Origin of the sequence: Actinocorallia sp. B10E7 (assembly GCF_039871655.1) — a bacterium.
Classification (GTDB): domain Bacteria; phylum Actinomycetota; class Actinomycetes; order Streptosporangiales; family Streptosporangiaceae; genus Actinocorallia.
Window position 1 is genome coordinate 392,708 of the sequence record NZ_JBDPLZ010000005.1, and the last position, 113,063, is coordinate 505,770.

The 113,063-nt window shown below is 70.1% G+C and carries 112 protein-coding genes, 1 tRNA gene and 1 pseudogene (2 of these 114 running past the window's edge); 87 read left to right on the forward strand and 27 right to left on the reverse strand.

The window, feature by feature from the left end; genetic code table 11:
• The 3 genes from tmk to ABGB12_RS19630 all read left to right on the forward strand — a co-directional run.
• On the forward strand, positions 1-1,556 hold the 3' portion of the coding sequence (gene tmk, locus ABGB12_RS19620) for a dTMP kinase (protein WP_347679911.1). It extends 433 nt beyond the left edge of the window; 1,556 of the gene's 1,989 nt are visible here — the last part of the coding sequence; its start codon lies beyond the left edge, outside the window; the stop codon is at positions 1,554-1,556.
• 49 nt (positions 1,557-1,605) lie between these two features.
• Positions 1,606-2,757, forward strand: coding sequence for a DNA polymerase III subunit delta' (locus ABGB12_RS19625; protein WP_347679913.1), 1,152 nt, complete (start codon positions 1,606-1,608; stop codon positions 2,755-2,757).
• An 82-nt stretch (positions 2,758-2,839) separates the two neighbouring features.
• Positions 2,840-4,510, forward strand: a complete 1,671-nt coding sequence (locus ABGB12_RS19630; protein WP_347679915.1) for a S8 family serine peptidase — start codon at positions 2,840-2,842, stop codon at positions 4,508-4,510.
• A gap of 46 nt (positions 4,511-4,556) precedes the next feature.
• On the opposite strand, the gene ABGB12_RS19635 is transcribed toward ABGB12_RS19630, so the two are convergent.
• Complete coding sequence (locus ABGB12_RS19635) at positions 4,557-5,153, reverse strand: hypothetical protein (protein ID WP_347679917.1); 597 nt, start codon at positions 5,151-5,153, stop codon at positions 4,557-4,559.
• A gap of 237 nt (positions 5,154-5,390) precedes the next feature.
• Between ABGB12_RS19635 and ABGB12_RS19640 the strand changes: the two genes are divergently transcribed.
• From ABGB12_RS19640 to ABGB12_RS19650, 3 genes are all read left to right on the forward strand, one after another.
• On the forward strand, positions 5,391-5,903 hold the full coding sequence (locus tag ABGB12_RS19640; protein WP_347679919.1) for a SigE family RNA polymerase sigma factor: 513 nt from the start codon (positions 5,391-5,393) through the stop codon (positions 5,901-5,903).
• Complete coding sequence (locus tag ABGB12_RS19645) at positions 5,900-6,475, forward strand: permease-like cell division protein FtsX (RefSeq protein ID WP_347679921.1); 576 nt, start codon at positions 5,900-5,902, stop codon at positions 6,473-6,475. Before ABGB12_RS19640 ends, ABGB12_RS19645 begins: the two co-directional genes overlap by 4 nt.
• 64 nt (positions 6,476-6,539) lie before the next feature.
• Positions 6,540-7,364: a protein phosphatase 2C domain-containing protein gene (locus ABGB12_RS19650; protein ID WP_347679923.1), complete on the forward strand. Its 825-nt coding sequence runs from the start codon at positions 6,540-6,542 to the stop codon at positions 7,362-7,364.
• Between the two features lie 110 nt (positions 7,365-7,474).
• Here the strand turns inward: ABGB12_RS19650 and ABGB12_RS19655 are convergent, their stop codons facing one another.
• Positions 7,475-8,398 (reverse strand): LysR substrate-binding domain-containing protein, encoded by a 924-nt coding sequence (locus tag ABGB12_RS19655; RefSeq protein ID WP_347679925.1) that lies wholly within the window; start codon positions 8,396-8,398, stop codon positions 7,475-7,477.
• Between the two features lie 70 nt (positions 8,399-8,468).
• Here ABGB12_RS19655 and ABGB12_RS19660 point away from each other — a divergent pair, with 70 nt between their 5' ends.
• Complete coding sequence (locus ABGB12_RS19660) at positions 8,469-9,635, forward strand: TDT family transporter (protein WP_347679927.1); 1,167 nt, start codon at positions 8,469-8,471, stop codon at positions 9,633-9,635.
• A 252-nt stretch (positions 9,636-9,887) separates the two neighbouring features.
• On the opposite strand, the gene ABGB12_RS19665 is transcribed toward ABGB12_RS19660, so the two are convergent.
• The 6 genes from ABGB12_RS19665 to ABGB12_RS19690 form a co-directional block, all read right to left on the reverse strand.
• The gene (locus tag ABGB12_RS19665) at positions 9,888-12,467 is read right to left on the reverse strand and encodes a DUF6397 family protein (RefSeq protein ID WP_347679929.1); all 2,580 of its coding nucleotides are present in this window, start codon (positions 12,465-12,467) and stop codon (positions 9,888-9,890) included.
• 378 nt (positions 12,468-12,845) lie between these two features.
• Positions 12,846-12,919 (reverse strand) — tRNA-Thr (locus tag ABGB12_RS19670).
• A gap of 60 nt (positions 12,920-12,979) precedes the next feature.
• The gene (locus tag ABGB12_RS19675; RefSeq protein ID WP_347679931.1) at positions 12,980-14,479 is read right to left on the reverse strand and encodes an alpha/beta hydrolase; all 1,500 of its coding nucleotides are present in this window, start codon (positions 14,477-14,479) and stop codon (positions 12,980-12,982) included.
• Positions 14,480-14,576: 97 nt separating this feature from the next.
• The gene (gene ricT, locus ABGB12_RS19680; protein ID WP_347679933.1) at positions 14,577-15,398 is read right to left on the reverse strand and encodes a regulatory iron-sulfur-containing complex subunit RicT; all 822 of its coding nucleotides are present in this window, start codon (positions 15,396-15,398) and stop codon (positions 14,577-14,579) included.
• Between the two features lie 21 nt (positions 15,399-15,419).
• Positions 15,420-16,217, reverse strand: coding sequence for a fructosamine kinase family protein (locus tag ABGB12_RS19685; protein WP_347679935.1), 798 nt, complete (start codon positions 16,215-16,217; stop codon positions 15,420-15,422).
• A complete protein-coding gene (locus ABGB12_RS19690) occupies positions 16,214-16,684 on the reverse strand; it encodes a low molecular weight protein-tyrosine-phosphatase (protein WP_347679937.1) in 471 nt (156 codons plus the stop codon). The genes ABGB12_RS19685 and ABGB12_RS19690 overlap by 4 nt, the downstream gene beginning before the upstream one ends.
• Positions 16,685-16,773: 89 nt before the next feature.
• Here ABGB12_RS19690 and ABGB12_RS19695 point away from each other — a divergent pair, with 89 nt between their 5' ends.
• Entirely contained in the window at positions 16,774-18,030 is a 1,257-nt protein-coding gene (locus tag ABGB12_RS19695) for an aminotransferase (protein ID WP_347679939.1), read from the forward strand.
• A 251-nt stretch (positions 18,031-18,281) separates the two neighbouring features.
• Entirely contained in the window at positions 18,282-19,235 is a 954-nt protein-coding gene (galE, locus tag ABGB12_RS19700; protein WP_347679941.1) for a UDP-glucose 4-epimerase GalE, read from the forward strand.
• 449 nt (positions 19,236-19,684) lie between these two features.
• On the opposite strand, the gene ABGB12_RS19705 is transcribed toward galE, so the two are convergent.
• On the reverse strand, positions 19,685-20,254 hold the full coding sequence (locus tag ABGB12_RS19705) for a helix-turn-helix domain-containing protein (protein ID WP_347679943.1): 570 nt from the start codon (positions 20,252-20,254) through the stop codon (positions 19,685-19,687).
• Positions 20,255-20,345: 91 nt separating this feature from the next.
• Here ABGB12_RS19705 and ABGB12_RS19710 point away from each other — a divergent pair, with 91 nt between their 5' ends.
• Positions 20,346-21,755, forward strand: coding sequence for an MFS transporter (locus tag ABGB12_RS19710; RefSeq protein WP_347679945.1), 1,410 nt, complete (start codon positions 20,346-20,348; stop codon positions 21,753-21,755).
• Between the two features lie 171 nt (positions 21,756-21,926).
• Here the strand turns inward: ABGB12_RS19710 and ABGB12_RS19715 are convergent, their stop codons facing one another.
• The 3 genes from ABGB12_RS19715 to ABGB12_RS19725 all read right to left on the reverse strand — a co-directional run bounded on the left by ABGB12_RS19715 (position 21,927) and on the right by ABGB12_RS19725 (position 26,084).
• A complete protein-coding gene (locus ABGB12_RS19715; RefSeq protein WP_347679947.1) occupies positions 21,927-22,286 on the reverse strand; it encodes a hypothetical protein in 360 nt (119 codons plus the stop codon).
• Positions 22,287-22,684: 398 nt separating this feature from the next.
• Positions 22,685-25,264 (reverse strand): VIT domain-containing protein, encoded by a 2,580-nt coding sequence (locus ABGB12_RS19720; RefSeq protein WP_347679949.1) that lies wholly within the window; start codon positions 25,262-25,264, stop codon positions 22,685-22,687.
• A gap of 91 nt (positions 25,265-25,355) precedes the next feature.
• Positions 25,356-26,084 (reverse strand): MerR family transcriptional regulator, encoded by a 729-nt coding sequence (locus ABGB12_RS19725; RefSeq protein ID WP_347679951.1) that lies wholly within the window; start codon positions 26,082-26,084, stop codon positions 25,356-25,358.
• A 120-nt stretch (positions 26,085-26,204) separates the two neighbouring features.
• On the opposite strand from ABGB12_RS19725, the gene ABGB12_RS19730 reads away from it, so the two are divergent.
• The 3 genes from ABGB12_RS19730 to ABGB12_RS19740 all read left to right on the forward strand — a co-directional run bounded on the left by ABGB12_RS19730 (position 26,205) and on the right by ABGB12_RS19740 (position 29,442).
• On the forward strand, positions 26,205-27,014 hold the full coding sequence (locus ABGB12_RS19730) for a nuclease-related domain-containing protein (protein WP_347679953.1): 810 nt from the start codon (positions 26,205-26,207) through the stop codon (positions 27,012-27,014).
• A gap of 21 nt (positions 27,015-27,035) precedes the next feature.
• Positions 27,036-27,926 carry a sigma-70 family RNA polymerase sigma factor gene (locus ABGB12_RS19735; protein WP_347679955.1) on the forward strand — a complete coding sequence of 297 codons (891 nt, stop codon included), beginning with the start codon at positions 27,036-27,038 and terminating at the stop codon, positions 27,924-27,926.
• Between the two features lie 115 nt (positions 27,927-28,041).
• Positions 28,042-29,442, forward strand: a complete 1,401-nt coding sequence (locus ABGB12_RS19740; RefSeq protein ID WP_347679957.1) for an NlpC/P60 family protein — start codon at positions 28,042-28,044, stop codon at positions 29,440-29,442.
• Positions 29,443-29,459: 17 nt separating this feature from the next.
• Here ABGB12_RS19740 and ABGB12_RS19745 read toward each other — a convergent pair whose 3' ends face one another.
• Positions 29,460-29,951 (reverse strand): inorganic diphosphatase, encoded by a 492-nt coding sequence (locus ABGB12_RS19745; RefSeq protein ID WP_347679959.1) that lies wholly within the window; start codon positions 29,949-29,951, stop codon positions 29,460-29,462.
• Positions 29,952-30,151: 200 nt separating this feature from the next.
• Between ABGB12_RS19745 and dacB the strand changes: the two genes are divergently transcribed.
• The 6 genes from dacB to folE all read left to right on the forward strand — a co-directional run bounded on the left by dacB (position 30,152) and on the right by folE (position 37,136).
• A complete protein-coding gene (gene dacB / locus ABGB12_RS19750) occupies positions 30,152-31,426 on the forward strand; it encodes a D-alanyl-D-alanine carboxypeptidase/D-alanyl-D-alanine-endopeptidase (RefSeq protein WP_347679961.1) in 1,275 nt (424 codons plus the stop codon).
• Positions 31,427-31,636: 210 nt separating this feature from the next.
• On the forward strand, positions 31,637-32,755 hold the full coding sequence (locus tag ABGB12_RS19755; protein ID WP_347680653.1) for a zinc-dependent metalloprotease: 1,119 nt from the start codon (positions 31,637-31,639) through the stop codon (positions 32,753-32,755).
• Positions 32,756-32,850: 95 nt separating this feature from the next.
• Positions 32,851-33,855 carry a tRNA lysidine(34) synthetase TilS gene (tilS, locus tag ABGB12_RS19760; RefSeq protein WP_347679963.1) on the forward strand — a complete coding sequence of 335 codons (1,005 nt, stop codon included), beginning with the start codon at positions 32,851-32,853 and terminating at the stop codon, positions 33,853-33,855.
• 2 nt (positions 33,856-33,857) lie between these two features.
• Positions 33,858-34,412 carry a hypoxanthine phosphoribosyltransferase gene (gene hpt, locus ABGB12_RS19765; protein ID WP_347679965.1) on the forward strand — a complete coding sequence of 185 codons (555 nt, stop codon included), beginning with the start codon at positions 33,858-33,860 and terminating at the stop codon, positions 34,410-34,412.
• A gap of 151 nt (positions 34,413-34,563) precedes the next feature.
• Complete coding sequence (ftsH, locus tag ABGB12_RS19770; RefSeq protein ID WP_347679967.1) at positions 34,564-36,528, forward strand: ATP-dependent zinc metalloprotease FtsH; 1,965 nt, start codon at positions 34,564-34,566, stop codon at positions 36,526-36,528.
• A gap of 23 nt (positions 36,529-36,551) precedes the next feature.
• Positions 36,552-37,136, forward strand: a complete 585-nt coding sequence (folE, locus tag ABGB12_RS19775; RefSeq protein WP_347679969.1) for a GTP cyclohydrolase I FolE — start codon at positions 36,552-36,554, stop codon at positions 37,134-37,136.
• On the opposite strand, the pseudogene ABGB12_RS19780 reads toward folE, so the two are convergent.
• Positions 37,117-37,260: pseudogene (locus ABGB12_RS19780) on the reverse strand (hypothetical protein); the annotation flags it as partial. The gene folE and the pseudogene ABGB12_RS19780 overlap by 20 nt on opposite strands.
• 411 nt (positions 37,261-37,671) lie before the next feature.
• Complete coding sequence (locus ABGB12_RS19785; protein ID WP_347679970.1) at positions 37,672-37,944, reverse strand: WXG100 family type VII secretion target; 273 nt, start codon at positions 37,942-37,944, stop codon at positions 37,672-37,674.
• A gap of 207 nt (positions 37,945-38,151) precedes the next feature.
• Between ABGB12_RS19785 and ABGB12_RS19790 the strand changes: the two genes are divergently transcribed.
• The 7 genes from ABGB12_RS19790 (at position 38,152) to ABGB12_RS19820 (ending at position 43,521) form a co-directional block, all read left to right on the forward strand.
• A complete protein-coding gene (locus ABGB12_RS19790) occupies positions 38,152-39,900 on the forward strand; it encodes an alpha/beta hydrolase (protein WP_347679971.1) in 1,749 nt (582 codons plus the stop codon).
• A gap of 17 nt (positions 39,901-39,917) precedes the next feature.
• Positions 39,918-40,487, forward strand: coding sequence for a hypothetical protein (locus ABGB12_RS19795; RefSeq protein ID WP_347679973.1), 570 nt, complete (start codon positions 39,918-39,920; stop codon positions 40,485-40,487).
• A 460-nt stretch (positions 40,488-40,947) separates the two neighbouring features.
• Positions 40,948-41,745 carry a dihydropteroate synthase gene (gene folP / locus ABGB12_RS19800; RefSeq protein ID WP_347680654.1) on the forward strand — a complete coding sequence of 266 codons (798 nt, stop codon included), beginning with the start codon at positions 40,948-40,950 and terminating at the stop codon, positions 41,743-41,745.
• Positions 41,738-42,166 (forward strand): nuclear transport factor 2 family protein, encoded by a 429-nt coding sequence (locus tag ABGB12_RS19805; RefSeq protein ID WP_347679975.1) that lies wholly within the window; start codon positions 41,738-41,740, stop codon positions 42,164-42,166. The genes folP and ABGB12_RS19805 overlap by 8 nt, the downstream gene beginning before the upstream one ends.
• Positions 42,150-42,512, forward strand: coding sequence for a dihydroneopterin aldolase (folB, locus tag ABGB12_RS19810; protein ID WP_347679977.1), 363 nt, complete (start codon positions 42,150-42,152; stop codon positions 42,510-42,512). The genes ABGB12_RS19805 and folB overlap by 17 nt, the downstream gene beginning before the upstream one ends.
• The gene (gene folK, locus ABGB12_RS19815; RefSeq protein WP_347679979.1) at positions 42,509-43,051 is read left to right on the forward strand and encodes a 2-amino-4-hydroxy-6-hydroxymethyldihydropteridine diphosphokinase; all 543 of its coding nucleotides are present in this window, start codon (positions 42,509-42,511) and stop codon (positions 43,049-43,051) included. Before folB ends, folK begins: the two co-directional genes overlap by 4 nt.
• The gene (locus ABGB12_RS19820; protein ID WP_347679981.1) at positions 43,048-43,521 is read left to right on the forward strand and encodes a DUF3180 domain-containing protein; all 474 of its coding nucleotides are present in this window, start codon (positions 43,048-43,050) and stop codon (positions 43,519-43,521) included. Before folK ends, ABGB12_RS19820 begins: the two co-directional genes overlap by 4 nt.
• A gap of 37 nt (positions 43,522-43,558) precedes the next feature.
• Here the strand turns inward: ABGB12_RS19820 and ABGB12_RS19825 are convergent, their stop codons facing one another.
• Positions 43,559-44,713: an NADH-quinone oxidoreductase subunit D gene (locus tag ABGB12_RS19825; protein WP_347679983.1), complete on the reverse strand. Its 1,155-nt coding sequence runs from the start codon at positions 44,711-44,713 to the stop codon at positions 43,559-43,561.
• Between the two features lie 111 nt (positions 44,714-44,824).
• On the opposite strand from ABGB12_RS19825, the gene ABGB12_RS19830 reads away from it, so the two are divergent.
• Positions 44,825-45,364: a PH domain-containing protein gene (locus ABGB12_RS19830; protein WP_347679985.1), complete on the forward strand. Its 540-nt coding sequence runs from the start codon at positions 44,825-44,827 to the stop codon at positions 45,362-45,364.
• A 62-nt stretch (positions 45,365-45,426) separates the two neighbouring features.
• Positions 45,427-46,710, forward strand: coding sequence for a PH domain-containing protein (locus ABGB12_RS19835; RefSeq protein ID WP_347679987.1), 1,284 nt, complete (start codon positions 45,427-45,429; stop codon positions 46,708-46,710).
• 63 nt (positions 46,711-46,773) lie between these two features.
• Here ABGB12_RS19835 and ABGB12_RS19840 read toward each other — a convergent pair whose 3' ends face one another.
• Both ABGB12_RS19840 and ABGB12_RS19845 read right to left on the reverse strand, forming a co-directional pair.
• Positions 46,774-47,070, reverse strand: a complete 297-nt coding sequence (locus ABGB12_RS19840) for a hypothetical protein (RefSeq protein ID WP_347679989.1) — start codon at positions 47,068-47,070, stop codon at positions 46,774-46,776.
• Positions 47,071-47,350: 280 nt separating this feature from the next.
• Positions 47,351-47,650 (reverse strand): hypothetical protein, encoded by a 300-nt coding sequence (locus ABGB12_RS19845; protein ID WP_347679991.1) that lies wholly within the window; start codon positions 47,648-47,650, stop codon positions 47,351-47,353.
• 236 nt (positions 47,651-47,886) lie between these two features.
• On the opposite strand from ABGB12_RS19845, the gene ABGB12_RS19850 reads away from it, so the two are divergent.
• From ABGB12_RS19850 to lysX, 8 genes are all read left to right on the forward strand, one after another.
• Entirely contained in the window at positions 47,887-48,906 is a 1,020-nt protein-coding gene (locus ABGB12_RS19850) for an SAM-dependent methyltransferase (RefSeq protein WP_347679993.1), read from the forward strand.
• Between the two features lie 196 nt (positions 48,907-49,102).
• Positions 49,103-49,987: a DUF2520 domain-containing protein gene (locus ABGB12_RS19855; protein ID WP_347679995.1), complete on the forward strand. Its 885-nt coding sequence runs from the start codon at positions 49,103-49,105 to the stop codon at positions 49,985-49,987.
• Positions 49,988-50,018: 31 nt separating this feature from the next.
• The gene (panC, locus tag ABGB12_RS19860) at positions 50,019-50,858 is read left to right on the forward strand and encodes a pantoate--beta-alanine ligase (protein ID WP_347679997.1); all 840 of its coding nucleotides are present in this window, start codon (positions 50,019-50,021) and stop codon (positions 50,856-50,858) included.
• On the forward strand, positions 50,858-51,271 hold the full coding sequence (panD, locus tag ABGB12_RS19865) for an aspartate 1-decarboxylase (RefSeq protein ID WP_347679999.1): 414 nt from the start codon (positions 50,858-50,860) through the stop codon (positions 51,269-51,271). Before panC ends, panD begins: the two co-directional genes overlap by 1 nt.
• Before the next feature lie 65 nt (positions 51,272-51,336).
• Positions 51,337-53,034, forward strand: coding sequence for an L-aspartate oxidase (locus ABGB12_RS19870; RefSeq protein WP_347680001.1), 1,698 nt, complete (start codon positions 51,337-51,339; stop codon positions 53,032-53,034).
• 101 nt (positions 53,035-53,135) lie between these two features.
• Positions 53,136-54,017 (forward strand): carboxylating nicotinate-nucleotide diphosphorylase, encoded by an 882-nt coding sequence (gene nadC / locus ABGB12_RS19875; protein ID WP_347680003.1) that lies wholly within the window; start codon positions 53,136-53,138, stop codon positions 54,015-54,017.
• Complete coding sequence (locus ABGB12_RS19880; protein WP_347680005.1) at positions 54,017-54,805, forward strand: type III pantothenate kinase; 789 nt, start codon at positions 54,017-54,019, stop codon at positions 54,803-54,805. Before nadC ends, ABGB12_RS19880 begins: the two co-directional genes overlap by 1 nt.
• Positions 54,806-54,831: 26 nt before the next feature.
• Positions 54,832-56,343: a bifunctional lysylphosphatidylglycerol synthetase/lysine--tRNA ligase LysX gene (gene lysX / locus ABGB12_RS19885; RefSeq protein WP_347680007.1), complete on the forward strand. Its 1,512-nt coding sequence runs from the start codon at positions 54,832-54,834 to the stop codon at positions 56,341-56,343.
• 45 nt (positions 56,344-56,388) lie between these two features.
• Here the strand turns inward: lysX and ABGB12_RS19890 are convergent, their stop codons facing one another.
• The gene (locus ABGB12_RS19890) at positions 56,389-57,372 is read right to left on the reverse strand and encodes a LacI family DNA-binding transcriptional regulator (protein ID WP_347680009.1); all 984 of its coding nucleotides are present in this window, start codon (positions 57,370-57,372) and stop codon (positions 56,389-56,391) included.
• Between the two features lie 372 nt (positions 57,373-57,744).
• On the opposite strand from ABGB12_RS19890, the gene ABGB12_RS19895 reads away from it, so the two are divergent.
• Positions 57,745-57,975, forward strand: a complete 231-nt coding sequence (locus tag ABGB12_RS19895; RefSeq protein ID WP_347680011.1) for a LuxR C-terminal-related transcriptional regulator — start codon at positions 57,745-57,747, stop codon at positions 57,973-57,975.
• A 120-nt stretch (positions 57,976-58,095) separates the two neighbouring features.
• On the opposite strand, the gene ABGB12_RS19900 is transcribed toward ABGB12_RS19895, so the two are convergent.
• The gene (locus tag ABGB12_RS19900; protein WP_347680013.1) at positions 58,096-59,034 is read right to left on the reverse strand and encodes an NlpC/P60 family protein; all 939 of its coding nucleotides are present in this window, start codon (positions 59,032-59,034) and stop codon (positions 58,096-58,098) included.
• A 661-nt stretch (positions 59,035-59,695) separates the two neighbouring features.
• Here ABGB12_RS19900 and ABGB12_RS19905 point away from each other — a divergent pair.
• The 5 genes from ABGB12_RS19905 (at position 59,696) to ABGB12_RS19925 (ending at position 64,811) form a co-directional block, all read left to right on the forward strand.
• Complete coding sequence (locus ABGB12_RS19905) at positions 59,696-60,208, forward strand: amino-acid N-acetyltransferase (RefSeq protein WP_347680015.1); 513 nt, start codon at positions 59,696-59,698, stop codon at positions 60,206-60,208.
• 7 nt (positions 60,209-60,215) lie between these two features.
• Entirely contained in the window at positions 60,216-60,989 is a 774-nt protein-coding gene (locus ABGB12_RS19910) for an RDD family protein (protein ID WP_347680017.1), read from the forward strand.
• A 421-nt stretch (positions 60,990-61,410) separates the two neighbouring features.
• Positions 61,411-61,743, forward strand: a complete 333-nt coding sequence (locus tag ABGB12_RS19915) for an Lsr2 family protein (protein ID WP_347680019.1) — start codon at positions 61,411-61,413, stop codon at positions 61,741-61,743.
• 276 nt (positions 61,744-62,019) lie between these two features.
• Positions 62,020-64,536 (forward strand): ATP-dependent Clp protease ATP-binding subunit, encoded by a 2,517-nt coding sequence (locus ABGB12_RS19920; RefSeq protein ID WP_347680021.1) that lies wholly within the window; start codon positions 62,020-62,022, stop codon positions 64,534-64,536.
• Positions 64,537-64,664: 128 nt separating this feature from the next.
• Complete coding sequence (locus tag ABGB12_RS19925; RefSeq protein WP_347680023.1) at positions 64,665-64,811, forward strand: hypothetical protein; 147 nt, start codon at positions 64,665-64,667, stop codon at positions 64,809-64,811.
• Positions 64,812-64,836: 25 nt separating this feature from the next.
• Here ABGB12_RS19925 and ABGB12_RS19930 read toward each other — a convergent pair whose 3' ends face one another.
• Positions 64,837-65,709 carry an A/G-specific adenine glycosylase gene (locus tag ABGB12_RS19930; RefSeq protein ID WP_347680656.1) on the reverse strand — a complete coding sequence of 291 codons (873 nt, stop codon included), beginning with the start codon at positions 65,707-65,709 and terminating at the stop codon, positions 64,837-64,839.
• Positions 65,710-65,767: 58 nt separating this feature from the next.
• Between ABGB12_RS19930 and ABGB12_RS19935 the strand changes: the two genes are divergently transcribed.
• The 3 genes from ABGB12_RS19935 (at position 65,768) to disA (ending at position 69,304) form a co-directional block, all read left to right on the forward strand.
• A complete protein-coding gene (locus ABGB12_RS19935; RefSeq protein ID WP_347680025.1) occupies positions 65,768-66,478 on the forward strand; it encodes a hypothetical protein in 711 nt (236 codons plus the stop codon).
• 43 nt (positions 66,479-66,521) lie between these two features.
• Positions 66,522-67,916: a DNA repair protein RadA gene (gene radA, locus ABGB12_RS19940; RefSeq protein WP_347680027.1), complete on the forward strand. Its 1,395-nt coding sequence runs from the start codon at positions 66,522-66,524 to the stop codon at positions 67,914-67,916.
• Between the two features lie 317 nt (positions 67,917-68,233).
• The gene (gene disA, locus ABGB12_RS19945) at positions 68,234-69,304 is read left to right on the forward strand and encodes a DNA integrity scanning diadenylate cyclase DisA (RefSeq protein WP_347680029.1); all 1,071 of its coding nucleotides are present in this window, start codon (positions 68,234-68,236) and stop codon (positions 69,302-69,304) included.
• An 89-nt stretch (positions 69,305-69,393) separates the two neighbouring features.
• Here the strand turns inward: disA and ABGB12_RS19950 are convergent, their stop codons facing one another.
• Positions 69,394-70,440: an alpha/beta hydrolase gene (locus ABGB12_RS19950; protein ID WP_347680031.1), complete on the reverse strand. Its 1,047-nt coding sequence runs from the start codon at positions 70,438-70,440 to the stop codon at positions 69,394-69,396.
• 63 nt (positions 70,441-70,503) lie between these two features.
• On the reverse strand, positions 70,504-71,202 hold the full coding sequence (locus tag ABGB12_RS19955) for a methyltransferase domain-containing protein (protein WP_347680033.1): 699 nt from the start codon (positions 71,200-71,202) through the stop codon (positions 70,504-70,506).
• 113 nt (positions 71,203-71,315) lie between these two features.
• Between ABGB12_RS19955 and ABGB12_RS19960 the strand changes: the two genes are divergently transcribed.
• From ABGB12_RS19960 to ABGB12_RS20000, 9 genes are all read left to right on the forward strand, one after another.
• Positions 71,316-72,188 (forward strand): sugar phosphate isomerase/epimerase, encoded by an 873-nt coding sequence (locus tag ABGB12_RS19960; RefSeq protein ID WP_347680035.1) that lies wholly within the window; start codon positions 71,316-71,318, stop codon positions 72,186-72,188.
• Positions 72,189-72,190: 2 nt separating this feature from the next.
• Positions 72,191-72,802, forward strand: a complete 612-nt coding sequence (locus ABGB12_RS19965) for a TetR family transcriptional regulator (protein WP_347680037.1) — start codon at positions 72,191-72,193, stop codon at positions 72,800-72,802.
• Positions 72,803-72,899: 97 nt separating this feature from the next.
• Positions 72,900-73,619, forward strand: coding sequence for an ABC transporter ATP-binding protein (locus ABGB12_RS19970; protein ID WP_347680039.1), 720 nt, complete (start codon positions 72,900-72,902; stop codon positions 73,617-73,619).
• Entirely contained in the window at positions 73,616-74,350 is a 735-nt protein-coding gene (locus ABGB12_RS19975) for an ABC transporter permease (RefSeq protein ID WP_347680041.1), read from the forward strand. Before ABGB12_RS19970 ends, ABGB12_RS19975 begins: the two co-directional genes overlap by 4 nt.
• Before the next feature lie 20 nt (positions 74,351-74,370).
• A complete protein-coding gene (locus tag ABGB12_RS19980) occupies positions 74,371-75,276 on the forward strand; it encodes a proline dehydrogenase family protein (protein WP_347680043.1) in 906 nt (301 codons plus the stop codon).
• Positions 75,277-75,343: 67 nt separating this feature from the next.
• Complete coding sequence (proC, locus tag ABGB12_RS19985; RefSeq protein WP_347680045.1) at positions 75,344-76,138, forward strand: pyrroline-5-carboxylate reductase; 795 nt, start codon at positions 75,344-75,346, stop codon at positions 76,136-76,138.
• 62 nt (positions 76,139-76,200) lie between these two features.
• Complete coding sequence (locus ABGB12_RS19990) at positions 76,201-77,538, forward strand: biotin/lipoyl-binding protein (protein WP_347680047.1); 1,338 nt, start codon at positions 76,201-76,203, stop codon at positions 77,536-77,538.
• On the forward strand, positions 77,535-78,224 hold the full coding sequence (locus ABGB12_RS19995; protein ID WP_347680049.1) for an ABC transporter ATP-binding protein: 690 nt from the start codon (positions 77,535-77,537) through the stop codon (positions 78,222-78,224). The genes ABGB12_RS19990 and ABGB12_RS19995 overlap by 4 nt, the downstream gene beginning before the upstream one ends.
• Entirely contained in the window at positions 78,221-79,405 is a 1,185-nt protein-coding gene (locus ABGB12_RS20000; RefSeq protein ID WP_347680051.1) for an ABC transporter permease, read from the forward strand. Before ABGB12_RS19995 ends, ABGB12_RS20000 begins: the two co-directional genes overlap by 4 nt.
• Positions 79,406-79,478: 73 nt before the next feature.
• Here the strand turns inward: ABGB12_RS20000 and ABGB12_RS20005 are convergent, their stop codons facing one another.
• Complete coding sequence (locus ABGB12_RS20005; protein ID WP_347680053.1) at positions 79,479-80,471, reverse strand: alpha/beta hydrolase; 993 nt, start codon at positions 80,469-80,471, stop codon at positions 79,479-79,481.
• Positions 80,472-80,692: 221 nt separating this feature from the next.
• Here ABGB12_RS20005 and ABGB12_RS20010 point away from each other — a divergent pair, with 221 nt between their 5' ends.
• The 6 genes from ABGB12_RS20010 to ABGB12_RS20035 all read left to right on the forward strand — a co-directional run bounded on the left by ABGB12_RS20010 (position 80,693) and on the right by ABGB12_RS20035 (position 85,331).
• Entirely contained in the window at positions 80,693-81,853 is a 1,161-nt protein-coding gene (locus ABGB12_RS20010; RefSeq protein ID WP_347680054.1) for an acetoin utilization protein AcuC, read from the forward strand.
• Between the two features lie 14 nt (positions 81,854-81,867).
• On the forward strand, positions 81,868-82,635 hold the full coding sequence (locus ABGB12_RS20015; RefSeq protein ID WP_347680658.1) for a phosphatase: 768 nt from the start codon (positions 81,868-81,870) through the stop codon (positions 82,633-82,635).
• 110 nt (positions 82,636-82,745) lie between these two features.
• Positions 82,746-82,949, forward strand: a complete 204-nt coding sequence (locus ABGB12_RS20020) for a helix-turn-helix domain-containing protein (protein WP_106397174.1) — start codon at positions 82,746-82,748, stop codon at positions 82,947-82,949.
• Positions 82,950-83,137: 188 nt separating this feature from the next.
• Positions 83,138-83,236: an AURKAIP1/COX24 domain-containing protein gene (locus ABGB12_RS20025; RefSeq protein WP_012854759.1), complete on the forward strand. Its 99-nt coding sequence runs from the start codon at positions 83,138-83,140 to the stop codon at positions 83,234-83,236.
• A gap of 47 nt (positions 83,237-83,283) precedes the next feature.
• Positions 83,284-84,408: an NAD-dependent epimerase/dehydratase family protein gene (locus tag ABGB12_RS20030; RefSeq protein ID WP_347680059.1), complete on the forward strand. Its 1,125-nt coding sequence runs from the start codon at positions 83,284-83,286 to the stop codon at positions 84,406-84,408.
• Positions 84,408-85,331 (forward strand): lysophospholipid acyltransferase family protein, encoded by a 924-nt coding sequence (locus ABGB12_RS20035; protein ID WP_347680061.1) that lies wholly within the window; start codon positions 84,408-84,410, stop codon positions 85,329-85,331. The genes ABGB12_RS20030 and ABGB12_RS20035 overlap by 1 nt, the downstream gene beginning before the upstream one ends.
• A 27-nt stretch (positions 85,332-85,358) precedes the next feature.
• On the opposite strand, the gene ABGB12_RS20040 is transcribed toward ABGB12_RS20035, so the two are convergent.
• On the reverse strand, positions 85,359-86,231 hold the full coding sequence (locus ABGB12_RS20040; protein ID WP_347680660.1) for an HAD-IB family hydrolase: 873 nt from the start codon (positions 86,229-86,231) through the stop codon (positions 85,359-85,361).
• A 235-nt stretch (positions 86,232-86,466) separates the two neighbouring features.
• Between ABGB12_RS20040 and ABGB12_RS20045 the strand changes: the two genes are divergently transcribed.
• The 8 genes from ABGB12_RS20045 to ABGB12_RS20080 all read left to right on the forward strand — a co-directional run bounded on the left by ABGB12_RS20045 (position 86,467) and on the right by ABGB12_RS20080 (position 94,426).
• Complete coding sequence (locus ABGB12_RS20045; protein WP_347680063.1) at positions 86,467-87,795, forward strand: antibiotic biosynthesis monooxygenase; 1,329 nt, start codon at positions 86,467-86,469, stop codon at positions 87,793-87,795.
• Positions 87,792-88,025 (forward strand): glutaredoxin family protein, encoded by a 234-nt coding sequence (locus ABGB12_RS20050; protein WP_347680065.1) that lies wholly within the window; start codon positions 87,792-87,794, stop codon positions 88,023-88,025. Before ABGB12_RS20045 ends, ABGB12_RS20050 begins: the two co-directional genes overlap by 4 nt.
• Positions 88,026-88,209: 184 nt before the next feature.
• A complete protein-coding gene (locus tag ABGB12_RS20055) occupies positions 88,210-88,911 on the forward strand; it encodes a redox-sensing transcriptional repressor Rex (RefSeq protein ID WP_347680067.1) in 702 nt (233 codons plus the stop codon).
• Entirely contained in the window at positions 88,908-90,233 is a 1,326-nt protein-coding gene (locus ABGB12_RS20060; protein WP_347680069.1) for a glutamyl-tRNA reductase, read from the forward strand. Before ABGB12_RS20055 ends, ABGB12_RS20060 begins: the two co-directional genes overlap by 4 nt.
• Positions 90,230-91,132 (forward strand): hydroxymethylbilane synthase, encoded by a 903-nt coding sequence (hemC, locus tag ABGB12_RS20065; protein WP_347680071.1) that lies wholly within the window; start codon positions 90,230-90,232, stop codon positions 91,130-91,132. The genes ABGB12_RS20060 and hemC overlap by 4 nt, the downstream gene beginning before the upstream one ends.
• On the forward strand, positions 91,129-92,673 hold the full coding sequence (locus ABGB12_RS20070; RefSeq protein WP_347680073.1) for a uroporphyrinogen-III synthase: 1,545 nt from the start codon (positions 91,129-91,131) through the stop codon (positions 92,671-92,673). The genes hemC and ABGB12_RS20070 overlap by 4 nt, the downstream gene beginning before the upstream one ends.
• Positions 92,673-93,638, forward strand: a complete 966-nt coding sequence (gene hemB / locus ABGB12_RS20075) for a porphobilinogen synthase (RefSeq protein ID WP_347680075.1) — start codon at positions 92,673-92,675, stop codon at positions 93,636-93,638. Before ABGB12_RS20070 ends, hemB begins: the two co-directional genes overlap by 1 nt.
• Positions 93,639-93,805: 167 nt before the next feature.
• Complete coding sequence (locus ABGB12_RS20080) at positions 93,806-94,426, forward strand: bifunctional DNA primase/polymerase (RefSeq protein ID WP_347680077.1); 621 nt, start codon at positions 93,806-93,808, stop codon at positions 94,424-94,426.
• 90 nt (positions 94,427-94,516) lie between these two features.
• On the opposite strand, the gene ABGB12_RS20085 is transcribed toward ABGB12_RS20080, so the two are convergent.
• Positions 94,517-96,205 (reverse strand): serine/threonine-protein kinase, encoded by a 1,689-nt coding sequence (locus ABGB12_RS20085; protein WP_347680079.1) that lies wholly within the window; start codon positions 96,203-96,205, stop codon positions 94,517-94,519.
• 184 nt (positions 96,206-96,389) lie between these two features.
• On the opposite strand from ABGB12_RS20085, the gene hemL reads away from it, so the two are divergent.
• From hemL to ABGB12_RS20125, 8 genes are all read left to right on the forward strand, one after another.
• Positions 96,390-97,697: a glutamate-1-semialdehyde 2,1-aminomutase gene (hemL, locus tag ABGB12_RS20090; protein WP_347680081.1), complete on the forward strand. Its 1,308-nt coding sequence runs from the start codon at positions 96,390-96,392 to the stop codon at positions 97,695-97,697.
• An 18-nt stretch (positions 97,698-97,715) separates the two neighbouring features.
• Complete coding sequence (locus ABGB12_RS20095; RefSeq protein ID WP_347680083.1) at positions 97,716-98,348, forward strand: histidine phosphatase family protein; 633 nt, start codon at positions 97,716-97,718, stop codon at positions 98,346-98,348.
• A 53-nt stretch (positions 98,349-98,401) separates the two neighbouring features.
• Positions 98,402-98,944 carry a TlpA disulfide reductase family protein gene (locus ABGB12_RS20100; RefSeq protein WP_347680085.1) on the forward strand — a complete coding sequence of 181 codons (543 nt, stop codon included), beginning with the start codon at positions 98,402-98,404 and terminating at the stop codon, positions 98,942-98,944.
• On the forward strand, positions 98,944-99,696 hold the full coding sequence (locus ABGB12_RS20105; RefSeq protein ID WP_347680087.1) for a cytochrome c biogenesis protein CcdA: 753 nt from the start codon (positions 98,944-98,946) through the stop codon (positions 99,694-99,696). The genes ABGB12_RS20100 and ABGB12_RS20105 overlap by 1 nt, the downstream gene beginning before the upstream one ends.
• A complete protein-coding gene (locus ABGB12_RS20110) occupies positions 99,697-101,220 on the forward strand; it encodes a cytochrome c biogenesis protein ResB (RefSeq protein ID WP_347680089.1) in 1,524 nt (507 codons plus the stop codon).
• Positions 101,221-101,224: 4 nt separating this feature from the next.
• Positions 101,225-102,172: a c-type cytochrome biogenesis protein CcsB gene (ccsB, locus tag ABGB12_RS20115; protein WP_347680091.1), complete on the forward strand. Its 948-nt coding sequence runs from the start codon at positions 101,225-101,227 to the stop codon at positions 102,170-102,172.
• 62 nt (positions 102,173-102,234) lie between these two features.
• Entirely contained in the window at positions 102,235-103,044 is an 810-nt protein-coding gene (locus ABGB12_RS20120; protein ID WP_347680093.1) for a hypothetical protein, read from the forward strand.
• 11 nt (positions 103,045-103,055) lie between these two features.
• Entirely contained in the window at positions 103,056-103,364 is a 309-nt protein-coding gene (locus ABGB12_RS20125) for a hypothetical protein (protein ID WP_347680095.1), read from the forward strand.
• On the opposite strand, the gene ABGB12_RS20130 is transcribed toward ABGB12_RS20125, so the two are convergent.
• Positions 103,361-103,558 carry a BldC family transcriptional regulator gene (locus tag ABGB12_RS20130; RefSeq protein WP_106397192.1) on the reverse strand — a complete coding sequence of 66 codons (198 nt, stop codon included), beginning with the start codon at positions 103,556-103,558 and terminating at the stop codon, positions 103,361-103,363. The two genes, ABGB12_RS20125 and ABGB12_RS20130, sit on opposite strands and share 4 nt — an antisense overlap.
• Before the next feature lie 271 nt (positions 103,559-103,829).
• Between ABGB12_RS20130 and ABGB12_RS20135 the strand changes: the two genes are divergently transcribed.
• The 11 genes from ABGB12_RS20135 to ABGB12_RS20185 form a co-directional block, all read left to right on the forward strand.
• Entirely contained in the window at positions 103,830-104,780 is a 951-nt protein-coding gene (locus ABGB12_RS20135) for a threonine/serine dehydratase (protein ID WP_347680097.1), read from the forward strand.
• Between the two features lie 110 nt (positions 104,781-104,890).
• Positions 104,891-105,127, forward strand: a complete 237-nt coding sequence (locus ABGB12_RS20140) for a DUF4229 domain-containing protein (protein WP_347680099.1) — start codon at positions 104,891-104,893, stop codon at positions 105,125-105,127.
• A gap of 10 nt (positions 105,128-105,137) precedes the next feature.
• Complete coding sequence (locus tag ABGB12_RS20145) at positions 105,138-105,845, forward strand: demethylmenaquinone methyltransferase (protein ID WP_347680101.1); 708 nt, start codon at positions 105,138-105,140, stop codon at positions 105,843-105,845.
• 213 nt (positions 105,846-106,058) lie between these two features.
• Positions 106,059-107,309: a geranylgeranyl reductase family protein gene (locus ABGB12_RS20150; RefSeq protein WP_347680103.1), complete on the forward strand. Its 1,251-nt coding sequence runs from the start codon at positions 106,059-106,061 to the stop codon at positions 107,307-107,309.
• A 111-nt stretch (positions 107,310-107,420) separates the two neighbouring features.
• Positions 107,421-107,780 (forward strand): NADH-quinone oxidoreductase subunit A, encoded by a 360-nt coding sequence (locus ABGB12_RS20155; protein WP_347680105.1) that lies wholly within the window; start codon positions 107,421-107,423, stop codon positions 107,778-107,780.
• A gap of 4 nt (positions 107,781-107,784) precedes the next feature.
• On the forward strand, positions 107,785-108,339 hold the full coding sequence (locus tag ABGB12_RS20160; protein WP_347680107.1) for an NADH-quinone oxidoreductase subunit B family protein: 555 nt from the start codon (positions 107,785-107,787) through the stop codon (positions 108,337-108,339).
• The gene (locus ABGB12_RS20165) at positions 108,336-108,977 is read left to right on the forward strand and encodes an NADH-quinone oxidoreductase subunit C (RefSeq protein ID WP_347680109.1); all 642 of its coding nucleotides are present in this window, start codon (positions 108,336-108,338) and stop codon (positions 108,975-108,977) included. The genes ABGB12_RS20160 and ABGB12_RS20165 overlap by 4 nt, the downstream gene beginning before the upstream one ends.
• On the forward strand, positions 108,974-110,332 hold the full coding sequence (locus ABGB12_RS20170; protein WP_347680111.1) for an NADH-quinone oxidoreductase subunit D: 1,359 nt from the start codon (positions 108,974-108,976) through the stop codon (positions 110,330-110,332). Before ABGB12_RS20165 ends, ABGB12_RS20170 begins: the two co-directional genes overlap by 4 nt.
• The gene (gene nuoE, locus ABGB12_RS20175) at positions 110,329-111,000 is read left to right on the forward strand and encodes an NADH-quinone oxidoreductase subunit NuoE (RefSeq protein ID WP_347680113.1); all 672 of its coding nucleotides are present in this window, start codon (positions 110,329-110,331) and stop codon (positions 110,998-111,000) included. Before ABGB12_RS20170 ends, nuoE begins: the two co-directional genes overlap by 4 nt.
• The gene (gene nuoF, locus ABGB12_RS20180; protein WP_347680115.1) at positions 110,997-112,289 is read left to right on the forward strand and encodes an NADH-quinone oxidoreductase subunit NuoF; all 1,293 of its coding nucleotides are present in this window, start codon (positions 110,997-110,999) and stop codon (positions 112,287-112,289) included. The genes nuoE and nuoF overlap by 4 nt, the downstream gene beginning before the upstream one ends.
• Positions 112,290-113,063 carry the 5' portion of an NADH-quinone oxidoreductase subunit G gene (locus ABGB12_RS20185; RefSeq protein ID WP_347680116.1) on the forward strand. Its footprint extends 1,626 nt past the window's final position, so the window shows 774 of its 2,400 coding nt (coding positions 1-774); its start codon is at positions 112,290-112,292; its stop codon lies off the right edge, out of view. It begins immediately after the preceding gene.

Genomic DNA, 113,063 nt, shown 5'->3' on the forward strand with positions numbered 1-113,063 from the left:
TGGCCCTGTACGGATCGGCCCCGGTCGCGGGGCTGCTGTTCGCGGGTGTCGCGCTGATCGCCAAAGCCGTCCTTCCGGGACCGGACCTCACCCTGTACGTCACCGGAGCGGTGTTCCTGGTGAGCCTCGTGACGGTGTTCTCGCTGAGCGCCGTACGGCATCCCGTCTCCGCCCCGTCCCTGATGGGGCAGATCCTGGACGGCTGGAAACACGTCGGCGGCACGCCGCTCGTACGCGGTCTCGTCGTCGGCGTCGTCGGCGCCTCGATCGCCTGCGCGTCCGTGATCGGCGTCTCGCGGATCTACGTGGACTCCCTGCACGGCGGAGACGCCGGATACGGGATGGTGTTCGCGGCGGTCTTCGTCGGCCTGGGGCTCGGACTGTTCCTCGGCCCTCGCATGCTCCCCGGCTTCAGCAGGCGCAGGCTGTTCGGCCTGACCCTCGTCCTCACCTCGCTCGTCCTCGTGCCCATCGCGTTGATCCACGACCTGATGGCGCTGTTCTTCCTGTCGGCGCTGCTCGGCCTGGGCGCCGGGGCGGCGGTCGGCGGCGGCCACGCCCTGCTGGAGGAGGAGATCCGCGAGGAGTTGCGGGGCCGCGCGGCCGGCTACCTGCAGGCGATGTCCCGGATCGCGCTGATCACCGTCCTGGGGCTGGCTCCGCTGGCCGCCGGGGCGATCGGCGCGCACACCCTGCGCGTCGGGGACCTGGGCTACAGGGCGGACGGCGCGAACGGCGTCCTGCTCGTCGCGGCGCTCCTCACCCTGATCACCGGCCTGGTCTCCTACCGGCTGATGGACGACCGCCGCGGCATCCCGCTCCGCCGCGACCTCTCCGGCGCGCTGACGGGCGTCCCCTACGTCCCGCCCGCGCCGAAGAAGGACCGCGGCCTGTTCATCGCCTTCGAAGGCGGGGAGGGCGCGGGCAAGACGACCCAGGCGCGGCTGCTCGCCATCTGGCTTCGCGACAACGGGTTCGACGTCGTGACGACCCGCGAACCGGGCGCCACCAAAGTCGGCATGCGGCTCCGGGCGCTCCTTCTCGACCGCGAGACGACGTCGCTCTCCCACCGCGCGGAGTCGCTGCTGTACGCCGCGGACAGAGCCCAGCACGTCGACACCGTCGTCCGCCCGGCGCTGGAGCACGGTTCGATCGTCATCACCGACCGCTACATCGACTCGTCACTGGCCTACCAGGGCTTCGGGAGGGAACTCCCGGTCGAGGAACTCCGCGCCGTCAACGAGTGGGCGACGTCCGAACTCCGGCCGGATCTGACGGTCCTGCTGGACGTCCCGCCGTCCCTGGGGCTGAACAGGTTCGCCACGCCCGCCGACCGCATCGAGTCCGAACCGACGGAGTTCCACGAGCGGGTACGGCGGGGTTTCCGCGCCCTCGCGGAGGCCGAACCGCACCGCTACCTCATCGTGGACGCCTCCCTGGCGCAGTCCGAGATCACCCGGCAGATCCAGGAGAAGGTGCTCGGCGTCCTTCCCGACCCGGTGCCGGCCTCCGCCGAGGACGTCACCTCGACCTTCCCGGTGATCACCGACGCCTGAGCGGCCGATCACGTCGTGGCTTCGCGGCGGAGGGCTTAGCCTGGCAGGCATGACGGTGTTCGACGACCTGGTGGGTCAGGGGCCGGTCGTCGCGCAGCTCCAGGCAGCGGTGACGGCGGCCCGTCAGGGAACCGGCGGGATGACGCACGCGTGGCTGTTCACCGGCCCGCCCGGCTCCGGCAGGGAGACGGCCGCGACGGCTTTCGCCGCGGCCCTGCAGTGCGTCGAGGAACCCGCGGGCTGCGGATACTGCGCGAACTGCCACCAGGTGCTGCAGGGTACGCACGCGGATCTGGAAGTGGTGCGTCCCCAGGGGCTCTCGTACTCGGTGAAGGAGACACGCGCACTCGTCATGCGCGCCGCGTCCAGCCCGAGCGGCGGACGATGGCGGATCGTGCTGTTCGAGGACGCCGACAGGGCGACGGAGGCCGCGGCCAACGCGCTGCTGAAGGCGATCGAGGAGCCGCCCCCCAGAACGGTGTGGCTGCTGTGCGCGCCGTCCCCGGACGACCTCGTCATGACGATCCGTTCGCGGTGCCGTCTGGTGACGTTGCGGACACCGCCCGCCGACGCCGTCAGGGACCTCCTCGTCCAGCGCGACGGAGTCGAGCACGAGCTGGCCTCCGCGGCGGCCAGGGCCGCGCAGGGGGACATCGGGCGGGCCCGCCGGCTCGCCGCGGACTCCTCGGCCAGGCAGCGGCGGCAGGAGATCCTCTCGGTCCCGGCGCGGCTGACGGCGGTGGGCCCGGCCGTCATGGCCGCCGAGGCGCTGGTCAAGGCCGCCGAGGCGGAGGCCAAGGCCCTCACCGAGGAACTGAACGAGGCCGAGACCGCGGCCATGCGCCAGGCGCTGGGCGAGTCCGCCAAGGGGCGGATGCCGCGCGGCACGGCCGGGGCGATGAAGGAGCTGGAGGACCGGCAGAAGTCCCGGGCGACCCGGCTGAAACGGGACGCGCTCGACCGGACGCTGCTGGACCTGGCGTCGTTCTACCGCGATGTGCTGACGCTGCGTTTCGGGGCGTCCGTGCCGGTCGTCAACGAGGACCGCCTGCCGGAGCTCCAGTCGTACGCCCGCAAGCTGCCGGCGGAGGCGGTGATCCGACGACTGGACGCGATCATGGCCTGCCGGAGGCGGCTGGCGGCCAACGTCAACCCGCTGCTGGCCGTCGAGGCGATGATGTTGGAACTTCGCACCGGCTGAACGGACTCCTTACCCCGAAGCTCTGTCACCGCTCGATCACTCTCCGTAGTATCTGGAGTTCGATCCAGTTTCGGGAGATGCAATGCGGCACGTTCTCGTCACCACGTCCGTGGCTGCCGTCGTCATGGGAGCCCTGGTCACGGTGCCCGTGTGGGCGGAGCCCCAGGCCCGCCAGGAGCAGGAGTATGTGGTCCTCTACGAGGAGGGCGCGGCCCCGGAGACGGCGCGCGCGGCCGTGAGAGCCGCCGGAGGGCGGGTGGTCGACGAGAACACGGCGCTGGGCTTCGCGACGGTGCGCACCACCGCCGCGGGGTTCCTGCGGCGGGTGGACGCCGCGTCCGTGCTGGAGGGCGCCACCACCAACCAGGTGATCGGGGCCCTGCCCGGGGCGGCCGAGAAGCTGGCGCGATCGCCCGAGAAGCTCTTCGGGACGGGCAGCGCGCCCAGGCCGAAGCGCGGCGCGAAGGGCGAGCCGCTCAGCTCCCTGCAGTGGAACCTCCGGCAGATCGACGCGCACAGGACGCACCGGCTCGAGCGCGGGGACAAGCGCGTGCTCGTCGGCGTCATGGACACCGGCGTCGACGGCGACCACCCCGACATCGCGCCGAACTTCAACCGGAAGCTGAGCCGCAACTTCACCGTCGACCTGCCCACGGACGCGAACGGGGCGAAGCTCGACGGGCCCTGCTCGGAAGAACCGGACAAGTCCTGCAAGGACCCGGTGGACGTCGACGAGAACGAGCACGGCACCCATGTGGCGTCCATCATCGCCTCGCCGCGCAACGGGACGGGTGTCCAGGGCGTGGCCCCCAACGTCACGCTGGTGAACCTCCGCACGGGGCAGGACTCCGGCTACTTCCTCCTCAAGCCCACCCTGGACGCCCTGACGTACGCGGCGGACCACGGCATCGACATCGTCAACATGTCGTACTACATCGACCCGTGGGCGTGGAACTGCCGCGACAATCCGGCGGACAGCGCCGAGGAGAGGCTCCAGCAGAGGACGGTCATCGAGGCGACCAACCGGGCGCTCCGCTACGCCCACCGCAAGGGCGTCACGCTGATCGCGGCGGCGGGCAACGGGCAGGCCGACTACAGCAAGGAGCTCACCGACGCCTCCAGCCCGAACTTCGCGGTCACGAAGGGCCAGAAGCCCAGGTCGCGGAAGATCCCGCCGAGCTGCGTCTCCCAGCCGCCCGAGGGCGACCACGTCATCGCGGTCTCGTCCACGGGGCCGAGCAAGCGCAAGTCGTATTTCTCCAGCTACGGCCTCGGCTACATCCTGCTCGCCGCGCCCGGCGGCGACAAACTGGACACCAAGGACAAGAAGACCGACGACAAGGCCGGAATCTGGGCCGCCTACCCCGAGAACGTGGCGCGCGAGAACAACAGGATCGACGCGAACGGCAAGCCGACCGTCTCGTACGTCATCCGGCAGGGCGGCGCCTACTACCTGTCCCTCCAGGGCACCTCGATGGCCGCGCCCCACGTCACCGGCGTGGCCGCCCTCATCGTCAGCCGCTTCGGCAGGAGGAACCCCGGCGGCGGGCTGAGCATGGATCCCGCGAAGGTGGAGGCACGGCTGCGCGCCTCAGCCGTGCCCCACGCCTGCCCCGTTCCCGCCGACTACACCTATGAATGGTTCGGCACCTCGGGCACCCGGGGCACCAGCACTCAGAAGTGCGAGGGAACGCGAACCCGTAACGGCTTCTACGGCGTCGGCATCGTCAACGCCGCCCGGGCCGTCCGCTGACCGTCCGCCGGGAGGGCGGCGACACGCCGTCCGCCCGGCGTGCCGGTCATTGCTCGATGTCGTTGCGCATGGCCGCGAAGTCGGACGACGCCGTCGCCAGGTCGCTGTTGGGGAAGAGCGCGACGCCCGCGGTGTTCTCGTCGGCCCAGCCGCAGATGACGTTGCCGTCCTCGGAGAGCGAGGCGAGGAAGCACTCGAGGGAGCCTCCGTACGGCCCCGGCGCGTACGGCTCCGCGGAGACGTCCCCGTACGTCCAGCCCACACGTTCCAGCATCCCGCGCCAAAGGTGCTGGCGCCGCGTGCTGGTGTCCTCGGGCACGTTGTCGACCGCGACGAGCAGGACGGGATCCCCCTGCTGCCCCGGGTACTGGTAGTTCTCCATGACCAGCGTCATGTTCGGGCGGACCTCGCCCGGGTCGATCGCGAGGTCGCTGACGGCCCCCTGCCCGGTGACCTTGACCAGCCCGCCCGCCTGCGCCGCCGAGACCACCCGGCGGGCCTGGGGCTGCGTGGCCTGGGGCTGCCCCTGCTGGGGGTTCTGCTGCTGGGGGACCCCGGCCTGGGTCTGCACCGTCGTCGGGCGCGACGGGTTGCTGCTGGGCCCGGTCGTCTCGAGGTCGGTGGTGACCGTGCAGGCGCTCAACACCCCGACACCTACGAGAGCCACAACAGCCTGTGCGATACGCATGTTCTTCTCCAAGTCCCTGTTACTGGAGAATCATGGCCTCTCATCCCACCCGACCCACAGTGAGCAGCGTCCCTATCCTCCCGGGACGTCCGGTCCATTGAGAGAAGCGGCTGTATGACCCGTGGCTTCCAGGGCTCCGGAATCTCTCATCGGACTCAGGCAACCTCGGGGCCGCGACGGCGTCTCTGGGACATGAATGCTGACACGGTGCTCCTGCACCCTCCGGACGAGAGCACCTTCTCCGAGCTCTACCGGGAGCACGCGCTCGGGCTGACCAGGCTCGCCCTGCTCATGGTCGGCGACCGGCAGACGGCGGAGGACGTCGTCCAGGAGGCGTTCCTGGGGCTCTACCGCCGCTGGCGCTCGCTACGGGACCGTGACAAGGCCCTCGTCTACGCCCGGTCCGCCGTGCTCAACGGCTCCCGTTCGGTCCTGCGCCGCAGACGGCTGCCGCTCCTGGGCGCCCACCTGCCCCCGGTCTGGTCCGCGGAGTCCGAGGTGATGGTCGGCGAGGACCGCAGGCAGGTTCTGGCCGCACTCCAACGGCTTTCGTCACGGCAGCGCGAGGCCCTGATCCTGCGCTATTTCCTGGAGTTGTCCGAAGAAGAGACCGCGGCCACGATGCGGGTCAGCCGGGGCACCGTCAAGTCCACCACTTCCCGGGGCGTCGCAGCCCTCGGCCGCCTCCTGGAGGAGCAGCAGTGAACAGCACCGAAGAACGCCTGCGCGACGCGCTCCACGGAGTCGCCCGGACCATCGACGCGCCCCCGTCCTTCACCGCCCCCGCCCGTCGCTTCTCCCTCACCCGCCCCCTGGCCGCGGCGATCGCGGTGGCAGCGGTCGTCAGCGGAGCCGTGTCCCTCATCGACGAACGGTCTTCGACCACCGGACAGGTCTTCGCTCCGCCCGCAGAGCCCCACCGCGTCGCGGTGTACCTCTGCACGGGCAACTCCGCGAACGAGCGCTGCAAGGGCCGGGACAGCACTGAGCGGCAGCGGCAGGCCATCTTCGACAAGCTGAGCTCCTTGCCCCAGGTCAAAAATGTGACCTATGAGTCGAAAAGAGCTGCGTACGAACGATTCCGGCAACTCTTCAGCGATAAGCCAGGGTTCCTGGCCGCGACGAAGGAAGGCGATATCCCGGACTCATTCCGGGCGGAGGTCGAGCCCGGAGCCATACCGGAGATCAAGGACACCCTCACCGACCTGTCGGGCGTCGACCGGATCGTCGACGAGACCGCCATACGAGAAGCCGCACGGGACGCCTCAAGGAACTGACGACGGTACGGCCGTCGCCCGCTCGTCGGGTATGACCGCGCACGCCGTTCTGTAGGGTGTCGGCGTGCGGGTGGCGATCGGCACCGAGCCGGAGCGGCCCGGCAAGGAGAACGAGGACTTCGCGGCGGTACTGCCCGGCGCGGTGGTCGTCATCGACGGGGCCAGCGCTCCGCCGGGTCTGGAATCGGGCTGCGCTCACTCGGTCGCCTGGTACGCCCGAACCCTCGGCGGTCTCCTGGCGGGAGTCGTCACCGACCCTTCACTGACACTGGCCGACGCGCTGGAAGCCGGTATCGAGCGAGTCGTCCTCGCCCACACCGACACATGCGACGTGGGAAACCCGCACTCGCCCTCGGCGACGGTGGCCGTCGCCAGAGCAACGGGCGACGAGCTCGAATACCTGGTGCTGGCGGACACGACGGTGCTGCTCGCCCGATCCCGCGACGAGCCGCTGGCGGTGACCGACGGCCGTCTGGAAGCGCTGCGAGGCAGGATCGACGGTCTTGCGGAAGGCCCTTCGCTCTGGGGCGACACGCGTGCCTTCGCGCGACTGTCCCGAGTCGAGAAGTTCGCCGCCTACCGCAACCGGCCCGGCGGCTTCTGGGTGGCCGGCACGGACCCCGCGGCCGCCCGGGAGGCCGTCACCGGATCGCTGCCGCTGGCGGAGGTGCTCTCGGTGTCGGTGATGACCGACGGAGCCACCCGCCTCGTCGACCTGTTCGGCCTGCGGACCTGGTCCGGCGCACTGGACCTCCTCGACGAGGAAGGACCTGCCGGGCTGATCCGGCGGACCCGCGAGGCCGAAGCCTCCGACCCGGACGGAACCCGGTGGCCTCGGGCCAAGGCATCCGACGACGCGACCGTGGTCCACTGGACGCTGCCCATGTGAGGAAGAAGATCCGCCTGCGCTCGGTGACAGTGCTCTTGCGCCCTGCGAGCGGAGGCCGAGCACGACATGGGGCCGAGCCGAATCGGTCCTCCGGCCGTCACGGGCGGCTTTCAGCGGGGCTCCGCCGACGCGCAGGCGATGTCGACCAGGTCGCGGGCGAGACCGAAGAGCTGGTCGTGGGACCGGTGGACGACCCGAAGAGCGCGGGTGAGGTCGAGCCCGGAGACCGGGACGGCGACCACCGTTCCGGCCTTGATGTCCTGCGACACGGCCAGACTGCTCAGGACGGCCGGGGCGACGCCTTCCGCGACGGCGGTCTTGATGGCCGTGGTGGAGGAGAGCTCCAGCAGAGGCGGGGCCGGGGGAACTCCCGTACCGGCCCGAAGGGCGCGTTCGAGGGACAGACGGGTGCCGGAACCATGTTCGCGGCTGACCAGGGGAGTCGCCGCCAGTTCTCCTGCGGAGACACCCCGCCCGCGACGACGGGTCCACGGGTGGCCGGGGTGGGTGATGACGGTGAGTTCGTCGTGTCCGACGGTCCGCGCGCTCAGCCCGTGCGGGACGGTGGGGCCCTCGATGAAGCCGATGTCCATCTGGCCGGAAAGGACGGCCGCGGCGACGTCGTCGGAGTTTCCCGTGGTCAGGGCGACGGTGGTGCCGGGGACCCGGGCGTGGAACCGGACCAGCCAGTGCGGCAGGAGGTACTCGGCGATGGTGAGGCTGGCGGCGACCGGCAGCCTGCTCGCCGTCGTGTGGTGCAGGGACGCGATGCCCGCCTCCAGCGCGGAGGCCGCGTCCAGGGCGGTCTTCGCCCAGTCCGCGACGAGCGCGCCGTGTTCGGTCAGCCGGGACCCCTGCGGAGAACGGTCCAGGAGCCGCAGCCCGAGGCGGCGTTCGAGGTGCCGGATGCGCGAGCTGGCGGCGGGCTGGCTGATGCCGTGACTGCGGGCGGCGGCTCCGACGCCGCCGTGGCGGGCGATGGACAGCAGCAACTCGAAGGGGCCGAGATCGGTGACCCTGCTGGGCAAAGGCATAATCCGAGCTTATGGCTTCATACCGGATAGCCGACTACCTGCCGGAATCGGGAACTGCGAGGGTGAGGGCATGAGCTCCTGCGCCACCCGACCGCGACACGCCGACATCCGAGAGGGGCGACGCCTGCCCGCCGGGCTCCTGCGCGAACTCGAGCACCCGGCCGACCTGTTCCGCCACTTCGGCCCGAACTGGTTCGCCGCCGTGATGGGAACCGGGATCGTGGCGAACGCCGCGGCCGGCCTGCCGCTGCACGTGCCGGGACTGCGGACGGCCGCCACCGCGGTGTGGGCGTCCGCCGCGCTCCTCCTCGTGACGCTGTCGTCGGTCTGGGCCGTCCAGTGGCTGCGGTACCGCCAGGTGGCGCGGAGCCACGCGCACGACCCGGTCATGGCCCACTTCTGGGGTGCCCCCGCGATGGCCCTGATGACGGTGGGGGCGGGCACGCTCGAACTGGGACAGGACTGGATCGGCGTCGAGGCCGCGGTGCGTGTGGACGTGGTGCTGTGGACGGCCGGCACCCTGCTCGGACTGGTCACCAGCGTCTGGATCCCCTTCAGGGCGATGACCGGGCACCGGGTGGACGAGAACTCGGCTTTCGGGGGCTGGCTGATGCCGGTGGTCCCGCCGATGGTCTCGGCGGCCACCGGTGCGGCCCTGATCCCGCACACCGCGCCGGGGGAGGGGCGGCTGGCCCTGCTGCTGGGCTGCTACGCGATGTTCGGGATCAGCATGTTCGCCGGAATGGTGATCATCACGCAGGTGTGGAGCCGCCTGGTCCACCACAAGGTGGGCCCCGCGGCGATGGTCCCCACGTTGTGGATCGTGCTCGGTCCGCTGGGCCAGTCGGTGACCGCGGCGAACCTGCTCGGTTCCGCCGCCCACCTGGCGCTGCCCCGCTCCCACGCCACCGGCGCCGAGATCTTCGGTTTCCTCTACGGCGTCCCCACCTGGGGTTTCGCGATGATGTGGCTCGCCCTGGCCGCGAGCATCACCGTGCGAACGGCCCGCCGGCACCTGCCGTTCTCACTCACCTGGTGGAGTTTCACCTTCCCCGTGGGCACCTGCGTGACCGGCACCGGCGCACTCGCCGCACACCTGCACTCCACCCTGCTCACCGCCGCGGCCGTCGCTTTGTACGTCCTGCTGGTCGCGGCCTGGATCACCGTCGCCCTGCGCACCCTCCGAGGCTGCGCCCGAGGCACCCTGTTCCTCCCGCCCGCACCGCGACCCGGATGACGAACCCGAAACCGCGCGAGAACGGGGTGACGGGAAGCTCGAAGTCGAGCCGCTGCCGCCCGGAGGGCAGGGCGCACCGGCCGGAAGAGCCGACGCCGTAGCAGCGGGAGTCGCCGTTGATCCGAGCGGGTGGTCGGGCTCGGCCGGAGCCGAAGGACGCGGACCGTTCCGGGATCACCTTGCGCGACCCCGTCGATCCCGTCGACGCGGTCGTCAAGTGATCGACTCCCTGGATCCCGTCGCGAGCCGGCATCACCAGTCGAAGCAGGCGGTGTCATGGGAGAAGAAGCGGGCGGAGTGGCAGGCGTCGCAGTGCGTGTACCAGGGAGCGCACGGTTCGCCGCAGGAGGCGCAACTGCCGTGCGTGGCCAGCGGCCGGGAGGCGGCCACCAGGTGGTTGATCCGTTCGGCGGCCGCCTGCTCGCCGACCGCCAGTTCCTCCGTGCTCAGGCCGCCGCATTCACGGCCGAAGGCCAGGACGGCGGTACTCAGGTCTCGCATGGTCGCGGCATACGCCTCGGCTTGGGACAAGGCCATTCGTTCGATGAGCGCGCTCGGGCGGACCAGATGGCGCAGAGGCGCGCCGAGCAGGACCGCCCGGCAAACGGCCGGGTAGACGGTGCGGTCCGCGTCGACAGGCATGGTGATCAGACGCCAGACGGTGCGGCCGTCACGCGGCCAGCGAGCGTTGACGTCCAGGGGCGCCCCGACGGCCTGGCGTGCCCTCTGCAGCTTGGCGTGAATTTCGGCCACGGGCATCGGCCGCAGCCATGGGCGATCCTGGGCGGCCTTACGGGCGGCAGCCGTCCAGCCGGCCAGAGCGTGCGGGATTTCGCCTGGCTCCGGCCGTCCGAGGTCGGTCCAGGTGGGGCGCAGCCGAGCCGTCGTGACGCGCAGATCACCGGGCCGCGCTCCATTGGCCGCGTGGACTGCCTGGTCCAGGAGCCGGGCGGAGGCAGTGAGGCCGGGCAGCCGGCTGCGGTAGGCACCCACGAGCCCTTCGCCTGCGCCTTGGCTTCGTCGGCCGGCCCGGCCGGCGATCTGGGCGGCTTCCCAGACGAGCAGCTTCCGGCGGGACCTGCCGTCGTACTTGTCCGTTTCCGCGAACGCCACAGCACGCAGCGGAAGGTTGACGCCGTGACCGATCACATCCGTGGTGACGATCACGTCGACTTCGCCTTCCGACAGACGCCGGATCTGCTCGCGGCGGGCTGCGGGCGGCATCGCGCCGTAGAGGACCGTCGCCGACCGGCCCGCCTCGAGCAGTTCGCGGTGCAGAGCGAGAACGGCTTTGCGGGAGAAGGCCACCACCGCGCTTGCCGACGGGAGGGTCGCAGCCTGGAATTCCCGCGCCCGGCCCAGCACGCCGTGCCGGGTGTGCCGGACCACCGTGATGTCCGTGCCGGCGGCGAAGAACTCGCGCAGCAGGCCTTCGGCTTCCGGCGCGGCGCAGACATGCACGTCGGTGTGGGATCCGTTCAGCAGCAGGCGTGTCCAGGCGTGGCCCCGGCTCTCATCGGCCAGCCAGTGCGCTTCGTCGACGACCAGGAAATCGCCGACGACGGGTGCCGCCTCGGCTGTGCAGCACAGCACCGGCGCGTCCGGGTTGAGGTGTTCCTCACCCGTGTGCAGACCGACCCGCTCCGTACCGAGCCGGGCGCGGAGCCGCTCGTAGACCTCGAAGGCGAGCATGCGCAGCGGCGCCGCGTAGACGCAGGTCCGCCCGGCCTCGGCGTGGGCGGCCAGAAGGGCGATGGCGTCGTGTGTCTTGCCGGAGTTGGTGGGGCCCAAGTGGAAAGCGACTCTGGGGTCGGCTGTCCGTTCCGGGATATGAGCACGGGCACGTGCGGCGATCGTCTGCTCGCGCTGCTCCCGCAGCCGCTTCGCCGCCTGTTCTGCTTTCCGGGCCGCCTGCCTCTCGTCCTTCCGACGCTGCGCGGCCCGCTGTCCACGCGCCGCCGCGATCTGTGCCGGGGCCGGCACCGTGGGCAGGCCATCAGCCACGCTCTGCTCGAGCAGATCCACGGGAACACCGCGGTCGCGGTATTCGTCCGGGATCTGCTGAACGGTGCAACCGAGTCGCGCCGCCGCGTCGGACGGGGCGACCAGTTCGGGCGCCGGGCGGCTGCGCCGGGCCCTGCGCAGGGCGGCCGTGAACTCCCGACCGGCCTCCGCCTGCTCCTCCGGGGTGACGGGAGCCGCGTGCGAGCCCAGCACGTCCGACAGCCTCTCCTCGGCGGCACGCCTTGCGAGATGGACGGCCTCAGCCTGGCTGAGTTTCCCGCGGCTGACGGGCGGCCGCGTGGACGGCGACCAGTACGACCACGCGGCGGCTTTCGTCCAGGGATCGCGCAGCATCAGCAACGCCTGGGCACGGAGCCGTGAGCGGTGGCCCTCGGCCCGGCGGTCGGCGCCGGAGGCCAGTTCGTCCAGGTGGGGGCCGGGCAGCCGGACACCGGTCAGTTCGGGACGGAGCTCTGGCAACCGGCGGGCGTCAGCGGCCGAATACTGCCAGACCACGGCATGGTAGCGGTTGGTGTACGACCGGACCGGCCGGATGACCCCGAGGCGCGCCAGCTGGTCGAAGCGGTGTCGGCTGATCCCCGAGATCCCGGCGGCCTCCGCCGCGTGCACCAGGCGAGTGAGCTCGGCGAGTTCATCCGGCTTCGCACGCCATCGGACCACCTCGCCCGCTCTGACGCACAGCTCGTCCCCGCTCCAGCATGTGCGGATCGCACCGTGTTCGATCCCCAGGACGAACTCGTCTTTCCGCAGGCCGAGTTCCCTGCGTGCCGCTTCGAGCCTGAGGTGCTTTGCCGCCGTACCGGCCACGATGGTCCTCCCCGTGTTCACCGTCCTGCCCACTGTGACACCCGGGTCTGACAATCGGTGTCCGTGCGATCGCAAGAGGTGAACTGGTTCTGTGGGCGACCGGCGCCTCGCTCATGAGTCGACTGCTTCGCCGCGGCGTGGTGCGGCCGGAATCCGTGCCGGTTCCGGTCTCACCCGGCGCCTGCGGAGTCGGGCGGTGTCGCCTCGGTCAGTGGCGCTGCTTGCGGCCGTTCTCGCCTACCGTGCGCCCGGCCTCGCGAGCACGGTCGAGGCGAACACCAGGACCGTCGAGGAAGAAGAGGACGGCTGAGAGCCGCTGTCGGCGAACCGTGAGCAAGAAGGCCCTCCCCGATCCCGGGAAGGGCCTTCTGACGTGCGAGCCGCCTAAGGGAATCGAACCCTTGACCTACGCATTACGAGTGCGTCGCTCTGGCCGACTGAGCTAAGGCGGCAGCGCCGGGGTTAGCCGGTGCGGGTAGCAGTCTACAGGGTCGGGCGGGTGTGTGGGCGGGCTAAGGGCGGCAGGTTGTGCCGGAGGCGGGCGGGGTGGCCTTGAGCAGGTAGTCGTCGACGGCGGAGCGGATGCAGCGGGAACCCGCCAGGTAGGCGGTGTGACCGTCGCCGTCGTAGGTGAGCAGGACGCCCTTGTCGAGCTGGGAGGCCAGGTTCCGGGACCACTGGTAGGGGGTGGCCGGGTCGCGGGTGGTGCCGACCACCAGGATGGGGGCGGAGCCCTTGGCGTTGAGGGCGCGGGTGGCCTCGGCGGGCTTGGCCGGCCAGTAGGTGCAGGGAAGCGCGCCCCAGACGATGAACTCGCCGAAACGAGGCGCCGCCTTGGCGGCCACGGCCGCCTGCTTCTTGATCTCGGCCAGGCCGGTGGTGGGCTTGTCCACGCAGTTGACGGCCATGTTGCTCTCGGTCTGGCTGGAGTAGGTCCCGTTCTCCTCGCGCTCGACCAGGAGGTCGGCGAAGCGGAGCAGGGTGCTGCCGTCGCCCTTCATGGCCTGGGTGAGGGCGGTGCGCAGGAGCGGCCAGGCGTCCTTCTGGTAGAGGGGGGTGGCCAGGCCGAGGGTGGTGAGGGACTCGGTCACCTGGCGGGTGTCGGAGGTGCTCTTCAGGGGTTTGCGGTCGGTGGCGTCCAGCAGGTCCTTGATCTTCTTCAGGCCGGCGTCCACATCGGTGCCCAGGGGGCAGTCGTTCCGCTTGACGCAGTCGGCGGTGAAGGCGCGCAGGGCGGTCTCGAAGCCCTTGGCCTGCTGGAGGTTGATCTCCGCGAGGGAGGCCTTCGGGTCGACGGCGCCGTCCAGGACGAGGGCGCGGACGTTGCGGGGGAACAGCTCGGCGTACCAGGCGCCCAGGTAGGTGCCGTAGGACGCGCCGTAGTAGGTGAGCTTCTTCTCGCCCAGAGCGACGCGGATCCGGTCCATGTCGCGGGCGGCGTTCCGGGTGCCGACGTAGGGGAGGATCTTGGCGGACTTGCTCTGGCAGCCTTCGGCGAACCGACGGCTCCCCTTGGCCAGCTTGTCGACCTCCCCGGCGTCGTCGGGGGAGACGTCGAGGGCCAGGAACCCGTCGAGTTCCCTGTCGGACAGGCAGTCGACGGCGTTGCTCTCGCCGACGCCCCGCGGGTCGAAGCCGACCAGGTCGAAGTTCTTCTGGAGCCGGTCGCCGAAGGAGCTCGCGCTGGTGCGGATGAACTGGATGCCCGAACCGCCGGGACCGCCGGGATTGGTGAGCAGGGAGCCGATCCTCTTGCCCTTGGCGGGCTGCCTGATCAGGGAGAGGGTGAGCTGTTCGCCGCCGGGGCGGGCGTAGTCGAGCGGGACCCGGAGCTTGGCGCACTGGAAGCCGCCGCCGCAGTCCTTCCAGGCGAGGGCCGCGGCGGCGGGGGCGGGCGCCTGGGCGACGGAGCCGCTCTGCGGGGCGGTCCCGGGTGCGGGCTCTTTCGTTGCGGTGCAGGCCGTCGCCAATGCCAGGGCCGTCAGACCCGCGGCCACTCCCCGTACTCTCACGCCTGCCCCCGTTTGTCGATGTGCTCTTCCATGGTTACATCACCACACCGACAAACGGCGAGTCCTCGGTCGATTACTTTCCGTTATGTCGGAAAGGTCAGTCGAAGTAATGCTCATCGTGCTGCCGCCGGGGCGAGCACACCGAAGCCGACGGGCAGGAGCAGCGCCGTCCCGAGTCGAGACGGACGGTCACCTGGTCGGAAGGGACGTTGATCCCGACGACCCGGCCCGTGCCCTCCGGCGTGCTGACCTCGGCGCCGGGCCGGGGCATGCGCTCCTGAGCCTCCTGGTAGAGCGGGTGCTCGTACTTCAGGCAGCACATCAGCCGTCCGCAGGCGCCCGAGATCCGCAGGGGGTTGACCGGGAGGTCCTGGTCCTTGGCCATCCGGACGGTCACCGGCTCGAAGTCCTTCAGGAACGTGGCGCAGCACAGATCGCGTCCGCAGGGGCCGATACCGCCCTGCAGGCGGGCCTCGTCACGCGGCCCGATCTGGCGGAGTTCGACGCGCGCCTGCATCCCGCGCGCCAGGTCCTTCACCAGCGCCCGGAAATCCACCCGTCCCGGGGCCGAGAAGTACAGCCGGTAGGTGTTGGCCTCGTCCAGGTAGTCGATGCCGATGACCTTCATCGGAAGGCCGTGCCGACGGATGATCCCCTTGGCGGTCGCCTTGCCCTCGGCGCGGCGGAGCCGGTTGGCCTCGTCGCGGGCCAGGTGCTCCTCCGTCGCCGGCCCTTCGCAGACGGGCAGGCCGTCGAGTTCGTCCGTGACGTACTGGGGCGCCCACACGCATTCGGCGACCTCGGGGCCGTAGTCGGTGGGCACCAGCACCCGGTCCCCCACCCGGGGACTGTGCGGCCCCGGATCCAGGTAGTAAAGACGTCCATAACGGGTGAAGCTGACAGCCATCACCATGCCCATGAACATCACATTACTTGGCCATTAAACGGACTTGGCGGCGGCCAGCGCGCCGTCCCGATACGAGCGCCCGTACAGCACGCAGTGGACGAGCAGAGGATGAAGCTGATGCAGCGGGACGCGTTCACGCCAGCCCTCGGCCAGCGGAGCGGCCTCGTCGTAAGCCGCCAGGAACGCATCCAGGTGAGAGGTGCCGAAGAGGGCGAGCATCGCGAGGTCTGTCTCGCGGTGGCCGCCGTGCGCGGCGGGGTCGATCAGCCACCCCCTTCCCCGGGAGTACAGGACATTGCCGCCCCACAGGTCGCCGTGGACGCGAGCGGGAGGCTCCTCGGGCTGCTCGGCGCGGTTCAGCGCCGCCTCGATCTCCTGGACGTCGGAGGCCTCCAGGACGCCCCGGTCCCGGGCCGTCCGGACGTACGGCAGCACACGGCGTCCGGCGTACCACTCCCGCCAGCCGCCCGAAGGATCGTCCGCGGGGGAGTTGTCCAGCGGCAGGCCGGCGATGTCCCCGGCCCAGTCGGCCCCGAACCGGGGAGCACCGCGGCGGTGCACGCCGGCCAGGGCCCGCGCCGTCTCCTCCACCATCGGCACGGTGGCGGGCTCGGACGGCAGCCACGGCAGGACGAGCAGGCCCTCGCCCACCTCGAGGACCTCCACCGACGGGCCGCCCAGCCAGCGGAGCCCCTTCGCCTCGGCCGTGAAGTCGCCGCCCTTCTTGACGAAGACCTCCCGCCCGTCCTCCAGCGTCACCCGGTGCAGCGTCCAGGAATGGCTGCGCCCCAAGTCCTGCGAACGGACGACGCGGAGGCCGAGCAGCCTCACGGAAGCTCCTTGCGCACCTCGTCCAGCAGCCCGGGCATCGCGGCCTCGACCAGTTCCAGGCACTCCTCGAAGCCTGTGTCGTCACCGTAATACGGGTCGGGGACGTTCAGATCCACAGCCTGTGGATCGTAGGAGCGCAGCAGCCTGACCTTGGCCAGGTGCGCCTTCTCCAGGGCGAGCGCCCGGAGATCGCGGTAGTGCCCCTCGTCGAGAGCGATGATCAGGTCGTAGTGGTCGAACCAGGCGTGCTGGAACTGCTTCGCCTGGTGCGCGCTGGTGTAGCCGTTGCGCTCCAGCATCCGCACCGTCCGATGATCGGCGGGTGCGCCCAGGTGCCATCCCTCCGTCCCGGAACTGTCCACCTCCACGTCCAGGCCCTCGGTCTCGACATGCCTCCTGAACACGTGCTCGGCCATCGGAGAACGGCAGATGTTCCCTGTGCAGACAAAGGTCACGCGGTACGTCATGGCATCAAGAATGCCTTGCTCAGCTGATCACCCGAACCGTTTGGATATCCTGCGTAAGCCCGGACCGGCATCTCCCAGAGGGACGCGTTGTGACTTCTCAGACAGTGGCCGAACTCCACGAACAGGCTCGCCAGGACTACGAGGCCTTCAAGGCGCGCGGTCTGAAGCTGGACCTCACGCGAGGAAAGCCCGCGCCCGCGCAGCTCGACCTCTCCAACGAGCTGCTGACGCTGCCGGGTGAGGGCCTGTACAGGTCCGCGGACGGCACCGACCTGCGCAACTACGGCGGTCTCACCGGCCTCCGCGAACTCGCCGAGATCTTCTCTGAGGGGCTGCAGGTGCCCGCCGAGCGGCTGCTGGCGCTCGGCAACTCCAGCCTCACCGTCATGCACGACACGATCGTCCACGCGCTGCTGAGCGGCGTCCCGGGCGGCACCGGACGCTGGACGGGCGGCGAGCGGGTGGCCTTCCTGTGCCCGGTGCCCGGCTACGACCGGCACTTCGCGCTGTGCGAGCGCTTCGGTATCGAGATGATCCAGGTGCCGATGACGGGCGAGGGCCCGGACATGGACGCCGTCGAACGCCTTGTGGCCGACGACGCGACGATCAAGGGCATCTGGTGCGTGCCCAAGTACAGCAACCCCACCGGTGTCTCCTACAGCGACGAGGTCGTGCGCCGCCTGGCCCGCATGCGGACGGCCGCCCCCGACTTCCGCGTCTTCTGGGACAACGCCTACGCCGTCCACCACCTCACCGACAAGCCCGCCGAGATCCTCGACATCCTCGCCGAGGCCGAGGCCGCAGGGAACCCCGACCGGGTGTTCGTCTTCGGCTCCACCTCGAAGGTGACGTTCGCCGGCGCCGGCGTGGCGTTCTTCGGCTCGTCCGAGGCCAACATCAAGTGGATGACCGGCTTCCTCGGCAAGAGCACCATCGGGCCCGACAAGATCAACCAGCTGCGGCACGTGCAGTTCCTCAAGGACGCCGCAGGGCTCGCCGCGCACATGCGCAAGCACGCCGAGATCGTCCGGCCCAAGTTCGAGGCCGTCGACCGCATCCTCACCGCGCAGCTCGGCGGGACGGGGCTGGCCGAGTGGACCAGGCCCGAAGGCGGCTACTTCATCACCCTGGACGTGCCCGAGGGCTGTGCCGGGCGCGTCGTCCAGCTGGCCAAGGAGGCCGGTGTCGCGCTGACCCCGGCCGGCGCCACCCACCCCTACGGCGACGACCCGGCCGACCGGACCATCCGGATCGCGCCGACCTTCCCGGTCCCGGCCGAACTCGACGTGGCCATCGAAGGCCTCGCCACCTGCGTCCGGCTCGCCGGGTACGAGAAGCAGCTCTAGAACATGAGGGAGGCCCGGGTACGCCCGGGCCTTCTTCATCGGGGGATGCTCTGCGCGGTCTCCGCCGGCATCGCGTAACCCCGCGACTGGCAGCCGGTGCCCAGGACGGCCATCGCGAGCAGGAGCGCCATCAGGCGCGAACCCTTCATTGTTTCCTCCCGTGTTCGTTCGCCTTGCTGATCCTGCTCTCAGCCGGTTGTGAACCACTTGGGAATTCCTTGAATGTTCGATCGGGCAGGTTGGAGGATGGTTTGAAGGTTCTCGTCACGGGCGGCGCCGGCTACATCGGATCGGTCGTCACCGCGCAGCTCCTCGAAGCCGGCCACACGGTGACGGTGCTGGACAACCTGACGACCGGCGTGGCCGGGGCGGTCCCGGAAGGCGCACGGTTCGTCCAATCGGACATCAAGCAGGCCGGAGAGATCCTCGGCGAAGGCGGCTACGACGCCGTCATGCACTTCGCCGCCAAGTCCCAGGTCGCCGAATCGGTGGCCAAACCCGAGCTGTACTGGGACAACAACGTCGCGGGCACACTCGCCCTGCTCGAAGCGATGCGCGCGGCCGACGTGCGCCGCATCGTCTTCTCCTCCACGGCCGCCACGTACGGGGTGACAGGCGACGAACCCATCACCGAGGACACGCCCACCGTCCCCATCAACCCCTACGGGCAGTCGAAGGTCGCCGTCGACTACGCCCTCCAAGGCGAAGCCGCGGCCCACGGCCTGGCCGCCATCAGCCTCCGCTACTTCAACGTGGGCGGCTCCTACGCCGGTTTCGGGGAGCGCCACGACCCCGAGACCCATCTGATCCCCAACGTCCTCCGGGTGGCCGCGGGGCTGGCCCCCTCGGTCAACCTCTACGGCACCGACTACCCCACGCCCGACGGCACCGCCATCCGCGACTACCTCCACGTGGCGGACCTGGCCGAAGCCCACCTCCTGGCCCTGGACGCCGTGGCCCCGGGAACCCACCGGGTCTACAACCTCGGCAGCGGCACCGGCTGCTCCGTCAACGAGGTCATCACCACCGCCCGCCAGGTCACCGGCCACCCCATCCCCGTGACGACCTTCCCCCGCCGCGCCGGCGACCCCCCGACCCTCGTGGCCTCCTCCACCCGCATCACCACCGACCTCGGCTGGAAGGCCCGCCGCACCCTCACAGAGATCGTCACCGACGCCTGGACCTTCCTCCAGTCCACCCTCTGACCTCGCAGGACCTCGGTCGGCTCCGCCCCGGTCGGCCTCTTGCGCGGGTTCGCCCGATCCGCCCCGGCCCGGCGTTCGAGGCCGGGGCGGACGGGCGAACGCGCCTGTCGGCCTCGAAGGCCCACCTGCCGCAAGACCGAGATCCGGCGCCGAGCCCAGTGCCCGGGATCACCTCGCAGCCGGAGCCCGGATGACCGGAGAGGGCATGGCGGTCGACACGGAGCCGACCGCGGCTCTTTCGCGCGTACTCCAGTCGCTCCCGGCTCGAAGGCCTCCCGCTCGATCGGTTTCACGCTGACGCTCCCGGCTCCTCCTGGATCACCGTCATGGCAGATGACAGGTGCTGACGGACGCGACGGTGAGCGCTCCTCGGTCCGTGCTGGGACCGGTCCATCGCATTCCACGAGAACACGCCCTGCCCGTCGTGGAGGACCAGAGCGGGAATCGCCCTACGCGCTGCCTCGCGGGCGGCTGTCGAGAATGAGTTCGGCCATCATGCGGGCGGCCATGGCCGGGTGGGCGTCGGGGCGGGTGACGGCGTGGGCGAGTGTTCCGTCGATGAGCACGAGGAGCTGGTCCGCGCCCAGTCGGGGCTCCGGGTGCCCGTGTCGGGTCAGTTCTGCGGTGAAGAGCTGGTGGAGGGTGTCCTTGTAGGCGCGGACCTGCGCGTGCGCGGGATGGCCCGGGTCGGCGAAGGCGAGTCCGGCCGCGGTGTGGCGGCAGCCGCGGAAGGACGGACGCGTGGTGATCTTCTCCAGCTCGTCGAAGACCGCCAGGACGCGTTGCCGCGGGTCGTCGCCCGCCTCGTCCATCACCTGACGGTAGCGGGCCTCGTTGCCGGAGCTGCGCAGGACCTCGGCGATCAGCCCGTCCTTTCCGTCGAAATGCTGGTAGAGCGAGCGACGGGCGACGTCGGCCTGCTTGAGGATCGCGTCCACTCCGACGTGTACGCCCTGTGTGTAGGTGAGCTCGCGTGCGGCCTCGAGGAGCCGCTCGCGGGGTCCCGGTCTCGTTGCCATGTGTTCGATTGTGGCACGGGTTGACAGTAGATCAACCGTTCTATCTAATCGATCTCCGCGTATACCGATCGTTCTATCTACAGGAGCTCTCATGGCTCGCGCGGGGACCCTTCCCATCGTGCTGACCGGTGTTTTCATCACGATCCTTGACTTCTTCATCGTGAATGTCGCCATCCCTCCCATCCAGAACGACCTGCACGCGAGTGCCGCCGCCGTCCAGTGGACGGTCGCCGGATACGGGCTGGCGTACGGCTCGGGTCTCGTCCTGGGCGGGAGGCTCGGCGACGTCTTCGGCCGCCGCCGGATGTTCGCCTTGGGCATGGCTCTGTTCACGCTCGCCTCAGTGGCGTGCGGACTGGTTCCCGACGCCGCCACGCTGGTCGCCGCCCGCATCGCCCAAGGCGCGGCGGCGGCCCTGCTCGCCCCGCAGGTGCTGGCCATCCTGCGCACCGCCTACAGCGGGGCCGCCCAGGTCAGAGCCCTCAACGCCTATGCGCTGACGATGGGGCTGGCCGCGGTGTTCGGCCAGCTCATCGGCGGCCTGCTCATCCAGGCCGACCTGTTCGGAACGGGGTGGCGCGCCTGCTTCCTGATCAACGCGCCGATCGGCGCGGCCGCCCTGGCGTCGACCCGGCGCATGATCCCCGAGAGCCGTGCGGACGGTGCCGCACGGATCGACCTCGGCGGCGCCGCCCTGGTCACGCTCGCACTGGCGGCGACCCTCCTGCCGTTGATCGAGGGCCGCGAGCAGGGCTGGCCGCTGTGGACCTGGCTTTCGTTCGCCGCGGCGGTCCTCCTCTTCATCGGCTACGCCCGGCGACGTCACGCGTCTCCGCTGATCGACCTGGCCTTGTTCCGCGAGCGCGCGTTCACCGCCGGTCTGCTCACCCAGCTCGCCTTCACCATGGGTATGGCCGCCTACTTCCTGATCTTCGCTCTCTACGTCCAGGAAGGCAGGGGCCTGAACGCTCTCGAAGCCGGTTTGATCTTCGTGCCGATCGGAGCCGGCTACCTGGCGGCATCGTCGCTCGCACCCCGCCTCGCGGCGCGTCTCGGCCGTCAGGCCATCGCGGTCGGCGGGCTGACCAGGGCACTCGGCCTGGCCCTGCTCCTGTTCGCCGTCCACCGGGACGCGCCGGTCGGCTGGCTGGTCCCCGCGCTCGCCCTCGACGGGGTCGGCATGGGCCTGGCCCTCGCCCCGATCATGGGCACCGTCCTGGCCGGAATCGCCCCGCACCACGCAGGAGCCGCCTCCGGCATGCTCACCACGGCTCAGCAGGTGGGCGGAGCGCTCGGAGTCGGCATCGTGGGCGTCGTCTTCTACGGCAGCCTGTCGGGCGGCGTGACCCACGCGTTCCAGCACGGGCTGATCTATCTGATCGCCGTCTCCCTGACCCTCATCGGCCTCGTGCAGCTACTGCCACGCACCCCGGCCGCCCCGTCCCCCGACTCGGAGACCCTCGGCCGTCCCGTCGAATCCCCCATCGGAGAGACGGCGTGACGAAGCGGGCACCAGAACTCCCGCCGAGAGCGGCGGCGCCCCGGTGATCTTCGGCGCGACGGCTCCGCGGACCGTCCGTCGCCGCTCACGGACCGGTAACGGACGCGGGGTACCGGGTGGGGACCCTGAGAATCCTTGATCCGGGCAGGGCGGTCCGCGGTGCGCGGAGGGCTAGGTTCCCGAACCCGAGGCGTAGGCGTCGGGCCAGGCGGAATCGGAGCCGGACAGTCCGAGCTTCTGGAGCTCCGCGGGGCCGAGGCGGTCGAAGGCCAGACGGCGGGCCACGTGGTCGGCGACAGAGGCGGCGGAGGGGACCAGGGGATCACCCGTCGGCCCGTCGGGGACGAAGCGGAGATGCAGGAGCTCCTCGACCAGGGGATAGGCCGGAACACCCGACTGGAGGGACACCGTCAGGGCGGTGGACAACATCTCGGCCATACCCGCCGTGGTGGAGCCCGGTTCCCCCCAGTTGATGAGGATCCCGTTCCCCGAAGTATCGATGCGCACCGGGGCGCCACTGCTCGTCGTCACCCGGTGAAGCTACCGCCGACCACTGACAGAACCCTGCGCCGAACCGCCGAAGGCGCCCAAGGACACGACCCCCAGCGGAGCTCGCCCAGCTCACCCTTGAGTAGCTGGCCATCCCGAGCAGTGGCCCGCCCTGGACAGCTGGCCTCCCCGAGCAATGGCCCGCCTTGAGTAACTGGCCGCCCTGAGAAAGAACGCGGTGGAGCGTGTGCGAGGCGGTGTTTCCCGATCCGAAACGCGCATGGCATAGACCCTGGCCCGGGGATCTGTGAGGGGCCCCGCTGGGCGGACGTCACCGGGCACCGGGCTGTTTCAGCGGTTTTAAGACGGATCTTGGAAGCGAGTAGCCGAGAGAAGACGACCGAGGCCGATCCGGGGGCCGGACCGGCCTCGGTCAGGGCTCAGCGTTTCCAGAAGGGGCGTTTGCGGGGGCGGGTGAGGGTGGTGAGGGCCTCGATGAGGCGGGGCCAGAGGGAGAGAGGGTCCGGGGCGGACTTCAGCTCCTCCAGGAGCGGGGTGAGGTCGGGGAGGGCGAGGGACTCCAGACGGGTGATGAGGTCGGACAGGTGTTGGAGGCGTTCCCCGGCAGGAGCGTCGGTGAGCTCCTTCAGACGGGACAGTTCCAGCTCCAGGAGAGGAAGGGTCTCGGAGAGAGGAGAAGGAGGGAGCGGTCCGCCGCTGACGGGTGCGTGGAAGGCGGCGGGAGCGGGGGCTCCGCCGGATGCGCTGCCGGATGCGCCTCCGGGAGCTCCGCCGGGAGCGGGAGCACTGGGGGCCTGCATGGAGCGGCGGAACATGGCTCTGGGGGCTCCTGCCGGAGGCGGGGCGGGGGCCGCCGCCATCATCGGGGCGGCGACGGGAAACGCCACGGGGGCGCTTGCGGGCTGCCAGCCGCGGGGAAGCTCGACCGGCTGGGTGACCTGGTGCGGGGTTCCTCCGGAGGTGACGACCCGCGAGTCCACCGCGACGAAGGCGGTGAAGCGGCACAGCACCCTGTGCTTCAGCGAGATGGCGACCAGCCGCTGCTCCAGCTCGTCCGATGGGCGGATGGCGTAGACATCCTCCAGATCGCGCAGATGCGCCCGGGCCCAGATGGAGGTGGTCGCCGGATCGCCGGTGACGTGCGCGCTCAGGGTGCGGCGCCACTCCCCGGCGCCATCGGCGGGAGCAGAGCCGGAGTGAGCCGCGGAGGCACCGTCGGCCGGGTGACCGGCGCGTCCCGCCGGAACGGGACCCGAGGTCCCGGTGGGCCGCTCTCCGAGGACTGAGCCGGTGAGGCCATCGGTCGCGGAGTGTTCGGCGTGCCACGACGGGACGGAGGGCGGGGTCGCGGCGGGCCGTTCTGCGAGGGGGGAGGTGCCGGGGATGGCGGTGACGGTGAGGGAACCGTGTCCGCGGTAACGGCCGGAGACGACGAGGGGAACGCCGGGGAAGACGGACGGTGGACGGGCGGGGGTGAGGGTGCCGGGGAGGAGCTCCAGGCCGGGGGAGGGATGGAGGGCGACCTGGGTGAGGACGGGGGCGGCGATGCGGTGGTGGATGTGCTCCATCGCGGCGTCGAGGCGGTCCTCGGACTCGACGAGTTCGCAGCGTCCCTGGCCGTAGGCGGAGAGCCGGGCCAGGAAGCCGACGTTCACCGCCTGGTCGACGCCGACGGTGTGGATGCGGACACCGTTGAGGGTGGAGGGGGCGAGGGCGGCGAGGATCTGGTCCTCGTTGCCGACCTGGCCGTCGGTGACGAGGACCAGGACCCTGTCACGGGCGGAGTCGCCGAGCAGCCCGACGGCCTGGGTGAGCGGGGCCAGCATTTCGGTGCCGCCTCGGGCGCGCAGGCCCGCGAGGTGTTCGACGGCGCGGAAACGGTTGCGGTCGTTCGCCTCCGCGAGTTCCCGGGGGAGGCCGTCGGGGTGGTCGACCACGTGGTCGAAGGAGAGCACGGCGAACCTGTCGTGTGCCTGGAGGCTGTCGATGATCCGGGCCGCGGCGCGGCGGGCGGCGACCATCTTCCAGCCGTCCATGCTCCCGGACCTGTCGATGACCAGGACGACGTCCTTGGGACGGGCGAGGCCCGCCTGCCCGGGTACCAGCGTCAGCGTGAACGTTCCTTCTCCGCCGTCCTCCTCCGCGGAATCCGGGACGAAGAGCAGTGACTCGACCAGGCCCGTTCCCGGTGCGGTGGAAGAGACCTCGCCCGCCGCGGGTTCGGCGGGGGCGTAGGGCAGGCGGAGGACGAAGTCGCGGTCCAGGCGTTCGCCGGGGGAGAGACGGAGAGTGCGGCCTTCGACGGTGAGGGAGTGGAGGCTGGAGGTGACGGGGCCCAGGGGGAGCCCCGCGGGGTCGAGTTCGGCGGTGATGCTCAGGGCCACCGGGTTGGGGAAGCCGGGAAGCAGGACGGGCGGGGTGATGCGGGAGGCGTCGGGGACGGCTTCGGTGTCGGGGTGGACGCCGGTTCCCGCGGGGGGCTCGTCCAACGGGGGGCCGGGGATGTAGCGGGGTGCGACCACCAGGGGGAAGCGGAAGGTGGCGGCTCCGTCCTCGTAGGGGAGGGGCTGGTCCAGGGTGAGCCGCACCGTCACACGTTCCCCGGGGAGGATGTTGCCGACCCGCATGGTGAAGACGTCGGGGCGGTCCTCTTCGGCGATCGCGGCGCGCCGCCCGGAGGCGATGGCCTGGTCGTACTCTTCGCGGGCCGCGGCCCGCTCCTTCAGTTCCGCGGTGACGACCCTGCCGTCGGCCTCCATGCGCAGGGCGGTGACGGCGGCGCGGTCGGGCAGGGGGAAGACGTAGGTGGCCTCCAGCGGGGTCTGGAACGGGTTGCGGAAGCCCTGGGCCACCTCGACGCGGGCGGCGAGCCCCGTGATGGCGGCGTGGACGTCGACGGTGTCGAGCGGAAGGTTCCCCTCGGCGGTGGACAGCGCGCCGAATCCCGCTTCGGGGACCGGGGACGGGGATGAATCCATCGGCAAGATCTGCACGTTCACGGTGGCCTCCCTGGCGACGTTGCTCTGACGGCCGGACGCGGGTGCGGCGGCGGGTACCCCGGCGGTGACGTCTCCACCACCGGAGGGTGTGCTACAGGTGGTGGGGTTCGCCCTCCTCTCTCGTGGACGCCTCGGCCAGCAGCCCTCGTTCGATGAGCTCGTCCAGAAGCGGTGCGGCGGCGGCGCGGAGGGCGGCGACGTCTTCCGCGCTCAGCGCCGCGGTCTCCAGCAGCAGAGTCACGCCCGGCCCGAGCCTGACCCCCTGCATCGCCGCACTCCCCTCGGGAGCCACCTCCGTGCGGCCTCGCGCGGAAGCCGCCTCGGCTCTTCCGCTTCCCGTGTCCGAGGCCCACCGCACATCCACCGGCGAGGTGTCTTCGACGGTCTCGACGGCCTCAGCGCTGGACGTGGCGGAGGGCGCATTGGACGGGTCGGACGCATCGGATACGGGTGCCGGAGAAGGGGCGGCCCAGAAGCGGCGTGGAGGGGCGGGAGGCGCCGGGGCGGGTCGGCCGGCGCCGGGGAGCGGACCGGTGATCATGAGGAGGGTTTCGAGGGGGGCGCCGGCCAGTTCCGCCTGGATCTCGGCGAGGGTGCGGCCGGCGGCCTGACGGCGTTTGACCGCCACCAACTGGAGGAGGTGGCGGCCGGTGTATCGGGCTGTGCGGCCTCTGCGCAGCGGGGGATCGAGCAGGCCGAGGGTGGTGTACCAGCGGATGAGGCGCTCGTTCGGGACGTCTTGGACACGGCCGTTCACCTCGAGGTCGGCCAGCGCGTCGGCCGCGCGTGAAGCCAGTTCGGAGATCGTCCAAATGCCCATGCTGCAATAGTGACACTGTCATCATGACAGTGTCAACCGGTGCCGGACCTGTCGTAGTTGGGGGCGGTTCGCCGTCTGCGACATCTGCGGAGCGGGCGGAAGTCCTTGAATGCGACGCCCATGCGCAGCACGCTGGGCGCGGGGGTGAGGCCGGTGCGGCGGAGCGAGGCGGGTACGGCGGGAGCGTCGGCCTGGGCTCGGTACCGGCGGTTCTCGTTCCGGACCGAGAGATTCGTCGTCTCGGTGGTGCTCGGCGCGGCCGGCGGCGCGGTGGTCGCGGGCCTGCTCGACTGGCGCCTCGGCCTGGCAGCGGGGGTCGCCCTGTTCGCCGCGCACTACCTGTCCGGCTACTTCTCTCCGGGGGTGGAGACCGACTGGCGTCGCGGCGCCCGTGCCGAGCGGCGTACCGGACGCGATCTGGCCCGCCTGGGAGGCGGTTACAGCGTCCTGCACGACCGTGCGGTCCCGCAGTTGCCGACCACCAACCTCGATCATCTGGTCATCGGCCTGACCGGCGTCTACGCCGTCATCACCCGCAGGGTCCGCCGAGGCGCCCGCGTCTGGACGGACGAAGAGCAGCTGTGGGTGGGTGAACAGCCCGCGTCCGGGCTGGAGACGGCGACGGTGACACTGGCCGCGGAGCTCGTTGCGGAGATCCTTTCGGAGGAGTTGGACGGCGAGACGGACGTCGTCCCCGTCATCGCCATCCAATCGGGACGGTTGGTGCCGGAAGGGATCGAATACGGAGACGTCACTTTTCTCCGAGGGCGCTCGATTCCAGGATTCATCAAGTCACATCCGGTCATCTTCACAACCGCTCAGGTGACGACGATCACTGCGGCGGCGGAACGTCTCTTTCCTCCGATGAGGTGGGAATTCTTACAGAGGTTGCCAGATCAAAGGAGGAGAGGTGCTGGAGGGCGGAAGTGAAAAGCCCTAGGTTCCTCGCTCATGGAGGACGGTCTGCTCGTCGAGGCGCTGCGTTCCCGGGACCCTGGCGCACCCGCCGCCGTTTATGACGCTTATGCCGCGAGACTTTATGCCTATTGCTGGTTTCATCTGCTCCATCAGGACGCCGCCCAGTCGGCGTTGCGCGACACGCTCATCGTCGCCGAAGCCCGTATCGGGCGACTGCGTGATCCCTCGGCCCTCGCGCCCTGGCTGTACACGATCGCCCGGGTCGAGTGCTCGCACCGCGCGAAGCTCACCGACGGCAGCCCCGACCTGGCGATCGCCCGGCACGACCAGGATGACGCCGACCGGCGGACGGTCGCATGGCGAGCTCTGCGGTCCTTGCCTCCACAGGCCCATGAGGCGCTGGAGCTGCGGATGCGCCACCATCTGTCCCTGCCGGGCCTCGCCGCCGTCCTGGGGGTTTCCCGAAGGCGGATCAGGGTGCTGCTCCGGGACGCGGAGGAGGATCTTCGACTCGCCCTGACCGTGGAGATCCTGGCTCGGCTGGGCCCTCACGGCTGCCGCGGTCGTGGCGGCGTCCTCGCCGAACGGGTCGCGGGCGGGCTCGATCCCAACGTCAGGGCGAAGCTCCTGGCCCACGCCGGGGAATGCGCCCTGTGCGAGAGCCATGTGCCGTCGAAGGCGTTTTCTCCGGCGAAGATTCTGGGATTGTCGCCTTACGCACGTCCACCCGCCTCGCTAAGAGTGCGAGTGATGAACTGTTTCACCGATCCCGAATTGCAGGGTTACCGGCTTTTCGTCGCCACCAGGAACACCGAGTTCACCGCCGCCGGATTTCCAGGCCGGTCCCGCGGTATGCCCGCCTCTGCCGGGTTTTTCGGGATGGTATTGAGAAACCTTCGCCCAAGCAGAAACATGATCGCCTGAATGATGTGAGCACGGCTGGTCTCCGGGTAGGCACCCCTCGGTGAACGATCGATCACGCACAGTGATCGTCCTGGAATGTTCGGCATGTCGGTATGTCGGACAGGAGGAGGAAAGCGTGACCCAGCCATCCCGGAGCCTGGTGGTGCTCGTGACCGGAGCCCTCGTCGCGGTGGGGACGCCTGTGCTGGCCGTTCCGCCGGAGCCTTCCAGCACAAAGGATCTGGCCGAGAGTAGACATACCGTCCCCGAGAAGGAACAGCGGGCGGAACAAGTCACGGCCCGGCTCAAACAGGCCAAGTCCGAGCTGGCGAAGCTCGGTGAAAGCGCGGAGCAGGCGCAGAAGCGGTACGACGCGGAGGCCTCGGCGCTGAAACGAACGCGCAAGGCCTTCGTGGAGGCCCGACAACAGGTGCGGACGTCCGCGGCGAAGTACCAGACCGCGCAGGCTGAAGACGCGCGACTCGATCCCGTGCGAGCGGAGGCCGTACGGGAGAACGTACAGGCTGACGACGTGCAGTCGGAGAACGTACACGCCGAGAATACGCAGAGTGACGAAACGTATGCCGAGGAGCCGGCGACCGAGGACGGCGAGCACAGTAAGCAGGAGGACTCCGTAGAGGACGGGGCCTCCCAGTACCTCGACTACTTCGACTACAAGAAGTACGCCGGGTACCTCGCGGGCACCATGAACGGCGTAGGGGCCGAGAAGGCCGGTCAGGAAGGCGCAGAGGGCACGCAGTCCGAGACCGTCGACACCGGGGTGGCGGACGTCCGGCAGGAGCCGGCCACCCGCCTTGAAGAGCTGAAGACCGCGCACACGAAGGCCCTCTCGCTCCGGACGGAGGCACGTCGGACGTACGAGCGCCAGAAGGAGGAGTTCGTCGCGGCCAGGAAAGCCAAGAAGGAGGCCGACGAGGCGTACGAGGCGCAGGAGGCGGTGGTCACCAGGCTGCGTGCGGCGAAGAAGCGGCTGTTCTCCGAGTTCGCGGAGTCCGAGAACGGGGTCGTCTTCCTGGCGGACAGGCGCGTGAAGAGCCTCCAGAACGCGGACTCCGCCGACGCGGTCGCCAGCAGGATGAAGGGCAAGAACCGCCGGTTCGCGCGAGGAGCGGCCCGCGGCAGGATGGTCGTCCAGGCCGCGCTCAAGTGGATCGGCACGCCTTACTCCTGGGGCGGCGGCAACCCCTCAGGTCCCAGTTACGGCATCGGCCGCGGCGCGAGGACGCGCGGTTTCGACTGCTCGGGCCTGGCTCTCTACGCCTGGGCGCAGGCCGGCGTGAAGCTCGGCCACTTCACGGGTTCGCAATGGAACTCCGGCCCGCGCGTCCCGCTCAGCATGGCCAGCCCCGGAGACCTGGTCTTCTTCGCCAGGAACGTTAAAGATCCCGACACGATCCATCATGTCGGGATCTTCATTGGCCGCGGCCGGATGGTGGAAGCGCCCTACACGGGAGCGCGGGTCCGGGTCTCCTCCATTTGGCGCAAGGGCCTCATCGGAGCGGTTCGGCCCGCCTAGCGGAGCCTCGGACGGGCTCAGTGGCCGCCCTGGTCCTGGAAGCGCTTGCGGGAGCGGAGGATCTCCTCCTCGGCCTCGACGCGGCCCACCCAGTTGGCGCCCTCGACGGACTTGCCGGGCTCGAGGTCCTTGTAGACCTCGAAGAAGTGCTGGATCTCCAGCCGGTCGAACTCGGCCACGTGGTGGATGTCCCGCACGTGCTCGAAGCGCGGGTCGGTGGCCGGCACGCACAGCAGCTTGTCGTCACCGCCCGCCTCGTCGGTCATCCGGAACATGCCGACCGTGCGGCACAGGATGAGGCAGCCGGGGAAGGTCGGCTCCTGCAGCAGGACCAGGGCGTCCAGCGGGTCGCCGTCCTCGCCGAGGGTGTCCTCCACGAAGCCGTAGTCGGTGGGGTACTGGGTGGAGGTGAACAGCAAGCGGTCGAGACGGATCCGGCCCGTCTCGTGGTCCACTTCGTACTTGTTACGAGAGCCCTTGGGGATCTCGATAGTCACGTCGAATTCCACTGTTTCCTCCGCTTGCCAGTTTCTGAAGCTGCCGCGTTTGATGCGTGGCTCATGGGGTGTTGTGTGTATACAAGGATGTCGCACTCCAGTGATAGTCCTGGACGGGGAAGGGGTATCTCGTGGCGGCCATCGACCGGCCAGTGGCCGTGGTCACTCTCTTCCTGCTCCAAGTCTTCACCGTAGGTGCGGGTGCCGGTGTGGTGAAAATCACGCCAGAGCGGGAACTCTCTCCTCAGCCGGCCGCCGTGGCCCACAGGGAGATCGTAGTTCCCGGTAAGACCACGCAGGGTACCGCCGATGCGAAGGTCTCCGGTGCACAGCTGGCCGCGACGCTCGCGAAACTCGATCCGGGCGACGAGATCATAGGTGTGGTGCTGGACGGCGAGACCAGGCAGAGCCTGTTCGACGCCGGTGCGGGCCGTGCCGCGGTGCCCGCCTCGACCACCAAGATCGTGACTTCGACGGCGGTGCTCGCCTCGCTCGACCCGGCGGCGCGGATCACCACCAGGGTGGTGTCCAAGGACGGCAGGCTGGTGCTGGTCGGCGGGGGCGACCCGACGCTGTCGTCCCAGGCGGAGCCGAAGGGCTACCCCAGGCCCGCCTCCGTCGCCGAGCTGGCCAGGAAAACCGCCGACGCGCTCAAGGCGAACGGGACGACCCGGATCACCGTCGACTACGACGCCTCCCTCTACTCCGGCTCCTCGCTGGGCCCCGGCTGGAAGCCGACCTACTTCACCGAGGGGAGCGTCGCGCCGGTCTCGGCGCTGATGGTCGACAACGGCAGGGTGGCCCCCAACCCGTGCGAGGGCACGCTCGCACCGGTCGAGGACGGGCCGAAACGCGCCACGCAGGTGTTCGTGCAGTGGCTGAAGCGCTACGGGGTGAACGCCGCGGTCGGCCGTCCCGGCTCAGGCCAGGGGGGCCGGCAGGTCGCGGACGTCCGGTCGCCGACGGTCTCGGCTCTGGTCGAGCACCTCATGGACTGCAGCGACAACGACGTCACCGAGGCGCTGGCCCGGCAGGTGGCGCTGAAGAAGGGGATGCCCGCCAGCTTCGACGGGGCGGCGCGGGCCGTCCGGGGCGTCCTGCAGTCGCTGGGGGTCGCCCAGGGGGTCGACACGCGGGACGGCAGCGGCCTGTCGCCGCTCAACCGCATCACTCCGCTCGGACTCGCCAAGATGATCTCCATGAACGCCTCGGGCGACCGGACGGAGCTGCGCACCGTCATCACCGGCATGCCCGTGGCGGGGTTCAGCGGCACCCTCGCCGCCCGCTTCCTCGGCACGCCCGGGGCGGGGATCGTCCGGGCGAAGACGGGCACGCTCAACCACGTCGCGACGCTCGCGGGGATCATCCGGCACAAGAACGGGCGCCTGCTCACCTTCGCCTTCATGGCGAACGGGGTGGAGGACCTGACCGCGGCCCGCGCCACTCTCGACGAGCTCGCCACGGCCGTCGCCACCTGCGACTGCTGAACCGCTCCGTCCCTCCGGTCGCCCGGACCGCTCTCCGGATGCGCGGGGAGCTGGGGGAAATGTGCACTTCGGGCTGGCTGTCCAGGTTGGCAGAGGGGTTTCGGGGAACGCCTCAAAGGAGCGAGGCGTTAGTCCCTACGCTGAGGTGATGACGCGAGTCAGGCCCGTCCGGGACCCGGGGTCGCGGTGAAGGGAGCAGGCGTGAGCGGGATGATCGACTGGGGTACCGCGGTCCAGACCGGCGCCCGCCTGGTGCGTCCCGGCCCGCAGGTCTCCGCCCAGGAGGCGCGGGCCGTCGTGACGGAACTGCGGGACCTGTCCGCGGTGGCGGAGGTGCACGTACGGGAGTTCACCCGTATGGACGTTCCTCCGTCCTCACAGCCGGCCACCGTGGTGGACCGTCCGGGCTGGATCAAGGCGAACGTCGAGGGCTTCAGGGTGGTGCTGGAGCCGCTCGTGGACCAGCTCTCGCAGCGCCGTACGGTGCCGACGGGCCCCATGGGGATCGCGGCCGACATCGTCGGGCCCCGCGTCACGGGCATGCAGATGGGGGCGATCCTCGCGTACATGGCCAGCCGCGTGCTGGGCCAGTACGAGCTGTTCCTGCCGCCGGACCCGTCCGGCAACGCGCCCACGGGACGGCTGACGCTGGTCGCGCCCAACATCGTCCACGTCGAGCAGGAACTCTCCGTGGACCAGAGGGACTTCCGGCTCTGGGTGTGCCTGCACGAGGAGACGCACCGCGCGCAGTTCACCGCCGTCCCCTGGCTGAGGACCTACGTCCAGGAGCAGATGACGCAGTTCCTGCTCGCCTCCGACATCAGCCCGGCCGAGCTCTTCGACCGGATCAAGGACGCGGCCGAGGCGGTGGCCGACGCCGTGCGAGGCGGCGAGTCCACCCTGATCGACGCGATCCAGACGCCCGCGCAGCGGGAGATCCTGGACCGGCTCACCGCGGTGATGACGCTGGTGGAGGGCCACGGCGACTTCGTCATGGACGCGGTGGGCCCCGAGGTCGTGCCGTCCGTCGCCCAGATCCGCGCCAAGTTCAGTTCGCGGCGCGGAGGCGGATCCAAACTCGACAAGACGCTCCGGCGACTGCTCGGCATCGACCTGAAGATGAAGCAGTACGCCGAGGGCTCGCGTTTCGTCCGCAGGGTGCACACCGAGATCGGCATGGCCGGCTTCAACAGGGTGTGGACGTCGCCCGAGACGCTGCCGACGATGGCCGAGATCAGCGACCCGTCCCTGTGGATCAGGCGGGTCGGCCTTCCCCCGCTGGAAGGCGAGATGTTGTCGTTGGAGAAGCCCAACGGGACCGAATCCTGAGCTGTGGACGACGGCTGAACGGTCCCCGGCGCGTGACACCCTGAAGGCCTGACCGGGTTCGGCGGCACGCCCGCCGGGAGGACGGGAGGCTGGGCTTGGGGCTTGATCCTGCGGTCGCCAGAGCGCGTTCGGCGGTACGGGAGTCGCTGTCGGGCCTGACGCCGGGCGCGCTGGTGCTGGTGGCGTGCAGCGGGGGAGCGGATTCGCTCGCACTGGCCGGGGCGCTGGCCTTCGTGGCCGCACGGACGGGGCTGCGCGCGGGGGGCGTCACGGTCGACCACGGCCTGCAGCAGGGGTCCGCGGAACGGGCCGAGGAGGTCGCCGGGCTGCTCCGGGGCCTCGGGCTCGACCCGGTGGAGTCCGTCGCGGTCTCGGTGGGGCGCGAGGGAGGACCGGAGGCCGCCGCCCGTGAAGCGCGTTACGCGGCCCTGGACGAGGCGGCGGAACGGCTCGGAGCCCGGACGGTACTGCTGGGCCACACCCTCGACGACCAGGCCGAGACGGTCCTGCTGAGGCTGGCTCGCGGCTCGGGCGCGCGGTCGCTGGCGGGGATGGCCCGGTCCGGGGAGCGCTACCGCAGGCCGTTCCTGGGGCTCACCCGCGCCGAGGTAAGGCAGGCATGCCTGGCGATGGGGCTCGCCCCCTGGGACGATCCGCATAACGAGGATCCGGCTTACGCGCGGGTGCGCGTCCGGCGGGAGGTGCTGCCGCTGCTGGAGAAGGAGATCGGCCCCGGCGTCGCCGAGGCGTTGGCGAGGACGGCCTCCCAGCTGCGGGAGGACGCCGACGCGCTCGACGGGTGGGCTGCCCGGGCACTGGAAGAAGCACGTGATTTGGAACACGTGCTGGACGTGCGGGTGCTGGAAGGACTGCCCCGGGCCGTCCGTTCCCGGGTGCTGCGACGGGCCGCGGTAACAGCCGGAAGCCCGGCGGGGACGCTCGCCGCGGTGCATGTGGTGGCCATGGACAGGCTGGTCACGGCCTGGCACGGACAGCGCGGTGTGGACCTGCCCGGCCGCGTCAGGGTGATCCGGCGATATGGCAAGCTGCATTTTGGACCGGCCGAAGTGAGAACGCCGGAGTCGCGACGGAAGGCGTAGGGGTGGACGAGAAGGACCTGGGCAACGACCTGGCCAAGGTACTGATCACGGAGGAGGAGCTCCAGGCGAAGATCCGGGAGCTGGCGGGGCAGATCGACACCGACTACGCGGACAAGGATCTCCTGCTGGTGGCCGTCCTCAAGGGCGCGGTCATGGTGATGGCCGACCTGTCCAGGGCCCTGCAGACCCATGTCTCTCTCGACTTCATGGCGGTCTCGTCCTACGGCTCGGGCACCAAGTCCTCGGGAGTGGTCCGCATCCTCAAGGACCTCGACACCGACATCTCGGGCAGGCACGTGCTCATCGTCGAGGACATCGTCGACTCCGGGCTCACGCTCTCGTGGCTGATCGACAACCTCCGCACCCGGCGGCCGGCCAGCCTCGAGGTCTGCGCGATCATGCGGAAGCCGGAGGCGGTCAAGACCGAGATCGATGTGAAGTACATCGGATTCGATATTCCGAATGAGTTCGTCGTGGGTTACGGGCTGGACTATTCGGAGAAGTACCGCAACCTCCCCTTTGTTGGGACCCTTGCCCCGCACGTGTACAGCAACTGATCACGGGGAACAACCCGGGCCAGCCGTTCGTTGGTAAGACGCTGGGGAGATCGCTGGCTGCATGCTTCGCTTCGTCCGGTGTACCTTCAGTAGTTAGCTTTCCGCAGACGTTGGTCAGGAGGGACGGGCCCCGCCCGGGGGTACCGCACATATGGACGTGAAGCGCTACTTCCGCGGACCACTGCTGTGGGTCCTTCTCTTCGGTGTGCTGGTCGCCCTCGTCATGTGGGGGGTCAACCCCGGCCAGACGTACGAGAAGGTCGACACCTCCACGGTGGTCTCCGCCATCCAGAACGGCCAGGTGAAGTCGGCGAAGATCGTCGACAAGGACCAGGTCATCCAGATCACCACCACCGCCGGCAAGCATCAGCAGGCCAGCTGGGTCGGCGGCCAGGGCATCAAGCTGCAGGAACAGCTGCAGCAGCAGATCCAGGCGGGCAAGACCCAGTCCTACAAGGTCGACGTTCCCAAGCAGAGCGTCTTCCTGAGCCTGATGTTCAGCCTGCTGCCGATGATCATCATCATCCTCATCTTCCTGTTCATCATGAACCAGATGCAGGGCGGCGGCTCGCGGGTGATGAACTTCGGCAAGTCCAAGGCCAAGCTCATCACCAAGGACACCCCGAAGACCACCTTCTCCGACGTCGCGGGCGCCGAGGAGGCGATCGAGGAGCTCAAGGAGATCCGCGACTTCCTGCAGAACCCCGCCAAGTTCCAGGCCATCGGCGCCAAGATCCCCAAGGGCGTGCTGCTCTTCGGCCCTCCCGGCACCGGTAAGACGCTGCTGGCCCGGGCCGTCGCGGGCGAGGCCGGAGTGCCGTTCTACTCCATCTCCGGTTCGGATTTCGTCGAGATGTTCGTCGGCGTGGGCGCCTCCCGGGTCCGCGACCTGTTCGAACAGGCGAAGGCGAACGCCCCGTCGATCATCTTCATCGACGAGATCGACGCGGTCGGCCGGCACCGCGGTGCCGGACTCGGCGGCGGCCACGACGAGCGCGAGCAGACCCTCAACCAGCTGCTGGTCGAGATGGACGGCTTCGACGCCAAGGCCGGCGTCATCCTCATCGCCGCCACCAACCGGCCCGACATCCTGGACCCGGCGCTGCTGCGTCCCGGCCGGTTCGACCGCCAGGTGACGGTGGACCGCCCCGACCTCGAGGGCCGCAAGGGCATCCTGCGCGTCCACGGCAGGGGCAAGCCGTTCGCGCCCGACGTCGACCTCGACGTCATCGCGCGGCGTACTCCCGGGTTCACCGGCGCGGATCTCGCGAACGTCATCAACGAGGCGGCGCTGCTGACCGCCCGGTTCGACCGCAAGCTGATCGACATGGAGACCCTCGAGGAGTCCATCGACCGCGTGATGGCCGGGCCGGAGCGCAAGACCCGGGTCATGTCGGACGCCGAGAAGAAGATCATCGCCTACCACGAGGGCGGCCACGCCCTGGTCGCGCACGCGCTGCCGAACGCCGACCCGGTGCACAAGGTGACGATCCTGCCTCGTGGCCGGGCCCTCGGCTACACGATGACCCTGCCGATGGAGGACAAGTTCCTCACCACCCGTTCGGAGATGAACGACCAGCTCGCCATGCTGCTCGGCGGCCGGACGGCGGAGGAACTGGTGTTCCACGAGCCCACCACGGGCGCGTCGAACGACATCGAGAAGGCCACCGCGATCGCCCGCAACATGGTCACCGAATACGGCATGAGCGAGCGTCTGGGCGCCCGCAAGTTCGGAGGCGGCCAGGGCGAGGTCTTCCTCGGCCGTGACATGGGTCATGAGCGGGACTACTCCGAGGACATCGCCTCGGCGATCGACGACGAGGTGCGCCGCCTGATCGAGGGTGCCCACGACGTCGCCTGGGAGATCCTCACCGAGTACCGGGACGTCCTGGACCACCTGGTGCTGGAGCTGATGGAGAAGGAGACGCTGAGCAAGGACCAGGTCCTGGGGATCTTCGCTCCGATCCGCAAGCGCCCGCACCAGAAGTCCTACACCGGTTACGGCAAGCGCCTTCCGTCCGACCGGCCCCCGGTCATGACGCCGAAGGAACTGTCGCTGGCCCTCCCCGCGGACGCCAAGGCGGTGGAACTGCCGACCGGTGAATCGGACAACTAACGGATCCGCGTAGAGTGTCCGTTATGAGTGCTGCCCCGGAGTTCGATCACGCACGGATTGAGAAGGCTGTACGGGAGATCCTGTACGCCATCGGTGAGGATCCGGACCGTGACGGACTCCGGGACACGCCGGCCCGCGTCGCCCGCGCCTACGCGGAGCAGTTCGCGGGCCTCACCATGGGGCCCGAGGACGTCCTGACCACGGTCTTCGAGGCCGACCACGACGAGATGGTCCTGGTCAGGGACATTGAGCTGTACTCGACCTGCGAGCACCACCTGGTGCCCTTCCACGGCGTCGCCCATGTCGGTTACACCCCCGGCGACAACGGCCGGATCACCGGCCTGTCGAAGCTCGCCCGCCTCGTCGACGTCTACGCCCGCCGCCCCCAGGTCCAGGAGCGTCTGACCAGCCAGGTCGCCGACGCCCTGATGTCCTACCTCAAGCCCCGCGGCGTCATCGTCGTCATCGAGGCCGAACATCTCTGCATGACCATGCGCGGCGTCCGCAAGCCCGGCGCCAAGACCGTCACCTCCGCCGTCCGAGGCGACTTCCGCACCCACGCCGAGACCCGCAGCGAGGCCATGAGCCTCATCCTCGGCCGCCACTGACCGTCTGAGTCTTCGCCCGCCGCGCCCTGCGGACGAAACGCGAACCCCCGGCGTACCGCTTCGTCTTCAGGTCGATGCCGAGCAGTCGCCGGATCGTCCTGTCGAGTCGACGACGGCCCCGGTCTGTCCGGGGCCGTCGTGTTTTCCCGGCTCCTCACGGTCGGTCGGCTCTTTCCGACTGGAGAGCCGGTGCCCGCGTTGCTTGGCTCCCACAGAGCGCGGATTCCGCTTCCCCGGGAGGCAGCCCGGTTCGCTCCGGCGGGACGCTCACTTTCTGAGCGTCGCTGTTCAGGCGAGAACCCGGCGGAGCCCGTCGGAGGGATCCTTCTGCAAAGTCACGGACCCTGTCCGGGGGCGACCTCGTCCACCCCACCAGGGCGGGTTCGCGTCGGCGAGGTCTTCACCGGGAGCCGGACCCGTGCTCGGATGCCGTTGATCCGGCATGAGGCCGAGCGCGGCCGCCGCCCGATGAGCGGAGTACGGGTGACGGCGGGACGGGTGGATGGCCACGGCGTCCCGCCGGAGGCGCGGCCGGTCAGCGGGTGGCGGCCTCGATGTTCTGCTGGGAGCGGCGGACGTCGGCGGAGCCCTCCTCGAGGGCGACGGCCATCTTGTCGAAGGCGGACTTGGCCTCGGCCCAAGCGGCGCGGAAGCGGTCGGCTCCGGGGCCCCACCAGATCTCGGTGGAGCCGACGGTGCGGCCGTTGAGGTCCTTGATGAGGGCGTCGAGGTTCTTGGAGTGTCGGGAGAACAGGCGGGCCAGTTCTTCCATCTGGCCGATGTTGCCGCCTCTGCGGTCCGCGCCCATGGGTCGTCCTCTCAATAGGGAACGTTCACCTGTCACGGTAGGTCGCCGCGGGCCCCCGCGCAGCCTCTTCACCGGTTGTTGGGGATAAAGCCTCGCGGGATGGGCGGCTCGGGCCGGAAGAGGTGGCGGAAGGAGACGTGACCGCACACAATTGTTTCGGCACGCTGGGTCACGGGGGCGTCCGGGTGCCGTCGGGGGTGCGGTGTGGTGACGCCTGAGCAGGTGCGGTGGGCGGGGCGCAGAGTCGAGGAGTTGGCCGCGACGGCGCGGCGAGCGGGCATACAGGTCCAGCGGCTGCTGGAAGGCGGGGTGCTGGTGGGGCCCGCCTCGGTGGCGCTGTTCCACCGGGTCTCCGGTCGGCAGCTCGAAGTGGGGCGGGCCTTCGGGGACGCCGTGGACCGGGTGGAGGCCGCAGGGCGGGAGGCCTTGCCACCCGTGCGGGTGGCGTCCGTCGTCTTCCACGGGCTGGGGCGTCCACCGGCGGGGGAGCCGGGCGTCGGGGCGGGCAGCCCCGACGGGCTGAACGATCTGATGATCGAGCTGGGGCGCATGGCCCGGACCTGGCAGGAAGCAGGGCGGGAACTGTGGAGCCTCCTGGCGGGGATCGGTACCGGAGGCGGGCCGGGAAGCCGGATCGAGGCGCTCGGGACGGATCTGCTGGGGGAGATCCCGGACCTCCGGCGGCGGCGCGATCTGCTCGTCCGCGAGGGAACGGGGATGGAATGGGCGGCGTGGATGGCCGTCTCACTCACGATGATGCGGGCGGTGCAGGCCGCCGACCGCCGACTCTACGCCCGGCTCGTCGAAGCCGGAGTGAACCCGGCGGACATGCCGCGCGGCGAGGCCGCCGACGTACGGGCCTGGTGGAACCACCTCACCCGGGAACAGCGGCGCCTGTACCTGCGGACTTTCCCGGCGCTGATCGGCTGGGCGGACGGAGTCCCCGCCGCCGTCCGGGACAGGGCCAACCGGTTCAGCCTCGAACTCCGCCTCGGCGAGCTGCGGGAACGCGCACCGGAGACACTGACGCCCTTCGAGGCCCGCGACCTGAGGCGGCTCGGCCGACTGGCCGACAAACTCGCCTCGGTGGAGAGGGACACCGGCCAGAAGATCTACCTCCTCGGCCTGTCCTCCACCCTCGTCGGCCCCTGGGACCGACACGACAAGGAAGTCCCCTTCGCCGACCACGTCCCCCGCTTCGTCACCGACCCCACCAAAGGCCCCGACGGCCGCGTCATCATCGCCATCGGAAACCCCGACGCCTCCCGCCACACCGGAATCTACGTCCCCGGCACCACGGCCCAACTCGACAACATCGACGGCGACGTCGACAGGGTCATGAATCTGTGGAAGCAGAGCCAGAAATACGCTTTTAAAAAAGATGTTTCTGCGGTGATGTGGCTGGGATACGACGCCCCGGACGGAATCGTTGCGGATGCACCGAGAAATCTATACGCAGACTCGGGCGCACCCAAACTAAAGAAGTTCGTCAGTGGTGTTCGTATCTGCCAGAGCGGGTCGAGTGGTCATCTGACCGTCATCGGCCATAGCTATGGTTCGGTTGTCGTGGGGGAGGCGGCTAAACAGGGCGGTCTTGCCGTGGACGACATAGTCGTGGCAGGAAGCCCTGGAATGCATGTGGGAAAAGCGGCGGAGCTGGGTGTCGGGGCCAAACACGTCTGGGCGCAGGCTGCAGAGGGGGATCCGGTGCCAGATGCCGGTCGTATGGGGCACGGTCGATCGGATCCAGAAAAGCGTTGGGGAATCGTGGGAAATCCCATACCGATGGTGCCATCCGACCATCGTTTCGGGGCACAGGTCCTTGAAACCGACACTCAGGGACATAGCGACTACTGGAACGAAGGGACCAAGAGCTTGGACAATCAGGTCAAAGTCATGACCCGCACCTACGATAATTCCAATCCCATGGACGACCCGGTTCTGAAGGCAGATTGACCAGGCGAGGCGGATCGATGGTTCTCGTGAAAGCGGTCAGGCGGGTTTCGCTGCTCGGGATCGTATTGGTTATTTCTGGATGCGCTCATGCGGGACTGGGGGGAATTGTCATGGAGGAAGAATTTCCGGTTGTGCATCCGAAGGACGTGGTCGTCACCATAAGTAATTATGGAAAAGAGATCATCGATGGCCTGGCACTGGGCAGGCGGTTCGACAACCCCAATGTCTCGCCGAGTCCATGCGGTAGTGAGTACAGCGCGAGACAGGTGCCCGGCCGCAATATCGATCATGACACCTGGTGGGTGGGATACAGCCCCTACTCAGAGGGGATCATCACCTATGTCGAGGTGCCGAGTGAGGAAGTGATCAACAAGGCGCTGACCAGGCTGAAGGCGGCGCTGGAAGGGGCCGGTTGGCGGACGGTCGAGTTCGGCGCGGGAAGCGCGACGAGCCAGGCGGTTCTGCGGATCGCGGCGCCGGAGAAGGGCTATGGGGCGGTTCTGCAGGGGATCACCTCTGTTCCCGGAAGCCCGCGGATCGGGGTGAACATCTCGTCGCCGTGTCTACGGCATCCGGAGGCGAGATGAGTGGGGCTGGGCAAGGGACGCTGTTCTGGGTCGTGATGGTGGGCGTAGAGACGCTTTCTCCGGACAGGGCTCCGGCTGGTAGGCGGCGGTCGCGACGGTGAGCGTCGGATTTTCCTGAACTTCGCAGTCCTCCGGGTGGTCTTCGAACGGGTCCGTGCGGGACGGTCCTGTGGGTCTGGCGCGGCTTTCTGCTGTTCCCGTCCCGCCGGTTCCAAATGGAGCCCCCCTGCGAATTCAATGCCGAGTTCCAGCCGTGCCGACGGTTCCCGCTCCCCGGTGCACCCGGGGCCCGGCGACGTTCGGAGGTACCTGCCGGCGTCGCTGAGGGCCGAGGCTGCTGGTCTTGCCGAAGGCCCGGCTCTCGGCGGCTTCCACAGGCGCCGAATCCGGTTCGCGGGGGAGGGCTTAGGCTGGGGACATGAGCGTTTCCGGGCTGCCTGAGCACGAGCGGTGCCTGGTCATGGGCGTGGTGAACATCACACCTGACTCCTTCAGTGACGGCGGGGAGTGGTTTGATCAGGAGCGGGCCGTCAAGCACGGGCTGGAGTTGGTGCGGGACGGGGCCGACCTGATCGACGTGGGGGGCGAGTCGACCCGGCCGGGGGCGCAGCGGGTGTCGCTGGCCGAGGAGCTCAGACGGGTTGTCCCCGTGATCGAGGCGCTGGCCCGCGAGGGGGTGCCGGTCAGCGTCGACACGATGCGGGCGGAGGTGGCCGAGGCCGCGGTGAACGCGGGGGCGCGGCTGGTCAACGATGTCAGCGGAGGGCTGGCCGATCCGGACATGCCGCAGGTGGTGGCGCGGGCGCGGGTGCCGTACGTGGTGATGCACTGGCGCGGGCACAGCCACGACATGCAGAGCAGAGCCGTCTACGAGGACGTGGTCACCGAGGTCCGGGAGGAACTGCTCCGCCGGGTCGAGGCGGTGGTGGCGCAGGGCGTCGACCCGTCGATGGTCGTGCTCGATCCGGGGCTGGGGTTCGCCAAGCAGGCGGAGCACAACTGGCGGCTGCTGGCGAATCTCGACAAGCTGGGCGAGGAGTTCCCGATCCTGGTGGGCGCCTCGCGCAAACGTTTCCTGGGGAAGCTGCTGGCCGGCCCGGACGGCGCTCCCCGGCCGTTCGCGGAGTGCGACGACGCGACCCTGGCGGTCAGCGCGCTGGCCGCCGCGGCGGGAGCCTGGTGCGTGCGTGTCCACAATGTTCGTCCGAACGCGGACGCCGTGCGGGTGGCCGCGGCCATAGGCTCGGCGCGTGGATGACGCCGCAGCGGTAGAGGCCGCGAATGCCAAGTTCTACACCGCCTTCGAGACGGGCGACCTGGATCTCATGCACGAGATCTGGGCCGACGGTGACTACGCGGAGGGCGTGACGTGCGTCCATCCGGGTTGGACGATGCTGCGCGGGCGCGGCGAGGTGCTGCGCTCCTGGGCTCTCATCATGGCGAACACCGCCTATATCCAGTTCGTGCTCACGGACGTGCACACCGAGGTCAGGGGCGACTACGCGGTCCTCACCTGTGAGGAGAACATCCTCACGGCGGACAAGGACGAGGAGGGTTTCCTCGCCGGGGGAAGCGTCGTGACGACGAAGGTGTTCGTACGTGATGAAGGTCAGTGGCGACTGTGGGTCCACCACGGTTCCCCGGTGCTGGACGGGACACAGGATGACGGACCGGATTGAGCTGCGCGGGCTGCGGGCCCGGGGATTCCACGGTGTGCTGCCCGCCGAGCGCGAGCTCGGCCAGGAGTTCGTGGTCGACGTCGTCCTGGGGCTCGATCTGCGCCCCGCCGCGGAGAAGGACGACGTCGCGCTGACCGTGCACTATGGGGAGCTGGCGGACCGGCTGGTGGAGGTGGTGACCGGCGAGCCGGTCGATCTGATCGAGACGCTCGCCGAGCGGCTGGCCGAGGTGTGCCTGGCCGATCCGCGGGTGCTGAACGCCGAGGTGACCGTGCACAAGCCGGCCGCCCCCATCGTGCATCCGTTCACCGACGTCGCCGTCACGATCACCAGGAGCCGCGGATGACAGACCGGACCCCGACCGGGGGGCACATGCTGATCGAGCACCGGGTGGTGCTCTCGCTCGGCAGCAACCTCGGCGACCGGCTGGAGAACCTTCAGGACGCCCTCGACGCGCTGTTCGACGCTCCCGGCCTGACGCTGGTGGCGCTCTCCCGGGTGTACGAGACCGCGCCGTGGGGCGGGGTCGAGCAGGACGACTTCCTCAACATCGTGATCGTCGCGCAGACGCTGCTGGCTCCCGAGACGCTGCTGGAGCGCGGCCTTTCGATCGAGGAGTCGATGCGGCGGGAGCGGATCGTCCGCTGGGGGCCGCGCACCCTCGACATCGACATCGTGCAGTTCGGTGAGATCGTCTCGGACGATCCCCGGCTGACGCTGCCGCACCCCCGGGCGCACGAACGGGCGTTCGTGCTGGTGCCGTGGGCCGAGATCGATCCGGGGGCGGTGCTCGCGGGGCATGGGCCGGTCGCCGATCTGGCCGCCGCGATGGGGGACCAGGAGGTCACCCGCCGCGACGACCTGAACCTCCAGCCGCCGGCGTGAGGGCGTCCCGGCCGGCCGTGCTGCTGGCGCTGGTCTTCGGGTCGGCGCTGGTGGTGTGGGCCTTGCTCAAAGGCATGTACTCGCAGTTGCCGCCGCTGCCGTGGACGGCGGTGCCGACGCTGCTGCTGCTGGCGCTCGGTGAGATCGTCACCGGCGTGAACCTCCGCAACAAGATCCACCACAGGTCCGCCGCGGAGGAGGCGCGCCCCGTCGACCCGCTGAGCGTCGCGAACATGGCGGTGCTCGGCAAGGCCAGCGCCCATGCCGCCGCCGCGCTCACCGGCGTCTTCCTCGGTTTCGTGCTGCACGTACTGCCCGACCTCGATCTCCCCACCCCCCGCCACGACCTCATCGTCAGCGTCGCGACCTCGGTCTCGGCTCTCGCGCTCACCGGCGCCGCGCTCTTCCTCGAGTACTGCTGCCGTATCCCCAAGGATCCCGAAGCCGAGAAGAACGACCGACGGAGCTGATCCGAAGCGGGTTCCCCTCGCCCGGATCAGCCGCCGTTCACTTGTCGATGTCGCCGACGACGAAGAACATGGAGCCGAGGATGGCGACCATGTCGGCGACGAGCTGCCCTTTCAGCATCTCGGGGAGGACCTGGATGTTGTTGAAGCTGGCGCTGCGGAGCTTGAGGCGCCAGGGGGTCTTCTCGCCGCGGGAGACGAGGTAGTAGCCGTTGACGCCGAGGGGGTTCTCGGTCCAGGCGTAGGTGTGGCCCACCGGGATCTTGAGGATCTTGGGGAGGCGCTGGTTGATGGGGCCGGGCGGGAGGTCGGCGAGCCGGTCGAGGCAGGCGTCGGCGAGGTCGAGGGAGGCGAGGGCCTGGTCGTGGAGGCATTCGAAGCGGGCCAGGCAGTCGCCTTCGGCGCGGGTGACGACGGGGACGTCGAGCTCGCCGTAGGCCAGGTAGGGCTCGTCGCGGCGCAGGTCGAAGTCGACTCCTGAGGCGCGGGCGATGGGCCCGCTCACCCCGTACTGCAGGACCTGTTCGCGGGTGAGGACGCCGACGCCGCGGGTCCGGGCGCGGAAGATCTCGTTCCCCAGGATCAGGTCGGAGATGTCGGGCATCCGGGAGCGGACGAGGGCGACGGCCTGCCGGGTGCGCTCCAGCCACCCGAACGGCAGGTCCTCCTTGAGCCCGCCGACCCGGTTGAACATGTAGTGCATCCGGCCGCCGGAGACCTCCTCCAGCACCCGCTGCAGCTCCTCGCGTTCACGGAAGGCGTAGAACATCGGGGTGATCGCGCCGACTTCCAGCGGGTAGGAGCCGAGGAACATGAGATGGTTCAGCACCCGGTTGAGCTCGGCGAGCAGGGTGCGCGCCCAGACGGCGCGTGCCGGGACCTCCATGCCGAGCATGCGTTCGGCGGCCAGCACCACGCCCAGTTCGTTGGCGAACGCCGACAGCCAGTCGTGCCGGTTGGCCAGCACCACGATCTGCCGCAGGTCGCGCACCTCGAAGAGTTTCTCGGCGCCCCGGTGCATGTATCCGATGATCGGCTCGGCCGAGTCGATGAGTTCGCCGTCGAGGGTGAGGCGCAGCCTCAGGACTCCATGGGTGGAGGGGTGCTGCGGCCCGATGTTGAGGATCATGTCCTCGGTCGCGAGCTCCCTGGCCCCCGCGCCGATGCCGACGGTGCGTGTCTCCATAATCGACATGGTCGCAGACTCCTCCGGCGGGTACGCATTCGCGTCGCCCTCCCCGCCGATACGGACGGCGCCGAGGGCTTTGATGCCAAAAAGAGGGTGTTTCCTGTTGACTGGGACGCGATGAACGAGCAGCCGCAGATCCTGCCTCCGCAGCCCTACCGCCAGCGCACCCGGGAGGAGGCGTTCGCGCCGCCCGAGGGCGCGCGGTGGTGGCGGGTCTCCACCCGCTACAAGTGGCACCGCCGGACGATCGCGGTGGCCGTCGCGCTGCTCGCGGGTCCGCTCGGCGCGTTCGTGGTGGCCCGGACGGGCGGGACGCCGGGCGCGGTCGTCTGGGGCGTGGCGACGGCGCTGGCGCTGGTCCTGTCCTGGCTGGTGGCCGAGCAGTCCTACCAGGCCTGGGGATTCCTGGAGCGGGGCGACGACCTCGTCATCACCTCGGGGGTCTTCCAGCGCAGGATCGTCATCGTCCCCTACGCCCGCATGCAGTTCGTGGACGTGACGTCGGGTCCGTTGGAGCAGGCGTTCGGGTTGGCGACGGTACGGCTGCACACCGCGGCGGCGACGACGGACGCCGCGATCCCCGGGCTTCCGGTCACGGTCGCCGACCAGCTGCGGGACCGGCTGGCGGCACGGGGCGACGAGGGGGCGGGCCTGTGAACCCCCACCCGTATCCGCCGCAGCCGTACCGCCCGGCGCCACCTCCGCGGCCGACGGTGGAGGTGCACCGTCTGCACTGGGCCACCGCGCCGCTGCGGTCGCTGAACATCCTGGTCGTCTACTTCGTCCTGGTCGGAATGTGGCTGCTGCTGGACACCGGCGGGGACGACTGGTTCACGCTGCAGCCCGCCCGGGTCCTGCTCTTCATGCTGGTCACCTTCCCGGTGGCGCTGGTGGCGGGCGCGGTGGGGGTGTGGGTGTGGTGGTCGGTGCGGTTCTGGATCGACGGCGACGACCTGGTGGTCGACACCGGGGCGGTGCGCAGTCGGATCAGGCGCATCCCGCTGTCGCGGATGCAGGGCGTCGACGTGGTCAGCCCGCTGCTGGGCCGGCTGCTCGGGTTGGCGGAGGTGAGGCTGGAACTCGCCGGAGGCAACTCCGCCGAGATCACGTTGCGGTATCTGAGCGGGCGGCGGGCGCAGGTGCTGCGGGCCGAGCTGGTGGCGCTGGCGGCGGGGCTGCCCGGCCATACCCCGGAGGCGCCGGAGCGGCCGTTCTGCCGGGTGGGGTTCGGGGCGCTGTTCGTCTCGCTGGTGCTGCGGATCCCGGTGCTGCTGTCCTTCGTGCTGTTCGTCGCGCTGATCGTCTTCGGGATCGTCACCAAGGAGCTGGCGGTGCTGGGCGTGGCGATCCCGATCATGTTGGGCCTGAGCCGTGAGGTGATCGCGCCTCTGGTGATGTACACCCGGTTCCGCTCGTCGATCTCGCCGGACGGCATCCGGTTGCGGTTCGGCCTGCTGGAGAGCCGGCTGCAGACGGTGCCGCCGGGCCGGATCCAGGCGCTCCGGGTGGTGGAGCCGTGGATGTGGCGGCACTTCGGCTGGGCACGGGTGGAGATGACCGTGGCCGGGTACGGCGGTGAACGCCAGGCGCTCTCCTCCACGCTGCTGCCGGTGGGGCCGAGGGAGGCGGCTTTCGCACTGGTCTCCGAGGTCTTCCCGGGGATCTCGCTGGAGGGCGTCGCATTGACGCCCGCGAAGTCGCGGTGGAGGGGTCGGGACGCCGCGGGCGTCACCCGGGAGGCCTTCGTGTCCCGGCGGGGGAGGTTCTGCCGGACCTGGGACGTGGTGGACTTCGCCCGTGCGCAGTCCGTCCGGTTGACCTCTTCGCCGCTCCAGCGGTTGTTCGGGCTCGGCACCGTCCAGGTGGACGTGCCGCCGGGGCCGGTCCAGGTGGCGGCGGTGGACTGGGAGGCGGCGCGGGCCCGGGAGCTGGCGGACGAGACGGTGACGCGCGCCAGGTCGGCCAGGGTCAGGTCGGGTTCGCTGGAGCGCTGGGCGGGCTAGCGCCGGGGCATAAAAAAAGGGCCGGGGCCCCCGAAGGGGCCCCGGCTGGGAACTGCTGAGCGATCAGTGGCGGAACGGGCCCCGGTCCACCTCGATGGTGTCCTTGTTCTGGCTGTCCACGCAGGACGCGGTGGTCGGGCTGACGACCGGGATCAGCTCGATCGGGACCAGGTTGGTGCCGCAGACGTTCAGCGAGACCAGGTTGTTGAGCAGCCCGTTCCCGTCGACGCTGGTGGGGCTGATGACGTCCGGCCCACCGAAGTGCGGGTGCGGGTTGGCGAAGGCGGGGCTGGCAGCGCCGAGAACGCCGACCGCGGACAGAGCGAGCGCACCGGCCGCGGCGAACTTCTTGAGCGTCATTAGGGGATCCTCCCTGTACGTTGACGATGCCGGGGCACCTGCGCAGCAACCCCGGCCATACGTAGAGTAGTTATTCAGCTACTCGCCGGTAGTGCGACCCCTAGTGACGGAGAGTTACCCGACCTCTATCCAAGCGTGACCATTTCATGACTTTAAGTAGTCAACTTATCCGCTTGTGGTGGGGGACCGGGGGGTATGCCGGTACAGCCGGTTTGCTGATGCATGTGGGAGAAGGCCGGGACCCCCGAAGGGATCCCGGCCGGACGACCGTGGGACTGGATCAGTCCTCGACCTCGATGGAGCCGCGGTTCTGGCTGTCGTGGCAGATCGCCGTGGTCGGGCTGAGCACGGGGATCAGCTCGATCGGGAGCACGTTGGTGCCGCAGAGGTTCAGCGAGATCAGGTTGTTGCCGATGCCGTTGCCGTCGACACTGGTCGGGCTGATGACATCGGGGCCGCCGAAGTGCGGGCCACCGAAGTGCGGGTGCGGCTGCGGGTGCTGGCTGGCGAAAGCGGGGCCAGCGACACCCATAACGCCGAGAGCGAGCGCACCGGCCGCGGCGAACTTCTTGAGCGCCATTAGGGGATCCTCCCTGTACGTGGACGATGCCGGAGCACCTGCGCAGCGACCCCGGCCATACGTGGAGTAGTTATTCAGCTACTCGCCGGTAGTGCGACCTCTGGTGACAGGGGGTTACTTTACTTGTGCCCAAGCGTGACTGGTGCATGACTTTAAGTAGGAATTTCGTCCGCGCATGTGATTACTGAGAGTAATGTCGGTGCCGTCGGGTTGCTGGGGCATGCGACCCTGGTGGGGTGATCACCTGGCGCGCGGCGATGGAGCGGGCCCTGTACGGGTCCGAGGGGTTCTACCGGCGGGAACATCCTGAGGCGCACTTCCGCACGTCGGTGCACGCCTCGCCGTTGTACGCCCGAGCCTTGGCCCGTCTGCTGGAGGACGTTGACGCTCAGCTCGGCCGGCCCGGCCGGCTCGACGTGGTGGACATGGGTGCGGGCTCCGGATCGCTGCTCGCCGGCATCCGGGAGGCGGTCCCCGAAGAGACGGCGCGGCGGCTGCGCCTGGTGGCCGTCGAATTCGAGTCCAGGGCGGGGCTGGAGGACGTCGTCTGGTCCGCTGAACCCCCGGAGGGGATCGTCGGGCTCGTCGTCGCCAACGAGTGGCTCGACAACGTGCCGCTGGACATCGTGGAGTACACCCCCGAGGGGCCGCGGCTGATGCTGGTGGACGCCGAGGGCCATGAGCGGCCGGGGCCGGAGCCAGAGGAGGCGGATCTGGCGTGGCTGGCCCGCTGGTGGCCGGAGCAAAGGGGCAGGGCCGAGATCGGCCGCAGCCGGGACGAGGCCTGGGCCCGGCTCGTCGGACGGCTGGAGGCCGGGGCGGCCGTCGCCGTCGACTACTCCCACGACGTGGAGACCCGGCGGCCCACCCTCGCCGGTTACCGCCACGGAATGGCCGTCTGGCCGGTCCCCGACGGCTCCTGCGACGTCACCGCGCACGTCGCGCTGGACTCCTGCGCGGTGCCCGGTCTGGAGACCGTCCTCACCACCCAGCGGGAGGCCCTGCGCCTCCTGGGGGTCAACGGGCGGCGGCCGGCCAGGGAACTGGCGTTCAGCGACCCGCGCGCCTATCTCGCCGAGCTCTCACGGGCGGGAGAGGCCGCCGAGCTCACCGATCCGGGCGGTCTGGGCGGCTTCGGCTGGCTGATGCAGGCCAAGGGGCCGGTGAGCCTGGAGCGCTACCGGACGCAGGGTGCCGCCGTCCCCCCGGGAAGCGGGGAGACGGCGGTCTTCGGGACCCCTGAAGTCACTGAATGAACATCCGGCTTTAGGCACACCCCCTTGTGGATCGTTCAGGAACACCACCCTGTCCCGTGACACCCTCGAGGGGTAATGACCGCCGGGGTGACCATAAGGTGACCCACAGTCATGGAGGGCGTCAGGTGAGTCGCTCCGCGGCTTGGGTACCCTTGACTCGCACCGTCCGGTACCCCTTTCGAGGACTGGAACGTTCATGGATCTGCCTACCCAGCGGCCTGGCCGGCTGAAGGTCGGCGTCGTCGGCGCGGGCCGGGTCGGCGCCGTGCTGGCCGCCGCCCTCGCGCGCGCCGGCCACCGCGTCGTCGCGGCCTCCGCCGTCTCCTCTCGCCCCCGGGCGGAGGAGCTGCTGCCCGGCGTGCCCTTCCTGGCCCCCCAGGAGGTCGTGGCCGCCGCCGACCTCGTCCTGCTGACCGTCCCCGACGACGCGCTCGCGGGGCTCGCCGAGGGCATGGCCGCCGCGGGGGTCGAGGTCCAGGGCAAGCTCTTCGCCCACGCCAGCGGGCGCCACGGCACCGCCGTCCTGGCCCCGCTCACCCGGGCGGGCGGGCTGCCGCTCGCGCTGCACCCGGTGATGACCTTCACCGGCCGCACGGACGACCTGGAGCGGCTCACCGGCATCTCCTTCGGGGTGACCGCGCCCGGGCGGCTGCGCCCGGTGGCCGAGGCCCTGGTCGTGGAGATGGGCGCCGAGCCCGTCTGGATCGAGGAGGAGCGCCGCACGACGTACCACGCGGCGCTGGCCCTGGGCGCCAACCACCTGATCACCCTGGTCGTGGAGTCCTTCGGGCTGCTGAGCGCCGCCGGGGTCGCCGAGCCGGGCCGGATGCTCGGCCCGCTGCTGGGCGCGGCCCTGGACAACGCGCTGCGCCTGGGCGGCCAGGGGCTGACCGGCCCGGTGGCGCGGGGCGACGCGGGCACCGTCTCGGACCATCTGGACGCGCTGAAGGCGGCCGAGCCCGACGCGGTACCGGGCTATCTGGCGCTGGCCAGGCGCACCGCCGACCTCGCCCTGGACTCCGGGCTGCTCAAGCCCGAGGACGCCGAACGGCTGCTGGGCGTGCTGGCCGACGGCCGGTGAGCCGACGACCTCCCGATCAGGAAGGACCCCGATGATCGTTCATTCTCTCGCCGACCTGGCGGCGGCCCGCGGGCGGCTGCCGGGCACCGTCGCGTTCGTCCCGACGATGGGGGCGCTGCACGACGGGCACCGGGAGCTGATCAGATGGGCGCGCAAGAACGCCGACCATGTCGTGGTCAGCGTCTTCGTCAACCCTCTGCAGTTCGGCGAGCAGGCGGACCTCGACCGCTATCCCCGCACGCTGGAGGCCGACGCGGAGATCTGCGACGGCGAGGGCGTGGCGATCGTGTTCGCGCCGTCCGTCGCGGACGTCTACCCGCGGCCGCTGGAGGTCTCCGTCAGCACCGGGCGGATGGGCCGGATCGTGGAGGGCGAGGCCCGGCCGGGGCACTTCGACGGGATGGCCACGGTGGTGGCCAAGCTCTTCGGGATGGTCCGTCCCGACAAGGCGTTCTTCGGCCAGAAGGACGCACAGCAGCTCGCGGTGATCCGCCGGCTCGTCGAGGACCTCAACCTCGGCGTCGAGATCGTCGCGGTGCCGACCGTCCGGGAGCCGGACGGCCTGGCGCTCTCCAGCCGCAACCGCTTCCTGTCGGAGGCGGAGCGGCGCACCGCTCTGGCGCTCTCGCGGTCCCTGTTCGCTGGGCGCGACGCCGTGCCGGGCGGCGTGGAGGCGGTCCTCGCGGCCGCGCGGCCCGTCCTGGAGGAGGCGGCCTCGGCCGAGCCCCCGCTGCTGCTGGACTACCTCGTCCTCGCCGATCCGGCGACCTTCGACCCCGTCGAGCCCGGCCATCGCGGCCCGGCGGTCCTGGCCGTCGCGGCACGCGTCGGCGCCACCCGTCTGATCGACAACCTCCCCCTGGAGTTCTGATGTTCCGGACCATGTTCAAGTCCAAGATCCACCGGGCCACCGTCACCCAGGCGGACCTGCACTACGTGGGGTCGGTCACGATCGACGCCGACCTCCTGGAGGCCGCCGACCTGCTGCCCGGCGAGCAGGTCCACATCGTCGACATCACCAACGGGGCCCGGCTGGAGACCTATGTCATCGAGGGGCCGCGCGGTACCGGGGTGATCGGGATCAACGGCGCCGCCGCGCACCTGGTGCACCCGGGCGACCTGGTGATCATCATCAGCTACGCCGCGATGTCCGACGCCGAGGCGCGCTCGTTCCGCCCGTCGGTGGTGCACGTGGACGCCGACAACAAGATCGTCCTGCTCGGCGAGGACCCGGCCGAGCCGGTTCCGGGCACCGACACCCGCCGTCCGGATCTCGTGCACTGACCCCGGGGGAATAGCCCTTCCCGGATTAGTGTCATACTGACGAAAACCCCCCGGAGGAGGGCGTCATGATCGACGAGCTGGCCGCGGGCGCACCCGGCTGGACCACGCACACCGACGCGGTCGTGATCGGCTCCGGCATCGCCGGACTGGTGGCGGCCATGCGGGCGGCACGGCACGGACGGGTGCTGCTGGTCACCAAGGCGCTGCTGGACGCCGGGTCCACCCGGTGGGCCCAGGGCGGCATCGCCGCCGCGCTCGCCCCGGAGGACAGCCCCGAGGAGCACCTGGCCGACACCCTCACCGCCGGGGTGGGCCTGTGCGACGTCGAGGCCGTCCGCACCCTCGTCACCGAGGGGCCGGACGCGGTGCGCAGGCTCATCGAGACGGGCGCGCACTTCGACCTCGCCGCCGACGGCACGGTCTCGCTCACCCGCGAGGGCGGCCACCACCGGCGGCGCATCGCCCACGCGGGAGGCGACGCCACCGGCGCCGAGATCAGCCGGGCGCTGCTGGCCGCGCTCAAGCAGACCGAGGGCGTCGAGGTCATCGAGCACGCCCTGGTGCTCGACCTGCTCATGGAGGGCGGGCGCGTCGCCGGGGTCACCCTGCACGTCATGGGGGAGGGGCAGCGGGACGGCGTCGGCGCGGTGCGGGCCCGGTCCGTGGTGCTGGCCACCGGAGGGCTCGGCCAGGTCTTCTCCGCCACCACCAACCCGGTGGTCTCCACCGGTGACGGCGTGGCGCTGGCGCTGCGCGCCGGAGCCGAGGTGGCCGACCTGGAGTTCGTGCAGTTCCATCCGACGGTGATGTGGCTCGGCCCGGGTGCCACGGGGCAGCAGCCGCTGATCTCCGAGGCGGTCAGGGGCGAGGGCGCGCACCTGGTCGACGCCTCGGGCGAGCGGTTCATGGTCGGAAGGCATGAGCTGGCCGAGCTCGCGCCCCGCGACGTGGTCGCCAAGGGCATCATGAACCGCATGCGCGAGACGGGCGAGCAGCACATGCTGCTCGACGGCCGCCACCTGGGCGCCCGGTTCTGGGAGACGCGCTTTCCCACCATCCTGGCCAGCTGCAGGGAGCACGGCATCGATCCGGTGACCCAGCCGATCCCCGTCGTCCCGGCGGCCCACTACGCCAGCGGGGGCATCCGCACCGACCGGTACGGGCGCACGTCCATCCCCGGCCTGTACGCCTGCGGGGAGACCGCCTGCACGGGCGTCCACGGGGCGAACAGGCTCGCCTCCAACTCGCTTCTGGAGGGCCTGGTCTTCGCCGAGCGCATCGGCGAGGCCCTCGCGGAGGAGCAGGCGCTCCCCGTCATCGACGGCGGGGCCCCGGCACGGCCGCGGGAGAGAGGCCTGATCGACCCGTCCGTCCGCGGTGAGATCCAGCGGGTCATGAGCGCCCACTGCGGGGTCCTGCGTTCGGCGGAGGGGCTGGCCGAGGCCCGCCGCCTGCTGGAGGAGCTGGGCGGGCGCACCTCCGACGACCCGTGCGTTGAGGCGTGGGAGACCACCAACCTGCACACCGTGGCCACGGCCATCGTCGCGGCGGCCGAACGCCGCGAGGAGACCAGGGGCAGCCACTGGCGCGAGGACTTCCCGGAGCGCGACGACGCACGCTGGCTCGGTCGGCTGAGCGGCCGGCTGGGAGCCGGGACGTTCCGGCTGGAGTTCGCCCCCGAGGTTCCCGAGCCCGAAGCCCCCGGATCCCGGGTCCCCGGGCCCGGGGTTCCCGAAGAGTCCCGCCGGACCACCGCCGCCTAGAGCGGTCCGAGCGGTACCGCCGCCTGGTCGGCCGATCAGGCGCGCCCACCCCGGTCGGCACGGCCGACGGGCCGAGCAGCGAGCAAGTGAGTGAGGAAAAGATGACGCCCGAGCTGTCACAGCGGCTACAGGGCCAGGGGCTCGACCCGCTGGCGGTGGAGACCCTGGTCGGGGTGGCGCTGGCCGAGGACGGGGAGACCGACGTCACCAGCGAGCCCATCTTCGATCCGGCGCAGGTCTCCACGGCCGATTTCGCGGCGCGTTCCGAGGGCGTCGTGGCCGGGCTGCTGGTCGCCGAGGTCGTCTTCGACGTCCTGATGGGCGGCGAGGCCCGGCTGGAGCGGCACGTCCAGGACGGAGACCGCGTCGCCAAGGGCGACGTGCTGCTGACCGTCACGGCCCCGACGGTCCAGCTCCTGCGCGCCGAGCGCATCGCCCTCAACTTCATGACGCACCTGTCGGGGATCGCCTCCCAGACGGCGTTGTGGGTCAAGGCGATCGAAGGAACGGGTGCCCGTGTGCGCGACAGCCGAAAGACGCTTCCCGGCCTGCGTCAGCTGCAGAAGTGGGCGGTCCGCTGCGGCGGCGGGGTGAACCACCGCATGTCCCTTCAGGACGCCGCGCTCATCAAGGACAACCACGTCGCCGCGGCGGGAGGCGTCACGGCCGCCTACAAAGCCATCCGCACGCGTTACCCCGAGCTGCACATCCAGGTCGAAGTCGACACCCTGGAGCAGCTCGAAGAGGCATTGACGGCCGGAGCCACCGACATTCTGCTGGACAATATGTCGGACATGATGATGGCCGAGGCCGTCCGGCTCACCGCCGGCCGCGCCACGCTGGAAGCATCGGGAGGCCTGAGCTTGGACAGGGCCCGAGATGCCGCCGCCACAGGGGTGGACTACCTTGCGGTGGGTGGCCTCACGCATTCCGCGACGGCCCTCGACATCGGCCTTGACTTCCGTACCGCAGCGGGGACCTGATGCTTCTCACGATCGACGTCGGCAACACCCACACCGTCCTGGGCCTGTTCGAGGGCGACGAGGTCATCGAGCACTGGCGGATCAACACCGATCCGCGCCGGACGGCCGACGAGATCGCGGTCGTCCTGCAGGGGCTGGTGAACCAGAGCCCGCTGCTGGTGGAGACCGACATCAGCGGCATCGCCCTGTGCTCCACGGTGCCCTCGGTCCTGCACGAGATGCGGGAGATGTGCCGCCGCTACTACGGCGACGTCCCCGCGGTCATCGTGGAGCCCGGAGTGAAGACCGGGGTGCCGGTGCGCATGGACAACCCCAAGGAGGTCGGGTCCGACCGGATCGTGAACTCCCTGGCCGCCATCCACCTGTACGGAGGCCCGGCGATCGTCGTGGACTTCGGCACCGCGACGACCTTCGACTGCATCTCCGCCAAGGGCGAGTACGTGGGCGGGGCCATCGCCCCGGGCATCGAGCTGTCCATCGACGCGCTGTCCAAGCGCGGCGCCCAGCTCCACAAGATCGAGCTGGTGCGGCCACGGCACGTCATCGCCAAGAACACCGTCGAGGCCCTGCAGTCGGGCATCATCTTCGGTTTCGCCGGTCAGGTCGACGGCCTGGTCGACCGGATGGCCGAGGAGCTGTCGGACAACCCCGACGAGGTGAAGGTGGTGGCCACGGGCGGCCTGGCCCCGCTGGTGCTGGAGGAGGCGCGCAGCATCGACACCTTCGAGCCCTGGCTCACCCTGCACGGCCTGAGGCTCATCTACGAACGCAACATCGGCGGATCCTGAGGACGCGTTCGCACCGGTTTTCCCGGGTGGATAGCCTTGACGCCGTGAGCGAGCAGACCTACGACGACGCCCCGGAGCAGATGCGCGTCCGCCTGGACAAGGTGGCGCGGCTCCGGGAGAGCGGCATCGACCCCTATCCGGTGAACTTCCCGCGTACCCACACCATCGCCGAGGTCCGTGAGAAACACCCCGACCTCGAGGCGGGCACCGAGACCGGGGAGAAGGTCGCGATCGCCGGCCGGGTCATGCTCTCGCGCGTCGGCGGCAAGCTGTGCTTCGCGACCCTGAAGGACGGCACCGCCGAGATCCAGGTCATGATCTCCCTGGCCGGCGTGGGCGAGGAGGCCCTGGCATCCTGGAAGCGCGACGTCGACCTCGGCGACCACGTCGGCGTCGAGGGAGAGGTCATCTCCTCCCGGCGCGGCGAGCTGTCGATCATGGCCGACGGCTGGACGCTCACCTCCAAGTGCCTGCGTCCGCTGCCGGAGAAGCACGCCGGCCTCACCGACCCCGAGGCGCGGGTGCGGTACCGCTACGTCGACCTCATCGTCAACGACGAGGCGCGCAGGATGGCGCGGCTGCGCAGCGACACCGTGCGCGCCATCCGCGACTTCTGGCACGAGGAGGGCTACCTCGAGGTCGAGACGCCGATGCTGCAGCCGATCCACGGCGGCGCGAGCGCCCGGCCGTTCAAGACCCACATCAACGCCTACGACATGGAGCTCTACCTTCGCATCGCGATCGAGCTCTATCTCAAGCGGCTGGTGGTCGGCGGGATCGAGAAGGTCTTCGAGATCAACCGGAACTTCCGCAACGAGGGCGCGGACTCGACGCACAACCCCGAGTTCACGATGATCGAGGCCTACGGCACCTACCTCGACTACAACGACATGGCCGACCTCACCCAGCGCATGTACCAGAAGGCCGTGGTCGCCGCGCTGGGACACTCGGTGGTCGTGCACGACGGCGAGGAGTACGACCTCGGCCTGCCGGTGTGGCCGCGCATCACGCTCTACGGAGCGGTCTCCGAGGCGGTGGGCGAGGAGGTCACCCCGCACACCCCGATCGAGGCGGTGCGCAAGCTCGCGGACGCCCGCGAGGTGCACTGGGACCCCAAGTGGGGCCAGGGCAAGCTGGTGCAGGAACTGTTCGAGGAACTCGTCGAGCACACCCTGAAGCAGCCGACGTTCGTCATGGACTATCCGCTGGAGACGTCGCCTCTGACCCGCGAGCACCGCGACGAGCCGCTGCTGACGGAGAAGTGGGACCTCATCGGCTTCGGTACCGAGTTGGGCACCGCCTACTCGGAGCTGGTCGACCCGATCGAGCAGCGCCGCAGGCTCACCGAGCAGTCGCTGCTGGCCGCAGGGGGAGACCCGGAGGCGATGCAGCTGGACGAGGACTTCCTGCGCGCACTGGAGTACGCGATGCCGCCGACCGGCGGCATGGGTGCGGGCATCGACCGGATGATCATGGCCTTCACCGGCAGGAACATCCGCGAGACCATCCTCTTCCCACTGGTCAAGCCGGGCTCTTGAGTCGTTCTGGGGCGCGCGGCCGACTTACGGAGCCGGTCGCGCGCCTCAGGACGCCGACTCGCGGACGACGAGTTCGGGCGTCAGCGTGACGTGCCGGTTGTCGGCGCCCGCCAGCAGGAGTTCCGCGGCGGTGGCTCCCAGCTCGTGCCGGGGCTGGCGCACGGTCGTGAGCGGGATGACGCAGGTGGCGGCCGGGCCGATGTCGTCGTAGCCGATGACCGCGACGTCCTGCGGGATCTTCACCCCGTTGCGGACGAGCTCGTTGACGAGACCGATCGCCAGCAGGTCGTTGACGCAGAAGATGCCGGCGGGGAGCGTTCCAAACTCCAGAAGCCGCCTCGCCGCGCGCTGCCCCGCCTCTGAGGTCGGCTCCGGCTCGGCGATGGTGAGGGTCTGCTCCGGTCCGTAGCCGGCCTGGCTCAGCGCGCGCAGGGCGCCGCCGCGCCGCTGCCGGACCGGAGGGGGCTCGGGTTCGGTGGTGACGAACGCCACGTCGTGCCGGCCCAGTTCGATGAGATGGCGCATCGCGAGTCTGCCGCCCTGGACGTGGTCGACGCTCACCGAGCACGCGCCGGCCCCGGACATGCGGCGGTCGATCAGCGCGATCCGGATGTCCCGGGCGCGCAGCCGGGCGACGCGGTCGGCGTCCAGCGCGACGGGGGTGATGATGATGCCGGAGACGCCCTGCTGCTCCAGGAAGTCCAGCCGGCGTCGTTCCTTCTCCGGGCTGCCGTCGCTGGTGCACCAGATGAGGTCGTAGCCGCCGGTGTTCGAGGCGTCCTCGGCTCCTCGGGCGAGGTCGGTGAAGTACGGGTTGGCGATGTCCTCGACGATCACTCCGAGTGTTCGCCCCGAGCCCTGGCGCAGGGTCCGCGCCGCCTCGTTGCGTACGAAACCGAGCTCCTCGATGGCGGTGAGGACACGGACTCGGGTGGCTTCGGCCACGACATCTGGCCGGTTTAGGACATTCGAAACGGTCCCAACTGAAACTCCCGCGCGGCGCGCGACCTCACGAATACTCGCTCGCATCAGTCCACTCCCCCCGGGTCGGGATGTGTCGCCGCAGGTTAACGGCTTTTCGTGGGTAGGCGCCCCTCGGTGACGGCACGGGACGTGATTCAGGGGTCACTTTTTGCGCTCTCGGGGAGCTTGACGGTCCGGATCCGGCCGCCTAGCGTTCCGGGTCGTGGGGAGCTTGAAACGATTCACGGATCGGAGAGGGGAAGGCTGCAACCGATGACCCTTCTCTCGAGCCGAGGTTACTCAGCGTTCCCCGCGAATGGCACTCGAACGACGTATCGGCCGAGTCCGGCCACCGACGATCAGTAGTACTGGACCCATCGCCCAAAGCAGCGGAAGCTGCGCCCCCGCGGTCAGCATCAGCGACGAGGGAGGAATGGAGTGGAGCAGGGCACACTCGCGCGCCGGGCCTTCGACGAACCCCGGCTGAGCGAGGATGAACTGAAGTTGCTGTCTCAGATCGCCAGCGGTGTGACCGCTGACGTGGCGGCCCGGAAGCTCGAGCTCAGCGCGCGTACCCTACGCCGTCGGCTTCGGGCCATCTGCGACCGTCTCGATGTCAACACCCCCATCGAAGCCGTCGTCTGGGCGGCTCGCAGACAACTCATCTAAACGACCGCGGAGCGGGTGGGCCGGAGACCCCGGTGGAGCCCGATGAACGCCGCCGTCACGGGAGCACCCGGCTTCCCGTGACGGCGTTTCCTTTTCCCGTCCCTCCGCCGGGGAGAACGCTCAGGCGACCCGCACGCCTCCCGCGAAGGGCCGCCCGCCGATGGGCGATATCTTCACGACGTCGCCCGTCTGAGGGGCGTGCACCATCTGTCCGTCACCGATGTAGAGGCCGACGTGGTGCAGGTCGCTGTAGAAGAAGACGAGGTCTCCCGGCTGCAGTTCGGACTGGCTGACGTGAGCGCCGGCGTTCCACTGGCTGCCGGTGTAGTGCGGCAGGTTGATGCCGACCTTCGCGTAGGCCCACATGGTGAGCCCGGAGCAGTCGTAGCTGTCGGGTCCGTCGGCGCCCCAGACGTAGGGCTTGCCGAGCTGGGAGAGCGCCAGCCGCAGCGCCTCGGCCGCCTTGCCCGCGCCCGGCACCGGCGGGATGTCGACGATCTTCTTGGGGTTCTTCCGGACGATTTTGTCGCGGATCTCGGTGTAGTCGTCCTTGAGCTTCTTCTGCCGTTCGGTCAGCTGGGTGTTGAGTTTGCGGACCTGATCGGCCCGGTCGTCCGCCGCCTTCTTCGCGCGCTGCGCCGACTGCATCGCGGACAGCAGCTCGGAGACCTTGGTGCCGTTCTGGGAGGCGAAGTAGCTGAGCGTCGAGCTCTGGTCCAGGAAGTCCTGGGGGTTCTGGGAGGTCGCCAGGACGAGCGCCTGGTCGGTGCCGCCCAGCATGTAGCTGGTGGCGGCCAGCCCGCTCACGTCCCGCGCCACGTCGTCCAGCGCCTTCTGCTGCCGCGAGGCGTTGTCCGAGGCGACCTTGGCCGCGCGTTCGGCCTGCTTCAACTTGACCTTGAGTCCGTTGATCTGTTCGCTGACCTTTTCCAGTTCCTCGTGAATGGACTCGATCCGCTTCATCGGGTCGGGTTCGGCGTGCGCCGCGCCGGGAACGGACACGACGACGGCGGTGACACCGCAGATCAGGGCGAGCAGACGATGGTGGGCGCGCTTCACGGACTTCCTCTCCTCGGCCGCCTGCCGGGTCAGCTGTCGGGTGGGGCCGGAGCAGCCCCGCCGCGTCTCCGCGGCTGCACCCCGGGGCTTGCGCTGGTCCCAGGTTCTCCCGTGCCGAAGCGTTCGGGGGATTCGGCGGGCGCAGCAGATGCGAACTGCTGCTGACACTCAGCGCAGGAGACTAACGAAGTCTGCCGTCCGTGCCAACCACGGCAACTGATTTCGCAGCTCGTTCCCGGTCCGCGAAGCCGTCCGGTGCCACTGGGGTCTGTCTCGAAGTCCGGTCGTGGACGCGCTGGGGAAGGGATTTCAGCCGGGTTGTGTCGGATGCCTCCGATGGCCCCGGTGGTGTGCGCCGCACGCGGGGTGCGAACGAGGCTCCGGCGTGGCGGTGGGACGGCCCGGTGTCGGTGATCCGCCTGCCTCTGGCGGTCGACGAACGGTCCGCGGCGCGTGTGGAGTCGTTGTTCTGGGCGATGTTCTGTCTCAAGCGGGCGGTGCAGCGGGACGCCCGTTCCCGGACAGAGGTGTTCTGGGCGGGTGCCCGTCGCCGCGAGGCGGACGCGGCGGCCAGGCGGCGTGAGCGGCGCACCGCCCGCAGGCAGGCCCGGGCGCCGGACTGTTTCAGCGACTTTGAAACAGGCCTTAGTCTCGAGTTCCTATGGAGCTGACGATCCGGCGGGCGCGCACGCCCGATGTCCGTGACATCCGGTGCCTCGTCGACACGTACGGCGGTCCTGGACGGCGCCTTCTGGAGAAGAGCACGGTGAACCTCTACGAGGACGTCCAGGAGTTCTGGGTCGCCGACGCGCCGGAACTCGGAGGGATCATCGGATGCGGTGCCCTCCACGTGATGTGGGAGGACCTCGCGGAGGTCCGCACCGTCGCAATCGATCCGGAATGCCGGGGCATGGGCATCGGCCACCAGATCGTCGGCAGGCTTCTGTCCACTGCGCGAGAACTGGGTGTCCGGCGGGTTTTCTGCCTTACCTTCGAGGTGGAGTTCTTCGCGCGCCACGGTTTCCGAGAGATCCAGGGCACTCCGGTGTCGCATGCTGTCTATGAAGAGCTTCTGCGGTCCTATGACGACGGGGTCGCGGAGTTCCTCGACCTGGATCGGGTGAAGCCCAACACGCTGGGAAACACGCGGATGCTGCTCCGCTTGGAGGAATGACGACATCATGACCGAACCCCCCAACCCGTACGGTCCACGTTCCGGTGGCGGATATGGGCCGCCCCCGCCCGCACAAGGTCCTTACGGGGCTCCGCGCCCTCCGCAACAGCCCGGGTATGGCCCTCCCAGTCCGGGATATACCGGGCAGCCGGGATATGGGCCGCCGAACCCTTCATATCCCGAACGCGAGGAAGCGCCGCAACAGACTTATCGGGCGTCCGCGTCCAGTGGCCCGCATCCGGCGGAGAACCTTCCCCTGGCCGCATTCAAGCAACGCGCGCTGGCCCGTCTCATCGACGCCGGCCTGGTGTGGGTGGCCGGTTTCGCGCTGGTCTTCCCCATCGTTCTGGCCGCCATCGGCGTCGACAAGGAGGAGGACGGCGCGTGGTCCACTCCGGTCCTGTGGACGACATTCATCGTGGTGGCGGTGCTGCCGTTCCTCTACGAGGCCGTTCAACTCGCCTTCTGGGGCCGTACGCTCGGCAAGCGGCAGATCGGCCTGCGGGTCGTGCTGGCAGATCCCGCGGGGGATCCGCTGCCCCTGATGACGGCGCTATGGCGCGCGGCCATCAACAATCTCGGCTACATGCTGGGCATTTTCCTGTTCCTGCTGCTGGGCGTGAAGGTCTGGTCCTTCTTCCTCTTCTTCATGTTCGTCGCGGCGGTCGGGGTGCTCATGGCCTACGTGTGGTCGATCTGGGACCGCCCCCTCTTCCAGGCGATCCACGACCGTTACGCGGGAACCGTCGTGGTGGACGACCACGCGGAGTGGAACCCATAGCGAGAGCTTCATCACAGGACTTCAACTCAAGGCCCTCCGGGATCTTCTCCCGGGGGGCTTCGTCATGGAGATGGAGAGAGCGGGTAGAGTGTCCGCGGAGTCCAAGATCACGCAATTCTCACCTTATCTGCTCTTTATAGAGGATGTCTCCTGAGGTGACGCTGCTGTTGGGTTATCGGGGGGCATGGGCGCGGATTCAGCTCCTATGAAGATCGTCTTCTGGGTGAGGGGTGCTCTATGAAACTCCCCGAGATTGGTCCGCCGGAGCCGATTACCGTGTGTTACGCGCCCGCCGCAGAAGCCGTGGAAATCTTCCACGCGCTCTGAATTGTCAAGTGCTGACGGCGGGTATATGTTTAGGAACCGAATGGAGTTTGCCGGGGACGTCCCGGCACTGAACACTTGCGGAAAGGCCAGCCCCATGGCACGCGAAACTATTGTTCGTCTGGTCGACGATCTCGACGGCGGCGCGGCGGACGAGACCGTGTCGTTCTCGTTCGATGGTGTGGCCTATGAGATCGACCTCAGCGCGGCGAACGCGAAGAAGCTGCGTGATTCTCTGACGCCCTTCATCGAGCACTCCCGCCGGGCCGGCGCGGCCAAGCGGGGCAAGGCCGCCGGTGCCAAGCGCGGCGCCTCCAACCGCGAGCGCAGCGCCGACATCCGCGCCTGGGCCAAGGGCCAGGGCATCAAGGTGAATGAGCGCGGCCGTATTCCCGCCTCGGTCGTCGAGCAGTACGACGCCGCCCACTGAACTGAGTGGTAGCGATCACGCGAACGGCCCGCCTCTTGATCCGGAGGCGGGCCGTTCGCTTCTGGCGTATCGAAAAAGGTGGTCATCTCGGGATTTTGAGCGTCTGGGCGGGTAGCAGGGGTTAATGGCGGTTCCGGAGTCGTGGACGTTCGTTCGCCTGTGGCGTATCGGGAACATCGCATGGCGAACCGGTAGTTGGATGAGGATGAACAGCCTCGGCTCTGGGAAGGTCTTCACCTGATGGCCTCCTGCGGGGCGGTGTGAGGGAGCGACGAGATGTTCGAAAGGTTCACCGACCGTGCGCGGCGGGTGGTCGTCCTGGCTCAGGAAGAGGCCAGGATGCTCAACCACAACTACATCGGCACCGAGCACATCCTCCTGGGCTTGATCCACGAGGGTGAGGGTGTCGCCGCAAAGGCCCTCGAGAGCCTGGGGATCAGTCTCGAAGCGGTGCGCCAGCAGGTCGAGGAGATCATCGGCCAGGGTCAGCAGGCGCCGTCGGGGCACATCCCCTTCACCCCGCGTGCCAAGAAGGTGCTCGAGCTGTCACTGCGCGAGGCGTTGCAGCTGGGCCACAACTACATCGGGACCGAGCACATCCTGCTCGGCCTGATCCGCGAAGGCGAGGGAGTCGCCGCGCAGGTGCTGGTGAAGCTGGGAGCGGACCTCAACCGGGTCCGCCAGCAGGTGATCCAGCTGCTGCACGGCTACCAGGGCAAGGAGCCGGCCGCGTCCGGCGCGGCGTCGGAGTCCGCTCCCTCCACATCGCTCGTGCTGGACCAGTTCGGCCGCAACCTGACCCAGGCCGCCCGCGAGGGCAAGCTGGACCCGGTGATCGGGCGCGACAAGGAGATCGAGCGGGTCATGCAGGTGCTGTCCCGCCGCACCAAGAACAACCCGGTGCTGGTGGGCGAGCCCGGCGTCGGCAAGACCGCCGTGGTCGAGGGCCTGGCCCAGAAGATCGTCAAGGGCGAGGTGCCCGAGACGCTCAAGGACAAGCAGCTCTACACGCTGGACCTGGGCGCGCTGGTCGCCGGCTCCCGCTACCGCGGTGACTTCGAGGAGCGCCTGAAGAAGGTGCTCAAGGAGATCCGCACCCGCGGCGACATCATCCTGTTCATCGACGAGCTGCACACCCTGGTGGGCGCGGGCGCCGCCGAGGGCGCGATCGACGCCGCCAGCATCCTCAAGCCGATGCTGGCCCGCGGCGAGCTGCAGACCATCGGCGCGACCACCCTGGACGAGTACCGCAAGCACCTGGAGAAGGACGCGGCCCTGGAGCGCCGCTTCCAGCCCATCCAGGTCGCCGAGCCGTCCCTGTCGCACACCATCGAGATCCTCAAGGGCCTGCGCGACCGCTACGAGGCCCACCACCGGGTCTCGATCACCGACGGCGCGCTGGTGGCCGCCGCGCAGCTGGCCGACCGCTACATCAGCGACCGGTTCCTGCCGGACAAGGCGATCGACCTCATCGACGAGGCCGGCTCCCGGATGCGCATCCGCCGCATGACCGCGCCGCCGGACCTGCGCGAGTACGACGAGAAGATCGCCGACGTGCGCCGTGAGAAGGAGAGCGCGATCGACGCGCAGGACTTCGAGAAGGCCGCCGCGCTGCGCGACAAGGAGAAGCAGCTCCTGGCCGCCAAGTCCCAGCGGGAGAAGGAGTGGAAGGCCGGCGACATGGACGTCGTCGCCGAGGTCACCGAGGAGCTCATCGCCGAGGTCCTGGCCACGGCCACCGGCATCCCGGTCTTCAAGCTGACCGAGGAGGAGTCCGCCCGCCTGCTGCGCATGGAGGACGAGCTCCACCGTCGCGTCATCGGCCAGGAGGACGCCATCAAGGCGCTCTCCCAGTCGATCCGCCGCACCCGCGCCGGTCTGAAGGACCCCAAGCGTCCCGGCGGCTCGTTCATCTTCGCCGGCCCGTCCGGTGTCGGTAAGACCGAGCTGTCCAAGACCCTCGCGGAGTTCCTGTTCGGTGACGAGGACGCACTGATCGCCCTCGACATGTCCGAGTTCATGGAGAAGCACACCGTCTCGCGGCTGTTCGGCTCGCCTCCCGGCTACGTCGGGTACGAGGAGGGCGGCCAGCTGACGGAGAAGGTGCGCCGCAAGCCGTTCTCGGTCGTGCTGTTCGACGAGATCGAGAAGGCCCACCCGGACATCTTCAACTCGCTGCTGCAGATCCTGGAGGACGGTCGCCTGACCGACGCCCAGGGCCGGGTCGTGGACTTCAAGAACACCGTCATCATCATGACGACCAACCTCGGCACCCGGGACATCTCCAAGGGCCTGTCCATCGGCTTCGGCCGCGCGGACGACGCCAAGGGCGACTACGAGCGGATGAAGGCCAAGGTCGGCGAGGAGCTCAAGCAGCACTTCCGTCCCGAGTTCCTCAACCGCGTCGACGACATCGTGGTCTTCCACCAGCTGACCCCGAAGGAGATCATCCAGATCGTCGACCTGATGATCGCCCGTCTCGACGAGCGCCTGCGCGACCGCGACATGGGCATCGAGCTCAAGCAGGCCGCCAAGGACCTGCTGGCCGAGCGGGGCTACGACCCCGTGCTGGGCGCCCGGCCGCTGCGCCGGACCATCCAGCGGGAGATCGAGGACAACCTGTCCGAGAAGATCCTCTACGGTGAGCTCCAGGCCGGCCAGATCGTCGTGGTCGACGTCGAGGGTGAGGGCGAGAACGCCAAGTTCACCTTCAAGGGCATGCCGAAGCCGTCCTCGGTTCCGGACGTCGCCGAGATCGAAGGCGCTTCCCCGCTGAACCTGAAGAAGGACTGATCAGGCAGAGCGCGCCGGAAGGCCGCCGAGAGGCCCGTACTCCCCGTGAGTGCGGGCCTTTCGCATGCGTGCCCGAAATGCCCGCATTCCTTATGAATGCGGATTATTCATACGCTCTTTACGCGACGATGAACGGATGTCCGGACGGCGAAGGCCTGGGCAGACCGACCGGTCTAGTGCTTTCCCGGGACGGGCGTCACGCCTACATCGGCGACGCCGGCCACTCGCCGACGGGCGCGGGCGTCAAGGGCAAGATGCTGCGTTACGGGCTCTGAGCGCGGCGGGAACCGCTCTGAGGCCTCAGGAGGGGAGCGCGTACCTGCCGTCTTCCAGAGGGTCGACCAGACCGTCGGAGATCAGGCCGTCCAGGGCGCGCTCTCTTTGGACCGCGTCGGACCAGACGATGTCGAGGGCGGTCTTCTCCACCGGCCCGTGGGCTTCGCGCAGCACGGCCAGGAGCCGGCCTCGGCACTGGCGGTCGGTGCCGGCGTAGGTCTGGCCCCGCCGGGGCGGGCCGTCGTAGGGGGGCTTGCCGTCCAGATACCAGGCGCACTGGTCCAGGACGGGGCAGTCGGCGCAGCGGGGGGAGCGGGCCGTGCAGACCAGGGCGCCCAGCTCCATGACGGCCACGGCCCATCTGGCGGCCGTGGCGGGATCCTCGGGCAGCAGGGACTCGGCGAGTGCCACCTCGGCGCGTGTCTGGGTCTTCGGAGGGTGCTCCACGCCGGTTCTCAGACGGGCCAGGACGCGGCGGACGTTGGTGTCGAGCACGGCGTGCCGCTGCTCGAAGGCGAAACTGGCGACGGCCGCGGCGGTGTAGGCGCCGACCCCCGGCAGGGCCAGCAGGGTGGCGTGGTCGTCGGGGACCTCGCCGCCGTGCCGCTCGGTGATCGCCACGGCGCAGGCGTGCAGGCGCAGGGCGCGGCGCGGATACCCGAGCCGGCCCCAGGCGCGTACGGCCTCCCCGGACGGTTCGGCGGCCAGGGCGGCGGGGGTGGGCCAGCGCTCCATCCATTCGCGCCACACCGGCAGGACGCGGACGACCGGGGTCTGCTGGAGCATCAGCTCGCTGACCAGGATCGACCAGGGGGTCGCGGACGGCTCACGCCACGGCAGATCGCGGGCGTTCTTCTCGTACCAGCTGAGAACGGGTTCGGTGGGCATCGGCGCCAGCTTAGGGCTTACGCGTGTCGCTCGGGGAACCCGGAGATCGTAATCGCATACTGTCCGCATGGATTCGGCCACGCTGCGTCAAGAAGACGAGGATGACGAGGAGTACCAGGAGGCCTACTGGCGCCGCAGGGTGATCGCGCTCGGCGCGGTCGTCCTGGTCGTCGGCGGGCTGGCCTGGGGCTGTTCTGGCGACGGCGACGAGAAGGAGGCCGCGGCGAAGAAGGAGAAGCCCGCGGCGTCCCCGTCCCCGTCCCCGGTCCCGACCGTGTCCGGGAGCGGAGGGGCGTCCCTGGCGATCCCGACGGTCATGGTGACGGTGACCCAGACCGCGACCGTCGCCGCGCCCCGCAGGCGCGGGGACGTCTGCGCGGCCCGCGACGTGGTCGCCACCCTCACCCCCACCGTCCGGGAGTTCGCGCCGGGGGTGCAGCCGTCCTTCCGGCTGACCGTGGTGAACACGGGTGATCTGGACTGCACCTTCGACGTGGGCGCCCAGAAGCTGGTGGCGCGGATCAAGTCGGGCTCGGACAGGATCTGGTCCTCGGCGCACTGCGACGTCACGGAGGGTTCTTCCATCCAGATGCTGCGCAGGGGGATCCCCTACGCCACCACGCTGGTCTGGGACCGGCGCAGGAGCGGCAAGGGCTGCGACGGGCCCAGGGCCAAGGCCCTGCCCGGCACCTACGCCGTCCAGGCCCAGGGCGGCGGGGTGAAGACGGAGAAGAGCGTGTTCGTGCTCCAGGAGGGCGGGCGCGGTTCCGGGCGCTGAGGGCGGGTGCGCTTTTGTCGGTGCGGAGCCCTAGGGTCTGGACATGGCCAAAGCAGTGAAACCCGCCTACAGATGCGGTGAGTGCGGTTGGCAGACCGCCAAGTGGGTGGGGCGGTGCGGGGAGTGCCAGGCCTGGGGCACCGTCGCGGAGGCGGGCGCGGCCGCCCCGCCCCGCGTGGTGAGCGCGGGCCCGGTCAGCTCCCCGGCCCGGCCGATCGGCGAGGTGGACGTGCGCTCGTCGCACAGTCGGCCGACGGGGATGGACGAGCTCGACCGGGTGCTCGGCGGCGGGCTGGTGCCCGGCGCGGTGCTGCTGATGGCCGGCGAGCCCGGCATCGGCAAGTCCACGCTGCTGCTGGAGGTGGCGGCCCTCGCCGCCGACCGGGGCAACGTGCTGTACGTCACGGGGGAGGAGTCGGCCGAGCAGGTCAGGCTGCGGGCCGACCGGGTCGGCGCGATCGCCGAGCGGCTCTACCTGGCCGCCGAGACGGACCTGGGCGCGCTGCTGGGCCATGTGGAGACGGTGGAGCCCCAGCTGCTGATCGTCGACTCGATCCAGACGATCGGCTCGGCGGAGGCCGACGGGGCGCCCGGAGGGGTCACCCAGATCAGAGAGGTCACCGCCAACCTCATCAGGGTCGCCAAGGAGCGGGGCATCACGACGGTCCTCGTCGGCCACGTGACCAAGGAGGGCGCGATCGCGGGGCCCCGCCTGCTGGAGCACCTGGTCGACGTGGTCCTGTACTTCGAGGGCGACAGGCACAGCAGGCTGCGGATGATCCGCGCGGTGAAGAACCGCTACGGGCCGACGGACGAGCTGGGCTGCTTCGACCTGTCGGAGGTCGGCATCGTCGGCCTGGCCGACCCCAGCGGGCTGTTCCTGACCCGCAGGGAGGAGCCGGTACCGGGCACCTGCGTCACGGTCACCCTGGAGGGCAGGCGGCCGCTGGTCGCCGAGGTGCAGGCGCTGGTGGGGCCGAGCTTCCTGCCCTCGCCCCGGCGGGTCACCTCGGGCCTGGAGTCCAGCCGGGTGGCGATGGTGCTGGCGGTGCTGCAGCAGCGCGCCCGGATGAAGATGCACGAGAAGGACATCTACGTCTCGACCGTGGGCGGGGTGCGGCTGGCCGAGACCTCGGTGGACCTCGCGGTGGCGCTGGCCGTCGCCGGGTCGGACACCGAGCAGCCGCTCTCTCCCACGCTGATCGCGGTCGGCGAGGTCGGCCTCGCCGGGGAGGTGCGGCCGGTGCCGGGCGCCCAGCGCAGGCTGAGCGAGGCGGCGCGGCTGGGCTTCCGCAGCGCGCTCGTGCCCAGGGGGGCGCTGGAACTGGGCAAGGGCTCCCCGCTGCGGCAGTTGGGCGCGGTGGAGTTCGAGGGGATGAAGGTCATCGAGGTGGATCATCTGGCGGAGGCCACCCGGGTGGCCTTCACCGCCCCCTGACCGCGGTCTCCGGCGGGGCCGCCGTATGGGCCGGTGACCTGCGGGGAAGCGGGTTCCGCGGTCGGCGGGGTGGGCCGCGGCCGGTTCCTGGGTATGGGGGCAGGGGCGGGTTCGGGCCTTCCCGGGGGCTGGATCCGGTCTTCCGCGCGGAAAAAGAGGGGAACCGATGGGCCGGGACGGGCGTCACACTGGGGAGGGAAGCGGCCTCGATAAGCTGTCCGCTCTGTTTCTCCTTCGGGGGGCGTCTTTCGGGAGAGTTCTTCCGGCGGAAGGTCGAGGGCGCGCCTTGTTGACGACCGGCGACCTGCGGGGGTCAAGTGCCAGCACCAGAAAAAACCGTCGACGACAGACGCCGCGCCACCCTGGCGGCGGTGGCTCCGGGGACGTCTCTTCGTGACGGCCTGGAGCGCATCCTGCGCGGCCACACCGGCGGCCTGATCGTCCTGGGCTACGACAAGATCGTGGAAGAAGTGTGTTCCGGGGGTTTCGCCCTGGACGTCGAGTTCTCCGCCACCCGCCTGCGTGAGCTCGCCAAGATGGACGGCGCGATCGTGCTGGACTCCTCCTGCACGCGCATCGTGCGCGCGGCGGTGCACCTGGTGCCCGACCCGACCATCGAGACCGAGGAGTCCGGCACCCGGCACCGCACGGCGGAGCGGGTGGCCAAGCAGACCGGCTATCCGGTGATCTCGGTCAGCCAGTCGATGCGGATCATCGCGCTGTACCTGGACGGCCGCTACGTCCTGGAGGACTCGGCGGCCATCCTGTCCAAGGCCAACCAGGCGCTGGCCACTCTGGAGCGGTACAAACTCCGGCTCGACGAGGTGTCCGGCACCCTGTCGGCGCTGGAGATCGAGGATCTGGTCACCGTCCGCGACGTCACCGCGGTCGTCCAGCGGCTGGAGATGGTCCGCCGGATCGCCGACGAGATCGACGGCTACGTGGTGGAGCTGGGCACCGACGGGCGGCTGCTCTCCCTGCAGCTGGAGGAGCTGGTCTCGGGGGTGGAGGAGGAGCGCGAGCTGATCGTCCGGGACTACCAGCCGAGCGAGCGCCCCACCGAGGAGGTGCTGACCGCGTTGGACGAGCTGACCGCCAGCGACCTGCTGGAGCTGGGCGACGTCGCCCGCACCATGGACTTCAGCGGCGCGGACGCGCTGGACCTGCCGGTGAGCCCCAAGGGCTACCGGCTGCTGGCCAAGGTGCCGCGCCTGCCCAACCCCGTGGTGGAGCGGCTGGTGGAGCACTTCGGCGGCCTGCAGAAGCTGCTCGCCGCGACGATCGACGATCTCCAGGCGGTCGACGGGGTGGGGGAGGCCCGCGCCCGTTCGGTGCGCGAGGGCCTGTCCCGGCTGGCGGAGTCCAGCATCCTGGAGCGCTACGTCTGAGCCGCCCGCGGGCGCGGTCCCGGGGTCCGGGAGCGCCCGCGGGAGGGCGCACTGGTCACAGGCTCACTCCCGGACGGTGCCGGGCAACGTCAAAGGCTCTTGCGGGTGCGTTCGATCAGGTCGCCGAGGTGGTCGTTGACCAGCGAGGGGCGTTCCATCATCGCCATGTGCCCGGCGGTGGGGATGACCTCGAGTCGTGCCTCGGGGCACTTGGTGGCGATGGTGAGGCTGTGCTCGACCGGGGTCAGCGTGTCGTTCTCGGCGGCGATGATCAGGGTCTCGGCCTTCTGCAGGGGGGCGCAGGAACTCAGCTCCGGTGTGGTGATCATCGACAGGATGAAGCCGGTGAGGGCCTCCATCCGGGTCTGGGCCATCATGTTCTCGCTGAAGCGCACCGCCGAGGGGCTGGCGTCGGGGCCGAAGGCGATCAGGTCCTCCACCAGCATGGCGGCGTCGCGGCCCAGGTGGCGGACGCGCTCCAGGACGCCGGAGCCCAGGCCCGCCGCCCTGATGCCGCGCGGCAGCAGCAGCCGGTTGATCCGGGCGAGTCCAGCGGGCAGTCCGAGGGTGACCTCGTCCAGGCCGCCGGAGGAGGTGCACACCAGCCCGGCCGCCTTGACCTTGGAGCCGATGAGGTCGGGGTACTCGTCGGCGAACCGCATGATCGTGATGCCGCCCATGGAGTGGCCGACGAGCACGACCGGGGTCTGCGGCGGGACGGTCTGCTCGATGACGGCGCGCAGGTCGTGGGCGAGGTGGTCGACGGTGTAGGCGGTGTGGTCGTCGGCGGTGCCGGACCGGCCGTGGCCGCGGTGGTCCCAGAAGACGAGCCGGCCGAGGTTGCGCAGGGCCCTGCGCTGGAAGTGCCAGGAGTCGCCGGTGAGGGTCCAGCCGTGGCAGAACACGATGGCCAGGTCGTCGCGGTCGTCGTTGTCGATCTCGGCGTACAGCCGGGTGCCGTCGTCGGCCAGGACCGGCACGGGGGCGCCGCGCAGGGTGCCGAAGCCCTCTCCGGCGTGCGGGTCGGGGCGGAGCTGGAGACGGCGGACGGCGTGCCGCTGCAGGGCCACTCCGCTCGCGGCTCCCGCGGCGCCCAGTCCGAGGGCTGCCGCCAGCATCACACGACGACGACTCATGAAAGACCTCCTGTTTTCCGGCATTGTTATACAAGCCGTCTAGCTGGGGAAGAGTCGGCAGGGTCAGTAGGACCGATGCCACAGGTTGACCGCGTAGTCCACTTCCGTGCCCGGGACCTCGGCGAGGAAGCCGGAGGCCAGCTCGGCGGGGAACTCGATGTTCAGCACCGCCTCCAGCTCGGAGCGGTCGGCGAAGGCCCAGCGGATGGTCAGGGGGCGGCGGGAGAAGCCCTGGCGGGCCCAGAAGCGCTCCACCCCCTCGGGGTCGTACTCGGGCAGCCAGCGCCGGAACCAGCGGCCGAAGGTGGAGCGCGTCGCGTCGTTGTCGATGATGAAGGCGGCGCCGCCGCGCCGCGTCACCCGGGCGATCTCGCGCAGTCCGGGCTCGCAGCCGGGCCCGAAGAAGTAGGCCCAGCGGGCGTGTACGACATCGACACTGGAGTCGGGTAGCGGCAGGGCCTGGGCGGCGGCCGTGCGCACCGTCACATGACCCAGGCCGGCCACCCGGCGGCGGGCCGCGGCGGCCAGGCCGGAGTGGGGCTCGACGCCGATCACCCGGGCGGCGGACCGGGCGAAGAAGGGCAGGTGGAAGCCGGTGCCGCAGCCGACGTCCAGGACCGTGGCGCCGTCCCAGGGGCGCAGTTCCCGCATCGCCTCGGCCAGTACCCCGTCGGGGTCGACGGCGTTGTTCTCCAGCTCGTAGATCTGGGGGGTATTCCAGATGTTGGGGCTGGGTACGGCACCGGGGGCGATCTCTACCACGGACAGAGGGTAACCAACAGGGCTGATGGTTCGTCCTTTTCCCGCCAAGTACCGGTCCCGTCACGGCCCGGAACGCATAGGCTTTCGACAGAACGGCGAGAGAGCGAGGAGCCTTGTCCCGCAACGACGTAGCCAAGTCGATCAGGGTGCCCGACGCCCCGATCACGCTGTCCACCGCTTCGGTGTATCCCGAGAAGGTGCCGAGCGCCTTTGAGATGGCGTCCTGGCTGGGTTACGACGGGGTGGAGGTGATGGTCACCCTGGACGCCGCCTCCCAGGACCTCAACGTCCTGCGCCGGCTCTCGGAGTACCACCAGATGCCGATCAAGTCGATCCACGCACCCTGCCTGCTGTTCACCCAGATGGTCTGGGGCCGCGACCCGTGGGGCAAGCTGATGCGCTCCAAGGAGATCGCCGAGCGGCTGGGCGCCGAGGTGGTGGTGGTGCACCCGCCGTTCCGCTGGCAGCGCGACTACGCCCGGGAGTTCGAGGTCGGCCTGGCCCGCATGCAGGAGGAGACCGACGTGGTCTTCGCGGTGGAGAACATGTTCCCCGCCAAGGCGCGGGGCACCGAGCTCGGCATGTACTCCCCGCACTGGGACCCGACCGGCTACGACTACCCGTACCTGACGCTGGACACCTCGCACACCGCGGTCTCCGGCAGCGACGCGCTGGCGATGGCCGACCGCTACGGCGAGCGGCTGCGGCACCTGCACCTGGCGGACGGCGTCGGCATCCCCAACAAGGACGAGCACCTGGTGCCCGGCCGGGGCTCCCAGCCGTGCGGGGAGATCCTGGAGCGGCTGGCGCTGCAGGGCTTCCGCGGCCATGTCGTGCTGGAGGTCAACACCCGCAAGGCCACCTCGCGGGCCGAGCGCATCGAGGACCTCGCCGAGGCGCTGGCCTTCGCCCGGCTGCACCTGGCGGCCAGCGGCACCTGGGAGGTCTCGGCCTCCGGTGAGGTCTCACGGCAGCGCACCAGCTGACGATGCCCGAGGCGAAGGACACGGGGCCGGAACGCCCCGCCGAGCCCGTACGCCCGGGACGCCGCAGGGGGCCGTCCGGAACCAGGCCGCTGATCCTGAGGGCGGCCAGGGAGCTGTTCGCCGAGAAGGGCTTCGACGGGACCTCGTTGCGGGCGGTGGCCCGGGAGGCGGGGGTGGATCCGGCGATGGTCCACCATTTCTTCGCGGGCAAGGAGGCGCTCTTCGTCGAGGCGATGGAGTTTCCGGTCGACCCGGCGCGGCTGGTCCCGCAGCTCCTGGCGGGGCCGCGCGAGGAGATCGGCGAGCGGATGGTCCGGACGGTCCTCGGCCTGTGGGAGGACGAGGAGATGCGCTCCCGGGTGCTGGCGATCCTCCGTTCCGCCGCGGCGGGGGAGCAGGGCGCGGCGATGGTCCGGGAGTTCGTGACCGCCGCGCTGCTGGACCGGATGGTCGAGAGGCTGGAGATCCCGCCCGTCCGGGTCGCGATGGCCGCCTCGCAGATGCTCGGCATGGTGATGACGCGTTTCGTCCTGGAGATCGGGCCGATGGCGCGCGCCACCGAGGAGGAGCTGGTGGAGCTGCTCGCGCCGGACATCCAGCGCCATCTGGGCTGAGCCTCGCCCACTCTCGGTAGTTCACTGGCTACAGAGGCAGGTCTTTGTCCCGCCCTGAATCCTTGACGGTCGACCCTTGGCGATTTAAATTCACCGCATGATGAATTATGCCGTCCGGGTCGAGGACCTGAAGGTGCGCAGAGGCGGGCGGGAGGTGCTGCACGGACTGACCTTCCAGGTGCCCAGAGGGCGTGTGGTCGGGCTGCTGGGCCCCAGCGGCTGCGGGAAGACGACGCTCATGCGCTCGATCGTCGGAGTGCAGGTCGTCGAGAGCGGGACGGTCGAGGTCCTGGGCCGTCCGGCGGGCGCCGGGGAGGTGCGGAGCCGGGTCGGGTACGCCACCCAGAGCCCTGCGGTCTACCTGGACCTGACGGTCCGGGAGAACCTGCGCTACTTCGGCAGGGTGATCGGCGCGTCCAAGGACGACGTCGACCGGGCGATCGACCGGGTCGGCCTGGGGGCCCAGGCCGACCAGCTCGCCGGGTCCCTGTCGGGAGGACAGCTGGGCCGGACGAACCTGGCGGCGGCGCTGCTCGGCGAGCCCGAGCTGGTCGTCCTGGACGAGCCGACGGTCGGGCTCGACCCGGTGCTGCGCCAGGAGCTGTGGACGCTGTTCCACCGGCTGGCCGAGGACGGCACCACGATGATCGTCTCCAGCCATGTGATGGACGAGGCGGCCCGCTGCCAGCGGCTGCTCCTCATGCGCGCCGGGCGGATCCTGGCCGACGAGACCCCGCAGGAGCTGAGCGCGCAGACCGGCACGGACAACCTGGAAGAGGCGTTCCTGCGCCTCATCACCGAGCGGGAGGCCGTGTGAACGCCAGGGTGACGGGTGCGACGGCCCGGCGGATCCTCGAGCAGCTCCGGCACGACCCCGGGACGCTGGCGCTGCTCGTCGTCCTCCCCGCGCTGCTGATGGTCCTGCTGCGGTACGTCTTCGACGACCAGCGGACCTTCGACCGGATCGGGCCGATGCTGCTGGGCATCTTCCCGTTCGTGTTCATGTTCGTGGTGACCAGCGTGGGCACCCTGCGCGAGCGCACCGGGGGCACCCTGGAACGGCTGATGACGACCCCTCTGGGCAAGCTCGACCTGCTGCTCGGCTACGCCCTGGCGTTCTCGGTGGTCGCGCTGGTCCAGGTCGCGGTGATCCTGGTGGTGTCGCTGCCGTTCCTCGGGCTGGCCGTCGAGGGGCCGCTGTGGGCCCTGGTCCTGATCGCGCTGCTGGACGCTCTGCTGGGGGTGGCGCTCGGCCTGTTCGCCAGCGCGTTCGCCCGGACGGAGTTCCAGGCCGTCCAGCTCATGCCGGCGTTCGTCCTGCCGCAGACGCTGCTGTGCGGCCTCTTCGCCCCGCGCGACTCCATGCAGCCGGTGCTGTCCGCCCTGTCGGATGTGATGCCCCTGTCGTACGCGGTGGACGCGATGAGGGAACTGACCGTTTCGCCGGGATTCAGCTCGGGCCTCACCGCGGACCTCGCCGTCATCGCGGTCTCCGCCCTGCTCGCCCTGCTGGTCGGCGCGGCGACGTTGCCCCGCCGAACCCCCTGAGGAGGCCTTAGGGTGAAAGGGTGCTCCGCCGAACCCTGCTGGCCGCCTCGCGTAGTCCGGCCCTGCGCACGGCCGTCGTGACCGCCCCGGTGACCCGCCGGGTGGTGCGGCGGTTCGTCGCAGGGGAGGACGCCGCGAGGGCGCTGGAGACGGCGTCGCGGCTGCTGGACGACGGGCTCCTGGTCAGCCTGGACAGGCTCGGCGAGGACGTGCGGGACCCCGCCGGGGCCGCGGCGACGGTGCGGGCGTACGAGAAGCTCCTGCCGGAACTGCCCGAGGGCGTGGAGGTGTCGGTCAAGCTCACCGCGCTCGGCCAGGCGCTGGACGAGGACCTGGCGCTGGCGAACGCCCGCCGGGTCTGCGCCGCCGCGGCGCGGGCCGGCACCACGGTCACCCTCGACATGGAGGACCACACGACCGTCGACTCCACGCTGCGCGTCCTGTCCGCGCTGCGTGAGGAGCATCCGTGGGTGGGGGCGGTCGTCCAGGCCCAGCTGCGCCGGGCCGAGGAGTACTGCGCCGGCCTGGCCTACGAGGGGTCGCGGGTCCGGCTGTGCAAGGGCGCCTACGACCCGCCGCCGTCGGCGGGCTTCACCGCCAAGGCGGAGGTCGACAAGTCCTACGTGCGGTGCCTGCGGGTGCTGATGACGGGGCGCGGCTACCCGATGGTCGCCACCCACGACCCCCGGCTGATCGAGATCGCCGACGCTCTGCGTCTCGTCAACGGCCGCGGCTCGGACTCCTTCGAGTACCAGATGCTCTACGGCATCCGTCCGGACGAGCAGTTGAGGCTGGCGGAGACGGGCGCGCGGGTGCGGGTCTACGTGCCCTACGGTGAGGACTGGTACGGCTATCTGGTGCGGCGGCTCGCCGAACGCCCGGCTAACCTCGCCTTCTTCCTGCGCTCGCTCCCGACGCGTTCGTAGCCGCCGCGTCGCGTAGCCTCGGGCCGTCAGGCTTTCGAGCCGTTCGAACTACCAGGTCAGGTGTGTGATGATCGCGATTCTCGGTACCGGCAAGATGGGCGAGGCGCTGCTGGCCGGCGTCCTGCGGGCCGGTCGCCGCCCGTCGGAGCTGATGGTGACGGCCCGCCGCGAGGAGCGGGCGGCCGTGCTGCGCGAACGCTACGGGGTGGAGTCGGTGGCCAACACCGAGGCGGCGGCCAAGGCCTCGGTGCTGGTGCTGGCGGTGAAGCCGCAGGACATGGGGACGCTGCTGGCCGAGATCGGCCCGCACGTGTCGTCGGGGACCCTGGTCGTCTCGATGGCGGCGGGCATCACCACCTCCTTCATCTCCGAGCGGCTGCCGGCCGACGTCCCGGTCATCCGAGTCATGTCGAACACGCCGGTTCTGGTGGACGAGGCGATGAGCGTCATCTCCGCCGGGGCGCACGCCGGCGAGGCGCACCTGGCGCTCGCCGAGGAACTGCTGCGGCCGGTCGGCAAGGTGACGCGGCTGCCGGAGTCGCTGCAGGACGCGGCGACCGCGCTGTCGGGCTCGGGCCCGGCCTACTTCTACTACCTGGTCGAGGCCATGGTCGACGCGGGCATCCTGCTGGGCATGCCGCGCGCCGCGGCGCTGGAGCTGGTGATCCAGTCGGCGGTCGGCGCGGCGGTGATGCTGCGCGACTCCGGCGAGCACCCGGTGCTGCTGCGCGAGGCGGTGACGTCGCCGGGCGGGACGACCATCGCCGCCATCCGCGAGCTGGAGAAGCACGGGGTCCGCGCCGCGGTCCTGGAGGCGATCGAGGCGGCCCGCGACCGGGGCAGGGAGCTCGCGGGGGGCTGAGGTCGGCTTACTTTCATGCCAGAACTCTGTTTCTGGGGTTTATGGGGAAATAGCATGCCCGTGTGGCATCGCTTCGATTCCTTCCCCCCGCCCTCTCCTTCGCCCTCACCGCGGTGCTGCTCAGCGGCTGCTCCAGCGGCGACGAAGGAGAGCGGCCGCGGCTCGGCACCGTCTCCCGAGGCTCGGTCACCGAGGTCGTCGAAGCCCCCGCGACCCTGACGGCCAGGGCGGACGTCACCCTGCGCAGCCCGGCCGACGGCACCATCGTCCAGCTCAAGGTCAGAGACGGCGACCGGGTGAAGAAGGGACAGGTGCTCGCCCGGATCGACTCCCCGGCCGCCGAGGAGCAGCTCGACCAGGCCAGGGAGGCCGACCGGCAGGCGGCGCGCGGCACCTCCATGCCCTCGGGCCTGAGCCTCGGCTCGTTCCGCGCCCAGTCCGACCGCATCGCCCGGCGCGGCTTCAAGAAGGCCCGGGAGGCCGCGAAGAAGATCCGCGACCCCCGGGACCGGGCCAAGGCCCTCGCCGAGATCGCCAAGGCCGAGGGCGACTACGCCACCGCGGCGGGCGCGGCGCAGCTCGCCGTCACCCGGCTCAACACCGGGCTGGGCAGTATCACCTCGGCGCTGTCGTCCCTCGGCGCGTCCAGCAGGGTGCAGACCCGGGCGGCGGTGAAGGCCGCCGAACGCACCGCGGACGGGCTGGTCCTGAAAGCGCCGTTCGCGGGAGTGGTCAGCCTCGGCGGCCCGGCGGGAGGCAACGGCTCGTCGTCGGCGCTCTCCGGCCTGATGCCCTCGTCCCTGGCCGGGCTGACCGGCGGGCTGAGCCTGCCCGGCGCGTCCAGCGACCCCTCGTCCATCGCGGTCGGCGTCCCGATCTCCTCCGGCGCGGCGGTCGTGACCGTCACGGACGTGTCGGAGCTGCGCCTGACCGCCGACATCGACGAGTCGGACATCCTCAGGGTCAAGCGCGACGGGGAGGCCGAGGCGGACTTCGACGCGCTGCCCGAGGCCGACTACGACGCGAAGGTCTACAGCGTCGGCGTCACCCCTTCGGAGAACTCCGGAGGCGGCGTCACCTACAAGGTGCAGCTCACGCTGGAGGACGGCACCCTGCCGGACGGATCGAAGGCGCCCGAACCCAAACCCGGCATGAGCGCGATCGTCCGGCTGAAGGTGCGCGAGGTCGAGAACGTGCTGACGGTGCCGACCAGCGCCGTCGTCAGCAGCGGCCAGAACAGCACCGTGTGGGTCGTGGAGAACGGCGAGGCCGTCCGGCGGACGGTCACGCTCGGCGCCGAGGGCGACGCCACCGTCGAGGTGCTGACGGGACTGAAGGACGGCGACCGGATCGTCGTGGGCGCGGCCGACTCGGTGCGGCAGGGACAGGAGCTCGGGTGAGCGTCCCGGCGCTGGAGGCCGTGGACGTCACCCGCACCTACGAGATGGAAGGCGTCCAGGTCCAGGCGCTCAAGGGCGTCAGCCTGACGATCGAGCAGGGCGAGTACGCGGCGATCCTCGGCCCGTCCGGATCCGGCAAGTCCACCCTCATGCACCTCCTCGGCGCGCTCGACCGGCCCAGCTCGGGAGTGCTGAGAGTCGGCGGACGCGACGTCGCGACGCTCGACGACGCCGAACTCGCCGAACTGCGCAACGAGCACATCGGCTTCGTCTTCCAGTCCTTCCATCTGCTGGCCCGCACGACGGCCGTCGACAACGTCGGAATGCCGCTGATGTACCGGGGCGTGCCGCGGCCGGAGAGACGCGAACGCGCGATCGCCGCGCTGGAGCGGGTCGGGCTGGGGCACCGGCTCGACCACCGGCCCAACCAGATGTCCGGTGGCGAGCAGCAGCGGGTGGCCATCGCCCGCGCCCTGGTCGGCGAGCCGCAGCTGGTGCTGGCCGACGAACCGACCGGCAACCTCGACACCAGGACCGGAGACGAGGTGATGGACCTGCTGGAGCGGCTCAACGCCGAGCAGGGCGTGGCGGTCATCCTGGTGACGCACGAACCGGACGTCGCCGCGCGGGCCCGCCGCCAGATCTACATCCGGGACGGCCTGATCGAACGGGACACCGCCGCATGAGGACGTCCGAACTCTTCCGGGTGGCGTTCGAGGCGCTGCGCGCCAACCGGGTGCGGAGCCTGCTCACCATGCTCGGCGTCATCATCGGCGTGTGGGCGGTCGTGGTGCTGGTCGCGATCGGCGGCGGCGCCCGGGACATGGTCGAAGGGGAGATCGAGGGCCTCGGCTCCAACATCATCTTCGTGGTCCCCGGCGAGTTCGGCCTCGACTCCGGCGGCCCCACCGTCAGCAGGCTCGACCTGGAGGACGTCGAGGCGCTGCGCCGGATAGCGGGCGAGGACGCGGTGACCGCCGGGCTCAGCTCCAGCGAGGTGGTGCGCGCCGGCTCCCGCGAGGTGTTCGCCTCGATGCTGGGCGCCGACGAGAACGTCCCGAACGTCTACGTCAGGCCGCTGGACAAGGGACGCCACCTGTCGGAGATCGACGTGGAGACCCGGCGCAGGGTCGTCGTGCTCGGCTCCCAGGCCGCCGAGAAGCTGTTCGGAGAGGTGGACCCGCTCGGCAGGCAGGTGACGATCGGCGGAGGCAGGTTCCGGGTCGTCGGGGTCTTCGAAGAGGTCGGCCAGACCTTCGGCCAGTCCCGCGACAACGAGGTGCAGATCCCGCTGACGACCGCGCAGCGCATGCTGGGCGTCACCCGGGTCGACTACATGGCGGTGCGGGCCGCGGACGCCGACTCCGTCGAACCGCTGCAGGACCGGCTGGTGCGGACGCTGGAGGAACGCCATCAGGGCGAGCGGTACTCGGCCGTCACCCAGACCCAGCTGCTGGGGACCATCGGGACGGTACTGGGCGCGCTCACCGGAGTGCTGGCCGCGATCGCCGCCATCTCGCTGCTGGTCGGCGGGGTCGGGGTCTCCAACATCATGCTGGTGAGCGTGCGGGAGCGCACCCGGGAGATCGGCCTGCGCAAGGCGCTCGGCGCACGGCAGCGGGACGTTCTGGCGCAGTTCCTGGTGGAGGCGGTGCTGCTCACCTCCACCGGCGGGGCGCTGGGCATCGTGCTGGGCGTCGGCACCGCGCTGGCCATCGCGGCGCTCTCACCCGTCCCGGCCGTCATCGCCTGGTGGTCGCCGGTGATGGCGTTCACCGTCTCGGCCGCGGTCGGCGTCTTCTTCGGCGTGATGCCGGCCAGACGGGCGGGCAGGCTCGACCCGGTGGTGGCCCTCAGAGCCGACTGATCCCGAACGCGAGGTATCCGATTGTCGCTACGCGGTGTATCCGATTGTCGCTACGCGAGGTATCCGATTGTCGCTACGCGACGATGGTGAGGTTGGGCTGGTGTCCGCACACCACCGCCCTGATGAACGACGAGGTCTCGCGCATGGCCTCGTCGGCGTCCGGGAGCAGCTTGTTGAGGATCTGGAAGACGTGCATCTGGCCGGGCCAGACCTGCAGCTCCACCGGGGCGCCCGCGGCCATGAGCAGCTCGGCGAAGGCCTCGCCCTCGGGGCGCAGCACCTCCGCGCCGCCGAGCTGGATCAGCACCGGGGGCAGCTCCGACCACTCCAGGGAGAGCAGCGCCAGGCGGGGGTCCATGTGGCGGCCCGTCACCAGCCGGGCGACGCGCCGGGCGGTGTGCGGGCTGATGTAGGGGTCGCGGACCAGGGCGTCCTCGGCGAGGGAGAGCTCGCACGACAGGTCGACCCAGGGGGAGTAGAGCACCAGTCCCGCCGGAGGCGCCAGCTCGTGCCTGCTGATCTCGGCGGCCAGGCTGGCGGCCAGATGGCCGCCGGCGGAGTCACCGGCCACCACGATCCGGGTGAAGCCCCGGTCCAGCAGCCAGCGGTAGGACTCCAGGGCGTCCTCGAGGGCTGCGGGGAAGGGGTGCTCGGGCGCCAGCCGGTAGTGCGGGACGAGGACGGGCATCGCGTTGTCCACCGCGAGCCTGGTGGTGAGGCTGCGGTGGGTCCGCGGGGAGCAGACGACGTAGCCGCCGCCGTGCAGGTACAGGATCGCGGAGTCCTCGGTGTGGTCGCCGTCGGGGATGACCCATTCGGCCTTGACCACGTGCCCGCTGCGCAACTGCGGGTCGCGGACGCGCTCCACCCTCACCCGGCGGTCGGTCGGGAGCAGGACGGCGGCCCGGTCGATGGCGGCGCGCGCGGCGCGGATCGGCAGGGGCCGGCCCGGCATGCGGTGCAGCAGCGGACGCACGGTGAACCGCAGGGCACCGCCCATGATCCTGCTCTGGACGCTCGGGTGACGTTCCAGGACCGGTGTCGGACGCGGTACCCGGGGCGTCATCCCCGGGAGCGAAGATGTGACCTCATCCTCGAGCATGGCCACCCCCCTCCTGATCGTTCAGTGATGGTGATCACTGTTTCTGCTTTGTTAACGGGATACCCATTTTGACTCAGTGTTTCACTTCACAAAAGAGTAACTTTGGTACGCTCTAGGTAACTCTGCGTAACGCGCTACCTTTGATCCCCAGGGCTGGGATCGGTGCGGGCGGGGAGAGTGGACGTATGACTGGGGCGCTTCAGGTCTTCTGGGACGACAAACTTCTCTCCTACGACTTCGGGTCCGTCCACCCGCTCAACCCCGTCCGGGTCGAGCTCACCATGGAGCTGAGCCGTCACCTCGGGGTGCTCGACCACGTCGAACTGCGCGGCTTCGAGTCCGCCGGAGACGGGCTGCTCTCGCTGGTGCACGGGCGCGAGTACATCGAGGCGGTCAAGAGGTCCGGCAGGGAGCTGAAGCCCCACTACGTCTTCGGCCTCGGAACCACCGACAACCCGCTGTTCGAGGGGATGCACGAGGCGGCCTCGCTGATCGTCGGGGCGAGCGTCGCGGCGGCCCGGGCGGTCTGGACGAACGAGACGGAACACGCCGCCAACATCTCCGGAGGGCTGCACCACGCCATGCCGGACGCGGCCTCCGGCTTCTGCATCTACAACGACGTCTCCGTCGCCATCGCCTGGCTGCTGGAGCACGGCGCGCAGCGGGTGGCGTACGTGGACGTGGACGTCCACCACGGCGACGGCGTCCAGAAGGCCTTCTACGACGATCCCCGCGTCATGACGATCAGCCTGCACGAGTCGCCCCGCACCCTCTTCCCCGGAACGGGTTTCCCCCAGGAGACCGGCGCGGAGGGCACCGCCGTCAACGTGGCACTGCCTCCGGGCACCGGTGACCGGGCCTGGCTGCGCGCGTTCGACGCGGTGGTGCCGCCGCTGCTGCGCGCCTTCCGGCCGCAGGTCCTGGTCACCCAGCAAGGCTGCGACACCCACCTGTCGGACCCGCTCGCCCATCTGTCCCTCACCGTGGACGGCCAGCGCACGATCTACCAGCGGCTGCACGGGCTCGCCCACGAGGTGACCGGAGGCAAGTGGGTGCTCACCGGAGGCGGCGGCTACGAACTGGTTCAGGTGGTCCCGAGGGCGTGGACGCACCTGCTGGCCGAGGCGAGCGGGCATCCGGTCGACCCGCGGACCGCCTGCCCCGAGGGCTGGCGGGAGTTCGCCCAGATCCGGACGGGCGAGATCGCCCCCAAGGTGATGACCGACGGTTTCCAGGTGGAGGTGCAGACGTGGGGCGAGGGCTACGACCCGGCCAATCCGATCGATCAGGCGATCCTGGCGACACGCCGGGCGGTGTTCCCCGAACACGGCCTCCTTCCCGACTAGAACTGCGCGACCACCTGCTGCGCACCTTCATCGCCGGTGACGTGGCGACGCCACGGCACAACAACCTGCGCAACTTCCGCAGGATGGCGGCGGGGGAGCCGTACTACCAGTTCGGGCTCGATCTGGGCGAGTGGACCTACGAGCGGACCATCGAGGCGATGGCCCGCCTCGCCGGGACCAGTCCGGACCCGGGTCACCTCTTCGGCGAGGACACCATCGACCCCGATCGCACCCTGGACACGCTCGAGGCCATGGGCGAGCGCATCGGAAGGGCGGCCAGGGAGCGGGAGACCGTGATGCTGGCCACCGGCCACCCCGGAGCTCTGCTGAATCCGGTGTACCGCCCGATCGCCCAGGCGCTGCGCGAGGCCGGCTGCGCGATCCTGACGCCCGCGGAGGGCTGGTCCTACCTGTCGGACGAGCCGTGGGACGGGCCCGAGCAGCGCACCATCCGCTACACCGACGGGGTCGCCGCGCTGGAGTTCGGCGGTTCCTTCCACCACACGCACCACGCCGCTCCCATGGAACGCATGCTGGCAAACCTCGCAGACGAATCCCGGTATTGGCCGGACCTGGTCATCGCCGATCACGGGTGGGCCGGGGCGGCGGGAGAGGCGGGCGTTTCGACGGTGGGATTCGCCGACTGCAACGATCCCGCCCTGTTCGCCGGGCATGTCGTAGGGAAAATCGAGGTCTGTGTGCCGCTGGACGACAACGTGCTCCCTGCCCACTACATCCCGATGACGACCTATCTCCTGGGTCACGCGGGCCTGTTGGCGTAAAGAACCCTCTTGCGACTTGGGATACGCGATTTACGCTGGATGAAGTACACGTGCGTGATCGGAGTCACCCAAAGGGCAGGTGGCGCGGCATGTGTGGAAAAGGGCGGCCCATGGCTTCAGGCGAGCGGCCTCTCAGCGAGGTGAGGTTCCTGACCGTCGCTGAAGTGGCATCGGTGATGAGGGTGTCCAAGATGACCGTCTACCGACTCGTTCACTCGGGGGAGCTTCCGGCCATCAGGGTCGGGCGCTCCTTCCGGGTACCGGAACAAGCTGTGCATGACTACCTGCGAGAGGCCTACATCGAGGCCGGTTAGTCGCGGGTCGTCGAAGCCTGTCCGGACACGGAGCGGACGAGACGACACCGGCGGCCGAGAGGCCGCCGGTTCTCCTCAACGTGCGAGCGGCGGTAATGTTAGCCGTTGGGCTGCGCTGTAGCCCGTTTTCCTGCACGCCCCATGACGGTCATCTCGGCGATGGCCGGGGATCGTATGAGTGAGGTTTCGTGGGCTCCGTTATCAAGAAGCGTCGTAAGCGGATGGCGAAGAAGAAGCACCGCAAGCTGCTGAAGAAGACCCGCGTCCAGCGTCGCAACAAGAAGTGAACACGCCGCTCGACCAGCCGTAAGGGGTGGGCCGCAGAGTGGCCTCCATGCGTGCCTCAGACCCGGAGAACCCCCGGGAGTCCCCGGTGCACGGAGAGCGCCCGGAGGGCTCCGGAGGGGGCGGCTCCTCGCGTGCGCCGGGAACGGCCCGCGTGGTGCTGGTCACCGGTGTGTCCCGGTTCCTGGGCGCGCGGGTCGCGAGCACTCTGCAGGCCGACCCCGGCATCGAGCGGGTCATCGGCGTGGACACCGTCCCGCCGGCCGGGCCGCTCGGCCGCACGGAGTTCGTCCGGGTGGACATCCGGACGCCGAGCATCGCCAAGGTGATCTCCTCGGCCCGGGTCGACACGGTCGTGCACCTGAACCTGGTGACCTCACCGTCCGGGCAGCGGTCCGCGACGAAGGAGATCAACGTCATCGGGACGATGCAGCTGCTCGGCGCCTGTCAGCGGTCTCCTTACCTGCGCAAGCTGGTCGTGCGCTCGTCCGCGGCGGTCTACGGCTCCTCGCCGAAAGACCCCGCGGTCTTCACCGAGGACGCCCACGCGGCTGTTCCTCCCTCCTCGGGTTACGCCAAGGACGCCCTCGAAGTCGAGGGGTACGTCCGGGGGCTGCAGCGCCGCAGGTCGGACCTGACGGTCTCGGTCCTGCGGTTCGCCAACTTCCTCGGCGCCGGCGTCGACTCCCCGCTCACCCGGTACTTCCGGATGCCGGTGGTGCCGACGGTGCTGGGGTTCGACCCGCGGCTGCAGTTCCTGCACGAGGACGACGGCGTCGAGGTGCTGCGCCGGATGACCGTGGAGGACCATCCGGGTGTCTTCAACGTGGCCGGCGACGGCGTGCTGCTGCTGTCCCAGTGCCTGCGCAGGGCGGGGCGGCAGCAGTTGCCGCTGCCCGGACCGGCCTTCGGGCTGGTCGGCGACACCGGCAAACGGCTGGGCGGGCTTCCCGGCTTCTCCGACGAGCTGAAACGCTGGCTCACCTACGGCCGGGTCATCGACACCGCGAGGCTGGTCGAGGAGTTGTCCTGGCGGCCGAAGTACGGCTCCGAGGCCGCCTTCAGCGAGTTCCTGCAGGCCCACGGAATGGGCAACTCCCTTCCGTTGGAACTGTTCGATCTGGTGACCGGGTCCCTTCCTGGGGCTCCGGAACGAGGGGGCGGTGTCAGGTGATGAACGCGCACGGCGAGGACGGCCCGCCGGGTCCCGCCCTCGCCCAGGTCATCCCGTTGAACGTCAACCGGCCTCCCGAGCCGGAACGGCACCCGCTGGAGAAGGCCGCGGCCTCCGGGCTCGCCTTCCTGCGGCGGCGGATCTCCGGCGAGTACGAGGTGGACGAGTTCGGGTTCGACCCCGATCTCAACGCCTCGGTGCTGCTGCCGCTGGCCCGGCTGCTGTACGAGCACTGGTTCCGGGTGGAGCTGCACGGCCTGGAGAACGTCCCCGAGCACGGCGGCGCCCTGCTGGTGGCCAACCATTCGGGGACCGTCCCGCTGGACGCCGTCATGCTCCAGGTCGGCCTGCACGACACGGTCGAGAGGAACCTGCGGCTGCTGGGCGCCGACCTGGTCTACCAGGTGCCGTTCCTGGCCCATCTGGCGCGCAAGTCCGGGCACACCCTGGCCTGCCCCCAGGACGCCGAGAGGCTGCTGGGACAGGGCGAGCTGGTCGGGGTCTTCCCCGAGGGCTTCAAGGGCGTGGGCAAGCCCTACAGCGAGCGCTACCGGCTGCAGCGGTTCGGCCGGGGCGGGTTCGTCGCGACCGCGCTGCGCGCCGGGGTGCCGATCATCCCCTGCTCGATCGTGGGCGCCGAGGAGATCTACCCCAAGGTCGCCGACCTGCGGCCGCTGGCCCGGCTGCTGGGCCTGCCGTACTTTCCCATCACCCCCACCTGGCCGCTGCTGGGTCCGCTGGGGCTGGTCCCGCTGCCGTCCAAGTGGATGATCAGGTTCGGCGAGCCGATCCTGCTGGAGGACTACGGGGCGGAGCAGGCCGACGACCCGATGGTGGTGTTCGATCTCACAGACCAGATCCGCGAGACGATCCAGCACCAGCTGTACGACCTCCTGCTGCGCCGGGGCCCGGCCTTCCTCTGAGCGCCGGGCCGGGCGCGTCCGAGCCGGTCAGGCGGTGCCGCGGTAGTGGCGGCGCAGCGCTATGCCCGCCGCCACCCCGCCCGCCAGGGCTCCGGCGCCGGCCGCCGCGGGCAGCGCGATCAGCGTGACCTTGCGCCCGGTGCGGAAGTCGTGGACCGGCCAGTCGCTGGCCCTGGCGCGGTCGCGCAGCTCGCCGTCGGGGTTGACCGCGTGCGGGTGCCCGACGGCGGTGAGCATCGGCAGGTCGTTGTGGGAGTCGCTGTAGGCCGAGCAGTTGGCCAGCTCCAGCCCCTCCTTGAGAGCGAGCGCGCGGACCGCCTCGGCCTTGGCGGGTCCGTGCAGCAGGCTGCCGACGAGCCGGCCGGTGTAGTGCCCGTCGACGGTCTCGGCGACGGTGCCCAGCGCCCCGGTGAGGCCCAGCCGGTTGGCGATGACCCTGGCGATCTCGACGGGGGTGGCGGTGACCAGCCAGACCTGCTGCCCCGCGTCCAGGTGGGCCAGGGCGAGGGTGCGGGTGCCCTGCCAGATCCGGTCGGCCATGACGTCGTCGTAGATCTCCTCGCAGAGGTGGACGAGGTCGTCGACCGCCATGCCCGCGACGAAGGACAGGGCCGCTTCCTTGGCGCTGCCGATGTGGTCGGCGTTCTCGGCGCCGCGCAGCCGGAAGGCGGCCTGGCCCCAGGCGAACATCGCCAGGTCGCGGGTGGTGAACAGCTTGCGCTTGGCCAGCCCCCGCGCGAAGTGGTAGATCGACGCGCCGCGGATCATCGTGTTGTCGACGTCGAAGAACGCGGCGGCCGTGGGGTCGGGCGCGGGCCACGACACCGTCTCCGCCGCTTCGGCGGCCACCTTGCCCGCGTTGACCGGATCGGTCGCCTGCCGTTGCCAGAAGTGCCGCATACTCACGTCTTTTCTTCACTGGGCCCGGAACCGCTGTCGGTGAGCCTGTTTCCCCTGAGTACAGATCTACCCGACACCCAGGGCCCGCACAACGATCTCGGCTGCGGACCCCTCCCTTCGGCCTGTTCTCCGGATGCCGGAGAACAGGCGCGGTGATGCCTCCTGAAGGGAAATACGTGAGAAGTTGGCCTCCCGGTACGCCTCAGCCGGATTCATCGGGCACCATGGGGGCGCGATGGTCGAAGGAATGCTGGCTCTGGTGGCGACCCTGGCAGCCCTTGTGGGCGCCGGGTTGCTGGTTCAGAGCGCCCTGAAGGACAAGCGGGTCCACCTGTGGGCCTGGGCCGCGGCCGCCGGTCTCGAGGGGCTGGCACTGGCCGCCATCTCGATCGGGTGCTTCGCCGGCTTCGGCGGTTTCACATTCCGGACCATGGCGATCACCGGGGCCCTGCTGGCCCCGATCTGCATCGCGGTCGGCGCGATCGAGCTGTGCGTCAAGGCGCTGCAGGCCCGGTTCGCCGCCCGGCTGATCGCGATCTCCTATTCGCTGGTCGCGGTGGTCATCCTCGTGCTCGACCCGTTCGCGAACAAGACGCAGCTGGGCAAGTCGGTGCCCGATCCGGGCGACGTCTACGGGCTGCTCCCCGGCTGGCTGCTGACCGGCGCGGTGGTGATGGTGATCGTCGCGCTGGCCTCCGCCGCGGTGACCACCGTGGTCCGCTCGCAGAAGCGGGACAAGGACGCCTACGAACTGATGGTCCCGTCCGCCGTCGCGGTGGGCGCGGGCCTGGTCAACCTGGTCGCGGTCGGGTATCTGCCCGGCCTACTGAAGATCGTCGGCCTGGCCTCGGCCGCGGGCCTGGTCTGGTTCGCCGCCTACCGCACCGCCGCCGCACCGGACGGCGAGGACGACGAGGTCACCGAGGGCCGCAGGTCCAGGGATGACCGCGAATCCCGCAGAGAACGCCGAGACTCCGAGGAGAAGGAGGCTGAGGACGAGATGGCGTACGAGCCGCCGCGTTCCCACCGTGCCCGTCCCGACACCCACGGCATGATGCGGCCCGAGCCGCCTCAGCCCCCGCAGCCTCCGCTGCCGCCGCGGCACACCACCGGAGCCCGGCCGCTGCCGCCTCAGCCGCCGCAGCCGGCGATGCCGCAGCAGGGTCCCCCGACGCTCCACTCGACCGGCCCGGTGGTCGGCGACGACTGGTTCGCCTCGCCTCCGCCCCCGCCGCAGCCGTCCCGGATCATGGGCCCCTACGGCCAGATCGTGGTCTACACCCTGCTGGACGGCCGGGAGCAGGCCTTCGACCGGCAGGTCAACCAGCTCATCGGCCAGGCCGTCCAGGCCGAGCCGGGCATCCTGATCTTCACCTGCCACGCGGTGGAGGGCGCGCCGACCCAGCGCATCTCCTACCAGCTCTTCCGCGACCGCGAGGCGTTCGACGAGCACCAGGTCCGGCCGTACGTGCACCGGTTCCAGGCCGAGAGCCGCACCCACGTGCTGGCCACGAACGTGATCGACCTGAAGCTGACCGGCGGCAGCCTCCCGGTGCTGCGATGATCACGCTGCTGACCCGTCCCGGCTGCCATCTGTGCGACGACGCCCGCGCGGTCATCGAGCGGGTCGCGGCGGACACCGGCGAGCCGTGGGAGGAGAAGGACATCACCCTGGACGAGGGGCTGCTGCGCGAGTACCACGATCACATTCCGGTGACCCTGGTCGACGGCAAGCAGATCGACTTCTGGCGGGTGGACGAGCAGCGGCTGCGCCGGGCGCTGGCGGACAGATGATCATGCAGACGGGCGAGCCGACGTGTCTGTTCTGTCACAGCGCGACGGAAAATACGCCTGTTAGCTGGGAAAATTTTATAGAACGCCGTTCGGTGACTTTGTGCGTTCGTTCACAATGGGGTTAACCTGAAGGAAATACGCCTCTCCCGGTGGGAGGCCGTGTAGAGAGGCCACGCCACCCGCGATGAACCCCCGGCAGACGAACGCGAAGGCCTTCAAGGATTCCGCCAAGGGGATTCCGGAGGCCACGGTGGCGCGGCTCCCCGTCTACCTGCGGGCCCTGCAGGGCCTGAAGGAGCGAGGAGTCGAGACGGTCTCCTCCGAGGAGCTCGCGGCGGCGGCCGGGGTCAACTCCGCCAAACTGCGTAAAGACCTCTCCCACCTCGGCTCGTATGGCACGCGCGGAGTCGGGTACGAGGTTGAGTACCTCGTGTACCAGATCTCACGTGAACTCGGTCTCACCCAGGACTGGGTGGTGGCCATCATCGGGGTGGGTAACCTTGGCCGCGCCCTCGCCGGTTACGGCGGGTTCGCGTCCAGGGGATTCCGGGTGGCCGGGCTGCTCGACGCCGACGCCTCCATCGTCGGCCAGCGCATAGCCGGACTCGCCGTGGAGCACACAGACAAGCTGGAGACCATCATCAAGGACCAGGGCGTGTCCATCGCCGTCATCGCCACCCCCGCGGCGGCGGCCCAGACGGTGTGCGACCGGGTGGTCGCCGCCGGGGTCACCAGCGTGCTCAATTTCGCCCCCGTCGTCCTCAACGTCCCCGAGGGCGTCGACGTCCGCAAGGTCGACCTGTCGATAGAACTGCAGATTCTCGCGTTCCACGAGCAGCGTAAGGCCGGCGGACCCCATGAGGAGTACATCGAGGTACATCCATGAGTCTGCTAGTCGTCGGTCTGAGCCACCGGTCAGCCCCCGTCACGCTGCTGGAGCAGACGTCGATCACAGGGGACGACCTGGTCAAACTTCTGCACGAGGTGCATGAGGCGGTCAGCGAGGTGATGATCGTCTCGACCTGCAACCGGGTCGAGGTGTACGCCTCGGTGGACAAGTTCCACGGCGGGGTCCAGCTCATCTCCGAACTGCTCGCCAGGCACTCGGGCGTGCCGCTGGAGGAGTTGTCCCGGCACCTGTACGTGCACTACGAGGACAGGGCGGTCCAGCACGCCTTCACCGTGGCCTGCGGCCTGGAGTCGATGGTCGTCGGAGAGGGCCAGATCCTCGGCCAGATCCGCGCCGCCTTCCGGCTGGCGCAGACCGAGGGCACCATCGGGCGCACCCTGCACGAGGTGGTCCAGCGGGCGCTGCGCGTCGGCAAGCGGGCGCACTCCGACACCGGCATCGACCAGGCGGGGGCCTCCCTGGTCAGCGTCGGCCTCCAGGTCGCCGAGGGCCACCTGGGCGACCTGTCCCAGCGCAGGGCCCTGGTGATCGGCGCCGGCGCGATGAGCGGCCTGGCCGTGGCCACCCTGGCCCGTGCCGGCGTCGCCGAGATCGCGGTCGCCAACCGCACCTACGCCAAGGCCGAACGGCTGGCCGAGTCGGCGAGGACCGTCGGCGTGCCGGCCCGCGCGCTGCCGCTGGAGGACCTCGAGCAGGAGCTCGGCTCCGCCGACCTGATCGTCTCCTGCACCGGCGCCGGGCTGATGATCAGCAAGGAGCAGCTCGTCCCGGGGCTCCGCTTCATCCTCGACCTCGCCCTGCCGCACGACGTCGACCCGGGAGTCCGGGACGTCGAGGGCACCGGCCTGGCCGGCCTCGACGACCTGCGCACCGCCGAGGAGTCCGCGCGGGCCATCGGCCCCGAGGCCGTGGAGGAGGTCCGGCAGATCGTCGCGGACGAGGTGGCGGCCTTCCTGTCCGCCGCACGCGCCGCCGCCGTGGCGCCGACCGTGGTCGCCCTGCGCGCCCGGGCCGCCGAGGTGGTGGAGCTGGAACTGGCGCGGCTGCGCGCCAAGCTCCCCGGCCTCGACCCCAAGACCGAACACGAACTCGCGATGACCGTCCGGCGGGTGGCCGACAAGCTGCTGCACGCCCCCACCGTCCGGGTGAAGGAACTGGCCGCCGCCCCCGGCGGCGACGCCTACGCCGACGCGCTGCGCGAGCTCTTCGACCTCGACCCCACGGCCCCGCAGGCCGTGACCCGCGCCGACCTGCCCGCCCCGGCGGAGCCGGAGCGGCAGGAACGGAGCAAGGCGTGAAGACCCTGAAGCTGGGCACCCGCAAGAGCCTGCTGGCGATGACCCAGTCGGGGATGGTCGCCGACGCGCTGACCCGGGCCACGGGGCGCTCCGTGGAGCTGGTGGGGATCACCACCGAGGGCGACGTCTCCAAGGCGCTGCTCGCCCAGATCGGCGGCACCGGGGTCTTCGTCAACCGGCTGCGTGAGAAGGTCCTCTCCGGCGAGGTGGACTTCGCCGTGCACTCGCTGAAGGACCTGCCGACGGTGCCCGCCGAGGGCATCGAGCTGGTCGCGCTGCCGCCGCGCCACGACCACAGGGACGCGCTGTGCGGGCCCGGCAAGCTGGCCGACCTGCCCGCGGGGGCGAAGGTCGGCACCGGCTCTCCGCGCCGGGTCGCCCAGCTCAGGGCGCTGCGCCCCGATCTGGAGGTGGTGCCGATCCGCGGCAATGCCGACACCCGGCTGGCCAAGGTCACCGACGGCGAGCTGGACGCGGTGGTGCTGGCCAACGCCGGCCTGACCAGGATCGGCCGCACCGAGGGGATCGGCGAGCTCTTCGAGCCCGAGCTGATGCTGCCCGCCCCGGGCCAGGGCGCGCTGGCGGTGGAGTGCCGCTCCGACGACGCCGAACTGATCGAACTCCTCCATGTGCTGGACGACCCGGCCACCCGGGCGGCCGTCACCGCCGAGCGCACCGTCCTGTCGGTGCTCGAGGCGGGCTGTTCCGCGCCGGTGGGTGCGTTCGCGCGGGTGGAGAACGAAGTACTGAGCCTGACCGCCGCCGTCGTCTCCCTGGACGGCGCCCGCCAGATCAGGCTCTCCGCTAGCGGCCACCCCGAACGGGCCGTGGAACTGGGCCGCGAGCTCGCGGCCCGGCTCTTCGACCAGGGGGCCGACAAGCTGATGGAGGCACCATGACCGTCACTTTCGTAGGACTCGGACCGGGGGATCCCGGTCTGCTGACACTGCGTGGAGCCGAGGCGCTGGGCCGCGCGGACACGGTCGTGGTGAACCGTTCGAGCTGCCCTGAGGAGGTGCTCAGGCACTGCGCTCCCGAAGCCGAGATCATCGACGCGGACGAGCGCGACTCGGTCAAGCTGGTGCTGTCGGCGGCCCGCGACGGCGAGGTGGTGCGGCTGATCTCCGGGGACTCGGGGCTGGGCGGGAAGGCGGCGCGGGAGGCGGCCGCGTGCGCCGAGGAGAACATCCCCTTCGAGGTGGTCCCCGGGGTGTCCGCGGTGACGGCGGTGCCGCAGTACGCAGGCATCCCGCTGCGCGACGACAGGATCCGCGAGGTGCGGGTGATCGACGTGTCCGACGGCTCGGTGGACTGGGAGTCCGTCGCGGCGGGCGACGCCACCCTGGTCATCCTGGGCGCCGAGGGCCATGTGAGCGAGGTGGCCAAGCGGCTGATCTCGGTGGGCCGCAAGGACTCCACCCCGGCCGCCTACACCAGCCTGGGCAGCACCACCGAGCAGGAGACGGTGGTGACCACCCTCAACCGGCTGTACGCCGAGACCAAGGGCATGGACACCCCGGCGCTGATCGTGGTCGGCGACGTGGTGAACTGGCGTGAGAAGCTGTCCTGGTTCGAGACCAAGGCGCTGTTCGGCTGGCGCGTCCTGGTGCCGCGGACCAAGGAGCAGGCCGCCGACCTGTCGGAGCAGCTGCGCGCCTACGGAGCGGTGCCCGAGGAGGTCCCCACCATCTCGGTCGAGCCGCCGCGCACTCCGCAGCAGATGGACCGCGCGATCAAGGGCCTGGTCACCGGCCGCTACGAGTGGGTGGTCTTCACCTCGGTCAACGCGGTGAAGGCGGTGCGGGAGAAGTTCGCCGAGTACGGCCTGGACGCCCGTGCCTTCGCCGGCCTGAAGGTCGCCGCGGTGGGCGACCAGACCGCCGCCTCGCTGGTGGAGTTCGGGGTCCAGCCCGACCTCATGCCGCCGGTCAACCAGTCCGGCGAGGGGCTGGTGGAGATCTGGCCGCCCTACGACGAGGACCTCGACCCGATCAACCGGGTGCTGCTGCCGCGGGCCGACATCGCCACCGACCGGCTGATCTCCGGCCTGACCGAGCTGGGCTGGGAGTGCGACGACGTCACCGCCTACCGGACGGTCCGGGCGGCTCCGCCGCCGCAGCCGATCCGCGAGGCGATCAAGGGCGGCGGCTTCGACGCGGTGCTGTTCACCAGTTCCTCCACGGTGAAGAACCTCATCGGTATCGCCGGCAAGCCGCACAACGTGACGGTCATCGCGGTGATCGGGCCGCAGACGGCCAAGACGGCCGAGGAGTACGGCCTGCGCGTCGATGTGATGGCCGAGAAGCCTTCCATTCTGGACCTGGCGGTCGCATTGGCCGAGTACGGTGCAAAGCGGAGAGCCGCCCAGATCGAGGCGGGCGAGCCGCTGCGCAAGCCCAGTCAGATGCGGCGGGGGGCACGGAAGAAGAGGTTCACGTGATGATCGAGCGTCCGCGCAGGCTGCGCCGGTCGGCCGCGTTGCGCCGGCTGGTGGCCGAGACCCGGCTGAATCCGGCCGAGCTCATCCTGCCCATGTTCGTCAAGGAGGGCATCGACGAGCCGGCCGAGATCTCCTCGATGCCGGGCGTCCGCCAGCACACCCTCGACAGTCTGCGCAAGGCCGCCCACGAGGCGGTCGAGGCGGGTGTCGGCGGGCTGGTGCTCTTCGGCGTCCCCGCGGCCAAGGACGAGCGGGGCTCGGCGGCCGACGACCCGAACGGGATCATGCAGCGGGCGCTGCGCGACCTGTCGTCCGACCTGGGCGACGCGACCGTCCTGATGACGGACCTGTGCCTGGACGAGTACACCTCGCACGGCCACTGCGGGCTGCTCACGCCGTCGGGCGAGGTCGACAACGACTCGACGCTGGAGCGGTACGCCTCGATCGCGGTGGCGCAGGCCGAGGCCGGATCGCAGGTCGTGGCGCCCAGCGGCATGATGGACGGCCAGGTGCGGGCGATCCGCGCCGCGCTGGACGGGGCCGGGTACCAGGACGTCCCGATCATGGCCTACTCGGCGAAGTACGCCTCGGCGTTCTACGGCCCGTTCCGCGACGCCGCCGAGTGCGCCCCGCAGTTCGGCGACCGCGCCGCCTACCAGCAGGACCCGGCCAACGCCCGGGAGTCGCTGCGCGAGATCCGCCTGGACCTGGAGGAGGGCGCGGACCTCGTCATGGTCAAGCCCGCCGGCGCCTACCTCGACGTCGTCCGCCAGGTGAGGGACCTCGTGGACGTTCCGGTCGCCGCCTACCAGGTGAGCGGCGAGTACGCGATGATCGAGGCCGCCGCGGCCCGGGGCTGGATCGACCGCGACCGGGCGATCCACGAGTCGCTGGTCTCCATCAAGCGGGCGGGCGCGGACCTCATCTTGACCTACTGGGCCACCGAGGTCGCCCGGAGCCTGTGAGGGGCTCGGCCCCGGTGCGGCCGAACCTCCGGTGAACCCCGGCCGAACGGCGGCCGGGGTGGGCTGCGTATAGTCATTTAGAACCGTATCCAGGGGTCGGTACGCAGGTTTCCCTCACCTTTCGCCATGATCTGGGGAAAGGCGGTTCTCTCTTCGGGGGGCGATAGATGTTGGCGGTCACCCGCGGTACTCGCGCTAAGAACCGGCTGGCCATGGCGGCACGGGAATACGCCGCGCAGGGCTGGGCCACCGTGGCGGGGGCCTCCGCGCCGGTCGCGGGCGAGCGGGCCTGCTCCTGCGACCGGATCGGCTGCCCCCATCCGGGCGCGCATCCGGTCTCGACGGGCTGGGCGCGCCAGGCCACCACCGACCGTGAGGTACTCGACCGCTGGTGGGCCGTCACCCCGGACGCCAACGTCATCCTGCCCACCGGCCGGGTCTTCGACGTCTTCGACGTCCCGGCCGAGACGGGGCTGGCGGCCCTCGCCGCGATGGCGGCCGCCGGGGTCGAGGCGGGGCCGGTCGCCGCCATCGGCACCGAGCGCTACCTGTTCTTCGTCGCCACCAGGGGCGCCCCGGAGGACGAGGACGAGTGGTGGTCCTGCCATCTGGACTGCTCGCCCGAGACCCTCGCCGACACCCCGGGCATGCGCTGGCACTGCCGGGACAGCTATGTGGTCGCGCCTCCGTCCGTCCTGCCGTTCGGGCGAGAGGTCTCCTGGGTCAGGCCGCCGGAGGGGGCCCGGCTGCCGGACCCGCTGCGCGTGCTGGAGTTCCTGTCCGACTGAGCGGTCCGGCTCCGCGCCCCGGAACGGGTCGAGCCCTCCTTCCCCCAGGGGAAGGAGGGCTCTCGCGTGTTCAGGGCCCCTGGGGGGAGCTCAGCGCTTCATGGGGGATTTGATGGTGACCTTCCCGCCCCATTTGGAGAAGGCCGTGGTGGTGACGACCTTGGTCTTGCCCGCGGCGGTGATGGTCACCTTGAGGTGCTTGGGCAGCCAGTTGGAGCCGACCTGGAGCTCGAAGGCGACCTTGGCCTTGCGGTAGCCCGGCGCGACGGCGTCCAGGCCGGACGCCTGGGGCACGGTGCCGCTCCAGCGGCTGCCGTTGCGGGTGAGGGTCTCGGCGCCCGTCAGCAGGGAGCTCAGCGCGTCGACGGAGGTGCCCCAGCGCGCCTGCTCGACCAGCGCCCCGTAGCCCTTGGCCTTGCCGCCCAGGGGGAGCTTCACCCAGACGGCGCCCTGCTGCAGGTAGCCGCTGTCGCCGATGACGACCGCCTGCCGCTTGTCCAGCTTGGGGCCGGAGACGGAGATCTTGTAGGAGCCGTCCTTGGCGGCGCCGCCGACACTGGTGACCTCCTTGCCCGCCACCCGGCGGAAGGCCAGCGTGTAGGCGCCCTTGTCGGAGACGGCGCCGGAGATCTTCTCGGCCAGTTCGGAGCCGTCGATCTCCTCGGTCGCCGGGGTGGCCGGGGAAGAGGCCTCGTCGGTGGGGGTCGCCGACCCGGCCAGGTGGGAGGGGGAGGCGGTGGGGCCGGCGACCGGGTCGTCGCCGCCGGAGCCGAGGCCGTAGGCGACGGCGCCGATGAGCACCACGGCGGCGATCCCCGCGCCCGCGAAGATCAGGGGGCGCCGGTCGCGGCTGAGGTCGGGCGGGGCGGCGGCCGAGGTGCGGGCCGCGGCCTTGCTCGGGGGAGGCGGCGCCGGCGCGGTGGCGGCCCGCTGGGCCAGCTCCCGCACCCGGGCGCGGCCGCGCTTCTCCCAGTCGGCGCCGAAGACCGGGCTGACCGCCTCGTCCAGCTCGGTGAGGAAGTCCGCGGCCGAGACGGGCCGCTTGTCGGCCTCCTTGGCCAGGCCGTGCAGCACCAGGGGGCGCAGCGGCCCGGGCACGTCGATGACGGGGATCGCCGCGTTGTTGTGCGCCCGGTTCAGCGCGCCGATCGAGGTGGCGGGGAACAGCCGCCGCCCGGTCAGGCACTCCACGAACACGCCGGTGGCCGCGTAGATGTCGGTCTGGGGGCTCTGGGGGGAGCCCTGCCAGCGCTCGGGAGCCTGGTAGACCGGGTCGCCCGAGGGGGCGCCCTTGCCGTGCGGCACCGCGATGCCCAGGTCCGACAGCTTGGCCCGTCCGTCGGGGGCGATGAGCACCTTGTCCGGCGAGCAGTCGCCGTGCATGATCCCCTTGCCGTGCGCGGCGGCCAGGCCGAGCAGGATGTCGCTCAGCACCACCACCGCGGACTCGGGGTCCAGCGGGTCGGCGAGCAGCCGCCGCAGGGGCACGCCCTCGAAGTACTCCGAGACGACCGCGGCCTCGGGGCCGTCCTCGACCAGCTCGTAGACCTGGACGAGGTTGTCGTCCTCCAGCTGGGACAGCTGGCTCATCCGCCGGCCGAATTCGTCGTCCCTGTTCAGCGCGGGGGACAGGTAACGGATGGTGACCTGGGTCTTGGTCATCTCGTCCGTCGCGAGCACCTGCCGCCCGGAGGCATCGGCACCCAGCTCTCTGACGAGAGCGAACCCCGGTACCGTCCAGCCTTCCGTCACTTCGACCCTTCCCTGCCACACCCGCACTTAAGACACCTTCATGGGTGGATACCGGCGATCGCGGCTCATGGTCAAGGGAGTTACCGGATTGTGTCGGGTCCGGCACAAGGACGCGTCCGGCCGGTCGCGGCCCGACGATCTCCGGGCACTCACCGTGATCATGGCGGGGACCCGGACGAGGGCGGTCGCGTCGCGGTGGCAGACTGGTCGGGTGACTTCCACCGAGCGATCTCAGCAGCTGTTCGACCGGGCGCGTGAAGTGGTGCCCGGCGGGGTCAACTCCCCGGTGCGGGCCTTCCGCGCGGTGGGCGGGACCCCCCGGTTCATGGCCTCGGCCCGGGGGCCGTACCTGACCGACGCCGACGGCAACACCTATGTCGACCTGATCTGCTCGTGGGGTCCGATGATCCTGGGCCACGCGCACCCGGCGGTGGTCGAGGCGGTCCAGGCGGCGGCGGCGCGCGGGACGTCCTACGGCGCCCCCACGCAGGGCGAGGTGGAGCTGGCCGAGGAGATCGTGGACCGGACCCCGGTGGAGAAGGTCCGGCTGGTCAACTCCGGCACCGAGGCCACCATGTCGGCGATCCGGCTGGCCCGCGGCTTCACGGGGCGCTCCAAGATCGTCAAGTTCGCCGGCTGCTACCACGGCCACGTCGACTCGCTGCTGGCCGCGGCCGGCTCGGGGGTCGTCACGCTCGGGCTGCCCGACACCCCGGGCGTCACCGGCGCCACCACGGCCGACACGATCGTGCTGCCCTACAACGACGCGGTCGCCGTCGAGGAGGCGTTCACCGAGTACGGGAGCGAGATCGCCTGTGTGATCACCGAGGCGTGCCCGTCCAACATGGGCGTGGTGCCGCCGGTCGACGGGTTCAACGAGCTGCTGCGCCGCCTGTGCGACAAGGCGGGCGCGCTGCTGATCATCGACGAGGTGCTCACCGGCTTCCGGGTCACCCGCTCGGGCTGGTACGGCCGGGAGGGCGTCCAGGCCGACCTCTTCACCTACGGCAAGGTGATGGGCGGCGGCCTGCCCGCCGCCGCGTTCGGCGGGCGCGCCGAGGTCATGGACCACCTGGCCCCGGCCGGGCCGGTCTACCAGGCGGGCACCCTGTCGGGGAACCCGCTGGCCACCGCGGCGGGCCTGGCCACGCTGCGCAACTGCACCCCCGAGGTCTACGAGCGGGTCGATCGCGCGGCCTCCCTGGTCGGGCAGTGGGTGACCGAGGCGCTGACGAAGGAGGGAGTCCCGCACCGGCTGCAGACCGCGGGCAACCTCTTCTCGGTCTTCTTCACCTCCGAGCGGGTGATGGACTTCACCCACGCGCAGAGGCAGGATTCGGCGGCCTACGCCGCTTTCTTCCATGAGGCGCTCGACCGGGGCGTCTACCTGCCTCCTTCCTCCTACGAGGTCTGGTTCCTCAGCGCGGCCCACGACGACGCCGCGCTGGAGCGGATCGCCGAGGCCCTGCCGCACGCCGCGAGGGCCGCGGCGAAGAAGACGGGTTTGCCCCAGACGTGAAGGTAATCTGATCCCGCCATGACTGAGACCACGATCATCCATCTTCTGCGTCACGGTGAGGTCCACAACCCGCGAGGCGTGCTCTACGGCCGCCTCCCGGACTTCCACCTCAGCGAGGACGGGCATCTGATGGCCAAGGCCGCCGCCGACTGGTTCGCCGGCCGGGACATCGCCGTGCTCTACACCTCGCCGCTGGACCGGGCCCAAGAGACGGTCGCCCCCCTGGCCGCGTCCACCGGGCTGACCCCGGTGGTCGACATGCGGCTGATCGAGGCCGACAACAAGTTCGAGGGCGAGGTCTTCCGGATGGGAAGGCTGGCCGACCCCCGGACCTGGCCCAGGTTCGTCAACCCGTTCAAGCCGTCCTGGGGGGAGCCCTTCCAGGAGGTCGCCGACCGCATGTGGTCCTTCAGCCAGGAGGCCAGGGAGGCCGTCCGCGGCCGCGAGGCGGTGTGCGTCAGCCACCAGTTGCCGATCTACACCGCGCGCCGGCTCGCCGAGGGCGTACGGCTGTGGCACGACCCGCGCCGCCGCCAGTGCGGGCTGGCCAGCGTCACCAGCCTCGTCTTCGAAGGCGAGGTCCTCGCCCGGGTGGAGTACGCCGAACCCGCCGCCCACCTGGTCAGGCACCCGAGCATCCCGGGCGCCTGAGGCTCCGGGTACAGTCGCGTACTACAGCTCGTAGTGCTTGAGGAGTACCACTGATGATCCGCCGTGCCGTCGTGCCCGTCCTCCTGGCGGCCGCAGCTCTGACGTCGGCCGCCGGTTGCGCCGGAGGCGGTACGGCGGTCGAGCCGGGTGAGCCGATCCCGGCCGCCGACCGCCGTTCTCCCGCCGCGGTCGCGGGCGAGACCCTGGACGGCGGGCGGTTCGACCTCACGGAGCACGAGGGCAAGGTCGTCGTGGTCAACTTCTGGGCGTCCTGGTGCGGCCCCTGCCGGGCCGAGGCGCCCGCGCTGGAGGCGACCTACCAGGAGAACAAGGACGCCGGGGTGGAGTTCCTCGGCGTCGACATCAGCGACACCAGGGACGGCGCCAAGGCGTTCGTCCGCAAGTTCGGCAGCACCTACCCGAGCCTCTTCGACCCCGAGGGCAAGATCACTCAGGCCTTCTCGTCGGTGAACCCGAGCGCGCTGCCGACCACCCTGATCCTGGACCGCGAGGGCCGGGTCGCGGTGCAGTTCCCCGGCCTCGTCAACAAGTCCCGGCTCGACCCGGCGCTGGCGAAGATCGTCGCGGAGAAGTGATGGTCGCCGCGGCGGGCATCGAGGAGACCATCACCAGCGGCGCGCTGGTGATGGCCCTGCCGCTCGCCGCCCTGGCGGGCATGGTCTCCTTCCTCAGCCCCTGCGTCCTGCCGCTGGTCCCCGGCTACCTGTCGTATGTGACGGGCATGACCGGCGAGGACCTGGCCGAGCAGCGCAAGGGAAGGCTCGTCGCGGGCGTCGCGCTGTTCATCCTGGGCTTCACGCTGGTGTTCATGGCCTACGGGTTCGTGTTCGGCGGCCTGGGCCACTGGCTGAAGTCCTACGAGGAGACGCTCACCCGAGTCCTGGGCGTGATCACGATCGGCATGGGCCTGCTGTTCATGGGCCTGTTCACCAACCTGCAGCGCACCTTCAAGTCCTCCCGGCTGCCCAGCCCGGGGGTGGCGGGCGCGCCGCTGCTGGGGCTGCTGTTCGGGCTGGGCTGGACGCCCTGCATCGGTCCGACGCTGACCGCCATCCAGGGGCTGGCGATGACCGAGGCGACCCCGGTGCGCGGCGGGGTGCTCTCCTTCTTCTACTGCGTGGGCCTGGGACTGCCGTTCCTGCTGACCGCGCTGGCCTACCGCAGGGCGCTCACCGTCTTCGGGTGGGTGAAACGCCACTACCGGCTGGTGATGAGGCTGGGCGGCGGCATGCTCGTGCTGATCGGGGTGCTGCTGGTCACCGGGCTGTGGACCGAGTTGAACAACGAGCTGCGGGTCTGGATCGGCGGCGTCGGGACGGTGATCTAGATGGGTCTGACGGGTTGGCTGCGCTGGGGCTGGAGGCAGCTCACGTCCATGCGGACGGCGCTGATACTGCTGTTCCTGGTGGCGCTGGCGTCGGTACCGGGCTCGATCTTCCCTCAGCGCGGCCAGGCGCCGGAGAAGGTCGACCAGTATTTCGAGGAGCACGAGAAGCTCGCCCCCTGGCTGGACAAGCTGTCGTTGTTCGACGTGTTCGCCGCGCCCTGGTTCGCGGCGATCTACCTGCTGCTGTTCACTTCGCTGGCCGGCTGCGTCCTGCCGCGTTCCTGGCAGCTCCTGCAGAACCTGCGGTCCCGTCCTCCGGTGGCGCCCAAGCGGTTCACCAGGCTGCCGCAGCACGCCGAGTTCGGCTCGGACCGGACGCCCGAGCAGGCGCTGGAGCAGGCCCGCGAGGCGCTGCGCAAGCGGCGTTTTCGCACGGTCGCGGCCGACGGCTCGGTCGCCGCGGAGAAGGGCTACCTGCACGAGGCCGGGAACCTGGTCTTCCACGTGGCGCTGCTGGCCCTGCTCTTCTCGGTCGGCCTCGGCGCGATGTTCGGCTACCGGGGCAACCTGCTGCTGACCGAGGGCACCGGCTTCTCCAACTCGGTGGCGTACTACAGCGAGTACAAGCCGGGCCACATGGTCGACCCCGAGGACCTGGCGCCGTTCCAGGTGACGCTGGAGGACTTCGAGGCGGACTTCGTCTCCTCGGGTTCGCAGACCGGCCAGGCCAGGGAGTTCAGGGCGAAGATGGCCTACCGGGAGGGGCCCGGCTCGGCCGAGCGCTCCGAGCTGGTCAAGGTGAACCACCCGCTGGAGGTGAGCGGGGCCAAGGTCTACCTGCTGGGCCACGGGTACGCCCCGACCTTCAAGGTCACCGACAGCAAGGGCGACGTGGCCTTCGACGGCGCCGTGCAGTTCCTGCCGATGGACTCCGCGACACTGGCCTCCCAGGGCGTCCTCAAGGCCCCTGACGCCGAGCCCCAGCTGGGCTTCCAGATGATGTTCTGGCCGACGGCCGCGCCCTCGCCGGACGGGAGCTCGGTCGTCTCCTCCTTCCCCGGTCCGCTGAACCCGATGGTCGGGGTGCTCGGCGCGTTCAAGGGCGACCTCAACATGGACTCGGGCGCCCCCCAGTCGGTCTACGAGCTGGACGCCGAGAAGCTGCAGATGGTGAAGATCGAGCGGAAGGCGATGGGCATCGGCGAGACGCTGAAGCTTCCCGACGGGTCGGGCGAGATCACCTTCACCGGATACAAGCAGTACGTCTCCCTGACCGCCACCTACGACCCCGGACGGGTGCCGGCCCTGATCTCGGCCACGTTGGCGGTCGCGGGACTGGTCGTCTCGCTGATGACCCGGCGCCGCAGGGTGTGGGTCCGTGCGAGCGCCGGAGAGGACGGGCGTACGGTGGTCGAGGTCGGCGGCCTCACCCTGGGAACCCCCACCGGGGAGTTCGACGACCTGCTGCGCGAACTGCGCCCAGAGGAACCCGAGCCGGTGCCGGCCGGAACGATCAAGGAGTGACACGGTGGTCGACACCGAACTCGCCGATCTGAGCAACAACATGTTGCTCGGCGCGGTGCTGCTGTATGTGGTCGCGATGCTCGGCTACGCGGCGGATCTCGCCTTCTCGCCCCGCCCCGCCAAGGCGCGCGCCAAGGCGCTGGTCGGCGCGGGCGCCCCGGTGGAGGCGAGCGCCGAGGACGCCGGCGGGAACGGGGAGGAGAAGGCTCCGCGCCGTGACTGGGGCAAATTCGCCGTTCTTCTCACGCTGTTCGGCTGGCTGCTGCACGCCGGCGGCGTGGCCACCCGCGGCATGTCGGTGTCCCGCTGGCCGTGGGGCAACATGTACGAGTTCGTGGTGGCGATCTGCCTGGCCGCGGTGACCGCCTACCTGGTGGTGCTGGTCCGCGACAAGGCCCGTTACCTCGGCGCGTTCGTCATGCTCGCGGTGGTGCTGGGGCTGGGCGCGGCGACCATCTGGCTCTACCAGGCGCCCGGTGAGCTGGTCCCGGCGCTGAAGTCCTACTGGATCGCCATCCACGTCAGCGCGGCGATCGTCGCCTCCGGCGGGTTCACGGTCGGCTTCGTGACCGCGCTGCTGTACCTGGCCGCCGCCCGGCATGAGGAGAAGGGCGGGACGGGCTTCCTGGACCGGCTGCCCAAGGCCGAGGTCCTCGACGGCGTCTCCCACAAGTCGATCATGTTCGTCTTCCCGGTCTGGACGTTCGCCATCATCTCGGGCGCGATCTGGGCGGACGAGGCCTGGGGCCGCTACTGGGGCTGGGACCCCAAGGAGACCTGGTCCTTCATCGTCTTCGCGATCTACGCCGGCTACCTGCACGCGCGGGCGACCGCGGGCTGGAAGGGCCGCAAGGCGGCGGTCGTCTCGATCGTCGGCTACGCCGCGCTGCTGTTCAACCTGGTCGGGGTGAACATCTTCATCCAGGGCCTGCACTCCTACGCCGGCGTCTAATGTGATCTTGCACCTTTTCACGCTTGAATGGGCGGAAGCGTCCATCAGAGCGGGGGAGGGCCATGCGCTGGGGTCGACACCGTAAGACCGCGGATGCGTTCACGCGGGCCTCGCTCACCGAGGCCAGACCCAGGGAGTCCCAGCCCAGGGATCAGGGCGGGCGGTTCCGCGCGGCGGGACGCGACTACAGCGCCTTCGAGCTCGACGACTCACCCGAGGCACCCGAGACGATCGTCCGGGTGCCTCCGCATTCCCCGGACCATCCCTGGGGCGGGGACGGCAGGCTGCACTGCGGGCCGCTGGAGGGCATCCTGCACCGCCAGTGGGACCTCGCCGAAGGCACGCCCCCGCCCGAGGTCGTCCGGGCGGTGGAGAGCCTCGCGATGCTCCCCGAGAGGCTCAAACTGAAGCTGGCCGAGGGGCTCGACGGCATCTACATAGGTCCCGGCGGGGTGCCCGAACTGGACGACATGGGCCACCTCAAGGGCCGGAGGCTGCCCTCGGGACGGGCGACGTGGGACATCTGCGCGGGCGCCTACGGCAACCGGAAGGTCGTGGTGGGGGACCGCCCCTCGCCCACGCCGGACGTGATGATGCACGAGATCGGCCATGCCCTGGACGACGTGGACGACCTCCGCGGCGGGTGGGTGTCCGACACCCCCGGGTTCCAGTCGCTCTACGCCGCCTGCGAGCCGTTCCTGCAGAGTGACTTCCACCGGCAGAGGGGGCAGCTCGGGCGGCGCGAGTTCTTCGCCGACGCGTTCGCGGCGATCGCCTCGCACCAGCGTCCCGCCCTCGTCGACATGCTGGGCGGGAACATCCGCCTGGCGCTCGACGTGATGCTCTTCTTCAACCGCAGGTACGGAATCTGAGGGGTACGAGGATGTACGTGATCAGACTCGCCAACGGGAGGCTGCTCGTGCCGCACGGCGAGCTCACCGAGGCGGACGGGATCGTGCAGGCTTACGTGGAGATCGGCCCGGACGACCCGGAGTACGAGAGGCTCGCGGAGCAGGCGCGCACGGAGGAGGAGCTGGCCGAGGCGCGTGCCAGGTGGCGGCGTGACGACGAGGCGCTGCGCCTGCAGTTCGAGGAGTGGAAGGCGGCTCTGTCGGAAGAGGCCGCGTCCGAGGAGGTCGCGCCCGGGGAGTCCACCGGTCCCGGAACCCCGCCGGGGCCGGTGGCCGACTAGCGGACCTCCGCCAGCGGTTCGTCTCCGCGCAGCAGCGCGTGCACCTCGGACTCGCGGAACCGACGGTGGCCCCCCGGAGTACGGATGCTGCTGATCCGGCCGGCGGCGGCCCACCGGGTGACCGTCTTGGGGTCTACCCGGAACAGGGCGGCGACCTCTCCAGGGGTCAACAGACGCTCACTAGTGCTTTCCACGGATTCTCTCCCCTTTTGTCCCGCTCTGGACGCGGGTGGATAGATTCCAAGTGTGCCGGGTCGAGACCGATTCATGCCTTGTTTTCGTAAAACATAACTTTGAGTGACGCCATGAGCAGGCATTATCTCGAAAAGTAACCATGACATGTCTCACAGCAGTCCCGGCGATCCCATTGACACCCACCTTGACCATGGAATACGCCGTCAGATGAGGGTTTCGGCCGGTGCCGCCTCCGCTGCCGGGACCGTTCTTACGGATAAGCTCCCGAGCATGTCCGATCTGGTCACATTGGCGGAGATCGAAGCGGCGGCCCGCCGGTTGGCCGGAGTCGCGGTGCGCACTCCGCTCGTCCGGTATCCGGGCGTGCCCCTGTGGATCAAGCCCGAATCGCTCCAGCCGATCGGCGCGTTCAAGCTCCGAGGCGCCTACGCGGCGATGACCTCGGCTCCCCTCGGGGGATCGCGCCCGCCCGGTGTCGTCGCGCACTCCAACGGCAACCACGCGCAGGCGGTCGCCTACGCGGCCAGGGAGCTGGGTGTGCGCGCGGTGCTGGTGATCCCGCACGACGCGCCGGACGTCAAGGTGCAGGAGTGCGTACGGCTCGGCGCCGAGGTGGTGCTGGTGGAGCCGACGATGGAGGCCAGGACGCAGACCGCCGAACGGCTGGCCAAGGCGCACGGCTACGACCTCGTCGCCCCCTTCGACGACCGCAGGGTGATCGCGGGCCAGGGCACCATCGGACTGGAGATCATGGCCGACGCCCCCGACGCGGGGGTGGTCCTCGCGCCCGTGGGCGGGGGCGGTCTGCTGGCCGGGACCGCCACCGCGGTCAAGGCCCTCGGCCGCGGCACCAGGGTGGTCGGCGTCGTGCCCGCCCTGGCGGCGGACGCCCGCGACTCCTTCCTCCTGGGCCGCCCGGTGACCTGGGACGTCAAGGAGATCCGGCGGACGATGGCGGACGCGCTGAGGGTCGGCCGGGTCGGCGACATCCCCTTCCGGCACATCGCCGAGTACGTGGACGACATCGTCACGGTGACCGAGGAGGAGATCCGCGAGACGATGCGGCTGCTGGCCGTCAAGACCCGCCTGGTGGCCGAGCCGGCCGGCGCCGTCGCGGCCGCGGCCTTCCTCTTCCACCGCGACGAACTGCCCCCCGGCGACGGGGTCGCGGTCCTGTCGGGCGGCAACGTGGACCCAGAGCTGTTCTTCTCCTCGCACTGAGCCCCGGCGGCCCTCGGATCCGGAGCCCCCGGGCCCGGCGGGGCTCCGGACCGGCCTTGAGGGGACCCTGGACCGAGGCTCGGGCGACCTGCGGATAACCTCGAAGGACCATGCGTTCAGTCATCGTCTACAGTCTCGCGCGGCTCCTGCTGGTCGCGGCCACGGCCGCGATCCTCTACCTCTTCGGGCTGAGGGGTCTGCTCAACCTCGCCCTGGCCTTCCTGATCTCCGGGATCGTGAGCTACGTCCTGCTGTCCGGGCAGCGCGACAAGATCTCCGTCGCCCTCACGGCCAAGAGGGAGCGTCGGTCCGAGGGCACGTCGGGGAAGGAGTCCCTCGCCGATTAGGCTGCTCCCCATGACCCGCGCTGATCTGGACAAGAAACCCTCCGACGTCGCCGCGATGTTCGACGACACGGCCGAGCGGTACGACCTTCTCAACACCCTCATGACGGGCGGCCGGGACCGCGCCTGGCGCAGGGCCGTGGCCAAGGCGATCGACGCGCGGCCCGGGGAGCGGGTGCTGGATCTGGCGGCGGGCACCGGCACGTCCACCGCGGCCATCGCCGAGAGCGGCGCCGAATGCGTCGCGTGCGACTTCTCCCTCGGCATGCTCCAGGTCGGCACCCGTCGGCAGCAGGGCAGGCGCGGTGTGACTTTCGTCGCGGGCGACGCGCTGCGCCTCCCCTTCAAGGACTCCTCTTTCGACGTCGTCACCATCTCCTTCGGGCTGCGGAACGTCGCGGACACGGACGCCGCGCTGCGGGAGATGCTGCGGGTGACCCGGCCGGGCGGCCGGCTGGTGATCTGCGAGGTCAGCCACCCGACGAACAAGCTGCTGGCACTCGGTCACGAGTTCCACTTGAAGGTGGGGCTGCCGCTGCTGGCGAAGGCCAGTTCCAACCCCGATTCCTACAACTACCTGGCCGAGTCCACGCTTCGCTGGCCGGCTCAGCCCGCGCTGGCGGGGATGGTCCGGGAGGCGGGCTGGGAGCGGGTCCAGTGGCGCGACCTCACCTTCGGGGTCGCCGCGATCCACCGCGCCCGCAAGCCGGAAAGCGTATGAGCCCGGGGTCGGCGGCGCGGATCCGGCCGGTGGGCGAAAGCCCGAGAAGGCCGCGTGTTTCGCCTGGTGAAGTCAGGGACACTTCAATTACCGGGGAGTAGCAACCTCATCAGTCCATCCCTTGCGCAACGGGTGTAGCCTCGCAACGAAGGGTGCTTGTGAAGTAGTTCACAAACGCACTTGCCGCAGCGTAGCGACGAAGAGGGTTGGAAGTTGAGCGAGCATTCCCCCGAAGCCGCCGACGTGATCGTCGTGGGGGCCGGCCCGGCCGGCTCGACCACGGCCTACTACCTGGCGCAGACGGGTCTGAAGGTTCTCCTTCTGGAGAAGGCCACCTTCCCGCGGGACAAGATCTGCGGGGACGGCCTCACCCCCCGCGCGGTACGGCAGCTCATCGCCATGGGCGTGGACATCAACGCGCCCGGCTGGATCCGCAACAAGGGCCTGCGCATCTACGGCGGGGGAGTGCGGCTGGAGCTGCCCTGGCCCGAGCTCGCCACCTTCCCCGACTTCGGGCTGGTCCGCCCGCGCATGGACCTGGACCGGCTGCTGGCCGAGCACGCGGTGAAGGCGGGCGCCACCCTGCTGCAGGGCACCACGGTCACCGAGCCGATCATCGACGAGCGCACCGACCGGGTGAGCGGGGTGCGGACCAAGGACGGCCGGGAGTTCCGCGCGCCGCTCGTCGTGGCGGCCGACGGCAACTCCGCCCGGCTGGCCCTGGCCATGGGCATCCGCAAGCGCGAGGACCGGCCGATGGGCGTCGCGGTCCGGCGCTACTACGAGACGCCGCGCCATGAAGACGACTACCTCGAGTCATGGCTGGAACTGTGGGACGGCGATCGGCTTCTGCCCGGTTACGGCTGGGTGTTCGGGTGCGGGAACGGCACCTCGAACGTCGGGCTCGGGCTGCTGAACACCTCCAAGTCCTTCCAGAACACCGACTACCGCGAGATGCTCCGCCGCTGGACCGCCGGAATGCCCAAGGAATGGCAGTTCGACGAGGAACACGCGACGGGGCCGATCCGCGGCGCGGCTCTGCCGATGGGATTCAACCGGCAGCCGCACTACTCCCGGGGTCTGCTCCTGGTGGGCGACGCCGGGGGAATGGTCAACCCGTTCAACGGCGAGGGCATCGACTACGCGATGGAATCGGGCCACCTGGCCGCCGACATCATCGTGCAGGCGCTGGCCAGGCCGACCGCCGCCCAGCGGGAACGGGCGCTTTATGAGTACCCGCGCATCCTCAAGGAGGAGCACGGGGGGTACTTCACGATCGGACGGATCTTCGTGAAGGCCATCGGCGACCCGCGGGTGATGAAGTTCGCCACCCGGCACGGCATGCCGCACCCGACGCTGATGCGGTTCACGCTGAAGCTGCTGGCGAACCTCACCGACCCGCGTGGCGGGGACGCGATGGACCGGGTCATCAATGCGATGACCCGGATTGCCCCGGACGCCTGATTTCTAACCACAACTGAACCCACTGGTACGGACCAATGTGCGTTCTCACTAGGATGATCCAGCTCACACGGGTGAGATGGATCACGAGCTATGAGGGGGGTGTGTAAACCCGTGGACCTCTACTACCCGATCGTCGTACTCGGTGCGCTGGCGGCGGCCTTCGCCATCGGTTCGGTGATCATGGCGGCCTTCACCGGGCCGAAACGCTGGAACAGGGCGAAGCTCGAAGCCTACGAGTGCGGAATCGAGCCGACTCCGCAACCGGTCGGCGGCGGACGCTTCCCCGTGAAGTACTACCTCACGGCGATGCTCTTCATCGTCTTCGACATTGAGATCATCTTCTTGTACCCCTGGGCCGTCGCCTTCGACGGGCTGGGGATCTTCGGTCTCATCGAGATGGTTTTGTTCATCGTCACCGTCCTCGTCGCGTACGCCTACGTCTGGCGGCGCGGCGGCTTGGAGTGGGACTGATCACATGGGTCTGGAAGAGAAACTTCCCAGCGGGTTCCTGCTCACCACGGTCGAGCAGGTGGCCGGCTGGGCACGCAAGAGCTCCGTCTGGCCGGCGACCTTCGGGCTCGCCTGCTGCGCCATCGAGATGATGGCCGCGGGCGACCCCCGGCACGACTTCTCCCGGTGGGGCATGGAACGTGCTTCGGGATCGCCGAGGCAGGCGGACCTGATGATCGTGGCTGGACGGGTCAGCCAGAAGATGGCGCCGGTCCTGCGGCAGGTCTATGACCAGATGTCGGAACCCAAGTGGGTGATCGCGATGGGTGTCTGTGCGTCTTCTGGAGGCATGTTCAACAACTACGCGATCGTGCAAGGGGTGGACCACATCGTACCAGTGGACATCTACCTGCCAGGATGCCCCCCACGGCCCGAGATGCTGCTGGACGCCATCCTCAAACTGCACGACAAGATCCAGAACACCAAGCTGGGCGTGCAGCGGGAGCGGCAGATCCAGGAACTGGAGAAGGCGAAGCTCCGGCAGCTGCCGCTGCTGGGCCAGTCGGGAGCGCGGCCATGAGCGACATCGTCAAGCGCCGGGGCATGTTCGGGGCGAACACGACCGGTGACACCTCCGGGTACGGCAGGCTGGTGGTGACGCAGCCCGCGGGGGAATCCACGCCCCGCCCCTACGGGGAGTACTTCGACGAGATCGCCGACGAACTGGAGCGGTCCGGTTTCTCTGACGCGATCGAGCGGGTCGTGGTTCATCGCGGAGAGATAACTTTCCACGTGAAGCGCGAACGGCTGCTGGAGCTGGCCAGGACGCTGCGCGACGAGCCCACGCTGCGCTTCGAGCTGCTGTCGGGCGTGTCGGGCGTGCACTATCCGCAGGAGACCGGCAGCGAGCTGCACGCCGTCTACCACCTGCTCTCGATCACCCACAACCGGCGGATCCGGCTGGAGGTCGGGATACCGGACGCGGACCCCCACGTCGACTCCCTGACGCCGGTCTACCCCACGGCCGACTGGCACGAACGGGAGACCTGGGACTTCTTCGGGATCGTCTTCGACGGACACCCCGCGCTGACCCGGATCGAGATGCCCGACGACTGGGTGGGCCACCCCCAACGCAAGGACTATCCCCTCGGCGGCATCCCCGTCGAGTACCGCGGCGCGGAGATCCCGCCGCCGGACGAGCGGAGGTCGTACTCATGACCACCACCTACGACGCGTACAAGGCCGGAGCGACCGACGACGGGTCGACCGAGGGCAAGGTGTTCAACCTCGCCGGCGCCGACTGGGACGAGGTCGTCGAGGGCGCCAAGGACACCGACACCGACGAGCGGCTCGTGGTCAACATGGGCCCGCAGCACCCGTCCACCCACGGCGTGCTGCGGCTGATCCTGACGCTCGACGGCGAGACGGTCGAGAAGGTGCAGGTCGGCATCGGCTACCTGCACACCGGCATCGAGAAGAACATGGAGTTCCGGACCTGGACGCAGGGCACCACGTTCTGCACCCGGATGGACTACCTGGCTCCGATCTTCAACGAGACCGCGTACTGCCTGGCCGTCGAGAAGCTGCTGGGCGTCACCGACCGCATCCCCGAGCGGGCCAACGTCATCCGGGTGCTCATGATGGAGCTCAACCGGATCTCCTCCCACCTGGTGGCGATCGCCACGTTCGGCCTGGAGCTGGGCGCGACCACGGTCATGCTCAACGGGTTCATCGAGCGCGAGTACACCCTCGACCTGTTCGAGGAGATCACCGGGCTGCGCATGAACATGGCCTACGTCCGCCCCGGCGGCGTGGCCCAGGACCTCGGGCCCGGCACCATCTCCAAGCTGCGCGACTACCTCAAGCGCATGCCCGAGCGCTTCCAGCAGATGCGCAAGCTGCTGGACGCCAACCCGATCTACCTGGCGCGGACCAAGGACATCGCGTACCTGGACCTGACCGGCTGCATGGCCCTGGGCATCACCGGCCCGGTGCTGCGCGCCACCGGCCTGCCGTGGGACCTGCGCAAGTCCCAGCCGTACTGCGGTTACGAGACCTACGACTTCAAGGTGCACACGCAGGACACCTGCGACGTGTACGGGCGCTACCTCGTCCGGATCGCCGAGATGGAGGAGTCGCTGAAGATCGTCGAGCAGTGCGTGGAGCGGCTCACCAAGGGCTCGGCCAAGGACGGCCCGGTGATGATCGAGGACAAGAAGATCGGCTGGCCCGCCCAGCTGGCGATCGGCACCGACGGCATGGGCAACTCGCCCGCCCACATCGGGCACATCATGGGCGAGTCCATGGAGGCGCTGATCCACCACTTCAAGCTGGTGACCGAGGGCTTCCGGGTCCCGGCCGGCCAGGCCTACGCGTCGGTCGAGTCGCCGCGCGGCGAGCTGTCCGCGCACGTCGTCTCCGACGGCGGCACCCGGCCCTACCGGGTCCACTTCCGCGACCCGTCGTTCACCAACCTGCAGGCCACGGCCGCGATGTGCGAAGGCTCCTTCGTCGCCGACGTCATCGCCGCGGTCGCGTCCATCGACCCCGTGATGGGAGGCGTTGACCGTTGAGTCACTTCCCCGAGGGCTCCCCGTACGACGTGGAGACCAGACAGCGTCTGGAACAGGACGCGAAGGAGATCATCGCCCGTTACCCGCAGCCGCGCAGCGCGCTGCTGCCGCTGCTGCACCTGGTGCAGTCGCTGGACGGGCACATCACCCAGGAAGGCGTGCAGTTCTGCGCCGACATGCTGGACGTGACCCCGGCGCAGGTGGTCGGCGTCGCGACCTTCTACACCCAGTACAAGCGGGCGCCGATGGGCGAGTACCACGTGGGCGTGTGCGTCAACACGCTGTGCGCGGTGCTCGGCGGCGACGAGATCTGGGAGTCGCTGAGCGAGCACGTCGGCGTCGGACACGACCAGGCCACCGAGGACGGCAAGATCTCCCTCGAGCGCCTGGAGTGCAACGCGGCCTGCGACTACGCGCCGGTCATGATGGTGAACTGGGAGTTCTACGACAACCAGACGCCCGAAAGCGCCAAGCAGCTCGTCGACGACCTGCGGGCCGGACGGCCGGTGCCGCCCACCCGCGGCGCGAACGGCATCTGCTCGTTCAAGGAGGCATCCCGGGTGCTGGCCGGGTTCAACGACGGCCGCGCCCACGAGGGCGTCCAGGCCGGTCCGGAGTCCCGGGTCGGCGTGGAGCTGGCCAAGGAGAAGGGGTGGGAGGCCCCGTGACCACCTTGACTCCCGTTCTCACCAAGCACTGGGACCAGGCCGACTCGTTCACGCGCACGGCTTACGAGCGCAACGGCGGCTACCAGTCGTTGCGCAAGGCGCTGGGCATGGAGCCCTCGGCGATCGTCGACGCCGTCAAGGACTCCGGTCTGCGCGGCCGCGGCGGCGCGGGATTCCCCACCGGCATGAAGTGGGGCTTCCTCGCCCAGGGCACGGGCAAGCCCACCTACCTGGTGGTCAACGCCGACGAGTCCGAGCCGGGCACCTGCAAGGACATCCCGTTGATGATGGCCGACCCGCACGTGCTGGTCGAAGGCGTCATCATCAGCTCGTACGCGATCGGCGCGCACCAGGCGTTCATCTATGTGCGCGGCGAGGTCCTCCACGTCATCCGCAGGCTCCGGCAGGCGGTGCAGGAGGCCTACGAGGCCGGCTACCTAGGCAAGGACATCCTCGGGTCCGGGTTCGACCTGGACCTCGTGGTGCACGCCGGAGCCGGTGCCTACATCTGCGGCGAGGAGACCGCGCTTCTGGACTCTCTCGAGGGGTTCCGGGGCCAGCCCCGGCTGAAGCCTCCCTTCCCGGCCGTCGCGGGCCTCTACGGCGGGCCCACCGTGGTGAACAACGTCGAGTCGATCGCCTCGGTTCCCTCGATCGTGGGCCGCGGCGCCGACTGGTTCGCCTCCATGGGCACCGAGAAGTCCAAGGGCTTCGGCATCTTCTCCCTGTCGGGGCACGTCAGGCGGCCCGGCCAGTACGAGGCGCCGCTGGGCATCACGCTGCGCGAGCTGCTGGAGATGGCCGGAGGCATCCGCGAGGGCCACGAGCTGAAGTTCTGGACACCCGGAGGCTCCTCCACGCCGATCTTCACCGCCGAGCACCTCGACGTCCCGCTGGACTTCGAGTCCGTCGGCGCGGCCGGATCGATGCTGGGCACCCGGGCGCTGCAGATCTTCGACGAGACGACCTGCGTGGTGCGGTCCGTGCTGCGCTGGACGGAGTTCTACGCGCACGAGTCCTGCGGCAAGTGCACGCCGTGCCGTGAGGGCACCTACTGGCTGAAGCAGCTGATGAAGCGGCTGGAGGCCGGCCAGGGCACCGAAGAGGACCTGTCGACCCTCAACGACATCGCCGACAACATCCTCGGACGGTCGTTCTGCGCCCTGGGCGACGGCGCGACCAGCCCGATCCACTCCTCGATCAAGTACTTCCGCGAGGAGTACCTGGCGCACTTCTCCCACGGCGGGTGCCCCTTCGACCCCGCCAAGTCCACGAAGTGGGGGGCATAAATGACTGCCACGTCCGAAACGGGCGTCGTTCCGCAGGAAGACCTGGTCACCCTGACCATCGACGGCTTCGAGATCAGCGTCCCCAAGGGCACGCTGGTCATCCGGGCCGCCGAACTGCTCGGTGTCCAGATCCCGCGGTTCTGCGACCATCCGCTGCTCGACCCGGTGGGCGCGTGCCGCCAGTGCCTGGTGGACATCCCCGACGCCGGCAACGGCCGGGGCTTCCCCAAGCCGCAGGCGTCCTGCACCATCCCGGTCGCCGACGGCATGGTCGTCAACACCCAGCTCACGTCCCCGGTCGCCGACAAGGCGCAGAAGGGCGTGATGGAGTTCCTGCTCATCAACCACCCGCTGGACTGCCCGGTCTGCGACAAGGGCGGCGAGTGCCCCCTGCAGAACCAGGCGATGTCCAACGGGCGGGGCGAGTCGCGGTTCGCCGAGCGCAAGCGCACGTTCCCCAAGCCGCTGCCGCTGTCGTCGCAGGTGCTGCTGGACCGGGAGCGCTGCGTGCAGTGCGCCCGGTGCACCCGGTTCTCCGAGCAGATCGCCGGCGACCCCTTCATCGACCTCTTCGAGCGCGGCGCGAAGGAACAGGTGGGCACGGCGGACGGCAAGCCGTTCTCGTCCTACTTCTCCGGCAACACCGTGCAGATCTGCCCGGTCGGCGCGCTGACCGGCGCCGCCTACCGGTTCCGGGCCCGGCCGTTCGACCTGGTGTCCGTGCCGTCGGTGTGCGAGCATTGCGCGTCCGGCTGCGCCCAGCGCACCGACCAG

Bases quoted from the DNA above. Each gene is read 5' to 3' on its own strand.
- ABGB12_RS19725 (WP_347679951.1), bottom strand. From the start codon at position 26,084: ATGGGCATTTGGACGATCTCCGAACTGGCTTCACGCGCGGCCGACGCG.
- ABGB12_RS19640 (WP_347679919.1), top strand. From the start codon at position 5,391: ATGAATGCTGACACGGTGCTCCTGCACCCTCCGGACGAGAGCACCTTC.
- ABGB12_RS19910 (WP_347680017.1), top strand. From the start codon at position 60,216: ATGACCGAACCCCCCAACCCGTACGGTCCACGTTCCGGTGGCGGATAT.
- ABGB12_RS19965 (WP_347680037.1), top strand. From the start codon at position 72,191: ATGCCCGAGGCGAAGGACACGGGGCCGGAACGCCCCGCCGAGCCCGTA.
- folE (WP_347679969.1), top strand. From the start codon at position 36,552: ATGAGTGCTGCCCCGGAGTTCGATCACGCACGGATTGAGAAGGCTGTA.
- ABGB12_RS19855 (WP_347679995.1), top strand. From the start codon at position 49,103: ATGGATCTGCCTACCCAGCGGCCTGGCCGGCTGAAGGTCGGCGTCGTC.
- panD (WP_347679999.1), top strand. From the start codon at position 50,858: ATGTTCCGGACCATGTTCAAGTCCAAGATCCACCGGGCCACCGTCACC.
- ABGB12_RS19950 (WP_347680031.1), bottom strand. From the start codon at position 70,440: ATGAGTCGTCGTCGTGTGATGCTGGCGGCAGCCCTCGGACTGGGCGCC.
- ABGB12_RS19630 (WP_347679915.1), top strand. From the start codon at position 2,840: ATGCGGCACGTTCTCGTCACCACGTCCGTGGCTGCCGTCGTCATGGGA.
- ABGB12_RS20055 (WP_347680067.1), top strand. From the start codon at position 88,210: ATGAACCCCCGGCAGACGAACGCGAAGGCCTTCAAGGATTCCGCCAAG.
- folK (WP_347679979.1), top strand. From the start codon at position 42,509: ATGACAGACCGGACCCCGACCGGGGGGCACATGCTGATCGAGCACCGG.
- ABGB12_RS19915 (WP_347680019.1), top strand. From the start codon at position 61,411: ATGGCACGCGAAACTATTGTTCGTCTGGTCGACGATCTCGACGGCGGC.
- ABGB12_RS20080 (WP_347680077.1), top strand. From the start codon at position 93,806: ATGTTGGCGGTCACCCGCGGTACTCGCGCTAAGAACCGGCTGGCCATG.
- ABGB12_RS19655 (WP_347679925.1), bottom strand. From the start codon at position 8,398: ATGCCTTTGCCCAGCAGGGTCACCGATCTCGGCCCCTTCGAGTTGCTG.
- ABGB12_RS19735 (WP_347679955.1), top strand. From the start codon at position 27,036: ATGGAGGACGGTCTGCTCGTCGAGGCGCTGCGTTCCCGGGACCCTGGC.
- proC (WP_347680045.1), top strand. From the start codon at position 75,344: ATGATCGCGATTCTCGGTACCGGCAAGATGGGCGAGGCGCTGCTGGCC.
- ABGB12_RS19880 (WP_347680005.1), top strand. From the start codon at position 54,017: ATGCTTCTCACGATCGACGTCGGCAACACCCACACCGTCCTGGGCCTG.
- ABGB12_RS19870 (WP_347680001.1), top strand. From the start codon at position 51,337: ATGATCGACGAGCTGGCCGCGGGCGCACCCGGCTGGACCACGCACACC.
- ABGB12_RS20120 (WP_347680093.1), top strand. From the start codon at position 102,235: ATGCGCTGGGGTCGACACCGTAAGACCGCGGATGCGTTCACGCGGGCC.
- ABGB12_RS19925 (WP_347680023.1), top strand. From the start codon at position 64,665: ATGAACGGATGTCCGGACGGCGAAGGCCTGGGCAGACCGACCGGTCTA.
- ABGB12_RS20100 (WP_347680085.1), top strand. From the start codon at position 98,402: ATGATCCGCCGTGCCGTCGTGCCCGTCCTCCTGGCGGCCGCAGCTCTG.
- ABGB12_RS20000 (WP_347680051.1), top strand. From the start codon at position 78,221: ATGAGGACGTCCGAACTCTTCCGGGTGGCGTTCGAGGCGCTGCGCGCC.
- ABGB12_RS20020 (WP_106397174.1), top strand. From the start codon at position 82,746: ATGGCTTCAGGCGAGCGGCCTCTCAGCGAGGTGAGGTTCCTGACCGTC.
- ABGB12_RS20105 (WP_347680087.1), top strand. From the start codon at position 98,944: ATGGTCGCCGCGGCGGGCATCGAGGAGACCATCACCAGCGGCGCGCTG.
- ftsH (WP_347679967.1), top strand. From the start codon at position 34,564: ATGGACGTGAAGCGCTACTTCCGCGGACCACTGCTGTGGGTCCTTCTC.
- radA (WP_347680027.1), top strand. From the start codon at position 66,522: ATGGCCAAAGCAGTGAAACCCGCCTACAGATGCGGTGAGTGCGGTTGG.
- nadC (WP_347680003.1), top strand. From the start codon at position 53,136: ATGACGCCCGAGCTGTCACAGCGGCTACAGGGCCAGGGGCTCGACCCG.
- ABGB12_RS20035 (WP_347680061.1), top strand. From the start codon at position 84,408: ATGAACGCGCACGGCGAGGACGGCCCGCCGGGTCCCGCCCTCGCCCAG.
- ABGB12_RS19920 (WP_347680021.1), top strand. From the start codon at position 62,020: ATGTTCGAAAGGTTCACCGACCGTGCGCGGCGGGTGGTCGTCCTGGCT.
- hemB (WP_347680075.1), top strand. From the start codon at position 92,673: ATGATCGAGCGTCCGCGCAGGCTGCGCCGGTCGGCCGCGTTGCGCCGG.
- ricT (WP_347679933.1), bottom strand. From the start codon at position 15,398: ATGGGCATGGTGATGGCTGTCAGCTTCACCCGTTATGGACGTCTTTAC.
- ABGB12_RS20010 (WP_347680054.1), top strand. From the start codon at position 80,693: ATGACTGGGGCGCTTCAGGTCTTCTGGGACGACAAACTTCTCTCCTAC.
- ABGB12_RS19755 (WP_347680653.1), top strand. From the start codon at position 31,637: ATGATCGACTGGGGTACCGCGGTCCAGACCGGCGCCCGCCTGGTGCGT.
- ABGB12_RS20005 (WP_347680053.1), bottom strand. From the start codon at position 80,471: ATGACGCCCCGGGTACCGCGTCCGACACCGGTCCTGGAACGTCACCCG.
- ABGB12_RS19935 (WP_347680025.1), top strand. From the start codon at position 65,768: ATGGATTCGGCCACGCTGCGTCAAGAAGACGAGGATGACGAGGAGTAC.
- ABGB12_RS19795 (WP_347679973.1), top strand. From the start codon at position 39,918: ATGGTTCTCGTGAAAGCGGTCAGGCGGGTTTCGCTGCTCGGGATCGTA.
- ABGB12_RS19830 (WP_347679985.1), top strand. From the start codon at position 44,825: ATGAACGAGCAGCCGCAGATCCTGCCTCCGCAGCCCTACCGCCAGCGC.
- ABGB12_RS20030 (WP_347680059.1), top strand. From the start codon at position 83,284: ATGCGTGCCTCAGACCCGGAGAACCCCCGGGAGTCCCCGGTGCACGGA.
- panC (WP_347679997.1), top strand. From the start codon at position 50,019: ATGATCGTTCATTCTCTCGCCGACCTGGCGGCGGCCCGCGGGCGGCTG.
- ABGB12_RS19730 (WP_347679953.1), top strand. From the start codon at position 26,205: ATGCGCAGCACGCTGGGCGCGGGGGTGAGGCCGGTGCGGCGGAGCGAG.
- ABGB12_RS19660 (WP_347679927.1), top strand. From the start codon at position 8,469: ATGAGCTCCTGCGCCACCCGACCGCGACACGCCGACATCCGAGAGGGG.
- ABGB12_RS19785 (WP_347679970.1), bottom strand. From the start codon at position 37,944: ATGGGCGCGGACCGCAGAGGCGGCAACATCGGCCAGATGGAAGAACTG.
- ABGB12_RS20125 (WP_347680095.1), top strand. From the start codon at position 103,056: ATGTACGTGATCAGACTCGCCAACGGGAGGCTGCTCGTGCCGCACGGC.
- ABGB12_RS19970 (WP_347680039.1), top strand. From the start codon at position 72,900: ATGATGAATTATGCCGTCCGGGTCGAGGACCTGAAGGTGCGCAGAGGC.
- ABGB12_RS20165 (WP_347680109.1), top strand. From the start codon at position 108,336: ATGAGCGACATCGTCAAGCGCCGGGGCATGTTCGGGGCGAACACGACC.
- folB (WP_347679977.1), top strand. From the start codon at position 42,150: ATGACGGACCGGATTGAGCTGCGCGGGCTGCGGGCCCGGGGATTCCAC.
- ABGB12_RS20160 (WP_347680107.1), top strand. From the start codon at position 107,785: ATGGGTCTGGAAGAGAAACTTCCCAGCGGGTTCCTGCTCACCACGGTC.
- ABGB12_RS19845 (WP_347679991.1), bottom strand. From the start codon at position 47,650: ATGGCGCTCAAGAAGTTCGCCGCGGCCGGTGCGCTCGCTCTCGGCGTT.
- ABGB12_RS20040 (WP_347680660.1), bottom strand. From the start codon at position 86,231: ATGCGGCACTTCTGGCAACGGCAGGCGACCGATCCGGTCAACGCGGGC.
- ABGB12_RS19905 (WP_347680015.1), top strand. From the start codon at position 59,696: ATGGAGCTGACGATCCGGCGGGCGCGCACGCCCGATGTCCGTGACATC.
- ABGB12_RS20140 (WP_347680099.1), top strand. From the start codon at position 104,891: ATGCGTTCAGTCATCGTCTACAGTCTCGCGCGGCTCCTGCTGGTCGCG.
- ABGB12_RS19710 (WP_347679945.1), top strand. From the start codon at position 20,346: ATGGCTCGCGCGGGGACCCTTCCCATCGTGCTGACCGGTGTTTTCATC.
- ABGB12_RS19890 (WP_347680009.1), bottom strand. From the start codon at position 57,372: ATGCGAGCGAGTATTCGTGAGGTCGCGCGCCGCGCGGGAGTTTCAGTT.
- ABGB12_RS19690 (WP_347679937.1), bottom strand. From the start codon at position 16,684: ATGACGTACCGCGTGACCTTTGTCTGCACAGGGAACATCTGCCGTTCT.
- ABGB12_RS20050 (WP_347680065.1), top strand. From the start codon at position 87,792: ATGATCACGCTGCTGACCCGTCCCGGCTGCCATCTGTGCGACGACGCC.
- ABGB12_RS20095 (WP_347680083.1), top strand. From the start codon at position 97,716: ATGACTGAGACCACGATCATCCATCTTCTGCGTCACGGTGAGGTCCAC.
- ABGB12_RS19625 (WP_347679913.1), top strand. From the start codon at position 1,606: ATGACGGTGTTCGACGACCTGGTGGGTCAGGGGCCGGTCGTCGCGCAG.
- ABGB12_RS19840 (WP_347679989.1), bottom strand. From the start codon at position 47,070: ATGACGCTCAAGAAGTTCGCCGCGGCCGGTGCGCTCGCTCTGTCCGCG.
- ABGB12_RS19705 (WP_347679943.1), bottom strand. From the start codon at position 20,254: ATGGCAACGAGACCGGGACCCCGCGAGCGGCTCCTCGAGGCCGCACGC.
- ABGB12_RS20135 (WP_347680097.1), top strand. From the start codon at position 103,830: ATGTCCGATCTGGTCACATTGGCGGAGATCGAAGCGGCGGCCCGCCGG.
- ABGB12_RS20060 (WP_347680069.1), top strand. From the start codon at position 88,908: ATGAGTCTGCTAGTCGTCGGTCTGAGCCACCGGTCAGCCCCCGTCACG.
- ABGB12_RS20145 (WP_347680101.1), top strand. From the start codon at position 105,138: ATGACCCGCGCTGATCTGGACAAGAAACCCTCCGACGTCGCCGCGATG.
- ABGB12_RS20070 (WP_347680073.1), top strand. From the start codon at position 91,129: ATGACCGTCACTTTCGTAGGACTCGGACCGGGGGATCCCGGTCTGCTG.
- ABGB12_RS19825 (WP_347679983.1), bottom strand. From the start codon at position 44,713: ATGTCGATTATGGAGACACGCACCGTCGGCATCGGCGCGGGGGCCAGG.
- folP (WP_347680654.1), top strand. From the start codon at position 40,948: ATGGGCGTGGTGAACATCACACCTGACTCCTTCAGTGACGGCGGGGAG.
- ABGB12_RS20110 (WP_347680089.1), top strand. From the start codon at position 99,697: ATGGGTCTGACGGGTTGGCTGCGCTGGGGCTGGAGGCAGCTCACGTCC.
- ABGB12_RS20170 (WP_347680111.1), top strand. From the start codon at position 108,974: ATGACCACCACCTACGACGCGTACAAGGCCGGAGCGACCGACGACGGG.
- ABGB12_RS20045 (WP_347680063.1), top strand. From the start codon at position 86,467: ATGGTCGAAGGAATGCTGGCTCTGGTGGCGACCCTGGCAGCCCTTGTG.